Origin of the sequence: Microbulbifer sp. MCCC 1A16149 (assembly GCF_050368945.1) — a bacterium.
Lineage (GTDB): Bacteria > Pseudomonadota > Gammaproteobacteria > Pseudomonadales > Cellvibrionaceae > Microbulbifer.
Genome location: NZ_CP185959.1, coordinates 1,724,109 through 1,839,451 on the forward strand (window position 1 = coordinate 1,724,109; position 115,343 = coordinate 1,839,451).

General features: G+C 57.5%; 104 protein-coding genes (2 of these 104 cut by a window edge). 52 read left to right on the forward strand and 52 right to left on the reverse strand.

The genetic code is table 11. The annotated features are described in order from the left end of the window. The 4 genes from ACONT6_RS07350 to ACONT6_RS07365 form a co-directional block, all read left to right on the forward strand. Positions 1-338: the 3' portion of a DUF2878 domain-containing protein gene (locus ACONT6_RS07350; RefSeq protein WP_428821082.1), read on the forward strand. Its footprint begins 235 nt before the window's first position; the window shows 338 of its 573 coding nt (coding positions 236-573); its start codon lies off the left edge, out of view; the stop codon is at positions 336-338. Positions 339-399: 61 nt separating this feature from the next. Next, complete coding sequence (locus tag ACONT6_RS07355; protein WP_428821083.1) at positions 400-1,179, forward strand: hypothetical protein; 780 nt, start codon at positions 400-402, stop codon at positions 1,177-1,179. A 142-nt stretch (positions 1,180-1,321) separates the two neighbouring features. Further along, complete coding sequence (locus ACONT6_RS07360) at positions 1,322-1,717, forward strand: glycine zipper family protein (protein ID WP_428821084.1); 396 nt, start codon at positions 1,322-1,324, stop codon at positions 1,715-1,717. A gap of 232 nt (positions 1,718-1,949) precedes the next feature. Then, entirely contained in the window at positions 1,950-3,800 is a 1,851-nt protein-coding gene (locus tag ACONT6_RS07365) for a fibronectin type III domain-containing protein (RefSeq protein WP_428821085.1), read from the forward strand. A gap of 96 nt (positions 3,801-3,896) precedes the next feature. On the opposite strand, the gene putA is transcribed toward ACONT6_RS07365, so the two are convergent. Next, positions 3,897-7,055: a bifunctional proline dehydrogenase/L-glutamate gamma-semialdehyde dehydrogenase PutA gene (gene putA, locus ACONT6_RS07370; protein ID WP_428821086.1), complete on the reverse strand. Its 3,159-nt coding sequence runs from the start codon at positions 7,053-7,055 to the stop codon at positions 3,897-3,899. Between the two features lie 139 nt (positions 7,056-7,194). On the opposite strand from putA, the gene ACONT6_RS07375 reads away from it, so the two are divergent. The 10 genes from ACONT6_RS07375 (at position 7,195) to ACONT6_RS07420 (ending at position 15,990) form a co-directional block, all read left to right on the forward strand. Beyond that, on the forward strand, positions 7,195-7,698 hold the full coding sequence (locus ACONT6_RS07375; protein ID WP_078085813.1) for an Lrp/AsnC ligand binding domain-containing protein: 504 nt from the start codon (positions 7,195-7,197) through the stop codon (positions 7,696-7,698). A gap of 56 nt (positions 7,699-7,754) precedes the next feature. Then, positions 7,755-8,687 carry a DMT family transporter gene (locus ACONT6_RS07380; protein ID WP_428821087.1) on the forward strand — a complete coding sequence of 311 codons (933 nt, stop codon included), beginning with the start codon at positions 7,755-7,757 and terminating at the stop codon, positions 8,685-8,687. 68 nt (positions 8,688-8,755) lie between these two features. Then, complete coding sequence (locus ACONT6_RS07385) at positions 8,756-9,913, forward strand: acyl-CoA dehydrogenase family protein (protein ID WP_428821088.1); 1,158 nt, start codon at positions 8,756-8,758, stop codon at positions 9,911-9,913. Between the two features lie 46 nt (positions 9,914-9,959). Next, positions 9,960-10,280 carry a YidH family protein gene (locus ACONT6_RS07390; RefSeq protein WP_428821089.1) on the forward strand — a complete coding sequence of 107 codons (321 nt, stop codon included), beginning with the start codon at positions 9,960-9,962 and terminating at the stop codon, positions 10,278-10,280. A 29-nt stretch (positions 10,281-10,309) separates the two neighbouring features. Then, positions 10,310-11,056, forward strand: a complete 747-nt coding sequence (locus ACONT6_RS07395) for an AzlC family ABC transporter permease (RefSeq protein ID WP_428821090.1) — start codon at positions 10,310-10,312, stop codon at positions 11,054-11,056. Further along, positions 11,049-11,396: an AzlD domain-containing protein gene (locus ACONT6_RS07400; protein ID WP_428821091.1), complete on the forward strand. Its 348-nt coding sequence runs from the start codon at positions 11,049-11,051 to the stop codon at positions 11,394-11,396. The genes ACONT6_RS07395 and ACONT6_RS07400 overlap by 8 nt, the downstream gene beginning before the upstream one ends. A gap of 215 nt (positions 11,397-11,611) precedes the next feature. After that, positions 11,612-12,076 carry a (2Fe-2S)-binding protein gene (locus ACONT6_RS07405; protein ID WP_428821489.1) on the forward strand — a complete coding sequence of 155 codons (465 nt, stop codon included), beginning with the start codon at positions 11,612-11,614 and terminating at the stop codon, positions 12,074-12,076. A 28-nt stretch (positions 12,077-12,104) separates the two neighbouring features. Continuing rightward, complete coding sequence (locus ACONT6_RS07410; protein ID WP_428821092.1) at positions 12,105-14,342, forward strand: molybdopterin cofactor-binding domain-containing protein; 2,238 nt, start codon at positions 12,105-12,107, stop codon at positions 14,340-14,342. Between the two features lie 24 nt (positions 14,343-14,366). Continuing rightward, complete coding sequence (locus tag ACONT6_RS07415; protein WP_428821093.1) at positions 14,367-15,407, forward strand: XdhC family protein; 1,041 nt, start codon at positions 14,367-14,369, stop codon at positions 15,405-15,407. Beyond that, positions 15,400-15,990 carry a nucleotidyltransferase family protein gene (locus tag ACONT6_RS07420; protein WP_428821094.1) on the forward strand — a complete coding sequence of 197 codons (591 nt, stop codon included), beginning with the start codon at positions 15,400-15,402 and terminating at the stop codon, positions 15,988-15,990. Before ACONT6_RS07415 ends, ACONT6_RS07420 begins: the two co-directional genes overlap by 8 nt. Before the next feature lie 8 nt (positions 15,991-15,998). Here ACONT6_RS07420 and greB read toward each other — a convergent pair whose 3' ends face one another. Both greB and ACONT6_RS07430 read right to left on the reverse strand, forming a co-directional pair. Beyond that, on the reverse strand, positions 15,999-16,514 hold the full coding sequence (gene greB / locus ACONT6_RS07425; protein ID WP_428821095.1) for a transcription elongation factor GreB: 516 nt from the start codon (positions 16,512-16,514) through the stop codon (positions 15,999-16,001). Then, the gene (locus tag ACONT6_RS07430; protein WP_428821096.1) at positions 16,514-18,499 is read right to left on the reverse strand and encodes a S9 family peptidase; all 1,986 of its coding nucleotides are present in this window, start codon (positions 18,497-18,499) and stop codon (positions 16,514-16,516) included. The genes greB and ACONT6_RS07430 overlap by 1 nt, the downstream gene beginning before the upstream one ends. A 174-nt stretch (positions 18,500-18,673) precedes the next feature. On the opposite strand from ACONT6_RS07430, the gene ACONT6_RS07435 reads away from it, so the two are divergent. Both ACONT6_RS07435 and ACONT6_RS07440 read left to right on the forward strand, forming a co-directional pair. Next, a complete protein-coding gene (locus ACONT6_RS07435) occupies positions 18,674-20,173 on the forward strand; it encodes an alanine/glycine:cation symporter family protein (protein WP_428821097.1) in 1,500 nt (499 codons plus the stop codon). 186 nt (positions 20,174-20,359) lie between these two features. After that, complete coding sequence (locus tag ACONT6_RS07440; RefSeq protein WP_428821098.1) at positions 20,360-23,032, forward strand: hypothetical protein; 2,673 nt, start codon at positions 20,360-20,362, stop codon at positions 23,030-23,032. 45 nt (positions 23,033-23,077) lie between these two features. Here ACONT6_RS07440 and yciH read toward each other — a convergent pair whose 3' ends face one another. Further along, positions 23,078-23,401, reverse strand: coding sequence for a stress response translation initiation inhibitor YciH (yciH, locus tag ACONT6_RS07445; protein WP_428821099.1), 324 nt, complete (start codon positions 23,399-23,401; stop codon positions 23,078-23,080). A 184-nt stretch (positions 23,402-23,585) separates the two neighbouring features. Between yciH and ACONT6_RS07450 the strand changes: the two genes are divergently transcribed. From ACONT6_RS07450 to ACONT6_RS07485, 8 genes are all read left to right on the forward strand, one after another. Further along, positions 23,586-24,419 (forward strand): ion transporter, encoded by an 834-nt coding sequence (locus ACONT6_RS07450; RefSeq protein ID WP_428821100.1) that lies wholly within the window; start codon positions 23,586-23,588, stop codon positions 24,417-24,419. Between the two features lie 169 nt (positions 24,420-24,588). Next, on the forward strand, positions 24,589-25,734 hold the full coding sequence (locus ACONT6_RS07455; protein WP_428821101.1) for a serine hydrolase domain-containing protein: 1,146 nt from the start codon (positions 24,589-24,591) through the stop codon (positions 25,732-25,734). Between the two features lie 28 nt (positions 25,735-25,762). After that, positions 25,763-25,990, forward strand: coding sequence for a SlyX family protein (locus ACONT6_RS07460; protein WP_428821102.1), 228 nt, complete (start codon positions 25,763-25,765; stop codon positions 25,988-25,990). Between the two features lie 672 nt (positions 25,991-26,662). Further along, positions 26,663-27,313 (forward strand): OmpA family protein, encoded by a 651-nt coding sequence (locus ACONT6_RS07465; RefSeq protein ID WP_428821103.1) that lies wholly within the window; start codon positions 26,663-26,665, stop codon positions 27,311-27,313. Between the two features lie 152 nt (positions 27,314-27,465). Further along, positions 27,466-27,933: a hypothetical protein gene (locus tag ACONT6_RS07470; RefSeq protein ID WP_428821104.1), complete on the forward strand. Its 468-nt coding sequence runs from the start codon at positions 27,466-27,468 to the stop codon at positions 27,931-27,933. Between the two features lie 312 nt (positions 27,934-28,245). After that, the gene (locus ACONT6_RS07475) at positions 28,246-28,686 is read left to right on the forward strand and encodes a hypothetical protein (protein WP_428821105.1); all 441 of its coding nucleotides are present in this window, start codon (positions 28,246-28,248) and stop codon (positions 28,684-28,686) included. A gap of 104 nt (positions 28,687-28,790) precedes the next feature. Beyond that, positions 28,791-29,159, forward strand: a complete 369-nt coding sequence (locus tag ACONT6_RS07480; protein ID WP_428821106.1) for an STAS/SEC14 domain-containing protein — start codon at positions 28,791-28,793, stop codon at positions 29,157-29,159. Between the two features lie 33 nt (positions 29,160-29,192). After that, the gene (locus ACONT6_RS07485; protein WP_428821107.1) at positions 29,193-30,014 is read left to right on the forward strand and encodes a class I SAM-dependent methyltransferase; all 822 of its coding nucleotides are present in this window, start codon (positions 29,193-29,195) and stop codon (positions 30,012-30,014) included. A 41-nt stretch (positions 30,015-30,055) separates the two neighbouring features. Here ACONT6_RS07485 and ACONT6_RS07490 read toward each other — a convergent pair whose 3' ends face one another. The 4 genes from ACONT6_RS07490 to ACONT6_RS07505 all read right to left on the reverse strand — a co-directional run bounded on the left by ACONT6_RS07490 (position 30,056) and on the right by ACONT6_RS07505 (position 36,365). Beyond that, positions 30,056-31,441, reverse strand: coding sequence for an L-serine ammonia-lyase (locus ACONT6_RS07490; RefSeq protein WP_428821108.1), 1,386 nt, complete (start codon positions 31,439-31,441; stop codon positions 30,056-30,058). 246 nt (positions 31,442-31,687) lie between these two features. Next, positions 31,688-32,665 carry a tRNA 5-methoxyuridine(34)/uridine 5-oxyacetic acid(34) synthase CmoB gene (gene cmoB, locus ACONT6_RS07495; RefSeq protein WP_428821109.1) on the reverse strand — a complete coding sequence of 326 codons (978 nt, stop codon included), beginning with the start codon at positions 32,663-32,665 and terminating at the stop codon, positions 31,688-31,690. A gap of 9 nt (positions 32,666-32,674) precedes the next feature. Beyond that, complete coding sequence (gene cmoA, locus ACONT6_RS07500) at positions 32,675-33,415, reverse strand: carboxy-S-adenosyl-L-methionine synthase CmoA (RefSeq protein ID WP_428821110.1); 741 nt, start codon at positions 33,413-33,415, stop codon at positions 32,675-32,677. 37 nt (positions 33,416-33,452) lie between these two features. Beyond that, positions 33,453-36,365 (reverse strand): insulinase family protein, encoded by a 2,913-nt coding sequence (locus tag ACONT6_RS07505; RefSeq protein WP_428821111.1) that lies wholly within the window; start codon positions 36,363-36,365, stop codon positions 33,453-33,455. A 205-nt stretch (positions 36,366-36,570) separates the two neighbouring features. Here ACONT6_RS07505 and ACONT6_RS07510 point away from each other — a divergent pair, with 205 nt between their 5' ends. Both ACONT6_RS07510 and ACONT6_RS07515 read left to right on the forward strand, forming a co-directional pair. Beyond that, entirely contained in the window at positions 36,571-37,275 is a 705-nt protein-coding gene (locus ACONT6_RS07510; RefSeq protein WP_428821490.1) for a DUF599 domain-containing protein, read from the forward strand. A 37-nt stretch (positions 37,276-37,312) separates the two neighbouring features. After that, positions 37,313-38,107, forward strand: a complete 795-nt coding sequence (locus ACONT6_RS07515; protein WP_428821112.1) for a methyltransferase domain-containing protein — start codon at positions 37,313-37,315, stop codon at positions 38,105-38,107. Positions 38,108-38,112: 5 nt separating this feature from the next. On the opposite strand, the gene ACONT6_RS07520 is transcribed toward ACONT6_RS07515, so the two are convergent. Both ACONT6_RS07520 and ACONT6_RS07525 read right to left on the reverse strand, forming a co-directional pair. Next, complete coding sequence (locus tag ACONT6_RS07520) at positions 38,113-38,649, reverse strand: molecular chaperone DnaJ (RefSeq protein WP_428821491.1); 537 nt, start codon at positions 38,647-38,649, stop codon at positions 38,113-38,115. A gap of 55 nt (positions 38,650-38,704) precedes the next feature. Beyond that, entirely contained in the window at positions 38,705-39,964 is a 1,260-nt protein-coding gene (locus tag ACONT6_RS07525) for a porin (protein WP_428821113.1), read from the reverse strand. 278 nt (positions 39,965-40,242) lie between these two features. Between ACONT6_RS07525 and ACONT6_RS07530 the strand changes: the two genes are divergently transcribed. Then, positions 40,243-40,860 (forward strand): class I SAM-dependent methyltransferase, encoded by a 618-nt coding sequence (locus tag ACONT6_RS07530; protein WP_428821114.1) that lies wholly within the window; start codon positions 40,243-40,245, stop codon positions 40,858-40,860. Between the two features lie 40 nt (positions 40,861-40,900). Then, a complete protein-coding gene (gene msrA, locus ACONT6_RS07535) occupies positions 40,901-41,530 on the forward strand; it encodes a peptide-methionine (S)-S-oxide reductase MsrA (protein ID WP_428821115.1) in 630 nt (209 codons plus the stop codon). On the opposite strand, the gene ACONT6_RS07540 is transcribed toward msrA, so the two are convergent. The 4 genes from ACONT6_RS07540 to ACONT6_RS07555 form a co-directional block, all read right to left on the reverse strand. Further along, positions 41,531-42,385, reverse strand: a complete 855-nt coding sequence (locus ACONT6_RS07540) for a sulfurtransferase (RefSeq protein WP_428821116.1) — start codon at positions 42,383-42,385, stop codon at positions 41,531-41,533. A gap of 135 nt (positions 42,386-42,520) precedes the next feature. Next, entirely contained in the window at positions 42,521-44,203 is a 1,683-nt protein-coding gene (locus ACONT6_RS07545) for an alpha/beta fold hydrolase (protein ID WP_428821117.1), read from the reverse strand. A gap of 36 nt (positions 44,204-44,239) precedes the next feature. Continuing rightward, a complete protein-coding gene (locus ACONT6_RS07550; RefSeq protein ID WP_428821118.1) occupies positions 44,240-44,860 on the reverse strand; it encodes a trimeric intracellular cation channel family protein in 621 nt (206 codons plus the stop codon). A gap of 230 nt (positions 44,861-45,090) precedes the next feature. Continuing rightward, positions 45,091-46,278 (reverse strand): acyl-CoA dehydrogenase, encoded by a 1,188-nt coding sequence (locus ACONT6_RS07555; RefSeq protein WP_428821119.1) that lies wholly within the window; start codon positions 46,276-46,278, stop codon positions 45,091-45,093. Between the two features lie 594 nt (positions 46,279-46,872). On the opposite strand from ACONT6_RS07555, the gene ACONT6_RS07560 reads away from it, so the two are divergent. After that, positions 46,873-47,214, forward strand: a complete 342-nt coding sequence (locus ACONT6_RS07560) for a DMT family transporter (RefSeq protein WP_428821492.1) — start codon at positions 46,873-46,875, stop codon at positions 47,212-47,214. A 78-nt stretch (positions 47,215-47,292) separates the two neighbouring features. After that, a complete protein-coding gene (locus tag ACONT6_RS07565; RefSeq protein ID WP_428821120.1) occupies positions 47,293-47,616 on the forward strand; it encodes a hypothetical protein in 324 nt (107 codons plus the stop codon). 69 nt (positions 47,617-47,685) lie between these two features. On the opposite strand, the gene ACONT6_RS07570 is transcribed toward ACONT6_RS07565, so the two are convergent. The 4 genes from ACONT6_RS07570 to phhA all read right to left on the reverse strand — a co-directional run bounded on the left by ACONT6_RS07570 (position 47,686) and on the right by phhA (position 52,346). After that, on the reverse strand, positions 47,686-48,855 hold the full coding sequence (locus ACONT6_RS07570; protein ID WP_428821121.1) for a cation:proton antiporter: 1,170 nt from the start codon (positions 48,853-48,855) through the stop codon (positions 47,686-47,688). 183 nt (positions 48,856-49,038) lie between these two features. After that, entirely contained in the window at positions 49,039-50,706 is a 1,668-nt protein-coding gene (locus ACONT6_RS07575) for an aminotransferase class V-fold PLP-dependent enzyme (RefSeq protein WP_428821122.1), read from the reverse strand. A gap of 73 nt (positions 50,707-50,779) precedes the next feature. After that, entirely contained in the window at positions 50,780-51,250 is a 471-nt protein-coding gene (locus tag ACONT6_RS07580; RefSeq protein ID WP_078085925.1) for an Lrp/AsnC family transcriptional regulator, read from the reverse strand. 295 nt (positions 51,251-51,545) lie between these two features. Beyond that, positions 51,546-52,346: a phenylalanine 4-monooxygenase gene (gene phhA / locus ACONT6_RS07585; protein WP_428821123.1), complete on the reverse strand. Its 801-nt coding sequence runs from the start codon at positions 52,344-52,346 to the stop codon at positions 51,546-51,548. Positions 52,347-52,565: 219 nt separating this feature from the next. Between phhA and ACONT6_RS07590 the strand changes: the two genes are divergently transcribed. Next, positions 52,566-53,951: a TyrR/PhhR family helix-turn-helix DNA-binding protein gene (locus ACONT6_RS07590; RefSeq protein ID WP_428821124.1), complete on the forward strand. Its 1,386-nt coding sequence runs from the start codon at positions 52,566-52,568 to the stop codon at positions 53,949-53,951. On the opposite strand, the gene ACONT6_RS07595 is transcribed toward ACONT6_RS07590, so the two are convergent. Next, positions 53,948-54,292 (reverse strand): Mpo1-like protein, encoded by a 345-nt coding sequence (locus ACONT6_RS07595; protein WP_428821125.1) that lies wholly within the window; start codon positions 54,290-54,292, stop codon positions 53,948-53,950. The two genes, ACONT6_RS07590 and ACONT6_RS07595, sit on opposite strands and share 4 nt — an antisense overlap. Before the next feature lie 232 nt (positions 54,293-54,524). Here ACONT6_RS07595 and ACONT6_RS07600 point away from each other — a divergent pair, with 232 nt between their 5' ends. The 5 genes from ACONT6_RS07600 (at position 54,525) to ACONT6_RS07620 (ending at position 59,785) form a co-directional block, all read left to right on the forward strand. Next, complete coding sequence (locus ACONT6_RS07600) at positions 54,525-55,748, forward strand: CaiB/BaiF CoA transferase family protein (RefSeq protein ID WP_428821126.1); 1,224 nt, start codon at positions 54,525-54,527, stop codon at positions 55,746-55,748. Positions 55,749-55,772: 24 nt separating this feature from the next. Beyond that, positions 55,773-56,519 carry an MliC family protein gene (locus tag ACONT6_RS07605; protein WP_428821127.1) on the forward strand — a complete coding sequence of 249 codons (747 nt, stop codon included), beginning with the start codon at positions 55,773-55,775 and terminating at the stop codon, positions 56,517-56,519. Between the two features lie 154 nt (positions 56,520-56,673). After that, positions 56,674-58,350 (forward strand): carbon starvation CstA family protein, encoded by a 1,677-nt coding sequence (locus ACONT6_RS07610; protein WP_428821128.1) that lies wholly within the window; start codon positions 56,674-56,676, stop codon positions 58,348-58,350. Positions 58,351-58,433: 83 nt separating this feature from the next. Continuing rightward, positions 58,434-58,727: a cory-CC-star protein gene (locus ACONT6_RS07615; RefSeq protein ID WP_428821129.1), complete on the forward strand. Its 294-nt coding sequence runs from the start codon at positions 58,434-58,436 to the stop codon at positions 58,725-58,727. Further along, on the forward strand, positions 58,727-59,785 hold the full coding sequence (locus tag ACONT6_RS07620) for an ArsA family ATPase (RefSeq protein ID WP_428821130.1): 1,059 nt from the start codon (positions 58,727-58,729) through the stop codon (positions 59,783-59,785). Before ACONT6_RS07615 ends, ACONT6_RS07620 begins: the two co-directional genes overlap by 1 nt. A 22-nt stretch (positions 59,786-59,807) precedes the next feature. On the opposite strand, the gene ACONT6_RS07625 is transcribed toward ACONT6_RS07620, so the two are convergent. Both ACONT6_RS07625 and ACONT6_RS07630 read right to left on the reverse strand, forming a co-directional pair. Continuing rightward, the gene (locus ACONT6_RS07625) at positions 59,808-60,377 is read right to left on the reverse strand and encodes a DUF934 domain-containing protein (protein ID WP_428821131.1); all 570 of its coding nucleotides are present in this window, start codon (positions 60,375-60,377) and stop codon (positions 59,808-59,810) included. Next, a complete protein-coding gene (locus ACONT6_RS07630) occupies positions 60,361-62,025 on the reverse strand; it encodes a nitrite/sulfite reductase (RefSeq protein WP_078085916.1) in 1,665 nt (554 codons plus the stop codon). Before ACONT6_RS07630 ends, ACONT6_RS07625 begins: the two co-directional genes overlap by 17 nt. A gap of 294 nt (positions 62,026-62,319) precedes the next feature. Between ACONT6_RS07630 and ACONT6_RS07635 the strand changes: the two genes are divergently transcribed. Continuing rightward, positions 62,320-62,454: a hypothetical protein gene (locus ACONT6_RS07635; protein WP_275078293.1), complete on the forward strand. Its 135-nt coding sequence runs from the start codon at positions 62,320-62,322 to the stop codon at positions 62,452-62,454. A gap of 118 nt (positions 62,455-62,572) precedes the next feature. Here ACONT6_RS07635 and ACONT6_RS07640 read toward each other — a convergent pair whose 3' ends face one another. Continuing rightward, positions 62,573-62,785, reverse strand: a complete 213-nt coding sequence (locus ACONT6_RS07640) for a DUF2970 domain-containing protein (RefSeq protein ID WP_428821132.1) — start codon at positions 62,783-62,785, stop codon at positions 62,573-62,575. Between the two features lie 112 nt (positions 62,786-62,897). Further along, positions 62,898-66,605: a methionine synthase gene (metH, locus tag ACONT6_RS07645; RefSeq protein ID WP_428821133.1), complete on the reverse strand. Its 3,708-nt coding sequence runs from the start codon at positions 66,603-66,605 to the stop codon at positions 62,898-62,900. A 269-nt stretch (positions 66,606-66,874) separates the two neighbouring features. Here metH and ACONT6_RS07650 point away from each other — a divergent pair, with 269 nt between their 5' ends. Together ACONT6_RS07650 and nfuA are read left to right on the forward strand one after the other, a co-directional pair. Beyond that, positions 66,875-67,552, forward strand: coding sequence for a type 1 glutamine amidotransferase domain-containing protein (locus tag ACONT6_RS07650; RefSeq protein WP_428821134.1), 678 nt, complete (start codon positions 66,875-66,877; stop codon positions 67,550-67,552). 99 nt (positions 67,553-67,651) lie between these two features. Further along, positions 67,652-68,254 carry a Fe-S biogenesis protein NfuA gene (gene nfuA / locus ACONT6_RS07655; RefSeq protein WP_428821135.1) on the forward strand — a complete coding sequence of 201 codons (603 nt, stop codon included), beginning with the start codon at positions 67,652-67,654 and terminating at the stop codon, positions 68,252-68,254. Positions 68,255-68,340: 86 nt separating this feature from the next. Here nfuA and ACONT6_RS07660 read toward each other — a convergent pair whose 3' ends face one another. Then, positions 68,341-69,789, reverse strand: coding sequence for a family 16 glycosylhydrolase (locus ACONT6_RS07660; RefSeq protein ID WP_428821136.1), 1,449 nt, complete (start codon positions 69,787-69,789; stop codon positions 68,341-68,343). A 378-nt stretch (positions 69,790-70,167) separates the two neighbouring features. Then, positions 70,168-72,720: an ATP-dependent helicase HrpB gene (gene hrpB, locus ACONT6_RS07665; protein WP_428821137.1), complete on the reverse strand. Its 2,553-nt coding sequence runs from the start codon at positions 72,718-72,720 to the stop codon at positions 70,168-70,170. 120 nt (positions 72,721-72,840) lie between these two features. On the opposite strand from hrpB, the gene ACONT6_RS07670 reads away from it, so the two are divergent. The 4 genes from ACONT6_RS07670 (at position 72,841) to tmpT (ending at position 75,768) form a co-directional block, all read left to right on the forward strand. Continuing rightward, positions 72,841-73,299, forward strand: coding sequence for a MarR family winged helix-turn-helix transcriptional regulator (locus tag ACONT6_RS07670; RefSeq protein ID WP_428821138.1), 459 nt, complete (start codon positions 72,841-72,843; stop codon positions 73,297-73,299). A gap of 1 nt (position 73,300) precedes the next feature. Beyond that, a complete protein-coding gene (locus tag ACONT6_RS07675; protein WP_428821139.1) occupies positions 73,301-74,083 on the forward strand; it encodes a siderophore-interacting protein in 783 nt (260 codons plus the stop codon). Positions 74,084-74,145: 62 nt separating this feature from the next. Continuing rightward, entirely contained in the window at positions 74,146-75,105 is a 960-nt protein-coding gene (locus ACONT6_RS07680) for a hypothetical protein (protein WP_428821140.1), read from the forward strand. 12 nt (positions 75,106-75,117) lie between these two features. Then, positions 75,118-75,768: a thiopurine S-methyltransferase gene (tmpT, locus tag ACONT6_RS07685; protein WP_428821141.1), complete on the forward strand. Its 651-nt coding sequence runs from the start codon at positions 75,118-75,120 to the stop codon at positions 75,766-75,768. A gap of 83 nt (positions 75,769-75,851) precedes the next feature. Here the strand turns inward: tmpT and trxC are convergent, their stop codons facing one another. Continuing rightward, positions 75,852-76,295, reverse strand: coding sequence for a thioredoxin TrxC (gene trxC, locus ACONT6_RS07690; RefSeq protein ID WP_428821142.1), 444 nt, complete (start codon positions 76,293-76,295; stop codon positions 75,852-75,854). 149 nt (positions 76,296-76,444) lie between these two features. Here trxC and pelA point away from each other — a divergent pair, with 149 nt between their 5' ends. Beyond that, on the forward strand, positions 76,445-77,596 hold the full coding sequence (gene pelA, locus ACONT6_RS07695) for a pectate lyase (protein WP_428821143.1): 1,152 nt from the start codon (positions 76,445-76,447) through the stop codon (positions 77,594-77,596). 65 nt (positions 77,597-77,661) lie between these two features. Beyond that, entirely contained in the window at positions 77,662-79,299 is a 1,638-nt protein-coding gene (locus ACONT6_RS07700; RefSeq protein ID WP_428821144.1) for a sodium:solute symporter, read from the forward strand. A 31-nt stretch (positions 79,300-79,330) separates the two neighbouring features. On the opposite strand, the gene ACONT6_RS07705 is transcribed toward ACONT6_RS07700, so the two are convergent. Further along, positions 79,331-79,717 carry a DUF6632 domain-containing protein gene (locus ACONT6_RS07705; RefSeq protein ID WP_181253273.1) on the reverse strand — a complete coding sequence of 129 codons (387 nt, stop codon included), beginning with the start codon at positions 79,715-79,717 and terminating at the stop codon, positions 79,331-79,333. Between the two features lie 34 nt (positions 79,718-79,751). Here ACONT6_RS07705 and ACONT6_RS07710 point away from each other — a divergent pair, with 34 nt between their 5' ends. Then, positions 79,752-80,357, forward strand: coding sequence for a nuclear transport factor 2 family protein (locus ACONT6_RS07710; protein ID WP_428821145.1), 606 nt, complete (start codon positions 79,752-79,754; stop codon positions 80,355-80,357). A gap of 426 nt (positions 80,358-80,783) precedes the next feature. On the opposite strand, the gene ACONT6_RS07715 is transcribed toward ACONT6_RS07710, so the two are convergent. The 15 genes from ACONT6_RS07715 to murI form a co-directional block, all read right to left on the reverse strand. Further along, positions 80,784-82,874 carry an extracellular catalytic domain type 1 short-chain-length polyhydroxyalkanoate depolymerase gene (locus ACONT6_RS07715; protein ID WP_428821146.1) on the reverse strand — a complete coding sequence of 697 codons (2,091 nt, stop codon included), beginning with the start codon at positions 82,872-82,874 and terminating at the stop codon, positions 80,784-80,786. Between the two features lie 295 nt (positions 82,875-83,169). After that, positions 83,170-83,655, reverse strand: coding sequence for a VOC family protein (locus ACONT6_RS07720; protein WP_428821147.1), 486 nt, complete (start codon positions 83,653-83,655; stop codon positions 83,170-83,172). 12 nt (positions 83,656-83,667) lie between these two features. After that, positions 83,668-84,219 carry a YdeI/OmpD-associated family protein gene (locus ACONT6_RS07725; protein WP_428821148.1) on the reverse strand — a complete coding sequence of 184 codons (552 nt, stop codon included), beginning with the start codon at positions 84,217-84,219 and terminating at the stop codon, positions 83,668-83,670. A gap of 1,408 nt (positions 84,220-85,627) precedes the next feature. After that, positions 85,628-86,122, reverse strand: a complete 495-nt coding sequence (locus tag ACONT6_RS07730) for a hypothetical protein (RefSeq protein WP_428821149.1) — start codon at positions 86,120-86,122, stop codon at positions 85,628-85,630. Positions 86,123-86,184: 62 nt separating this feature from the next. Next, positions 86,185-86,526: a DUF6508 domain-containing protein gene (locus ACONT6_RS07735; protein ID WP_428821150.1), complete on the reverse strand. Its 342-nt coding sequence runs from the start codon at positions 86,524-86,526 to the stop codon at positions 86,185-86,187. Positions 86,527-86,576: 50 nt separating this feature from the next. Next, a complete protein-coding gene (locus ACONT6_RS07740) occupies positions 86,577-87,014 on the reverse strand; it encodes a hypothetical protein (RefSeq protein ID WP_428821151.1) in 438 nt (145 codons plus the stop codon). A 138-nt stretch (positions 87,015-87,152) separates the two neighbouring features. Further along, the gene (locus ACONT6_RS07745) at positions 87,153-87,518 is read right to left on the reverse strand and encodes a hypothetical protein (RefSeq protein ID WP_428821152.1); all 366 of its coding nucleotides are present in this window, start codon (positions 87,516-87,518) and stop codon (positions 87,153-87,155) included. 162 nt (positions 87,519-87,680) lie between these two features. Continuing rightward, positions 87,681-88,043 carry a hypothetical protein gene (locus tag ACONT6_RS07750; RefSeq protein ID WP_428821153.1) on the reverse strand — a complete coding sequence of 121 codons (363 nt, stop codon included), beginning with the start codon at positions 88,041-88,043 and terminating at the stop codon, positions 87,681-87,683. 740 nt (positions 88,044-88,783) lie between these two features. Beyond that, entirely contained in the window at positions 88,784-89,203 is a 420-nt protein-coding gene (locus ACONT6_RS07755) for a hypothetical protein (RefSeq protein WP_428821154.1), read from the reverse strand. A gap of 162 nt (positions 89,204-89,365) precedes the next feature. After that, entirely contained in the window at positions 89,366-89,860 is a 495-nt protein-coding gene (locus tag ACONT6_RS07760; RefSeq protein ID WP_428821155.1) for a hypothetical protein, read from the reverse strand. Between the two features lie 365 nt (positions 89,861-90,225). Further along, positions 90,226-91,110, reverse strand: coding sequence for a hypothetical protein (locus ACONT6_RS07765; protein ID WP_428821156.1), 885 nt, complete (start codon positions 91,108-91,110; stop codon positions 90,226-90,228). 194 nt (positions 91,111-91,304) lie between these two features. Then, positions 91,305-92,378 carry a 3-deoxy-7-phosphoheptulonate synthase gene (locus ACONT6_RS07770; protein ID WP_181253263.1) on the reverse strand — a complete coding sequence of 358 codons (1,074 nt, stop codon included), beginning with the start codon at positions 92,376-92,378 and terminating at the stop codon, positions 91,305-91,307. 280 nt (positions 92,379-92,658) lie between these two features. Then, entirely contained in the window at positions 92,659-96,099 is a 3,441-nt protein-coding gene (locus ACONT6_RS07775) for a UvrD-helicase domain-containing protein (RefSeq protein WP_428821157.1), read from the reverse strand. A 4-nt stretch (positions 96,100-96,103) separates the two neighbouring features. Continuing rightward, complete coding sequence (locus ACONT6_RS07780; RefSeq protein ID WP_428821158.1) at positions 96,104-98,806, reverse strand: PD-(D/E)XK nuclease family protein; 2,703 nt, start codon at positions 98,804-98,806, stop codon at positions 96,104-96,106. Between the two features lie 51 nt (positions 98,807-98,857). Continuing rightward, complete coding sequence (murI, locus tag ACONT6_RS07785) at positions 98,858-99,694, reverse strand: glutamate racemase (RefSeq protein WP_428821159.1); 837 nt, start codon at positions 99,692-99,694, stop codon at positions 98,858-98,860. Between the two features lie 83 nt (positions 99,695-99,777). Here murI and rmuC point away from each other — a divergent pair, with 83 nt between their 5' ends. The 3 genes from rmuC to ACONT6_RS07800 are packed head-to-tail and all read left to right on the forward strand — an operon-like array spanning position 99,778 to position 102,593. Then, the gene (gene rmuC / locus ACONT6_RS07790; protein ID WP_428821160.1) at positions 99,778-101,184 is read left to right on the forward strand and encodes a DNA recombination protein RmuC; all 1,407 of its coding nucleotides are present in this window, start codon (positions 99,778-99,780) and stop codon (positions 101,182-101,184) included. A 3-nt stretch (positions 101,185-101,187) separates the two neighbouring features. Then, positions 101,188-102,132, forward strand: a complete 945-nt coding sequence (locus ACONT6_RS07795) for an AEC family transporter (RefSeq protein ID WP_428821161.1) — start codon at positions 101,188-101,190, stop codon at positions 102,130-102,132. Beyond that, complete coding sequence (locus ACONT6_RS07800; RefSeq protein WP_428821162.1) at positions 102,129-102,593, forward strand: DUF2489 domain-containing protein; 465 nt, start codon at positions 102,129-102,131, stop codon at positions 102,591-102,593. Before ACONT6_RS07795 ends, ACONT6_RS07800 begins: the two co-directional genes overlap by 4 nt. 9 nt (positions 102,594-102,602) lie before the next feature. On the opposite strand, the gene trmA is transcribed toward ACONT6_RS07800, so the two are convergent. Next, complete coding sequence (gene trmA, locus ACONT6_RS07805; protein ID WP_428821163.1) at positions 102,603-103,691, reverse strand: tRNA (uridine(54)-C5)-methyltransferase TrmA; 1,089 nt, start codon at positions 103,689-103,691, stop codon at positions 102,603-102,605. A gap of 125 nt (positions 103,692-103,816) precedes the next feature. On the opposite strand from trmA, the gene ACONT6_RS07810 reads away from it, so the two are divergent. Next, positions 103,817-104,224, forward strand: coding sequence for a secondary thiamine-phosphate synthase enzyme YjbQ (locus ACONT6_RS07810; RefSeq protein WP_428821164.1), 408 nt, complete (start codon positions 103,817-103,819; stop codon positions 104,222-104,224). A gap of 23 nt (positions 104,225-104,247) precedes the next feature. On the opposite strand, the gene ccoG is transcribed toward ACONT6_RS07810, so the two are convergent. Continuing rightward, positions 104,248-105,606 carry a cytochrome c oxidase accessory protein CcoG gene (gene ccoG / locus ACONT6_RS07815; protein WP_428821165.1) on the reverse strand — a complete coding sequence of 453 codons (1,359 nt, stop codon included), beginning with the start codon at positions 105,604-105,606 and terminating at the stop codon, positions 104,248-104,250. A 126-nt stretch (positions 105,607-105,732) separates the two neighbouring features. Here ccoG and ACONT6_RS07820 point away from each other — a divergent pair, with 126 nt between their 5' ends. Continuing rightward, the gene (locus ACONT6_RS07820; RefSeq protein WP_428821166.1) at positions 105,733-107,157 is read left to right on the forward strand and encodes a PLP-dependent aminotransferase family protein; all 1,425 of its coding nucleotides are present in this window, start codon (positions 105,733-105,735) and stop codon (positions 107,155-107,157) included. Between the two features lie 39 nt (positions 107,158-107,196). On the opposite strand, the gene ACONT6_RS07825 is transcribed toward ACONT6_RS07820, so the two are convergent. The 5 genes from ACONT6_RS07825 to ACONT6_RS07845 all read right to left on the reverse strand — a co-directional run bounded on the left by ACONT6_RS07825 (position 107,197) and on the right by ACONT6_RS07845 (position 109,334). Beyond that, entirely contained in the window at positions 107,197-107,532 is a 336-nt protein-coding gene (locus ACONT6_RS07825; protein WP_428821167.1) for a TusE/DsrC/DsvC family sulfur relay protein, read from the reverse strand. Positions 107,533-107,539: 7 nt separating this feature from the next. Beyond that, a complete protein-coding gene (gene tusB, locus ACONT6_RS07830) occupies positions 107,540-107,821 on the reverse strand; it encodes a sulfurtransferase complex subunit TusB (protein ID WP_428821168.1) in 282 nt (93 codons plus the stop codon). 1 nt (position 107,822) lies between these two features. Then, positions 107,823-108,188, reverse strand: a complete 366-nt coding sequence (tusC, locus tag ACONT6_RS07835) for a sulfurtransferase complex subunit TusC (protein ID WP_428821169.1) — start codon at positions 108,186-108,188, stop codon at positions 107,823-107,825. A 3-nt stretch (positions 108,189-108,191) separates the two neighbouring features. Beyond that, positions 108,192-108,584, reverse strand: coding sequence for a sulfurtransferase complex subunit TusD (gene tusD, locus ACONT6_RS07840; RefSeq protein WP_428821170.1), 393 nt, complete (start codon positions 108,582-108,584; stop codon positions 108,192-108,194). Between the two features lie 69 nt (positions 108,585-108,653). Next, entirely contained in the window at positions 108,654-109,334 is a 681-nt protein-coding gene (locus ACONT6_RS07845) for a Bax inhibitor-1/YccA family protein (RefSeq protein ID WP_181253248.1), read from the reverse strand. Between the two features lie 132 nt (positions 109,335-109,466). On the opposite strand from ACONT6_RS07845, the gene ACONT6_RS07850 reads away from it, so the two are divergent. Continuing rightward, positions 109,467-110,000 carry a fused DSP-PTPase phosphatase/NAD kinase-like protein gene (locus tag ACONT6_RS07850; protein WP_428821171.1) on the forward strand — a complete coding sequence of 178 codons (534 nt, stop codon included), beginning with the start codon at positions 109,467-109,469 and terminating at the stop codon, positions 109,998-110,000. Between the two features lie 14 nt (positions 110,001-110,014). On the opposite strand, the gene ACONT6_RS07855 is transcribed toward ACONT6_RS07850, so the two are convergent. The 3 genes in view from ACONT6_RS07855 to ACONT6_RS07865 are tightly spaced (at most 36 nt apart) and all read right to left on the reverse strand, a layout consistent with a single transcriptional unit that may run on beyond the window. Next, positions 110,015-112,594 carry an endonuclease/exonuclease/phosphatase family protein gene (locus ACONT6_RS07855; RefSeq protein WP_428821172.1) on the reverse strand — a complete coding sequence of 860 codons (2,580 nt, stop codon included), beginning with the start codon at positions 112,592-112,594 and terminating at the stop codon, positions 110,015-110,017. A 36-nt stretch (positions 112,595-112,630) separates the two neighbouring features. After that, positions 112,631-113,920 carry a glycosyltransferase gene (locus tag ACONT6_RS07860; protein WP_428821173.1) on the reverse strand — a complete coding sequence of 430 codons (1,290 nt, stop codon included), beginning with the start codon at positions 113,918-113,920 and terminating at the stop codon, positions 112,631-112,633. After that, a protein-coding gene (locus tag ACONT6_RS07865; protein WP_428821174.1) for a hypothetical protein crosses the window boundary here: on the reverse strand, positions 113,917-115,343 show its 3' portion. 823 nt of this gene lie beyond the right edge of the window; 1,427 of the gene's 2,250 nt are visible here — the last part of the coding sequence; its start codon lies off the right edge, out of view; the stop codon is at positions 113,917-113,919. Before ACONT6_RS07865 ends, ACONT6_RS07860 begins: the two co-directional genes overlap by 4 nt.

Below are 115,343 nucleotides of genomic sequence, written 5' to 3' on the forward strand. Positions count from 1 at the left end.
CGCTCTCCGGCTGTGTGATGGACTCGCTGCTCTTCCGCTTTGGGCTCTTCGCGTCATCTACCGAGTTCGTACTTTTGCCTGCCTGGCTATTGCTGCTTTGGGTGAATTTTGCCCTGGCACTGAGGTTTGCGTTTCATTTCTTGCAGCGTAAGTTGTGGATGGCAGCCTTGTTTGGCGCGTTTGGCGGACCTGCAAGCTACCTGGTAGGTGCGAAAATCAATGGCTCCGTTAGTCTCGCTGAACCGCTTTGGCTATCGCTGGTGATACTTGCCGGGCTCTGGGCTGTCTATCTGCCGGTAGTGATGCGGTGCGCGAAGACACCTGTATTTCGCCAATAAATCCTCGAGCCGTTGGTGTTTTCAAGAATTTACCCGTTGAGTAATTTTCCCGGAGGTGGTCATGGGTACCTGGTTGGCGGTGGCTTCTCTAGTGGTGTCCGGTTGCAGCGCGCCTGAATCAGTGACGGCGCAGGCAGCCGTGATAGGAAGGGCGCAGACGGCAGAGTCTGCAGGCGGCGCGCCACAAGTGCGCTATTGCGAGTACTTTCTTGAACCTCAAGGGGCATCCCAGACCCGTGCGGATGCGAGCAATATCCGCGTGGTGTATTACGCACCGGAGGGCCGCGAAGGCAAAAAAATCGCCGAGAAGCGGATTACCGGTGTTATTGATGACTCGGGAGTTCTGCTGTCCACCCGTCCACAAATTTCTCAGGAAGATTTCCGCCTGGGAGAGGTCCGGGAGGTTACTCGATCCGAAACCGGGTGGCGCATGCGCTACCGGGGTGACCGAAATTCCCGCTTTACCGAAACCACCCTGCCTATTGAACAGCTGGATGTGATCGATGCCGGTTTTGACCCCTACGTCCGCCAGCATTGGCAGCAATTAAAGGCGGGGGAGACCGTGCAGTTCCAGTTCGCCTCACCGGTGCACGGCCGCTCGATCAAGCTGCGAGCCAGGGCGATCCCCTGTGCGCGAGCAGAATCGTATCTCTGCCTGCGTGTGGAGCTTGCACAAGCATTCTTGCGCTGGATTGCCGGAGGGGAAATCGACCTTGAATATATTGCCGGGGCAGACGGCAAGCCGGGTTCCGCCAGGCTGGCGCGCTTTGTCGGCGTTACCAACCTGTTGGACAAGGCCGGCGAGCCACAGCGCCTGCAGCTGGACTACTTCTATCGTTGAGTCCGGGTCTGACCCTCTACCGCGTTTATCCTAACTATCTGTTCCTAGCCAATCCCCCGTTATTTCTACATGCGTTGGCGCGCTTCTCCACCATCGTCTAAACCTAAGTAGACGCAGGCGACAAATGTGGTGAGGAGCGCCAATGAGATCGAAGATCGTGGCCGCTGTGGGCCTAAGCGCAGTAACCCTATTTGGATGTGCCTACCAGCAGGAACAGGTATACGGTGCAGGCAATATCGTGATTGATACCTACGGCGTAAACATGCGGCAATACCAGCTGGATCTTGCGGACTGCAAAACCATGGCCATGGCGGCGCGCAACGATGCCGGGCGCCGCGGGGTGACCCGCGCTGCGGGCGGTGCGCTGCTGGGTGGTGCATTGGGAGCGATCATTGGCGATACCAGTAGTGCGGCTGCAGCAGCCGCCGGCGCCGGGGCATTGATCGGCGGCGTGAGTGGCGTCGGCAGTGCGCACGCTGAAGAAAATTATATCGCCCGTAACTGTCTGCGAGGTCGGGGTTACCGGGTGTTGAATTAGCAGAATTATTCGGCAAACCACAGGATGTTGCGCCGGGCTTTGGCCCGGCTTTTTTGCGTTTCCCTTTTGCGTTCCCTTTTGTGCTCCCTTTTGTGCTCCCTTTTGTGCTCCCAGGTTTTGGCCCGGCAGGCAGGATCGGCGGTCGTCATCAAACTGTCACCAAAAATTCATTTCCCTGACGCCATCTACAAATTTATGTCGTTAAAATCTCCCGCAAAATATGGGGGGTTCTATGCGACTATTTTCCAATCTGATACTGGCCGCTCTGCTGGTATGTACCATTCCTTTTGCCACCGCGGACACTTCAGAAGGTGTACATGGGGCGCTGGAGAAGCGTGTGACTGAGATTATTCAGCGCATGTCACGGGAGTTGTCACCATCGGAGCGTATCGCCCTGACACCGGAGTCGGCTGCCGAGTTTCTGTCACCAGACGAACGCGAATATCTCGCTACCGCGTTTTCCCGCTTCCGTGTAGACCGGCCTGCGGTCATTCATGTCGCGTTTGATTCCTCTTACGGTGAGACACCGTTCTGGCTTGCCGACCAGGGGTTTACCCGGTCCAGCGCCCTGGATTTTATTGTGGATGAGGACGACCCTTACCACGTATGGTCTAAGCGCGTGGGGGCAGGGGAGATCAACCTGGGCGTGCCCAGCCTTTCCGGAGAGCTCAAGCCCTATCTGGTATTTGCCGCGCCCGCAGAGGGCAAGCGGGCCGTCGAGATAACACCGCTGGTATCCGGCGTGGATGTGGCGGTTGCGAAAGTAGGCGGCCTGCCGTTTGTGGACGACAACGATTACTTCAATACTCTGCCGCAGGCGCTTGTCGGTCTACCGGTGTTGCGCAGCTTCGAGAGCTGGGAGCTGGTGTCCCGTTTTGTTGGGTATTTTCGGGAAACCCGCTATCCGTCCTCGGCGCAACCCGATCACTTGCAGCTGACCTGGCAGGGGAATCCGGCGACCTCTGCCACCGTGCAATGGCGCACAGACGACAGCGTCGACAGTGCACTTCTGTGGTTTGCTCCCAGGGACAAGTTTGTCAGTGTGGGCCGCAAGGCAGTGCAGCGGAAGAAGGCTACCTATACCGAGTTACACAGCCTTCAGGTGGTCAATGATCCCGTAGTGCGCCTGCACCGGGTGGCTCTTGAGAACTTGTCGCCGGCAACGGACTACCTGTATGCGGTCAGCGCGGATAACGGTAAAAGCTGGTCGGCTCCGCGCGAGTTTCGCACCACCGCGAGTTCGCCCTCCGAGCCGTTTTCCTTCGTCTATCTGGGGGACCCGCAAAATGGCCTGGACCGCTGGGGCCAACTGATTCGCCAGGCCGACTTTGAATTTCCCGATGCGCGCTTTTACATGATCGCCGGAGATCTGATCGATCACGGCCAGGAGCAGGACAACTGGGACCAGTTCTTCCACGAGGGCAGCTCGGTATTTGACCGTTCCATGGTGGTTCCGGCGCTGGGCAATCACGACAGCCACGGCGGTCATCCCACCCTGTACCTGAAGCAGTTTGCGTTGCCGGAAAATGGCAGCAGCGAGCTGGATCCCGGTCGTACCTATCACGTTACCTACCAGGACCTGCTGGTGGTGGTGATGGACTCCAATTACCACCTGGTTGAACCCGAGTTGCAGGTGGACTGGCTGGATCGCGTGCTGGGCGAGAGCAGTGCGCGCTGGAAAGTGGTGATCTACCATCACCCGTTCTACGCCTCCCGCGAAGGTCGCGACAACAAGATGATACGGGATGCCTGGGGACCGATTTTTGATAAGCACAACGTGGATATCGCTTTCCAGGGGCACGACCACGCCTACATGCGCACGGTGCCCATGCGCGGCAATGAACCGGTAGCCAAAGGGGAACAGGGGACCGTTTACCTGGTTGCGGTATCCGGTACAAAAATGTACGAGCAGGCGTTACCCGAGTTTGCCGCCTTTGGCGCGGTCAATACCCGCACTTACCAAGTGATCGACATCGATCCGCTGTCGGGCTCGCTCAAGTACCGGGCGATTGATGATCAGGGTAATACAGTCGATCAGTTTTCCCTGCAAAAACCTTTGTCCGCGGCACAGGCAAAACGATAACAGACGTCGGGCCGATACCCGGCAGCAGATACTTAATCGCTCAGATACAAAAAAGCCCGGGAATCCCGGGCTTTTTTGCAGGTTCGCCAAGGGTGATTACTCTCCCAGGGTGAACAGCTGGGTGTTGCCTCCGGTCGCCACGATATTGACCGTCTTGGTTTTCTCGTTGGCAAAACGGAACAGGTAGTGCGGACCTCCGGCCTTGGGGCCGGTGCCGGACAGACCCATGCCGCCGAACGGGTTGACCCCGACTACAGCACCGACCATATCGCGGTTTACATAACAGTTGCCCACATCAATGCGCTTGAATATGGCGCCGGCGCGGCCCTCGATACGGGAGTGCAGGCCAAAGGTCAGGCCGTATCCGGTGGCATTGATGCGGTGCACCACATCTTCCAGCTCTTCCGCCTTGAAGCGCACCACGTGCAGGAATGGGCCGAACACTTCGCGCTTCAACAGGTTGAAGTCCTCGATCTCGACTACTTGCGGGCCGAAGAAAGTGCCGTTCTTCGGACGCTTGGCTTCGTCAAAGGCAAACAGCGGTTTGGCTTCCTGCTGCATGCGTTCACTGTGCTTCTGCAGTAGACCCAGCGCTTTTTCGTCGATCACCGGACCGATGTCGGTTTCCAGCTTGGACGGATCGCCCAGGGTCAGTTCGTCACAGGCACCTTTCAGCATGTTCAGCAGGTTGTCTGCGATCACGTCCTGCACGCAAAGGATGCGCAGTGCGGAACAGCGCTGGCCGGCGCTCAAGAACGCGGACTGGATGACATCGTCCACGACCTGCTCGGGCAGGGCGGTGGAGTCGACGATCATCACGTTCTGGCCGCCGGTTTCGGCGATCAGCGGAACGATGGGGCCGTCTTTGGCTGCCAGCTGCATATTGATGTGCTTGGCGGTTTCGGTGGAGCCGGTGAAGGCCACGCCGGCAACCCGCGGGTCGTCCAGCAGCGGTTTACCAATGGCGGCACCGGTGCCGGTTACCAGATGCAGAATCTCCCGGGGTACCCCGGCTTCGTGCATCAGCTGTACCGCGCGGTGGGCAATACAAGGGGTCTGTTCTGCGGGCTTGGCGAGTACGCCGTTACCGGCAGCGAGGGCCGCCACAACCTGGCCGGTGAAAATCGCCAGCGGGAAGTTCCACGGGCTGATACACACGAACACACCGCGGCCGCAGAGGCTGAGCTCATTGGTCTCGCCGGTTGGCCCGGGCAGTACGGTGGGCTCACTAAAGTGCTTGCGCGCGCCGTTGGCGTAGTAACGGCAGAAGTCCACCGCCTCGCGCACTTCCGAGATGCCGTCGTTAAGGGTACGGCCGGCTTCGCGGCAGATGATTGCAACCAGTTCGTTGAGATGCTGCTCGTACAGATCGGCGACCTTGTCGAGAATCTTCGCGCGCGCGTCACCACCCAGGCGGTTCCAGGCGCGTTGGTGCTGCTGCGCCGAGGAGAAGGCTTTTTCGATCAGGGCCGGATCAGCATCGGCGGTATGGCCCACGGTTTCGCCAGTGGCCGGGTTGAGCACGGGCTGGTCGCCGGAAATGGATTCGCCGTCAATGATCGGGCCGCCTTTCCAGGAGGCGCCACTAGTTGCAGATACTGCCTGCATCAGTGGCTCCGCGGAGATGGGGTCGGTCAGCTCGATGCCGTGGGAGTTTTTACGCGGCAGGGCTTCGTGGCCGATATAGATGTCCGCGGGTACCGGGATTTCCGGGTGGCGGTACGGGTTGCATGCTTCGCTCAGCTTCAGGGTATCGCGCACCAGTTCATTGACCGGGGTCTTCTCGTCCATGAAGCGGTTGACGAAGGAGCTGTTGGCGCCATTTTCCAGCAGACGGCGGACCAGGTAGGGCAGCAGGTCTTTGTGAGCGCCCACCGGTGCGTAGACCCGGACCGGGACGCGCTTGCCGTGTACTGCTTCGATCTGATCGTAGAGCAGGTGGCCCATGCCGTGCAGGCGCTGGAATTCATAGTCGTTGGCGTCGCCCGCCAGTTCCAGGATCAGGCCCACGGTGTAGGCGTTGTGGGTGGCAAACTGCGGGTAGATGGCATCGCGGCCATCCAGCAGTTTCTTTGCGCACACCTGGTAAGACAGGTCAGTGTGGCACTTGCGGGTGTACACCGGGTAGTCGGTCAGGCCCATCTGCTGGGCGTGTTTGATTTCGGTATCCCAGTAGGCACCTTTTACCAGACGCACCATCAGCTTGCGGCCGGTATCGCGGCCCAAGGCAATCAGCCAGTCGGCCACGTGCGGGGAACGTTTCTGGTAGGCCTGCAGAACAAAGCCGAGACCCTGCCAGTCTTTCAGTTCCGGGTCGCGGGCCAGCGCTTCAAATACGTCCAGGGAGATATCCAGACGGTCGGCTTCTTCGGCATCAATATTGAGGCCCATATCGTATTTTGCCGCGGCCACGCAAAGTTCTTTCACGCTGGGCAGTAGTTCATTCATCACGCGGTCGCGCTGCAGTTCGCTGTAGCGCGGGTGCAGGGCAGAGAGCTTGATGGAAATACCGTTGGCCTCGACAACATCGCGTTTGGTGTTGTCCGCACCGATGGCTTCGATAGCCATCATGTAGGCATCGAAGTAACGCTGTGCGTCCGCCATGGTGCGCGCGCCTTCGCCGAGCATGTCGAAGGAGAAGCGGGTGCCGGGCTTGTTTTCCGCCGGGCCGCGCTTGAGTGCTTCCTTAATAGTGCGGCCAAGGACGTACTGGCCGCCCATGATCTTCATGGCCTGCATCATGGAGGTGCGGACCATGGGCTCACCCATGCGGCTGACCAGTCGCTTCATCCAGGTGGAGGGCTTTTCCGTAATATCCGGATCGAGTTCCACGATATTGCCGGTCAGCATCAGTCCCCAGGTAGAGGCATTCACGAACAGGGAATCTGACTGGCCGCGGTGACTGGACCAGTTGCCGGAGTGCACTTTCTCGGCGATCAGTTTGTCGGCAGTGTCCGCATCCGGCACCCGCAACAGGGACTCGGCCAGACACATCAGCGCCACGCCTTCCTTATTGGAGAGGCCGAACTGCTGCAGGAAGGCATCGAGCGTGCCGCGTTTACTGCGCTGCTCACGGGATTTGACCACCAGCTGGCTGGCGGTGGCGAGAATTTTCTCCCGCAGGGCCTCTCCCGGGCGCGGTGCGGCCAGCAGCTCGCTGACGCACTGGTTTTCGTCGGCATGCAGGTATTGGCGGGCCTTCTGGCGGGCGCTGTGCAACTCTTCGGTCAATTGGCCGGCGAACTGTTTAGACATGTGGACTCCCAGACTAAAATAAGGTGCAGGATAAAAAACCGGATTATGTGGTAAATGTCCCAGAATTAATCGCCATTCTTCCACGGAGTGTGGTTAAATATAGGGCTTATTCGGTTAATCACCAGTAGGGTATTTTGTTATGTCTCGGAAATTGGAAGATCTGGACCGCATTGATCGCCAGATTCTGCGCATTCTGCAGCGCGCTGGCCGCCTGCCCAACGTTGAGCTGGCCCGCCGGGTTAACCTGAGCCCCACGCCCTGTCTCGAGCGTGTGAAGCGCCTCGAGCGCGAGGGGTTTATTCAGGAATACGTCGCGCTGCTGGATCCGCTGAAAGTGGATGCGGGTCTCGTTGTCTATATCCAGGTATCCCTGTCGGATACCGCCACTGAGACGCTTGAGGCGTTCAACAAGCATGTGTCCGGTCTCGAAGAGGTTCAGGAGTGTCATATGGTTGCCGGTGGTTTCGATTACCTGGTAAAAATCCGTATTAAGGATATGCTCGGCTACCGTCGATTCCTCGGCGAAAAGCTCGCATCGGTACCGGGTGTGCGCGAGACCCATACCTACGTGGTCATGCAGGAAGTGAAGACCGATACGTCTGTCGCCGTGCCCGATCCTGAACCCAAGTCCGGCAAGCGATAGTCCGGTACCGGGTCTGAGTCAACAATGCTGTATCTGGATCGAGTCTAGTGGATCGAGTGGAATCCTTGCCCGCCTCCAGCGCGGCCAATCGCCGCGCTACGCTGCTGGCGCTGGCCGCTGTCCTGTGCTGGTCTACCGTGGCGAGCGCCTTCAAGCTGTCACTCCAGTATCTGACGCCGTTACAGTTGGTCAGTATCGCTTCGGTCGTTTCCGCCGTATTTATGCTCACTGCCATACTCTGGCAGGGGCGCACCGCTGAAATTGGCCGCAGCTGGAAGGTAAATTACCGCTGGTATATCGCGCTTGGTTTTTGCAATCCTTTCCTTTATTACCTGACCTTGTTCAACGCCTATGAGCTGCTGCCCGCGCAACAGGCCCAGCCATTGAATTACACCTGGGGCGTTCTGCTAGCGCTATTGTCAGTACCACTTCTCAAGCAAAAGCTGCGCCGTCAGGATCTCCTCGCCGGACTTGTGTGTTACACCGGCGTGCTGGTTATCGCTACCAGCGGCAATTTGCTCGATCTGCAGTTCGATCAACCCTGGGGTGTGGCGCTGGCGCTGATCAGTACTCTGATCTGGTCCTGTTACTGGCTGTTGAATACCCGTATCGGTGGCAATGCGGCGGTGAACCTGTTTCTCACCTGTTGCTGCGGTCTGCCGTGGCTCGCCGCGACGCTACTTTGGCAGGGCTGGGGGGAGAGCTGGCAGTGGCCGCCACTGGCGGGTTGGCTCGGGGCCATCTATGTGGGATTGTTCGAAATGGGGATCGCATTCCTGCTCTGGCAAGCAGCAATGATGACCTGTGACAATACCGCCCGGATCAGCAATTTTATTTACCTGTCGCCACCGCTGTCGCTACTGTTGATTGCGCTGTTGGTGGGTGAAAAGATCCAGCTTGCCACCATTGCCGGCCTCGCACTGATCCTGCTGGGCGTGGCGATACAGCAGGGCGCTTTGAAACGGCTGCTGTTGAAACGATCACGATAAAACCAATAACGAATCGCACACCAGAGTAGTGGGCGAGAACTACCTGCGAGAAAAGAGGTGAGAGCACCATGAATTTTGCCCTGAGTGAAGAACAGCAAATGATCCAGGACGCCGCGCGCCAGTTCGCTGACAGTGAGCTGAAGCCGGTCGCTGCAGAGCTGGACAAGACCGGTAACCGGACGCTGTTTCTGGACAAGCTGAAGCAACTGGCAGAGCTCGGCTTTATGGGAATCAATATCGATCCGGATTTCGGCGGCACCGGTGCCGGTACTGTTGCGTTCAGCCTGGCCATCACCGAACTCGCCCGTGGTTGTGCATCCACAGCAACTACCACTTCGGTCACCAATATGGTGGCAGAAGTGATCCAGGCAAAAGGGACCGACGAGCAGAAGTCCCGCTACCTGCCCAAAATCTGTAGTGGCGAATACCCGGCGGGTTCATTCTGTCTGACCGAGTCCGGCTCCGGATCAGATGCCGCCGCCATGCGCACCCGCGCGGTCAAAGACGGCGACGACTATGTTCTGAATGGCAGCAAGCTGTTTATCAGTAGCGCCGAGTTCGCCGGTATTTTCGTGGTATGGGCGGTGACCGACAGTAGCGCGACAAAAGGTAAGGGCATCTCGTGTTTCCTGGTCGAAGCCGGTACCCCCGGGCTAGTGGTCGGCAAGGCGGAAGAGAAGATGGGACAAAAGGCCTCCGTTACCAACGAGGTGTCTTTCGAGGATTGCCGCGTACCTGCAGCCAATATGCTGGGCGAAGAGAATCGCGGTTTCCGTATTGCTGCCGGTGAGTTGGCCGGCGGCCGCATCGGCATCGGTTCCCTGGCGTTGGGGATCGGACTGGAAGCGCTGGACTGCGCTCGCGCCTATCTGCAGGAACGCGAGCAGTTCGGCAAACCCCTGGCCCAGTTCCAGGGGCTGCAGTGGCAGCTCGCGGACAAGTACACCGAGCTGGAAGCTGCGCGCTTGCTGCTGATGCAGGCGGCCTGGCAAAAAGAAGCAGGCGAGCACTTCGGGCCGGCGGCATCCATGGCAAAGCTCTACGCCGCGGAAAAGGCCAACGAGGCTTGTTACGTAGCGCTGCAGATGCACGGCGGTGTGGGTTATACCCGCGAGTTCCCGCTGGAGCGCATGGCGCGGGATGTTCGTATCACCACGATCTACGAAGGCACCAGCGAAATCCAGCGACTGATTATCGCGCGGCACCTTCTGGACGGTGTACGCTAACCGGCGGACGCCAACTGAGTTTGTCATTTCCGCGCTGGAGCTGTGTATGATTCGTAATTTTCAGGAGCATGCCGCCAATGAGCGGACGTTTCTCGCCTGGATTCGTACAGCGACGGCGGTTGTCGGTTTTGGTCTTGCGATTGGGCGCTTGGGCAGTCAGGTGCCCTCGCCGTGGACCGAGATTGCCATGTTGTTTTCCGGCGGTTTGGTGATTTTGCTGGCCTATCTGCGTATGCGCAGTAAGCAGCGGGAAATCGATAGCACGACGGAGCAGGCCGCGGAAGAGCGGCCGTTCGACCTTCTACTGCTCGCCCTGGTCTGTAGTATGTTTGCGCTTATCGCTTTTTTTACCCTGCACCTCGTATAGTCGTCCTGACGTATTAAAGGATTGAATTCTTGAGTTCACAGATTGCCTCAACTGAAAACCGCTCATTGCTGTTGGGAGCACGTGAGGCCATTCCCTTGCTCGGCGGTTATATCCCGGTTGCGATCTCGTTCGGTCTTATCGCGGTTCAATCCGGTTTCAGCGGCTGGGAAGCCGTGCTTATTTCGACACTGGTGTACGCGGGCGCCTCGCAGTTTCTGTTTGTGGCCATGGTCGCGTCCGGCGCGCCATTGTGGTTTGTGGTGCTAATGACGCTCCTGATTAATGCGCGCCACGTCGTATATGGGCCGAACATTGCGCCCTGGTTGAATAAAAACCGGTGGTGGCCATGGCTGATGCACGGCCTTACGGATCAGATTTTTGCTTTGGCGCTTGTGCGTTTGCCGCAGCTTGAAGCGCGCGAGCGTATGGGGTGGTATATCGGTGCATCGATCGTTGCCTGGTTCAGCTGGATTGGTGGCACGGCGCTGGGCGCCGTTGCCGGCAAAGAGCTGACCCAGCGCTGGCCATTACTCGGAGAGATTATGCCGTTTGCGTTGCCGGCACTGTTTCTCGTGCTGCTGGCACCACGGTTTGCCTCGAGGCTGTGGGCCATTACCCTTGGTAGCACGGCGATTGTTGCGTTGTTGTTTGCGGTGAGCGGCATGAAGAATGCGGGCATTCCTATCGCTGCGGTGTGTGGTGCGCTGGTGTATTACGGGCTGAGCTCGCTGGTGCGGGATAAGGTGCAGCGGAGCAGGGGGGCGCAAGATGGATAGCGAACTCTGGATTGCTCTGCTGGCAACAGCCATCGGCACGTTTTTGATGCGTGCTCTGCCCCTGTTGTGGATGCAACGTCATCTGGTCCGCAAGCAGGCTGGTAATTCGCTGGATGCGATGCCGTCCTGGCTCACTGTACTGGGACCATTGATGATCGCGGCGATGTTTGGTGTGTCGCTAGTGCCATCAAAGGTCAGTGCACAGGCATGGCTGGCTACCGCGATCGGTACGCTCATTACTTACCTGGTGTGGAAGCGTACGAATTCGCTGGGCTGGCCGGTATTTGTCGGCGTCGTTGGATACGGCGGTGTCATTCTACTCGCAAGTATTGCTGCCTAGCGGGCTCCCCGCTGCTGTGGGCGGAACCGGTGAATCGAATAGAGCGGTGGCAAGTGCCACCGTTTCTCATTTACCTGTCATTTAATAGAAATAGGCAATAATTCAAAAGTATCCAGCTAGTTTTCCCTTTGGTCGCGGCGTAGTATTTCTGCACGATACCGCTGTTATGTGCCGTGGTTTCCAATAAATCCAATAGGGAGAGCAATACCGTGCCTATCACGCTGAATGTCAATGGCGCCGATCACGAGCTGGATGCTGCGCCGGATACGCCCCTGCTCTGGGCAATTCGCGATCACCTCAAAATGACCGGAACCAAGTTTGGTTGCGGCATGGCCATGTGCGGTGCCTGTACGGTTCATATGGATGGCCAACCCATCCGCTCCTGCTCCATGCCCATACAAGCCGCTGCGGGCAAAAAAATCACTACCATTGAAGGCGTGTCTTCAACCGCCGCCTCACCTGTCGCCAAGGTTGTCCAACAGGCGTGGAACGAATCGCAAGTGGTTCAGTGTGGCTACTGCCAATCCGGGCAAATAATGTCCGCGATCGCACTGCTTGAAAAAAATCCCACCCCCTCCGACGCGGATATTGATTCCGCGATGTCCGGCAATATCTGTCGGTGCAATACGTATCACCGCATTCGCGGTGCTATCAAAGATGCATCTGAGAAACTGGGCTAAAAATTAGGGCGAACCGGAGGGGAAAATTATGCGTTGGATAGATAGCGATACACGTAAGAATCTGGAAAAGCAATTTCAGGAAGCGGGCCAGAGCTCGTTGGGCAGTAATAGTAGTCGCCGAAATTTTCTCAAGGTAATCGGCGGTGTCGGGGCCGGCCTTACCCTGGCTATCAATAGCCCCGGGGTTGTTTCTAAAACCGCATCGAGAGTGATGGCGGGTGCCGAAGGCGCGGCGGAAAGCTTTGCTCCCAACGCATTTGTTCGTATAGGCGCGGACAACCGTGTGGCGGTTGTCATCAAGCATGTGGAAATGGGGCAGGGTACCTATACTGGCTTGGCCACCCTGGTTGCAGAGGAACTGGACGCAGACTGGAATCAGATTGATTCTGTCGGCGCACCTGCCGATGGAAAACGCTACAACAATCTCAACTGGGGCCCCATGCAGGGTACAGGTGGCAGTTCCGCCATTGCCAATTCCTTTCAGCAGATGCGCATGGCTGGCGCCACGGCTAAAGCGATGCTGGTTGCCGCTGCGGCACAAAGCTGGAGTGTGCCTACCGCGGAAATTTCCGTAAGCAAGGGGGTGGTGCGTCACGATGTTAGCGGCAGGCAAGCCAGTTTTGGCGACCTGGCCGAGCTCGCGGCGACTCAGCCGGTACCGGATGCCGAGAAGGTAACCCTCAAAGATCCCACCGAATTCACCCATATCGGTACCTCGTTGCCGAGAAAGGACCTGGGAAAAACAGATGGGACGGCAGTTTTCACGCAGGATGTGCAGCTGGATGGCATGCTGACCGCACTGGTAGCCCACGCGCCGCGGTTTGGCGCAACCGTCAAAAGCTTTGATGCCAAAGCGGCCAAAGCTTCTAGCGGGGTGGTAGAGGTCATTGAAATTCCTACCGGCATTGCCGTGATTGCCCAGGACTACTGGAGTGCAAAAGTTGCACGCGACAAATTGGATATTGTGTGGGATGAATCCCAGGCAATGACCAGAAGTAGCGAGCAGATCATGTCAGAGTACCGTGCGCAGTCCAAAAAAGAGGGCAGTGTTGCGCGCAATGACGGTAGTGCAAGTGATGCACTCACCAGCGCGGATACCGTGATTGCAGCTACCTATGAGTTTCCCTACCTCGCGCATGCAGCCATGGAGCCAATGAACTGCGTTGCGCTGGTCAATAAAGATGGCTGTGAAATCTGGAACGGCGAACAGTTCCAGTCGATCGACCAGATGAATATCAGCAAGCTACTGGGGCTTCCCGTCGAGAAGGTGAAGCTGAATATGCTGTTTGCCGGCGGTAGTTTCGGCCGTCGCGCCAACCCGGATTCCGACTATCTGATTGAGGCGGTGCATATTGCCAAGGCAAAAATGGGCACGCCTATCAAACTGGTGTGGTCCCGCGAAGATGACATGCATGCCGGCTACTTCCGCCCGGCCTATGTACACCGGGTACGCGGTGGTTTGGATGCCGAGGGAAATATCGTCGGTTGGGAGCAGCATATCGTCGGTCAGTCTATCCTGACTGGAACGCCATTTGGGCAGGGCATAAAGAATGGCGTTGATCACTCGTCTGTTGAGGGCGCGAGCACGCTGCCTTACGCTATCCCCAATATCCGTGTGGATGTCACCTCAGTCGAAGAGAAAGTGCCGGTCTTGTGGTGGCGTTCCGTAGGGCATACGCATACCGCTTATTCTACGGAAACGTTTATTGACGAGTTGGCCGCAAAGGCCGGGCAGGACCCGGTGGATCTGCGAATGAAGTTGCTGGATGGGCACCCGCGCTGGCAGGGAGTGCTGAAGCTCGCGGCAGATAAAGCCGGGTGGGGGAAGGCATTACCCAAGGGCTGGGGACGTGGCATCGCGGTGCACGAATCATTCAATTCTTATGTGGCTCAGGTCGCGGAGGTGTCCGTAGCGGAAGACGGCAAGTTCAAGGTTGAGCGGGTAGTATGCGCGGTAGACTGTGGCGTTCCGATTAACCCTGATGTCATCCGTGCGCAGATGGAAGGGGGCATTGGCTTTGGCCTGGCGCCGGCGCTGGTCAGCGCAATTACTTTCCAGGAAGGAAAAGTTGTCGAGTCCAATTTCCATAACTATCAGGTGCTGCGCATCAATCAGATGCCGGATGTGGAAGTTCATATCGTGCCGTCGACCGAGCCTCCCACGGGTGTCGGTGAACCGGGCGTACCACCGATTGCTCCGGCAGTAGCTAACGCGCTGGCAGCCGCTACCGGTAAGCGCTACTACTCGCTGCCGATCAAAGTGTGATGATCAGGGGTTTTTGATAAATAAATGTCGAGTCATCTGATTGCGTTGCTCAGAACGTGGCATCCGCTACGGGATAAAACCGACTGGGTATTGGGTACCGTATACAGAACCGAAGGTCCCTGCTATCGCAAGTCGGGAGCCATGATGTTATTCAGTGCGGACGGCCATCAACTCGGTATGTTGAGTGGTGGGTGCCTGGAATCCGATATACATCAGCAGGCTCGCCGGGTGATGCACAGCGGTCAATCGATCACCCTGACCTATGACGGCAGTGACGAGGATGATCTTTCCTTTCAATTGGGAATTGGCTGTGGCGGTACGGTACATATCCTGTTGCAGCCCGTGCACGCAGCAAACCAGTATCTTGAACTGGATCGTGTGTATGCCGCACTTCGGGAGTTTCGCTCAGGTTCCTACTATCAATATATCCCTGGCAACCAAGCCGACGTTGTTGGCGATGAAAGCCAGACGCATTTTACGGAGAGTGATTCGTCGGCTGTCGAATCCTTCCGTGTACGCGCCCGGTTGATAGAGGAGGGCGAGAGCCTTTGGTTGTGTACCGGTATAACACCGCCGCCCCATTTGTTGATCGTTGGCGGCGGCATTGACGCCAGACCTCTGGCGGCAATGGGGCATCAGCTGGGGTGGAGGATCAGCGTATGGGATCCCCGCCCGGCCAATGCCCGGCGTGAGTATTTCCCTGTTGCGGACGAATTGCTGAACTGTCCAGTGGATTCGCTGGCGGAATTTGTACGTAGCCTGAAAGTGAATGCTGTAGTCTTGATGAGCCATAACATTGAGCTGGATGCCAGCGCATTGTCAGTGCTGCATGGCACAGCACTCCATTATCTTGCCCTTCTCGGTCCCCGTAGTCGCCGCGATCGCATCGTTACCAAAGCTGGGATTGACCTGACCGGACAATCTCCGACAATTGCCGGTCCCGCCGGGCTGGAGATCGCCGCCGATCTGCCGGAAACCATCGCACTTTCGATCCTCGCTGAATGTCAGGCGGTGCTGAACCAGGGGAGTGGTCGCTCGATCAGCGGAATTCTTCCTCATGCATGACATCAAAATTGCCGCGTTGATTATGGCCGCCGGAGAGTCTTCCCGGTTTCGCGGCTGCAAGCATCTGGCAATGATTGACGGCGCGCCAATGTTGCAGGGGGTCGTCAACCAGCTCCATGGAATGGTGGCGAAGACGTATGCGGTGACCGGTGCCTGGCATAACGAGATTGAGGAAGCAGTACTGGGTGGCGAGTTGCGCGGTCTGCAGTTGATTCACAATCAGGCGTGGCGGCGTGGACTTGGCCACTCCATTGCGGTAGGGGTCGCTGCGCTGGCCTCAAAATTTGATGGTGTAATGATACTGTTGGCAGATCAGGTGGCGATCCAGCGAGAAGATATTGCGGCACTGCTTTCACAGTTTGATGGTCAGAATATTGTCTGTGGCGTATATGGCGACCGACGTGGGGTGCCCGCGGTTTTCGGGACGCCACACTTGTCTTTGTTGCAAAAGCTTGATGGAGACCGGGGAGCTCGCCTTCTGCTGAACAGCGGCGAGCTGTCGATCGTGGATTGTCCAATGCCCCGCGCCGCCATTGACATCGACACGCGACAGGGACTGGAAAACTGGCGTGCGCAGATATAGAGGCGAGATTAACTTTCCGGGGCAGTTTCCGGGTATTCGATCTCGCAGATGTAATAGGTAACCCACTGCTCCATCTGTTGGATTTCCACTTCATCGTCGATCCGCTTTCCAAGCAGGGCGCGAGCGACAGGGGAGTCCATCGAAATCAAACCTTCCTTCACATTAAACTCATCCGGGCCGACGATACGGTATTTCACTTCCTTGCCGTTTTCGTCTTCCAGTGTCACCCAGGCGCCGAAGAAAACCTTGTCGCGGTCGTCTGGAATCCGGTCCACCACGGTAATCTCTTCAAGACGCTTGGTCAGAAAGCGTACCCGGCTGTCGATTTCCCGCAGGCGTTTCTTGCCGTAGATATAATCCGCATTCTCCGAGCGATCCCCGAGCTTGGCGGCATCACTCACGGCCTGGGTAACGCGTGGGCGCTCCTGTTCCCACAGAAACTTCACTTCCGCGCGCATACGCTGCGCGCCTTCCGGGGTAATGTAGCGTGAGCCGCGCGGACGCGGCGGTCTCCAGCGTCCCATCAGGGGGTTTCCTTGAGATTATGGATATCGATACCGGGGCCGGGTGAGGGCAGGGGAAAATCAAAGATGCGGCTGTAAAACTCGAGCTCTCCTTCCAAAGCCATCTTGATGCTGTCGGCGCTGCGGAATCCGTGTCCTTCTTCGGCGAAGGTGATGTAGGCCACCGGCAGGCCGCGATCTTTCAGTGCGTCTACCATGGCCTCGGCCTGGTTTGGTGGCACCACCTTGTCTTCCATGCCCTGGAAAAAGATTACCGGACAGTTGAGCTTTTCGATGTGCTCGATGGGTGAGCGCTCCCGGTATACGGATTCGGCTTCCGGCCAGGGGCCAACCAGTTTGTCCAGGTAGCGGGACTCGAACTTGTGGGTATCCCGCGCGAGTGTGGTGAGGTCGCCGATACCGTAGTGGCTGGCACCGGCAGAAAAGGTATCGTGGAAGGCGAGGGCCGCAAGTACAGTGTAGCCGCCGGCACTGCCACCCTTGATCAGCAGGCGCTGTGGGTCTGCAAGGCCTTTCTTTACCAGGTATTCAGCCCCGGCACACACATCCTCTACATCAATAATTCCCCAGTTGTCTGCCAGTCGGTCGCGGTAGTCGCGGCCGTAGCCGGTGCTGCCGGAGTAATTGACATCCAGGATGGCGATACCGCGGCTGGTCCAGTATTGGATCTTGAGGTTGAGTGCGGCGGAAGTGGCGCCAGTGGGGCCACCGTGGCTGAATACGATCAGCGGCGGCAGCTCGCCCTGTGGCGCGCTGAACCCGGGATTGGTGGGGGGGTAGTAAAACCCGTGCACTTCCCGTTCCCCGACTTGGAAGCTGACCGGTTGTGCACGTGCAAACGTGGATGTCGGCAGGGCTAGGTTGCCGCTTTGGGCAATGGATTGAAACTGCCCGGTTTGCACGGAATACAGTGTAATTTCCGGTAGCGAGTCTGCGCTGCCTGCGATCATCAGCGCTTTGCCCGGTGCACAGCTGATACTCTCGAAATCGCACCCGGGGTGCGGCACCAGTTCCGATGAGCCGTTTTTCAGATCGATGATGGCGAGTTGCCAGAGCCCGTTTTGGGTGAAGGTACAGAATATCTGTTCCTCGGAAACAAAACCGTAAGTCGACATGCCGAACACCCACTGGGGCGTGGCGAATTCCGCCGGTTTTTCCCAGATGGGGGCATCGCTACCCAGGCGGTAGAGGTTCCACCAGTTACTGCGGTCGGAAACGTAATAGAGGTCGCCGCCGGGAGACCACTGTGGCTGGAAAATGGACTCGTTGCCATTGCCGGCGACACGGCGGGCCTTGCCCAATGTCCCGTCGGCATTGAGGTCAGCAAGCATAAGGTCCGTGGCGTCCCACGGCATATCCGGGTGATGCCACTGGAGAAAACTGAGCTGTTTGCCGTCCGGGCTGATTGCCGGGTTGGAGTAGAAATCTGCACCCTCGGCAATGATTTCGAAGGGGGCCGTTTCATCTGCGGTCTCTTTACCTTGCAGATCGATAGCGATAATTCGGGCGATTGCCTCGCGGTCGCTTTGCGACTCGTCTTCCTGTACACAGATCAGTCGCTGCCGGGCCTGGTCGACGATCAGGTCGGCATAGCGGATATTGTCTTCCGGGGTAAGCGGTTCAGGCACCTCGCCATTTAATGGCATACGGTAGATTCGTTGATCCGCCGCGAGGACGAAATAGACCCAGCCATCGGCAACGGTATAACTGCCTCCGCCGTATTCATGCGCCTTGGAGCGCACACTGAGTGGCGCGGGCAACAGGTCGCGACGCCCGGATTGCGGATCATACTCCACCAGTACCGAACGGCCTTTTTCTGCTGGCCGGGATTCGAGCCAGTAGGCGCGGTTTTCAAACAGGCGCGCTTCACCCAGGCGAACATTGCCGGCGGTGAGCAAATCGGCGCTGATCGCAGAGCGCCAGCTGCCGTATGGCGCCTGTTCCGGTGCGTCATTTGATGGGGTATCCAGTGGGGTCAAAGTCATTCCTCCTGTCGCCTGTGTAATACATCCGGCTGGCGTGAATGATCGCATTGTACGCTGGCACGCGAGTGCGGCAACACGATTCTAATCGGCTGCTAGTCTTAATGTAGTCGCGTCATTCGGCGCCAGCCGCCCCTGGGAGAAACCCGGGGGTGGATTACTATGGCGGAGAGCGGTATGCAGGGGTTATTGGACGGCTTGGCATCTCTGATCAGTTGGGGAAACAGCCTCACCTGGGGCGGCCTGGGCGGATACTGGTGGCTGGGTATCCTGATCGCGGCGCTACTGCCTGCGGGTCTGTATTTCACGGTGCGCATGGGGTTTGTGCAGTTTCGCTGTTTCGGCCACATGCTGCGGGTGATGGGGCACAGTTTCCACAAGGAGCATGATGACGCGGTATCGTCCTTTCAGGCCTTTGCCACCAGCGCGGCAGCCCGCGTGGGCACAGGTAATATCGCCGGTGTGGCGGTAGCAATTACCGCCGGTGGGCCCGGCGCCATTTTCTGGATGTGGCTGGTAGCCATGGTGGGTATGGCCACCAGCTTGGTGGAGAATACCCTCGCACAAGTCTTCAAGGAGCAAGGCGAGGTAGCGGGCACCTTTCGCGGCGGCCCCGCGTATTACATCGACAAGGGGCTCGGCAAGCGCTGGAAATGGCTGTCCATTGTCTTTTCTGTCTTCCTTATTATTTGCTTTGGCTTTTTCTTCAACGCCGTGCAGGCCAATGCCATGTCCGAGGCGATTCACTCGGCCTGGGGGATCAACCCGCTTGTTGTGGGCGTGCTAATCGCCGTTCTGGCGGGGTTGATCGTATTTGGCGGGATCAAATCGATCGGTCGATTCGCCGGTATCGTTGTCCCGATCATGGCGCTGGCCTACATCGCCATCGCGCTGTTTGTGATTGCCACCAATATCTCGCGTATTCCCGAGGTCTTCAGCCTGATCTTTGCCAATGCCTTTGGTATGCATGAGGCGGGGGCGGGCGCGTTTGGTGCGGTGGTGGCCAACGGTATCAAACGGGGTCTGTTTTCCAACGAAGCGGGTATGGGTTCATCGCCGAACGTAGGCGCGGTTGCCGATGTGAAACACCCGGTCGTGCAGGGTTACGTGCAGATGGCCTCGGTATTTCTCGATACCATGCTGATCTGCACCGCCACAGCGGCGCTTATTCTGCTGAGCAACGTCGAACTGAGTGGCGCCATGGAGGGCGTGACGCTTACCCAGGCGGCGCTGGCCAGTGAGGTGGGCAGCTGGGGGAGCAGCTTTATTGCGATCGCGCTGATTTTCTTTGCGTTTACCTCGGTGATCGCCAACTACTACTATGCCGAAACCAATATCTTCTATCTTTGGCATACGCGGGTATCCATATTCTGCTACCGGTTCCTGTACATCGTTTTTATCCTGTTCGGCGCCTGGGTGGCCTGGAGTGGGAGCTCCGACAACTTCCAGCTGCTGTGGAATATGGCGGACATGTCCATGGGCTTTATGGCTTCTGCCAACCTGCTCGCGATTCTGTTGTTGTCCGGCGTGGCAATCAAGGTATTTGCGGACTACGAAACACAACGGAATCGTGGCATAGCTGAACCGGTATTCGATGCTCGACAGCACCACATCCCCGGGATAGAACCGGATGTTTGGCAGGGTGGCCCGCATATCCCGGGAGAGCACATGGAATAGGGCGGGCAGGACCTAGCTCCTCGAGCAAATGAGACATCGTTCCGCCAGTGACTGTGATCCCGGTTGGTAAACCGGAATCATGTCCCATATTGCCGAATTCCCTGAGAACCAGTACGCACTCCGCCGCTGGTGAATCTTTTAGGCTCACCGCTGGGTTAACAGCCAACCTCGCGCGGTGAGTATTTCATGTCAGGCCAACAAAAATTCCAGATTGTATCTGCAGGTAAAACCCTGCGTGCGAAAGCACCTGCCGAAGTATTGCAGGAGGTGGCCGCAACCTTCTCGGTCAGTGCCGAGCAGGCGCGCAAGCTTTTCCTAAAGGGGTGGGTGATCAAGGATCAACTCTCTCCAGGGCAGGTTGTCCAGTATCGTACCCAGCTACAACAGATCGGCCTGAAAATCGAAGTTCACCCCGCCGGTAAGTTCGACAACCGCGCGATCTTGGCCCGTCTGCAATTTGCACAAAAGCGCAAGGCGCGCAAAGAGTCCGGTGCTCAAGGCGGGCGCTCCGGTGATGCGAAGCCGGCGACTCAAGAGATAGCCCGGCAACAATCTGCGCAAAAGACCGCGCAAACGCCTGTTCAAAATTCCGGCAAAAAGGTGGCACCAGCTGCGCAAGCGGAAGTTCGGCCAGAGCCCACCCAAAAACCACCCCAATCAACCAGCGATACGCCGGCACCTCGCGAGCGACAGGCCTCCGCGGTACGTGCGCAACTGGAAGAGCTGTTCACCAGCGAGAGCGCCGGTTTCGATTCCATGGCCCAGCGGCTGGCGATGCTCCCGGGCCTCGTCAGCGCGGCACTGGTACCGGCCCTGTTTACCGCTTTGTTGTTCTTTTGTATCTATTCCATAGGAATGGCGCTGTGGGCACTACCTGCCGCGGTTATGGATGGCACTTTCGGCGCGGGCACCGTTATCAGTGCATTGATCCAGCTCTTGCTTACGGGGTTTGTAGGCACATTGCTGGTATATCCGTTTTTTACCGCTCGCTGGCGGGCGCTGGCGGAGTCCGAACACACCGCTGCGGTCAGCATTCGCAAATCTGAAGCGCCGGGTTTGTTCCTGCTGCTTGAGGTACTGGAGGCAAGATCCGGACTGAGTATCGCCGGCAAGCAGCCGGGGCCGAAAAACCTCGCTGCTGCGCCGGGGGCAAAAAGTACTCCGCTTGAGGTGACGGCAGGCTCGGAAATTGAAGTGACCCGGCAGCCCGGTGGGCCGCGCACTCTGCGGCTGGGGCTCGGCGCAGTGGCCACACTGAATGGCGGTGATGTAGTGGCGCTCGTTGCACGTGCACTGTCCTATCATCAGGGAGCGCTGATGCGCACCTGTACGCACCTTTCAATGACCACGGCACAGCGACTGAAGTTCTGGCAGGACGCGCTGGAGCGGGAAGTAACCTTGCTCAGCGCCGGGGATGAGCCAACTGCCCCGCGTATATCGGCGCTTAAACCTCTGCATAAACTGCTGTCCGCTTGCGGGTTAGCGCTGGTGCCGGTGCTGGATCGCTTGCAGGGGGTGCACCGCGTGACCAGTGGCGCTGTTGCCCGCAGGCTGGAAGCCCGCGCGGATCTCGCCGCGGCGCAAATGATTGGCAGCGAAGAATTTGCGCAGTTTGCCGAACGATGGAATCAACTGGTGCATGCGGACCTGGTGTGTGGCGAGATCAACCGTGAAGCACAGGTTACCGGCAAGCGTCTGGCAGATATTCCACGTGCTATACGCTGGCTTTACCGCAATCTGGAAGAGGCAACCCGCACCAGTATCGATATGGCAATGGCTGAAGATACTGACTCCTGGCTGCCGACTGAGCCTGCCGGACACGACCGAATCGCTGCGGCAGAGACGCGACAGCTATCGGCACTGTTGCAGCGGGTGGACTTTTCTGTACAGAAATTGTTTACCGATTTCGACGAGCTGTGCGGGCGCGCAAGCCGTATTGGAACGGAGGAAAGTTGTCGCGCGGTGGAAAACAGTCTGCTGTTGACAGCAAGTAAGGAAACCGAGGAAGCGCAGCAGGTGCTGTCAGAGTACTTTAACCGGGTGATCCCGCGGGACTTCCTGCCGCTGCAGGGCCCGCAAAATGCGGAGCTGGCGGAGCTCGGGCTGCAGGACACCATCGACTGGTTGCGCTCGCGTCTGGTGGATCTTCAGGAGCAGGAGCAGCGCTTGGCGCAATTGCAGCTGAGTGGCTCGCGGATCCAGTTGGGCGCGGCACTGGTGCGAGCCAATGTGCGGGTGGATCCGCGCCGCTTCGAACTGAGCGGAACCACGCCTTCTGCCGCCGAAGCATCGCGCAAAGACAATCGCGCGCGGATCCAGGAGTGTATGCAGCAGCGCCAGCAGTTGCATCAGATGTTCTTTCAGCGTATCCAGGGGACGGTGAGTGGATTGGGTGGCGGTGAGCGCAGCGATGCGGATGCCGCGCTGGCGCAGCTGCAGGGCTTTGAGCGTATGCGCGAGCCGCTCAATACCCTCGACCGCTACGGCGATCTGGTGTGCGAGCTGATTGAATGCCTGCCCGGGAATGAGATCCCCCCGTCGCTGCTGCAGAAATACACCCAGTTGGCGGTACAGCAGATTCGCGAGGTCCTCAGGATCGCCGGCGATGAATCTGCGCTTCTAGCGGCGCCGTTGCTGGAGAAGCTGGCGGCCTGCGGTGCTGGAGATCCGAGTGGCGTGGCCGAGGCCCGAGGAGGAGACCTGGCTGGAGAGCTGCAGGCGATAGAGTTGCGCTGTAAAAATGCCAGTGCTGTAGTGTGTGAGGGATATCACCTGGTATTGGCGAAATTGTTGCAGCTGTGTCTGAAAGAGGAGGGGCGCCGCAAAGTGAAGCCCCTGCGACTCGCTGGAACGCTGTAATCCGAGACGTCTTGTCCAGAAAGCCGGCGTTCTGGCCGGAGGCTATCAGCCTCCGGCCAGCTTTACCTTGTAGCTCTTGGCCTCCAGAACTGCCTTGATCTCGTCCCGTTTATCGCCCTGAATTTCAATGACGCCATCTTTCAGGGCGCCACCGCAACCACAGCGCTTTTTCAGTTCCGCCAGCAGCAGCTTCAGCTCACCGTCAGTGCCGTCCACGCCCCTGACACAGGTCACGCCTTTGCCCTTGCGGCCCTTGGTTTCTCTCTGGATACGGACGATGCCGTCGCCCTGATGGCGTTTTTCTGTCGGTGCGGACTCTTTGATACGGCCGCGGTCTGTGGAATAAACAAGCCGGTTTTTGTCACTCATAATCGTGCTTTACAGGTATTGGTTACTTTCATGCCGCGCAAGGATAGCTGAAGCGCGTTGGGCAGATAAAGGCTCCGTGGGCAGTTACCGGTGTAGGCTTTGCAGAACGAGGTTGATGGAACCGGGGCCCGGTCGGCTAAAATGACGGGAATTCCTCCATTCAAAGACACAAGGAAAAGACTGAATGGCCCTGACAGGTGTCCGCAAGCGGCTCAATGAAGTGATATTCGGCACCGACACGCCGGCCGGCAAATATTTTGATGTGGTGCTTATCTGGACCATCCTGCTCAGTGTCGCGCTGGTCCTGCTCGCGTCGGTGGAGAGCTGGTGGGTGCGCTACGGGGAGATTTTCTTTCGCCTGGAGTGGTTTTTCACCGCGCTGTTTACGGTGGAGTACCTGACCCGGATTTACTGCGCAAATGACCGCCGGGCCTACGTATTCAGCTTTTATGGCGTGGTAGACCTGCTGGCAATCCTCCCCAGTTATCTGGCGCTGATATTTACCGGCGCCACTTACCTGATGGTGATCCGCCTGCTGCGGGTGCTGCGAATCTTCCGGATCCTGAAGCTGGTACGTTACCTGAGTGACGCCAACCTGCTGGTGCGCTCCCTGTGGCAGGCGCGTCGACGGATACTCGTGTTTTATTCCAGTGTACTTGTGCTGTGCATCATTTTCGGCAGCATCATGTTTATTGTGGAAGGGCCCAAGCACGGGTTCACCAGTATCCCCAAAAGTATCTACTGGACGATCGTCACCATCACCACCGTGGGCTATGGCGATATTACCCCCCAGACCACGCTTGGGCAGGCGATTGCATCCATGACCATGTTGATCGGTTACTCCATCATTGCAGTGCCCACTGGCATCGTCACTGCCGAACTGGCTCACGAGCTGGGGCGGGAAAAGCAGCTGGCGCGTTGCCACAATTGCGGCAGGGCGGGGCACGATGCTGATTCCGAGTTCTGCAAGCATTGCGGATACAAGCTGGAAGACTTTGAGCCAGTTACCGAAGATTGATCGGCCCGCGGGTACTCTCTACACCCTGGACGAGGACGGCCGGAGATAGTCCCGGGGCTGCCTTAACAGCCTCGCTGCTATCCGCTATCCTTGCGCTCCGTTCAACCCGCCGCCTCCTTCCAGAGGCCATTCCGCCATCAACTCCTACAGATACTGGTAGCTGACCCCAATGGATATACAGGGATACTGCGCTCCGGGCTTCGAAGCCCTATATGATGCTTTCGCCACCAACTTTCGCGATTACGGCGATGTCGGCGCCTCTTTCTGTGCCGTGCATCAGGGGGAAGTGGTTGCCTCGCTGTGGGCGGGGAGTGCAGATCGCGCCGGTACACGGGCGTTTGAGGAAGATACCCTCGCCAACGTATTTTCCTCCTCCAAGGGGGTCCTCGCGCTGATCGCTCTGCAGCAGGTTGCCGCGGGTAACCTGGACCTGGATTTGCCGGTTGCGCATTACTGGCCCGAGTTTGCCGCTGCCGGCAAGTCCGGGATCACCGGTCGCCAGCTGCTCTGTCACCGTGCCGGGGTGATCGCGTTCCGCGAGCGGGTGAAGGATGACCTGATTTACGATTGGCCCGCGGCACTGGAGCAGGTCGCCGCCACAGAACCCTGGTGGCAGCCCGGCAGCCAGCAGGGCTATGCACCCTTCCTTTACGGGTGGACGGTCGGGGGACTGATTGAAAAAGCCAGCGGCCAGCCGCTGATGTCGCTTTACCGTGCCGGTATAGCGGATCCGCTGGAGCTGGACGGTGGCTTCGGTGCCGTCGGCCACCGCTCCACTGAGATTGCCGACGTTGGCCCCCTCAAGAAACCACTGCCGGAATTGCGCGATAACGCCATCGGTCGCTCCATCAAGGAAGACCGCCAGGGGCCAGTGGCCACTGCATTTACCAATCCGGTATCGCTGATGATGGGGACCAACGGCGAACAGTGGCGCAGTGCGCTGATTCCCGCTGCCAACGGCCACTTCAGTGCGAGAGACCTGGCGACTGTCTACGGTGATCTCGCCGCTGAGGCGCCCCGGTTACTCCCGCAGGCGCTTCTGCGAGAGGCAACGGCAGAACAGAGCCGCGGGCAAGACGCCATTTTGCAGGCCGACGTCGCCTTTGGCTGTGGTTTCCTGAAGTCCGCCGTTGCTGAAGATCTGCACTTTGGCAGTGAAGCCGGTTTCGGACACCCGGGGGCGGGCGGCAGCGTCGGCTTCGCCGACCCGCGTGCAGAGCTGGGATTTGGATATGTCACCTCCCGCATGGGGCAGAGCCTGTTTATGGATCAGCGTGCGGTTGGATTGAAGAACTGCCTGTACAGCCTTCTCTAAGAGGGCTTATGTACCCAAGAGGTGAATAATGAGTACAGATTACGATCAGCTTTCTGCGCGAGTAGACGAGCTTGAGACCCGGCTCGCTTTTCAGGAAGACACCCTGGCCGAGCTTAATGATGTGATTGCCGCCCAGGATGCGCAGATTCGTGCCCTGGTAGGGCGGATGAAAGAGGTGACAGAGAAATATCAAGACCTGTCATTTGAAGTGCAGAAGGGCGGCAACCCGGGAGACGAAAAGCCACCACACTATTAAGGCGTTGGCGTACTTTTCGGCCGGATTCATTATTTGTGCTTCCCACTTTTTCAACGATGCGCGTTTTTCTACCTCAATTTCTGGAAAACCCCGAAATTTCGTTTTTTCAGCCCTCGTCAAGCCTTGACAAGTTTTTTTCCACATGGAGAGGGGGGCTGTGAATTTATCCGACACGGCCCGTTTAGTTGGTACGGAAAGGTCGAAAAATCTCGTAAAGTACTGATTTTAAAGGGGTAAAAGCTATGGGCCAAAAAGTGCCCAAATTGCTGGGAGCAAGCGTTTGTGCGGCTTCGGGTAAGCTTTTTCAGATCCATACACAAAGTTATCCACAGATCCTGTGGAAGAGTGAATTACACCGGATTACACCAGTAGTGCACGGTGCGTGGCACCAGAGCTCGAAATCACCAGTGTGAATACCCCAGAGAACTTCACATGAGTGTGGTAGTCGTCATCGTAGTAGGTGAATAAAAGTGTGTGCTGTTGTACCTGCCACGGCCAGAATGCACGACACGTCAAATTTGGGAAATAGGCAGTAGACCTGTAGAGACTTTGCGCATAGTCTTCGTGCCCATGGCGAACCCGGTTCAGCTTACAGTCAGTTACTGCGAGTGATACTGGGATCAATAGCCGGATATTTCCCAGTTATCAATAAAAGCGTTAGGAGAAGCTTAAATGAAAAAATGGGTAGCAATTCTTGCCCTGGGCTCACTGGTTGGTTGTACCACCCTGGACCCGTACACCCAGGAAAGTAAAACCAGCAATGCCGCCAAAGGCGCAGGCGCTGGTGCTGTCGCTGGTGCCATTATTGGCGCGGCAACCTCCAGTAAGAGCGATCGCAAGAAGGGTGCCATCACTGGCGCACTGGGCGGTGCGGCCATCGGCGGTGGTATCGGCTACTACATGGATCGTCAGGAAATGGCTCTGCGCCAGCGTCTGGAAGGCACTGGTGTACGTGTTCAGCGTGAGGGCGACAATATCCGCCTGATCATGCCGGGCAACATTACCTTCGCGACCAGCCGCTTCGAAATCCGCTCCGATTTCTACGACACCCTGGACTCTGTGGTGCTGGTACTGAAGGAGTTTGACAAGACTGCGATTCGCGTTAGCGGCCACACCGATAGCACTGGCTCCGACGTAACCAACCAGAATCTGAGTGAGCGTCGCGCCGAATCCGTTGCCAACTTCTTTGCTACCCGTGGCGTTGCCGCTGGCCGGGTACAGGCAGTGGGCTACGGCGAGCGTTATCCCATCGCAAGCAATGATTCCGACGCCGGTCGTCAGGCCAACCGTCGTGTGGAGCTGGAATTACTTCCGCTTCAGTAGCAAGATAAGAGGGCGCTTCGGCGCCCTTTTTTATTGCGCGGAATTAATGACAGGGGAAAGTTATGCCGAGTATGTCCTTCCTAGTTCGGGGTTGGGGTTCGGCGAGACTCGCGCTTCAATTCGCTCTGCTACTGAGCCTGCTTTCGCCAATAGTGTCAGTACATGCCGAGTCGGTAGATGCCGAAGCATCCTCTGCGGCGCTTGCCAGCGGTTCCCATCAGGCCGATGCCGAAAGTACTGCATACGATGATGGTTCGGAGTCGCTGGATTCCACGGTGCAGGACCGCATTGCAACCTCGGAGCTGGTGGCGCAGGTAAAGATCACCGGGGTCCACCGCATGATCGACAATGCGCTTTCTGAGCCGGGTATGGTGGCCATTCTCGGTTACGTATATTCCGGTGTTGCGGAAAGAATCTGGAAGGGCGCGCCCACCAACCTTGTCGCCTTCCGACTGACTCTGGATGACTGCGACCGCAAGCTTGAGCGCGGCGAACATTATTTGATCTTTGCCAAAGCGGACACCCAGGGCCGCTTGCAGCTATCCAGTTGCGAGGCCGCGGTGATGGGGGCGGACGCGGCCAGCTTATTGGGGCAACTGGATCGCTATTATCAGGGGTAGTCAGCTGAACGATACCTCCTCACGCCCCTTCAGGACTTCTCACACTCGTCGATATAGACCCCCTCCAAATATGCCCCGGTCTGCATAGAACGATTAATACTTGAATGCCGGAACAATGTTCCTTGAATTGCGCCAGTTGAAGATTATTCTTATCAGTATTGGCGCCGCCTTCTTCCGTGATGATGGTTTTTGCGAAACCTGTAGCAGCGTCAACCAGTAGCGATAGGGCCCAATAGCCGCAGGGCTATGCAACCGCAGGGTTGAGTCCACTCGTTCTGAACTCTCTACAACCGACCAGGGGTCATTGGGTATATGAAGAAATTACTGTTACCACTGATTATTCTGCTGTTGATCATCGGGTACTTTATGTCGCAGAAATCGGACGACTCCGTCGGTGATGCCTACGACAATATGGAGAAACCCGCCAACGAAAGCACCATGCCAGACTCATCCACGCCACCGGACATGGATTCAGATCCGACCATGCCTCAGGAGAGCGATGACGTAGCGCCAACCACCGATGATCCGCAAGGCTCAGACAGCAGCTTGATGGATGAAACCAAGGACGCCGCCCGGGATACCGGTGAGGCGGTCAAGGACGCGGCGGAAGACGCTGGTGATGTGATCAAGGATGCCGCCGACGATGCCGGCGATGCATTGAAAGACGCGGGTGAAGCGACCAAAGACGCCGCCGAGGATGCCATGGACAAGCTTCGTGGCGACGAAGAAAAAACGGACGAGGAGCCCCAGTAATAATTGTTTGATTGCTGGGCGTCACCTGAAGACAAGGCCGCGACTGGTTCGCGGCCTTTTTCTTTTCTACCATTGATAAAGTAGTTACGAGTTTTTGTCAGGCGATGATCGAGCACTGTTGGCATCACGACCACGATATCCTGGAGATCCGCCCGGTGGCGGACCTGAGGCCGGCAGAGTTTCGCGCACTGGCGGCACAGGTTGATCCGGTGATCTGCCAGCACGGATATCTCCAGGGGTTATTGATTGACGCCCGTCACTACCGGGGTTGGCAAAACTTTGCCGCACTGGTTTCCCATTGTGTGTTTACCCGCAACCAGCACCGTCACCTACACCGTATAGCCGTGCTTTCAGACAGCACGTTGCTGGGCTTTATGCCGCAGCTGCTGAATCACTTTGTCGCGGCAGAGGTGCGCCCCTTTCCCGTCGAGGAGGAAGCCGCAGCACTGGAATGGTTGAGCCATCCCGGTTAAATTCCCCGCTTTTAGCGATGGATACCCTGCAGCATGTCTCCCACCATGCCCGATAACATGCAGTTGGCCGTGACTGCCGCGACGGCGGAATTCTGTGCGAGTGGCGAAGCGCTCGCGGCGCAGTTGGAACTGCCGTTTCTCGGTGAATCACCGGAAAAGCGGATCGAAGATCGACCTTTTGTTCTCAAGTGCGGCGAGCAGTTGCAACTGTGTGCGACCGGACGCAAGGCGCCGGGGCCGGTAGCCGTGGATTTTGTGACCGGTGCCGCGGCGCATCGGCGGAAGTTTGGCGGTGGCAAGGGCCAGCAGATCGCCAAGGCGATCGGGGTGCGCAGCGGTTTTTACCCGCAGGTACTGGACGCTACCGCGGGTCTGGGACGGGATGCTTTTGTGCTTGCTTCACTGGGTTGTGAGGTGCGTATGCTGGAGCGGAACCCGGTGGTTTATGCGCTGCTGGAAGACGGCCTGCGTCGCCTGCAGCGAGCGGCGCAAACGGACAGAGAGCTGGCGCCCATTGCCGGGCTGATGCGGCTGGAGCCGCGCGTGGAAAGTGCGGCTGCCTGGCTGGCAGAGCAGGGCGCCGAATCGATACCGGTCATTTACCTGGATCCGATGTTTCCCAGTCGTGACAAAAGCGCCAAGGTAAAAAAGGAAATGGTCGCGTTCCACCAACTGGTAGGCAGTGATGAGGACGCCGACGCTCTGCTGGCGCCAGCGCTCGCTGCCTGCTATTACCGCACGGTGGTCAAGCGACCGCGCCTGGCGCCAGATTTGGCGGAAACAAAACCGAATCTGCGCTTCGAGGGAAAGTCCGGGCGCTTTGATGTGTACACCCGGCACGGAGTACCGGGTTAGCCTTTCGGAGTGGCTGGCTTGTGCGGTAGCAAGGCTGTACGTCAGCAGTTAACGGCATTTACCGCCAGTCCACCAAGGGACGTTTCCTTGTATTTACTCTGCATATCGATGCCCGTTTGGCGCATTGTTTCGATCACGCTGTCCAGCGGTACGATATGCGCACCTGTGCCGCGCAGGGCGAGACGCGCGGCATTGATGGCTTTCACTGCGCCCATGGTATTGCGCTCGATACAGGGCACCTGGACCAGCCCGCCAATGGGGTCGCAGGTCAGCCCGAGGTTGTGCTCCATGCCGATCTCGGCGGCATTTTCGATCTGCTGGTTGCTGCCGCCCTGAACGGCGGCCAGCCCCGCGGAGGCCATGGAGCAGGCCACGCCAATCTCTCCCTGGCAGCCTACTTCCGCAGCGGAAATCGACGCATTCTTTTTGAACAGCATGCCGATGGCGCCAGCGGTGAGCATGAATTCAACCACCTGATCCTTGAGGTCGCCGTGCTCTTGAGGGTCGTGCACAAAGTGTACGTAGTAGGCGATGGTCGCTGGAATGACGCCGGCGGCGCCATTGGTGGGCGCGGTAACAATACGGCCGCGCGCTGCATTTTCCTCATTCACGGCCAGTGCGTACAGGCTCACCCAGTCCAGGATCGACAAACCACGGCGTCTTTCCTCATCACTTTGCTTGGAGAGCTCCCGGTAGTGCTCCTCGGCGCGTCGGCGCACACCCAGTCCCCCGGGTAAAACGCCACTCTGGTGACATCCCCGTTCTATCGACGCTTCCATCACCTCCCAGATATGCCACAGGGCATCCTTGATTTCCTGCTCACTGCGGAAGGCTTTTTCGTTTTCCATGGCCAGTTCCGCAATGGTCCAGCCGTGTCGCTCGCACAGTGACATTAACTCTTCGGCGGAGCTGAAGTCATAGGGCAGCAGGGTGGCGATCTGTTCTCTGTTTTCAAAGTCCACGTCCGACAGAACAAAGCCGCCGCCGATGGAGAAATAGCTGCGCTCAAACAGCATTTCCTCTCCAGCAAAGGCCTTGCATGTCATGCCATTGGAGTGCTGTGGCAGGAATTCTTCCTTGTGGAACAGGAGATCGCGGTCCCGTTCAAAATGGATTGCGCGCAGCCCGTTCAGAATCAACTGCTGGTGCTTGTCGATACCTGCTAGCCGACCCTCAATCCCGTCCACATCAATGGTATCCGGGGCTTCGCCTTCAAGCCCCATGAGTACCGCCATGTCGGTTCCGTGGCCCACTCCGGTGAGGGCCAGGGAACCGTACAAATGGACTTCGACACGCTCGGTCTTGGTCAGGTCGCCGCGTTCTTCCAGATCGCACACGAACTGGCGCGCTGCCACCATGGGGCCGACGGTATGGGAGCTGGAGGGGCCAACGCCAATTTTGAACAGCTCGAAAACACTGATGCTCATGGGGATCCTGAATATTCTCGCCAGAAGTGCCCGCGCGGAAACCGCGCCGACAGGGTCAGATATAAGTGTAGTTATGGGGCCGCTGTGTCCTGCAAAACATGCATGGCAAAGCGATGGCGTACACGTTCGCCGAAGGGCCTGGACTGTGCAATACGGGGGCGGGAAATCGAGATTTTATTTGGTGCAGCCTGCGGGCCGTACAACAAACCACTGATTTGTTGCCGGCTGACGCAGGGAATACTGGTGTCAGGGGGCGATGGCGGTGATGGTAGCGCGCAGTGGCGCGGGATGGCCCTCGATAGTTTTGCTGTGATCTTCCGGGTCGAGAAAGTCCACCAGGGATTCAAACCGCATCCAGTCGGTACTGCGCTGTTCCTCGAGGCTGGTTCGGTCCAGGTCGACGGTTTTCACATCCACAAAGCCGGTTTTGCGCAACCAGCTCTCCAGGGTGGCCGTGCTGGGGAAGAACCACACATTGCGCATCTTGGCGTAGCGACCTTCAGGGACCAGGCATTCGCCGAGCCCGCCGTCGATAACCAGGGTTTCCAGTAGCAACTGGCCACCGGGGCGCAGCGTTTCCTTCAGTTCGCGCAGGTGATCCAGGGGCGAGCGGCGGTGGTACAGCACGCCCATGGAAAGGGTGGTGTCGAATGCGCGCAGATTGGCGGGGAGGGCTTCAATTCCAACGGGCAGCACATCCACCGGCTTGTCCATGCCAAGGTATTTTTTCAGAGCGTAAAACTGCGCTACAAACTTGGCGGAGGGATCGATACCAATTACTCGTCGCGCACCGGCCCCGAACTGTCGCCAGCAGTGATAGCCACTGCCGCAGCCGACATCGAGCACCAGCCGGTTATTCAGGTCATCCAGATGGGGGGCCACCCGGTCCCACTTCCAGTCCGAGCGCCACTCGGTGTCGATGAAGACATCAAACACCGTCCAGGGCCCTTTGCGCCACGGATGCAGCTTGTGCAGCTGAGATTCGAGCAAGGCCTTTTGTTCTGCCGTTGCGTCTGCACTGGTGCCGATACGTACTTCGCTACCTATCTCTGTGGTGGAGGGCAGTATGTCCGGGAGTGCATCCAGTGCCGCCTGCCAGTCAGGCAGGTCGCCCCAGCGCGCCGGGTTCAAGTTGTCGGCGATCTGTTGGGGAAGGGAGGTAAGCCAGGGGCGCAGGGCAGGGATATGCTGCAGCCCTGCGTAGAGCGGTGTGTAGTCAATCATGGGTACTGCTCAGGCATCTCGCTTTTTGATGGCGATCAGGGATGCGAAATTGAAACACTGGAACCAGACATCGACGCTACTGAAACCGACATTTTTCAGTCGGGTACGATGGTCGAACAGGGTCTCGGGGATAAGTACGTTTTCCAGGGCACTGCGTTTCTGGGCAATTTCCAGTGCGCTGTAGCCATTGGCGGCCTTGAACGAGTGGTGCAGGTCGATCATCAGTTCCTGGTGATCGCTGTCCGAGAAGGCCACCTTTTCCGACAGGATCAGTACGCCACCTGGGCGCAGGCCGTCGTAAATTTTCTGCAAAATCTCTTCGCGCTCACTGGTGGGAATGAACTGCAGGGTGAAGTTCAGCACCACAACAGAGGCATTTTCCACGTCGACATTCTGCAGGTTGTCGCATACCAGCTGAACCGGGATTTGCGCGCTATCTGCCGCGAGCACCGTGCGGGCGCGCTCGATCATCGCCGGTGAGTTGTCCACAGCGATGATCTCGCAGTCCGCTGCCGGAATGCGGTGACGCATCGCCAGCGTCGCCGCACACAGGGAGCTGCCCAGGTCATAGCAGCGGCTGCCAGCCTGGGCGTAGCGCTCGGCGAGAGTGCCGATCATGGCCACAATCGTCGTGTAACCGGGCACCGAACGCTGGATCATGTCTGGAAAGACTTCCACCACCGACTGATCAAAGCTGAAGCCTGCGACTTCCCCCAGCGGTTTGGAAAAAATATCGTCTTTCTTGTTCACAGCGCTTTTCTCGCGGTTCTCGTTTTGTCGTGTGCCGTCACAGTTTTTCTTCGTGCAGATCCAGCGCCAGGCCCGCGTCGCGTCCCTGAGTGCCGGTGACTACCGCGGTACTCGCTTTATCTGCCAGCAGGTAGGTTTCTCCCACACGTTGTAGGTCGGTCAGGCTGACTTCGGAAACCTTGCGGCGGAACTCCTGGCGGATGGCATGGGTGCGGCCATACAGGTTGGAGTGGAAAGCCTTTTTCGCTTCACCGGCGGGAGAGCCCGGTTTGTCCATGCTGCCCACCACACCGAGGATGGCTTCTTCCACCTGTGACTCCTCATGGGTCTCGTTAAGCAGCCAGTCCACCGACGCATCGAAATCCTGGAGGGTTTCTGCCATACGCGGATCGCGGTAGGAGTAGAAGCGGAATGCGCCGATGTTGACATCGTGGCTGGCGCCGCCGCCGTAGGCACCGCCCTGTTCGCGGATGGTGCGGTGCAGGTAACCGTTGCGCAGGAACCCGCCGAGCACCGCCAGAGCCGGCGCGTCGTCGTGAGACATCGGCACGGTCGGGTAGGCTTTGGAACAGAAGTTGACCTGGCTGTTGGCCAGCCACACTTCCTGGATTTTGCGCGGGGTAAAGGGCGCTTCTTCCCGATTGGTGGTTGGCTCGCCGCCTTTTGCCAGCGGGCTCAGGGCCGCGGTAAAGTCGGACAGGCGGTCCTCTTCACCGATCACCAGGAACTGGCGGTTGGCATTGAGGATTTTCTGGTGGATCGCGCTGAACTTGCCAGCGAGGGCTTCCAGTCCCTGTGTACTGTCGAGGGACTTGACCAGGACCTTGAGCTGGCGCAGGCCGAGCAGGCCGCCTGACTCGTGTCCTTCCCAGGCAGCGCGGTTGAATCCGGCACTGGCGGCAGCCATGGCAAGGGCATGCCCACTGCCGACAACGGATTGTTCGCGGCGCGCCAGGGTTTGCAGCAGCAGTTCCTTGATGCGCGGCAGTTCGTCAAAACGCACCTGCTCCATGGTGGCCTGCATCAGTTCGGTCAGCCCCGCCTGATTTGCCGCCAGCGCTTTGCCGGAGAGGATAAAGTGCCCGGATTGGCTGTCCAGGTTGTCGAGTTTGGTGCGGTGGCTGGTAAAGCTGTGCAGGGAGCCGGCAACTGCGGCCTGCCACTGCTGGACTTCGAGATAGTTCTTGTCGCCGAGGCCCAGCTCGCTCAACGTCTGGCAGTAGTAGGGGACCAGAATGCGCTCTTCATCGGTGAAATCCGGCAGGGTCGCAACCAGCTGCTGGTATACCAGGCCATTGGTACCGGCACTGTAGCGGGTCACCCGGGTATTGTTCAGCTCGATTTTTTCGCCCTCGACCTTGGGCAGCTCCGCGGGGATATCCTCTACGCCTACCTTTGGCAGGATGGATTCATCGTCCTTGCGCAACTGGCGCTCTGCGAGGGCTTGGGTTGTCTGGATGATCTGCTGTTTTTCGCCATCGGTGAGGGTCGCCTTGACCTGCGCAAGGCGGGCTTTTTCTGCTGCCTCTTCGCGGCCAGCGAGCTCGGAATCCGGGGAAAGTACCAGACGCACACGATGCTGGTTTTCCAGTAGAAGCTGGCGCGCTGCATTGGCGATAAATTGGGGGTCCTGAATCTGCTCGCGCAGCTTTTCCAGCGCGGCATCGATGTTCAGCAGGCCGATAGCATCGCCGCGGTGAGTGGCGCCGGTGAGTGCGGTAAGGATCAGCTGCAGGCCGTAGGGGTAGCCGTCACCACCGATTTCCCGCTGTTGTAATTCCAGCTGGTGGAGAGCGGCGGAAACCTGGTCGTAGGGCACGCCGTTCTCTGCAACGTCTTCGAGTACCTTGAGTACCTGCTGTTCCAGCTCATCCGCTCGCTCCCGTTCGCTGCCCTCGATACCGCACACGAATACCAGTTCACGCTGGGAATCGTCGAGTCCGCACAGGGGGGAAGGGGATTGTCCGAGTTCGGTAGTTTCCAGCAGGTGCATCAGCGGTGAAGCACTGTTATCCAGCAGCACGCCGGACAGCAGGTGCGCGGTGAGCGCCTGTTCCAGGTCGGTGACGTCGCCAAGGAGCCAGCCGAGCACTATATGGGTTTTTTCATCCAGGGATTCTTCGCCGGAAAGCGGATACTTTTCTTCCACCCGGACCGGTGCCACGTACAGTTTTTCGCGCCCCACTTCCACGGTTTTGTGGAGTTGGTCGAATTTGTGCAGGGCTTTTTCTTCAAACACCGCCTGATGCTCTGCCGCCTCGATATCGCCGAAGGTCATGAAGATGGCATTGCTGGGGTGGTAGTGGGTGCGATAGAAGCTCACCAACTGATCGTAAGTGAGGTCAGGGATATCCGCGGGTTCGCCACCGGAATTAAAGTGATAGGTGGTGGTGGGGAACAGATATTTGCTCAGTTTCTGCCACAATTGGGAGGTGACAGAGCTCATGGCGCCCTTCATCTCATTGAACACAACCCCCTTGAAGACCAGATCACTATCGGGGTTGTCCGGGTCGGCAAATTCCAACCGGTGTCCTTCCTGGGCGAAATCCAGAGGGTCGAGGCGGGCGAAAAACACCGCGTCGAGATACACGTCCAGCAGGTTGTCGAAATCCTTGCGGTTCTGGCTGGCAAAGGGATAGGCGGTCCAGTCGGAGCTGGTGAAGGCGTTCATAAAGGTATTGAGTGAACGCCGGATCATCATGAAGAACGGGTCGCGCACCGGGTATTTGTCACTACCGCAGAGGGCGGTGTGCTCGAGAATATGTGCGACGCCGGTGGAGTCTTCCGGTACGGTGCGCAGCGCAACCAGGAATACGTTTTCCGGGTTGTCGGCGGCAATATGCAGGTGCTGGGCGCCGGTGCGGCGGTGACGGTACTCTTCCACACGTACGCCAAGAGATTCGATCTCGGCACTGGTAATCGGCTCAAATGCGGGGTGTACGTTGCTCAAAAGACTGCTCCAGTGGGTAAGTTGCAGTTGCCGGGACGGCTCAGGATGGCCCCCCGGCAAAATCGGCGGCCATTTTAGCGCTCCAGATGGGCGAAATGACAGGGTTGACAGGAGAGTGTTGACACCTGCGCCATCGGTGCGAAACTTCGGCCTTTATTCTTTGACGCCATAAATGTAGTCGAAAGGGGGATGCGCGTTGAACTGGATGGACTATGGGAGCCTGGCTGGATTTTTCCTGACATGGGCTGGCTATACGGTGTTTGCTCGCCGCAAAGCGAAGACGGCGTGGTGCCTGGCGTCCTCTATGCAATGGTATCGGGTCGAATGGATGTTGCGCATGCTGGAGCGGGATATGCGTATGCCCGATGCGGCCATCCTCAGCAACCTGGAGCGGGTGATCGGCTTCTTCGCTTCCACCAGCATCCTGATCCTGGCGGGTCTGGTAACGGCGCTGTCCGCCAACAGTGCCGCGGTGGAAGTTCTCAGCAGCCTGCCATTTTCCCAGACCACAACGGTGGAGCAGTTTGAGCTCAAGGTCATGGTGCTTATCGTGATCTACATCTTCGCGTTCTTCAATTTTACCTGGTCGCTGCGTCAGTATTCCTTTGCCAATGTGCTGCTGGGAGCCGCGCCCGCGGTAGACGAGGAGGAGGTGACCCGCGAGGAGCGCCGCCGCTACGCGATCAGTGCCGCAAAAGTGATCGATCAGGCGGGGCACAGCTACAACTACGGCCTGCGATCGTTCTATTTCTCCATGGCGGTGATGGGCTGGTTCGTGCACCCCATCCTGTTTGTATTCGGCTACCTGGCCGTCATCTGGGTGCTTTACATGCGAGAGTTCCGCTCGCGGACCCTGCAGGTCATCCTCGCCGCCGAAGGGCGCTCCCTGGATCAGGTGCGGGACAAGTAGCCGGTGATAAAGCAGATTGTTAGCGTGTGGCCGCGCCGTGGGTGATCGCAACTTTGACGATCTTGCGGAGCGCTTCAAAAGGCGTATTTACGGTGGCCTGAAAGGGGATATCCGCCTCGCGGTATTGAACCGGGACCTGGCGCCGATCCTGAGCGCCGATCAGGCGGATGATGCAAATCGGACACTCAAGGTGGTGGATGCGGGCGGCGGGCAGGGGCAGTTTGCCCTGGATCTGGCGGCCGCGGGGCATCAGGTCTGGCTCACCGATATATCGGCGGCAATGCTGGAACTGGCCCGTGAGCAGGTGGAGGTGCGCGCGCTCGAAGGGCGGGTGCAAACCCTGCAGTTGCCGTTGCAGTCGCTTTCCTCGGAGTCGCGCATTCCCGCGGCGGACCTTTTATTGTGTCACGCAGTACTGGAGTGGCTCGAGGCTCCGCAGCAGGCACTGGTGCATCTGGCCGAAAGTCTTCAACCTTCCGGATACCTTTCCCTGACTTTTTATAATCGCCGCGCGCTGGAGTTTCGTTTGCTGCAGCGGGGAAGCCTGCGTCAGCTGGATCGCAATCGACAAAGTGGAGACTGGGGAGGCCATCCGGGCAGTTTGACCCCGAAAAACCCACTACTGCCCGAGGACGTTATGGGTTGGGTGGAGCAGGCGGGGCTGTCGGTGGTGGCCCACAGTGGTATTCGCTGTTTCCACGATTTCATGACGCCGGAAATGCGCGACAAGTTGCCGGCGGAAGCGATCGTCGAGAAGGAGCTGACGTACTCCCGCATTGATCCCTATCGGCAGCTGGCCCGCTACGTACACTTGTTGTGCCGGCGGGCCTGAAGTCCTCAGTTGTCCAGGTGCTTCAGCAGCAGGGCCTTGGCCGCGTTGATGCGGGAGGCGAGGTAGTCGTTGCCGCCGCGGTCCGGGTGGAATTTCTGGATCAGTTTGCGGTGCGCACCGATGATTTCCTCACGGCTCGCATTTGCGGAAACGCTCAGGACCTTGCGTGCTTCTTCCAGGGTTAACTGGGGTTCGCGGGGGTTCTGGCTTGCGCTTTCGGAGTGGGATTGCTGTTCGCCGCCCGGATTTTGCTTTGCTTTGTCTCGCTCAGCTTTGGCCTGTGCGTGCTTCGCGATCAAGGGTGCTATCCAGGGAAGGTGTCGCCCGAACATGCGCCAGAGTCGGTTTACGATCGGCAATACCACTGCCACTGCGGCTCCCACCCAGTGCAGGCGCCCGGTAATGGCGAGCAAGACCGCAGCCAGCGCCAGGGCAATCAATACCCACTGAATGATGAGTTTGCGCCGTTGTTCCGGCGGGCTGTATTTAAATTTCTGGATTGCCAGCCAGGCGAAAATGCCGACGGCAATTAACAGGATCATGCGGCCCAAGGTGTGCTGCTCCCGGGTGATTCAACTACGTTAAGCCGCAAGCGTATCAGATGTCGATGCGAAAACCGACGGCCATAAAATCATCTACCACCGGCTGTGCCACTTCGTTACTGGAGTCGATCGCATTTTCCCAGTAGAGCCGCACACGTTCGTTCCAGCGGTACTGGAACCCCAGGTAGTACTGAGCCAGTTTGTATCTGTCACCGCGTACCAGCGCCGCTTCAAACCCGGGATCATCGGAAACCAGGTAATTGTGTCCACCGTATACGGAATAGCAGTTATCGCGGCCCCAGGTATAACTCATAAAGGACTCCGAGCCCTTTGCATCGAAAAAGTTGGTGATACCGACAACGGAACCGGGAGGAGCCAGTTCGTTGTTCTGGGAGCGCTGGAACACCACTGCACCGTAAAACCCTTTGGCGAAGGCTTGCTGGCCGTAGTACATACCCAGGGCGGAGGTCCAATCGTTACTGCTGGCGTTGAACGCGAATTCATCGGTGATCAATATCGGCTCGTCGCCCGAAATGTCGTAGAGCAAGCCGTCGTTGCTGGAAATATCCAATTTTACCCGATTGAAAGCCGCGCCGATAAAGAAGCCGTCACCGATATCCGCACGGTAAACTGCTGCGATGCCGTGGCTGAGGCCGTACTCGCAGTCTCTCGGGGGGCACACGAGCCGAGTATCCGGTGTCAGTTCGACATCGATTTCCAGTTGGGCTACGTGCCTTGCGGTTTGAAGACCGATCTTGAACTCGCCTGCTTCAAACTCCCATGCTTTGCGCCATGCGAAAGCGCTGTCTGCGCGTCCGGTGCCGGTAACGCCACCGTCGGTGCCCAGGCCATAAGTGCCGCTGGCGAGGCCGCCGGATACGTTGTACCAGTCGGTGATATAGGTCACTTCATAATACACGCCCCACTGTTTGCCGGCAGAAAACTCGCCCCATTTCGGGTGCTTGGCAAAGGCATGCCCCTGGCGGAGGAACAGCGACTGGTTTCTGTCCCCTGGCGCCGCCTGCTGGTCCCCCTGAATCACGATGTTCTGGGCAGAATTGATGGCTGCAACACCCCATTCCAAGTTGAAGCCGGTGTCCCAGTTGTCGTAGGCCGGTACGTTCAGGCCGAAGCGGATGCGCGAGGCGCCGTTCTGCATGCTGGTATTGCCCATGGTATTGACCATGTGGGCGGTAAAGTAACCCTCCATGTAGAGAGTGACTTCGTTTGATTGGTAGATGGGCACCGCATTTGCATTTAACGACGCAGCGCAAATAGCAGCTGCCAACAGTGATGTGCGGATACTTTTTGTCATGTTGTGCTTTCTCGCCAGAGAATCCGGGTGAAGCGGGCTAATTGTTATCGGACGACTGCAGCGCATCGGCTTTACCGACTAAGGCCCTCCAGCAAAAGTAGACCAGATGGAGGCGATGGACCGTTCTGGTGGGTACGCTTCACAGAATTGGCAGGGACTGCATTCTTTTTGTGGAAAGCTCCGCAGTGGAATCGTGTTACCTTCATTGCCGTGCCGGTTGAAAAAACCGATTAAAGCGCCATCTAACTGAGCAACCGATCAATGGAGGGAGTAGATCCTTGGCAGAAAGCAATTCTCTCAGTCGTCAGATGTTTGGATTGACCGTGCGAAAAAATGCGCACCCGGATATGCGCCGCTTGCGGCGCGAGGCAGGAGACGCGAGCCTGCACGGTAACAAATTCTGGAAGAGTTCCTGCCTCACCATGGACTACCTGAAAAAGCACCCACTGAAAAAGGGGGCGAGGGTACTGGACCTCGGCTGTGGCTGGGGGTTGGGGGGGATCTTCTGCGCGAAGGAGTTTGGCGCAAAGGTGACCTCCCTCGACGCGGACCCCAGTGTATTTCCCTTCGCCGAGTACCACGCTGAGCTCAACGACGTCAGTATTACGACCTGGCAGTGTCGCTATGAGAAAGTTACCCAGGCCGATCTGGCGGAGTTTGACGCGGTGATCGGCACGGATATCTGTTTCTGGGACAAGCTGGAAGGGCTATTGTACAACCTGACCCGCCGCGCCATGCGTGCCGGGGTAGGTCGCGTAATGCTGGTGGATCCGGGGCGCCCCCCGTTCCGACAGCTCGCCGAGCGGGCCGAGGAAAAGCTCGACGCCCAGTATTTCGAGTGGCAGACTCAGCGCCCGATGAAGGCCAGCGGCTGTATTATGCTCGCCGGTGAATAACCAGCTTGCTGAGTGGCATATACGTTAGAGGTGAAAACTGATGCACTACGACAAGACCCAGATCCCTACTGCCGACGAGGCACTTCCCGGCCGTCCAGAGGCGATGCCTATCAGCGGCAAGCATTTCGTGTCCGGCCACTCCATGGTCACACCGTTTCCCGAGGGTATGCAGCAGGCGGTATTCGGCATGGGCTGCTTCTGGGGTGCGGAGCGATTGTTCTGGGAAATAGAGGGTGTGTATGTCACTGCTGTGGGATACGCCGGTGGTCACACCCCCAATCCGAATTACCAGGAAGTATGCAGCGGTGGAACCGGGCATGCGGAAGTGGTACTGGTGGTATTTGATCCGAACAAGGTGAGTTTTGAGGAGCTGCTGCGCCGCTTCTGGGAAGAGCATGATCCAACTCAGGGGATGCGCCAGGGCAATGATCTCGGCACCCAGTACCGCTCGTGTATCTATACCTATGGTGAAGAGCAACTGGCTGAGGCACAGGCTTCAGAGCAGGCTTTCCAGCAAGCGCTGGCGGAGAAGGGCTTTGGTGCGATTACCACGGAAATCCAGCCCGCCCCCACGTTTTATTATGCCGAGGAAGATCACCAGCAGTACCTGGCCAAGAACCCGGGTGGCTACTGTGGCCTCGCTGGGACCGGTGCCTGTCTGCTGCGCTGATCAGGCCGATTCGGTGCGCGGATGCAGGATATGCGCGCACCAGTCACTCCAGCTGCCCGGATACAGTTGCGCTTTGCGTCCAATAAGGTGCAGGGAAAAGAGGTTTACGCAGGCAGTAACCCCGGATCCGCAATAACAAACGATGTCGTCGTCTGCCGGAATTGACTGCCAGTTTTCGCGCAGCGCCGGCAACGGCTTGATAAACCCTTCATCGTCGGTCACTGCCTGCCAGGGCTTGTTGATCGCCCCCGGAATATGTCCCGCAATGGGATCGATGGGTTCTTCATTTCCCAGAAAACGCTTGGTATCCCGCGCGTCGACCAGCTGCCAGGGCGGATTGTCCAGCTGTGGGTAGAGGTCTTCGTAGTGGAGTAATTCATTTGCGCGGGTGGAAGCTGCAAAGTCGCCAGTGCTAGCGCCTTCGTCTACACCCTGTGCGAGTGGCAATCCGGCATTTTTATATGCGGTGAAACCGCCATTCAGAATGGCGACATGGGTATGACCAAAGTGTCTCAGCAGCCACCAGGCGCGGGCGGCAAATGCGAAGCGCTGGTCATCGTAGACGACTACCTGAGTGTCGGTAGATATTCCCACGGAACGGGCAAATTCGGTGAACTGGCTTGCTGTGGGGAAGGGGTGTCGGCCACCGTAGCGCTCACATGGGGCTGAAAGGTCCCTGTGCAGGCTTGCGTAGTGCGCGCCGGGGATATGTTCGCCGCGGTAGGCCTCTTCTCCGGCGCCGGTATCGGCCAGATCATAGCGGCAGTCGAGAATGACTAGCCGACCATTCCCTTGCTCCTGTTGGCCCTGTAGCTCGGCCAGTTCGGAGACTTCAATCACACCCTGATAGTTCATAGCTACTGCGTTTTATAGTCGTTATGAGGCTCAAATTAAGCCCCGCGATGCCATTTGTCCAGCGTCTATTTGCTGGAAATTGTAACGCGGGTTCACGGTAGCATGCGGAATGAGGCTGCCATTCCGTTCAGCAATTCAGTGGGCTTCCGAGTAGCGGCTGCCTGCGGGCGTTTTATGGCTGCGTTGCTGCTCTTCTTCAAGCGCCCGCTGTGCCTCCAGGTCGGCAATCTGTTTTTCCAGTTCCGCCTGCTGTGCGAGTTCCTGCTTGCGGCATTCAACTGCAGCATCCACCACCGGCTGCTCCGGGCTGTCCAGGAAGCTGGCGGCAGCCTGCTCCGCGCAATCGCTGGCCGAGATCACGTCGTGGGCCAGCTTGGGGAACAGCAGCCACTGGTGATTGGGGAGCTTTTTACGGGCCCGGTTTGCGTCTTCCGCAGCCAGCACTGGGTCCAGGGCGCCGTGCATCACCAGTGTCGGTACCTGTGTTTTGATCGCGCGTGCCTCGAGCAGGGGGGCTGAGGGAATCGCCCAGATACGACACTGCATCTGCATCATGTCGATATCCGAGCGCACCGATCCACCCAGAATCCCGCTGCTGGCGGCCGCTTGCCGTGCCAGGTCGAAGTCGACGAAAGGCGCTTCTTCGTAGCAGAAGTGGCTGATACCCGCGGCGTCGCCAAAGTTCGGATCGAGCACCAATCCCATAAAACTGACGATGGCCGGCTTTAACAGTTCTGCCTGATCAGATTCCAGCTCCTCGATGATCGCCGGGAGTTCCGCGTAAAACTGTTCGTTGTACAGCGCCTGGAAAAGAACCCGCAGTAGCCGTTGCCCGCTGAGCACAAAGGGATATTGCTGGCCGGGATGAATTTTGCCGGTTTCGACCGTGAGCGGGGTTTCATCAAGTTTGTCTACCAGGCTCTCGAGTCGTCGTTTGAGGTCGGGGAAGCGCTTGTTGCACTCTTTATCCTCGCTGCAGTAATCGATACCGCGCTGGTAGGCTGCGATCACGTCATCGGGCAGCTGCTGGGTATAAATGATGTCCGGAAACACCGCGCTGTTGAGCACCATGGCGCGCACGGATTCGGGAAAATCGCGCGCGATGGTGAGGGCATAGCGGCTCGCGTAAGACACGCCGTAGAGGTTTAACTTGGGTACGCCCAGCGCCTGGCGCAATGCTTCCACATCCTGGGCCACTGTAGCGCTGTTGTATTGAGCGAGATCGGCCACTTTGCTGAGCCGGCTGTAGCAGCGCTCCATGCTGTAACTGAATACCCGGGCCTCTTCGTCGGTACTTAGGTTGCGGGTGAAGGCTAGGTCGGCGTCCTTGATAAATTCATCGCAGGCCAACCTGGGCTGTGCCATTCCGGTACCGCGGGGATCGATGATGATCAGGTCGCGGCCGTCCTGCACCGACATGCCGGCGTAATTGAACCACAGCCAGTCACTGGCGTTTTCGGGCTCCAGGCCCATGCTGGCGCCGGGGCCGCCGGCGCCCAGGTGGAGCAGGGGATCCTTATCGGGATCGCTGATCTCCGCATAAAACCGCACCACCGGGAACTGGATCTTGCGCCCTTCGGGCTCCGCGTGGTTTTCCGGCACTTCCATCATGAAGCACTGACTGGTGGGCCAGCTGGGTTCGGTATCAAACCAGCAGGGCTTGGGAATCAGGCGATTGGGGGAGGCCGACTGTGTAGATTTCCCTGCGGCGTCCTCCCTCGTGCAGCCGGCATTCACCAGCAGTGTGAGCGCGGTGAGTACTGGTAGCAGCACTGGCAGTGAAGCAGAAAGGCGCAGGGCGAGAAAACGTGGGGGCATAGTTGTTTTGTCTGAGTGGATCTGTGACCGCTGGTGTTATTGCTCGGGGCGGATACGCGCGATGGGCGCTGAAAGGTTCCAGCGCAGCGCCGCGAGGCGTATCCCGAGCGTCACCAGTACCGCGATGGCTACCACGACTTCTCCGGGTAGCGCGTCAATGTCGTCCAGTATCACCAGAGCGGCGGCGCCACTCAAGGCCGCGGTGGCATAAATTTCCCGTCTCAGCAGTAGCGGGATGTCGCCGCACAGGATGTCCCGGATCAGGCCGCCAAAGGTCCCGGTCATCACCCCCATGACAATGGCGATGGCAGGGGTGTGGCCGAGATCCAGCACTTTCTGGGTACCAATGACCACGAATACCGCCAGACCGGCGGCATCAGCGACCATAAGCAGGCGCATGGGCACTTGCAGGTATCGGATCACATAGAAGCTGATCACCCCGGTGGCCGCGGCGATCCAAAGGTAGTAGCTGTCGGAGAGCCAGAAGACGGGGACGTTGAGGATGATATCGCGCAGGGTACCACCGCCGGTGGCGGTGACGCAGGCCAGCACTACCGCGCCAAACAGGTCCATCTGCTTGTGACCTGCTGCCAGTACGCCGGTGAAAGCAAAAATGGCGATACCGATCAGGTCGCACCAGTGCAGTAATTGTTCCATAACGCCCGTTAAATACCACGATTTCGGAGACTGTGGCGGTACCGCTATCGGGGGCGGCCTTGCGAGACGCGCTGTAAACCCATCCCTGGGGGCTCTGCACCGCCATCCATGGCGGTGAAGGTCTCGCAAGGCCGCCCCCGACAGCGGTACCTTCGCGGAAAATCCAGATTACTCAAATGAGCATTGTTGGATGTTGATTATGGAGCGTCCGCAAGTCAGGGTAAATCAGATCAGAAAAACGCCTGCAGGCCAGTCTGTGCGCGTCCCAGGATCAGTGCGTGCACATCGTGGGTGCCCTCGTAGGTATTGACTGCCTCCAGGTTCATCACGTGGCGAATTACGTGGAACTCGTCGGCGATGCCGTTGCCACCGTGCATGTCGCGGGCGACGCGGGCGATATCCAGGGCCTTGCCGCAGTTGTTGCGCTTGACCAGGGAAATCATCGTCGGGTCGAAGCTGCCTTTCTGCTCGTCCATCAGGCGGCCAACGCGCAGGGAGCCCTGTAGCCCAAGGGTGATCTCGGTTTGCATATCGGCAAGTTTTTTCTGGAACAGCTGAGTCTGGGCCAGCGGCTTGTTGAACTGCTTGCGATCCAGGCCGTACTGGCGCGCGGCGTGCCAGCAGTATTCCGCAGCACCCATGGCGCCCCAGGAGATACCGTAGCGGGCGCGGTTCAGGCAGCCAAATGGGCCGCTGAGTCCCTTGATGTCAGGGAAGCGGTTTTCCTCCGGTACAAACACATTGTCCATCACGATCTCACCGGTGATGGAGGCGCGCAGGGAGAATTTGCCTTCAATTTTGGGCGCGCTGAGGCCCTCCATGCCTTTTTCGAGCACGAAGCCACGGATATCGCCCTCGTCGTCTTTACCCCAGACCACAAAAACGTCGGCGATCGGACTGTTGGTGATCCACATCTTGGAACCGCTGATGCGGTAGCCGCCATCGGCTTTCTTGGCTCGGGTCTTCATACCGCCCGGATCCGAGCCTGCATCCGGCTCTGTGAGGCCGAAACAGCCGACCCATTCGCCGCTCGCGAGTTTAGGTAGGTACTTCTGTTTTTGCTCCTCGCTGCCGTAAGCGTAGATCGGGTGCATGACCAGGCTGGACTGAACACTCATGGCGGAGCGGTAGCCGGAATCCACACGCTCGACTTCCCGTGCAACCAGGCCGTAGGAGACATAGTTGAGGCCGGCGCAGTCGTAGCCCTCGATGGTTGAACCAAGCAGTCCCAGCTCTCCCATTTCACGCATGATGTCGCGGTCGAATACTTCGTGGCGGTTGGCTTCCAGCACCCGCGGCATCAGTTTTGATTGGCAATACTCGCGCGCGGTATCGCGGATCATGCGCTCTTCGTCGCTCAGCTGGCGGTCCAGCAGCAGGATGTCGTCCCAGTGTGCCAAAGGCTGGTTTTTGCTCATGGTTTGGTCCGTGCGAAAAAAGTTGGATCTCAAGTGGCCGGTCAGGTGCCATCTATCGGCAGTAGCCGGTCTCTCTTTATTTAATCTTAGGCAAATGACCCGGGACTCCTTAGTGGCTCCGGAGTCAAAATGCCATGGTCAGGCCAGTTCGCGGCCCGTAGATGTTCGTTTGCCGGGTCATAATAGCGAACAAGATCCGTTACTTCACTAATGTGATCACTTTTTTGCGGGGTAAATGCAGAGGAAAATCGCGGTTCTTCCCCTGCGGCACCATATAGCGTCACCCGGCGTGTAATTTCGCGCCAACTGAGGCCACCGGCATCCGCTCTATCCCGGGCCCACCATCATTTAACTGTACCTGCTTCTCTGTCTGCTGCTTATGCTTTCCCGGTATGTCGTTGCGCGGTCTGGGATGCTAATAACCAGGTAATTGGGCCGGCAGGGCATAGTCTAATGCGGCGATTCAGGCAATTGAGTGGAACCCCAATGTGGTATGCATAGGTGATAACCAATAAACTGACTTTTGCCGGACGTATCACCCTAACAATCACACGGGCCTCAACCTGGCGATGTCCATCTAATGAAGGAAATAGCGTGTCACATTGGGTCTATCTATCCATAGCAATTGTTGCGGAAGTCGTGGGTACCTTGTTTCTCAAGAGCTCAGATGGATTTTCCAAAGTGATTCCGAGCGTGATCGTTGTCCTATCGTATGTGCTTGCATTCTACCTGCTGTCAATTTCCCTGAAGTCTATTTCAGTCGGTATTGCGTATGCGGTATGGGCCGGGGCAGGTGTTGCCTTGATCGCTTTGGCTGGTTTTATTTTTTTTGGGCAAAAGCTCGATATGGCTGCAATTCTTGGGATGGTACTGATCGTTTCCGGGGTTGTGGTGATCAATGTTTTTTCTGCTAGCGCCGAGAACTCTGGTAATTGAAGTTCACAGGCCGGTTTGGTCCCGCTCTTTGATATTTTTCTATTGATGGTTAATGCAACGAGGTAAAGGAGTGCTGAGATGAAAAACCTAAAAATCGCTTTGTTTGGTGCTTTGGTTGCGATGGCATGTACTGCCCATGCCAGTGGGTCGTTTCGACTTGAGAACGGAAAGCTTATCCAGGAAGGGAAAAGCAAGCAGGAAATAATCTATATCGCCGGTGCGCCGCTATATCAAGAGGTGGAGACCATTGCCGTCGATGAGGGTGTGGGTGGGGATCCGGTGAAACGGGAAATCTTAACTTATCGCTTGAACGGTGATATCGGTGGGATGTATCTGGTTGTAGTAACTGTTGAGAACAATAAAGTGGTTTCCGTAGATTCCAAGCAAGAGGGCAGGCTGTAATACCTGCGCGAGCCTGATGTATTTATCTGTACGGGCTTTTACTGCCCGCCCAGCTTCTGTTGCCTTTGCTCAATCCCGCCGCAAATGATCCTTGATCGCAATTGGATTAGGGAAGTTCAGCACCACGATATACGAGGAAACCAGAAAGGTCAGGATCGCGGTGGCCTGGATCAGGTGAGAGGCCTTGCTCCCAATCAGCTGTTGGCTCACCGCAAGAAATGCGATCAATAGCGAAAACTCGCTGATCTGCCCGAGCCGAAAGCCGATATCCCACGCGAGTATTTTGCGTTCGCTCTGCTGTCCCAGCAGGTAGCGGAACACCACCGGTTTGATGACCAGCACGGCAATGGCCGCCACCAGTGCGGGTACCGCGATTTCCGGCACCATGTCCAGATGGAACTGCGCTCCCAGGCTGAAGAAAAACAGGATCAGGAAGAAGTCGCGCAAGGGCTTCAGGCTGATGGCGATGTATTGGGATATGGGGCTGGTGGCGAGGGTGATACCAGCGATGAAGGCGCCGATTTCACGGGAGAGGCCGACAATTTCCGCCAGTTCCGCGAGGCCCATACACCAGCCGAGAGCGAGCAGGAATACGTACTCGTGGAAGCGGTCGAATTTGCTCAGCAGCGGTTGCAGTACGTAGCGTACAGCCGCCCAGGCGAACAGGATCAGCAGGGGCAGGGCGGCGAAGGACATTCCAAGCTTGGCAAAATCCACGGAGCCGGTACTGCCGCTTAGCAGGATCATCAGGCAGGTAATGGCCACGAAGTCCTGGAACAGCAGCAGGCCGACCATCATTTCACCGAGGTGTTTGTGGTGCAGTACCGTCGTAGGCAGTAGCTTGATGCCGATGATGGTACTGGAGAACATCATCGCCATGCCGATCACCCAGGATTCGGTATCGGTGAAGCCGAACAGGTGGCCGATGCCGTAGCCGAGGCCGAGGAATATGCCGCAACTGATCAGGCCCACAAAGGTCGCCTTGCGCAGTACTGAAATCAGCGCCTTGGGCTGCATGTCCAGGCCGAGCAGGAACAGCAGGAAGATGATGCCGATATTGGACATCTCGGCCATCAGATTGACGTTATCGATAACCGCGAGCCCGGAGGGGCCGAGCAGGCAGCCGAGGGCGATATAGGCCACAAGTAGTGGTTGACGTCCCCACAGCGCGAGTGAAGCGACAACAGCGGCGCCGCTGAAGATCAGGAAAAACGACTGGAACAGGGAGGTCTCAGGCACTGCGCATCCTTGTAGCAGACTGGGCGATTACGGGTGCTTTCATTATCGGCCCTGAGCACCCGGTTTATCAATGGCAGCTCGCACTGGCAGTGCGATTTGGGCGCTGAGCCAAACGGAAGGCGCTTCCGCCGCCCGACCTGCCACTTCGTGTCCTGCCTTCCTTCGCTTGTTGGAATACTGGCCTTAAAGTTTGAACCAGCGCAAATTCTCTCCTTCCGGAGACAGAATCGGCTGTTCGCATTTCTCTCCCGGCGGGTTTGCCAGGATCGAGCGCGCCAGATGAATAAACTCTTGCAAAGGCGTGGCCAACTTTTCCGGTGCCGAGGTATCCAGTGAGAATTCCAGTGGCATCGGCGCATCGGCTTCGATGCCCTGATAGCGCCACACGCCGTGGCTGGCATGGTACTGGTAATACGGCAGCATCCGATGGCCGTATTCGGCGATGAGCTCAATGGCGTCGATCAGGTAATCAACGGTCTCTTCATCCAGGAAGTAATTGAAGTTCAGTCGCACCCAGCCGGGCTTGAGGATACTCTCGCCTTCACTCACCAGCTTTTCAATGGCAGTGCTCTGCTCGTCGGTGAGATGGAGCAGGTGGTGGCCATAAGGGCCGGCACAGGAGCAGCCGCCCCGTACCTGAATGCCGAAGAGGTCATTGAGCAGGGCTACAACAAAGCCGTGGTGCAGCGGTTTGTCGTCGTGCAGCAGGTGCAGGGAGACGATACTGACGCGCTCGGCTTCGGTGCCACCCAGAATCTGGATGTTTTCCTTTTCGCTCCAGCGAGCGAAAGCGCGGCTGACCCAGGCTGCTTCACGATCTTCGATGACGTCTGCACCTACCTGGTCTTTCAACGCAAATGCCATGCCCGCGCGCACGGACTCGACAATGGCGGGCGTGCCTGCTTCCTCGCGGCGTTCGCCCGCGGGAAGGTAGGTGTGCCTTGCCGCGCTTACCCAGGACACGGTGCCGCCGCCGGTGACCGAGGGCTGGTTTTCCGGCAACAGGTTGCGCCGTACAACGAGTATTCCGGGGGTGCCGGGGCCGCCGACAAATTTGTGCGGCGAAATAAACAGGGCATCTTTGCTGGACAGGCTGTCTTTGCCCTGCACATCAATGCCGACATAGGGCGCCGCTGCGGCGTAATCCCAGAACGACAGGGCGTTGTTCTTGTGCAGCAGGCGGGTGACCGCTTCGACATCGGTGCGGATACCGGTGACATTGGAGGCGGCTGAAAAACTGCCGATCTTCAGCGGTCGCGCTGCGTATTGATCGAGCGCTTCTTGCAGTGCCTCAAGGTCCACGCCACCGGACGCATCCTGCGGAATGGTGACCACTTCCGCAATGGACTCGCGCCAGGGCAGGTCGTTGGAGTGGTGTTCGTAAGGGCCGATAAACACCACCGGTCTTTGCGCTTCCGGGATACATCCGGATGTACCGCCAAGGCGTGCGTAGCCGTCCACGCGCAAGCCCAGGCAGTCCACCAGCCGGTTGACCGCGGCAGTCGCGCCAGAGCCGCAGAAGATGATTGCGTGTTCATCCCCCGCATTGACGGATTTGCGCACAGCGGCACGGGCCTGTTCGCGGAAGGCGGTGGTCTGGCGGCCGGTGGCAGAAGTTTCCGTATGGGTGTTGGCGTACCACGGCAACACATTGTGGCGGATGGTGTCTTCGATAAAGGTAAGCGCGCGACCGGAGGCGGTGTAGTCCGCATAAATCAGCGGGCGCTGGCCAAAAGGCGTATCCATTGGCATACGTTCGCCAATGACGTTGTCGCGAATCTGCTGGAGCAGGGAGTCGGTTTTTGCATCGCTGGATGGGGCGGTCGATGCCGGTTGTGCATGGCTGTGCATGGCTACCTCAATCTACTGTGCCCGCGGGGATCGCCCGCGGGCATGGCTAAAACAGTAATTGAGCTGCGGGTTTTTAATCTCCCGGCGGTATGGGCAGTTGCGTAGTGCTTTTTATCTGCTCCATGGCGAAATTGGAGGCCACGTCGGAAATCCCCGAGTGGGCGATCAGCTTTTTGTAAAAGCGATCGTAGGAGGCTACATCGCTGACCACGACCCTGAGAATATAGTCGTAGTCCCCGGCCATACGGTAACAGTCCACCACTTCCGGTAAATCTGCCATCGCGTTAGAAAAGGACTCCGCCCATTCCGCGCTGTGCTGATTGGTTTTGACCTGCGCAAACACGGATACCGGCAGACCGAGTACCTCAGCATCCAGCAGGGCAACTTTCCGGCGGATGATGCCGCTCTTCTCCAATTTCTGAATCCGGCGCCAGCACGGGGTCTTGGTGAGGCCCACGCGCTCGGCCAGCTCTTCGATGGAGAGACTAACATCAGATTGAAGTATGGCAAGAAGTTGTCGATCAATCGCATCGAGTGAGGACATGGTGCTACAAATCTCCCGAAAATGCGGGGGTTGGTTCCATTGGAGTCGTTCAGGTGGCTCTCCATAGCAACAAAATACCCCAGTAATTTTGGCGGGCTTGGCGGGATCCGACTTTCACAGGCTGTAAAAGAATCCTTTACCGTGCCCCTTGTCTTGCCGATAACGATAATCTCAGATTGAAAGCATCAGTAGTGGAATTATTCTCTGGGACTTGTACGAGCGAAAAGGGAGATCAAAAAAGCCGGGCAATGCCCGGCCAAACAACAGGGGTATGTTGGAAAAATGTCCTGAAGCCTTAAGCGGCTTCCTTCGGCGGGAACAGCGGTTCGTAGAGACCTGCGGCCATGGCCTCGCGCACGCGCGCCATCAGGTCAATTTCGGTGAGCTGCTGCAGGGTTTCCAGCTGGTCGAGCACATAGTAGATGGGCTGCACTATGTCGATCCGGTATGGGGTTCGCAGGGCGTCGACCACCTCGAAGGGGGCGCGAATGGGGGCATCGCTGAGCGCGTACAGCGTCTCCTTGGGGGAGGACAGGATGCCGCCGCCGTAAATACGCAGACCGTCTTCGGTGTTCATCAGGCCAAATTCCACCGTAAACCAGTAGAGGCGGGCCAGGTAGGCGCGCTCTTTGGGGGAGGCCTTGAGCCCCAGCTCACCGTATTTCTGGGTGAAATTGGCAAACGCGGGATTGGTGAGCGTGGCGCAATGGCCAAAGATCTCGTGGAAAATGTCCGGTTCTTGGAGGTAGTCGAACTCCTCGGGCGTGCGAATGAAGGTGGCTACCGGGAATTTGCGCTCGGACAGCAGGCGGAAGAACGTTTCGAATCCGATCAGGGCGGGGACGCGGGCGCACTCCCAGCCGGTTTCTCTGCGCAGTACATCGCTGACCTCGGCCAGTTGTGGGATGCGGTCGCGGGGGAGGTCGAGCAGCTCGAGCCCGTGCAGATACTCGTCACAGGCGCGGCCTGGCACCACTTCCAGTTGGCGTTCGATCAGGCGTCGCCAGGTGTCGTGCTCCAAGGCGGTGTACTCGATAAAGCCGTCGGCGTCCGGTTCACGGGCGACGTACTTGCTGGGCTTTTTATCACTGCTCATGAGGATCTCCTGAGTGCGCGGGCGGTTCAGATGCCGCCTCGTCTGTTTTTATCTTCTCTCTATTCTTAGACACACCCGGCGTCGGATGGCAGGGGGCGGGGCGCAGAATGCGATGTCCGCTCGGGGTTGGAGCTACACTTTTTGTAAATAAAAGTTTACATTTCGGGTATGAGAATAGAGATAACCTGCAGTGATCGTGTGGGAATATTGCAAGAAATAATGTCAATATTCTCGGATTATCGCGTTAATGTTCGATCCGGCGAGATCGGCGGCGTCAGCGGAGACAAGGTCTACCTGTCTGCGCCCGACCTGCTGGTGGCCCAGTACCAGTCCATCGAGAAGTCTCTGCACCGGGTGCGGGGCGTACGGCAGGTGCGCCGAATCGAGCTGATTCCTTCGGAGCGACGCCACTTTGAACTGGATACGCTGCTCCGCCATGTGTCCTATCCGGTGCTGTCAGTAGATCGGGATGGTTTTATCGTGGCGGCCAATCAGGCGGCGGCGCGGGCCTTCGGGGTGAGTCACAGCCAGGTGGCCGGAATGGCCCTGCAGCGATTTCTGCCGCGCCTGCAACTGGCGGAACTGCTGCGCGGGATTACTGCGCCGCGATACGGGTTCCCGGTCACGGTGCGGGGGCAGGAATTTGTAGTGGATTGGTCGCCCATCGCGTTAGCAGAGGCCCCGGGTGCGGTGGCCTCCCTGGCCGGAGCGGTGCTCACCATGCAGGCGCGGGAGGATTCCACCGCGCAGGTGGCGCCGCCGCAACAGATCTTGTGGGATCTCGACAGGCGCCGGGAGAGCTGCCTGTGGCTGCAGCAGATGGCGCCGCTGGATGAACCGCTGCTGATCTGCGGTGAGAAGGGCACCGGAAAGAGCACCTTCGCGAGAGCGGCGTACTACCTGAGCCCGATCGCGGCCCGGGGACAGCTTCACGAATATGCCGGTATGGATTTCAGCCAGCGCCAGCTAGAAGAATTAAAGGCCATGCCCGATGACACCATGGTGTTGCTGGATGATGTGGACATTGCGCCCGCGCCGCAGCAGCAGGCACTCGCGGACTGTATTTTGCGGGGAAGAATTCGCCCGCGCCTGGTTTTTTCCGCCACTTCGCTTGCCGCTCTGGCGTTGCCATTGCGCCAGCTGCTGGAGCCCCAGCAGATTACCTTGCCGCCACTCCGGGCCATGCGTCCAGCACTCGCAGGGTTTATCGGATTGATGCTGGAGGACTCGGCTGTCGCCCTGGATTCCGCTGCGGTCCACGCCCTGGCGTTACGGGATTGGCCGACGAATTTCGCGGGGTTGTCCGACTGCCTTAGTGCGGCGCTTGCCCATGTGCAGGGTCGTGGTGGCGCTACCGTGACTGTCGAGGATCTGCCTCTGGCGCCCGCAAATGAGCAGTTGCCTTGGCGGGATTGGGGGCGGGGTCTGACCCTGTCGGAACAGATGGAAAAGGTGGAGCGGGCCATTCTTGTTGAACTGCTGGAAACACTGGGCCCAGGCCGACACTCTACCCGGGAGTTGGCGCAGCGGCTGGGAATATCCCACACCGCGGTTGCCAATAAATTGCGCAAATTTGGCCTTAGCCCGGGCCAGGCTGCGCGCTAGCGTTCAATTCGGCCCAGCAGCATGTCCTTGAACATAACGAAATCGCCCCACAGGGAATAAAAGGGGTTTTTGAAGGTGGCCGGGCGATTGTGCTCGAAGAAAAAGTGGCCCACCCAGGCAAATCCATAGCCGGCAACGGGCAATACGGCCAGCAGGCCCCAGCGCTGTGTGACCAGTGCCGCAATAAGCAGACCAATGACCAGGGCAGTGCCGACGAAGTGCAGGCGCCTACAGGTCAGGTTGCTGTGTTCGTTCAGATAAAACGGATAAAACGCCTTGAAGGAATCGAACTTTGGGGTATCCCCGGATTGGATGCTGGATTCGGTTTCGGGATTGTTCATCGGTTTCTCCATTGATTGTTCTTCTGGTTGTTGTTCGTATTGTGGAGTCGCCTCATTGTATGCGGCATCGGCGGCCTACACTGGTTTACACGGGACACTTGTCTGGCAGTGGTCTGGCAATGTAAGTGGCCAGCGAATTTAGACCAATCAGTTCCAAATCTGTTAATGTTTGCGCCTCGTGATTTGTGATCACGTTTTCATTCTTACACGCAGGCATACGCAGGGTAAAACTATGGCCGGCCCTCTCGCACATTTAAAAGTCTTGGATCTCAGCCGCATACTCGCAGGCCCCTGGGCGAGCCAGGTACTGGCGGACTTTGGGGCGGAAGTCATCAAGGTTGAGCGCCCCGGAAAAGGGGATGATACCCGGCATTGGGGGCCTCCCTTTCTCAAGGATGCCGATGGCAACGATACCGGCGAGGCTGCCTATTACCTGAGTGCCAATCGCGGTAAAAAATCGATCACCGTGGATATTACCCAGCCGCGCGGGCAGGAGCTGATCAAACAGCTCGCTGCGCAATGCGACATAGTGCTGGAAAACTACAAGGTGGGTGGGCTCAAAAAATACGGCCTGGACTACCCGTCGATCAAGGCGATCAACCCGAAAATCATCTACTGCTCCATTACCGGCTTCGGGCAGACCGGGCCGTACGCCGCGCGCGCGGGCTACGATGCGATGATTCAGGGGATGGGCGGACTGATGAGCCTGACCGGCGTGCCCGAGGGGCAGCCCGGAGCCGGCCCGCAGAAAGTGGGTGTGGCGGTGGCCGACCTGATGACCGGTATGTATGCGGTTTCCGGAGTGCTGGCGGCAGTCATTCATCGGGACAGAACCGGTGAGGGCCAGCAGATCGACCTGGCTCTGCTGGATACCCAGGTCGCCTGGCTGGCCAACCAGGCCCAGAATTTTCTCACTTCCGGAGTGAGCCCGGAGCGCCAGGGAACCGCCCACCCGAATATTGTTCCCTACCAGGCGGTGCCCGCCAGTGATGGCTATTTCATGCTTGCGGTGGGTAACGATGCCCAGTTCAAGAAGTTTTGCAGTATTGCCGGGCTCGATAGCATTGCCGAGGACCCTGCCTATGCCACCAATTCCGCGAGGGTGGGGGCGCGGGAGACTCTGGTTCCGGTCATAGAGCGGGCGACCCAGGAAAAGCCCGCGGCCTGGTGGCTGGAGAAACTGAGTGATGCCCACGTACCCTGCGGGCCGATCAATAATCTGGAACAGGTTTTCGCCGATCCACAAGTGCAGGCGAGGGGCATGGTGGTTGAACAGCAGCATCCCACTGCGGGCAGCGTGAAAACCGTGCGCAATCCCGTCGGCTTTTCCGCATCTGCACTGGAATATCAAAACGCGCCGCCCACACTGGGGGCGCATACCGACGAAACGCTGGAGTCCATGCTGTCGCTCAGCGCGGACGATATCGCGCAGCTGAGACGAGACGGCGTGATCTGATTTCTTTTTTTCAGGAGGCCTGGGATGTTCAATTTGCGACGAGTAATCCTGCTTTCGCTGATTTCGGCGGTGACCGCGACAGGGTGCAACAGGGGCGACTCGGCACCACCGCAGGCTTCCGATACCGAGTTTTCTGAAAGCGGGACTTCAGAAAGCGGGGCATCAAAAGGCGAGACTTCAGAAGGTCCGGCTTCAGAACCGCTACAGCCAGTTGCCAGTGGATCTGAAAATGCGCCTCCACCAGAAGACGTCAAGCCGACCTACGATTGCGATCAGCAGCTCAACAGTTCCATCGAACAGCTGATATGTAAAGACAGCGGACTTGCGCTGCTGGATCAGCAGATGGCCGAGGTGTTTGCGGCGGCGGCCAAGACGGAAAAAGCCCAGCAGGACCGCTATTTCAAGGCGCGCCAGCGGGGCTGGATCAAAGGACGCAACGACTGTTGGAAAGCGCAAGACAAGCGCGCCTGTACCGAAGACAGCTACAAGCGGCAGATCGCGACGTTGCAAGCGCGGTACGGTCTGCTCCCCGGTCGCGGGCCTGTAACTTATATCTGTGACGGCAGCGAGGTGACCGCGACCTATTACCCCACGGAGCCGCCCGCCGCGATGGCGCAATACAAAGGGGAGGAATCCCTGATATTTATCGAGCCCACGGCCAGTGGCAGTCGCTATGTCGGTCGCAACGAGAGTATCTGGGAGCATCAGGGAGAGGCGAAAATTACCTGGGGTGCGGACGGTATAGAAATGCAGTGTAAAATCCGCAGCTGATAGCCGAAGTCTTGCACGCCAAGAAGGGGGGAATTGCGCCAAAATGCCGCGATGTATAACGCGTCTGGGCTAGTATCACTCCTGTAAGCGCGGCTTGTCCCGTGGTCTTTAAGGCGCAGCGCCCGCGAAATAATGCATAACAGGGAATGTTGGCATGAATGCGATCCTTCTGATGGTGCTCGGTCTTGGGGGTATGGCTGCCGGGTATTTTTTCTATTCGCGGTTTATTGCTGACCGTATCTATCGCTTTGATCCCGAGTTCATTACCCCGGCCCACGAGTTTGAGGACGGGGTGGACTATGTGCCCACCAGCAAATTTGTGCTCTGGGGGCACCACTTCACTTCTGTTGCCGGAGCGGCACCCATTGTGGGGCCCGCCATCGCCGTTATCTGGGGTTGGCTGCCTGCATTTTTGTGGGTGGTATTCGGTACTGTCTTTTTCGCCGGGGTGCACGATAGCGGGGCCATCTGGGCCAGCGTGCGCAATCGCGGTCTGTCGATCGGCTCGCTGACCGGTCATGTCGTGGGCAAGCGCGCCCGCAGTATTTTCATGATTGTCATCTTCCTGGTCCTGCTGATGGTCAATGCGGTATTCGGTGTGGTGATCGCAGGATTGCTGATCAAAAACCCCGGTTCTGTGGTCCCCATTTGGGGCGCGATTGCGGTTGCTCTGGTGATCGGCCAACTTATTTACCGTTTCAAATTCAATCTCGGTTTGGTCTCCCTGTTTGGTGTGGCGGCGCTCTACGGACTGATTTTTATCGGCCCCTCCGTGCCTGTTTCCCTGCCGGAAACGGTGGCCGGGCTTTCCGCCAGCGCGGCCTGGATTCTGATTCTGTTTGCCTACGCCGCCATCGCATCCCTGTTGCCGGTTTGGGTGCTGCTACAGCCGCGCGATTACATCAACGGGCTGCAACTGTTTGTGGGCCTGATCCTGTTGTATACCGCGGTGCTGATCGGCAACCCGGAAGTGGTGGCGCCAATGTTCAATCACAATGTGCCGGCGGGCGCGCCACCACTGATTCCGCTATTGTTTGTCACTATTGCCTGCGGCGCGATATCGGGCTTTCACGGACTGGTTGCCTCGGGGACGACTTCCAAGCAGCTGAACCGGGAAACCGATGCGCGCTTTGTGGGATATTTTGGCTCGGTGGGTGAGGGCGCCCTGGCGCTGGCGGCAATCATCGCCGCCTGTGCGGGCTTTGCCAGTCTTGAAGAGTGGCAGTCGGTGTACAGCGCGTTCGGGCAGGGTGGGGTGCAGGCATTTGTCGACGGCGGTGCGGTCATCCTGAATCGTGGTGTCGGCATCGATACGGCGATATCCGGGACCATATTGACGGTTATGGCGGCCCTGTTTGCCGGCACCACCATGGATACCGGCCTGCGCCTGCAGCGCTATATTTTCCAGGAGTTTGGTGAAATCTACGGTATCCGCTGGCTTGGCAAGCCGCTGCCCGCCACGCTGATGGCGGTGGGGTGTTGCGTATTGCTCGCCTTCGGTGCCGGCGGAGCCGATGGCAGTGGCGGCCTGCTAATCTGGCCGCTTTTCGGCACCACCAACCAGTTGCTGGCGGGGCTCACTTTGCTGGTGATTACGGTGATGCTGGTGCGGTTGAAAAGGCCGGTGTGGATCACGCTGGTACCACTGGTATTTCTGTTGATGATGACTCTGGCCGCGTTGCTGATCCAGTTGAACGAGTTCTACCGCAAGGAAGACTGGTTCCTGCTGAGCCTGGATCTGGTTGTGCTGGTGGCTGCGATCCTGGTGACACTGGAGTGCGTTGCCGCTTTTCGCAAAACCGAAAAACAGCTAGTGGGCGAGGAGCTGTAGTTTCTCCTGTCGCTGCCTGGACAACGCCGGGTAGAGCGTCGGGACCAACCTGAAGTCTGATAAACGGAGTTGAGGGTGCGTGGATGGAACCATCGAACAAGGCGGTATTGCCGAGAAACCTGAAACTGGTTTTTCGCAGGATTGGTGAGCAGCTGGAAGCCTATTACAGCGGCCCCTATCGCAGTGCTCTGGCGCGCGCCGAGCGGGATGAAGAAGACCTGTTCATGCTGCTCGTGTACGCCGAATCCCTCGGAATTCCGAACCCCGTGAGCCTTTATACTCTGGAATTGCAGCCGCTTTTGCTGGAGCGCTTCCACAAGTGGCACCAGCGTATGGGAATGGAACGCTCTCCGCTTGATGAGATGCGGTGTTGCTAATGGCTCAGAAAACGGCCGAGAAAATGGCGCAGCAACTGGATCTCGATACGCTTTTCGCGCGACGTCTGCTGATGGTCGGTGGCAAGGGTGGCGTCGGCAAGAGCACGGTCGCAGCAACCCTTGCGTTGATGGCCGCACAGCGCGGCCAGAAAACCCTGCTGGTTTCTACGGATCCCGCGCACAATCTTGCGGACATATTTGGGTGTCATTGCCAGGGCGGCGAGGGGCGATTACCGTGGCGAGACATTCCCCTGCGAGTGCTGGAACTGAATCCGGATATCGTGCTGGACGATTACCTGGAATCCGTGCGCAAACAGATGTTGCCGCACATATCCCTCAATATGCGCGGCCCGCTGGAAAAGCAATTACACCTGACCCGTCACGCGCCCGGCGCGGAAGAGGCCGCGTTACTCGACGTACTTACCCGTTTGATAAAACAGCGCGAAGACTACGACCTGATTGTCTTCGATACCGCGCCCACCGGACATACCTTGCGCTTGATGTCCCTGCCGGGGGTGATGAATACCTGGGCCACGGGCCTGCTGCAACAGAAACAGCACGCGGGACGATTCCGGGATATTTTGTCTCGCCTTGAGCCCGCTACAGATGACGCAAAACCAGGAAATAGTGATGCGGCACCCGCTGTCCTGGCGCCCCTGCTTGAGCGACAGGCCCGCTTTCACGACGCCGCGACCGTGTTGAAGGATTCGGAGCTTACCGGCTTTCTCTTCGTCATGACCCCGGAGCTCTTGCCCCTGCAGGAAACCCGCAGGGCAGTAGCGGCGCTGAATAGCCATCAAGTGCCGGTCGCCGGGCTGGTGCTCAATCGTATTCTGCCCGCAGAGGCCGAGCAGGTGCCGTTCTTGCGAGGTGTCTATCGACAGCAGGGTGCGGTGCTTTCGCAGGTCGCGGAGCAGCTGTCCGCATTGCCGCAAATTCAAATTCCCATGAGCGGGGACGTGATTCAGGGGAGGGAAGGGTTGCAGCAGATGGCGGATGTGATGGCAGCTGCGGCCCACAAACAAAAAATGCCCGGCAGGGAGCCTGCCGGGCATTGATCGTATCCGTTGGCGGTATGGCTCAGGCCAGCGCGCGACGACGGAAGATCGGCAGTGGCTGGTCCACGGCAGCCTGGTAGCTGTCGGTGAAGTCGCCCAGGGATTCCAGCAGACCTTCCAGCGGTTGATCGCCCTGGTAGGCAAAGGCGTTAAAGCCGCAGCGGGTCAGGTAGGTCAGCTGGTCGCGGATAAAGTTGCCCACCGCGCGAATCTCACCGGTAAAGCTATAGCGTTCACGCAACAGGCGACCCACGGTAAATCCGCGGCCGTCGGTAAATGCGGGAAAGTGTGCGGCGATCAGCGGCAGCTCTGCGGCATATTCGCCGACCAGGTCTGCAGTTTCATCGCTGTCCAGCCACACGCCGATCTCTTCCTTGCGTTCCTGCAGGTCTTCACGCAATTCCAGCCATACACTGAGCGGCAGAATAACCTTGCCCGGAGCCAGGCTGTCGGCTGTTATTTCCACTTCGTCACCCAGGGGCAACAGGTTCCATTCGTTGTTTGCAACGGCGCCGTCCAGAATCAGTTGCGCCGGGTTCTCCGGTTGCACGCCCACCGGCTTCTTTACAGAGGGCTTAGCTGGCTTTGGCATATACTCGCTCCTTGAAAGGCTGAAGCCCGATGCGGTTGTAGGTATCGATAAACAGTTCTTCGGGCTGGCGGTTTTCCGCGAATACATCGAGGATTTTGCCAATGGTCTCCGGCATTTCCTCGCGGGAGAAGCTCGGGCCCAGTACCTTGCCGAGACTGGCTTTTTCGTTCGAGCTGCCGCCTAGCTGTACCTGATAGAACTCCTCGCCTTTTTTGTCCACGCCAAGAATGCCGATATGACCGATGTGGTGGTGGCCACAGGCGTTCATGCAGCCGGAGATGTTCAGGTCCAGGTCGCCCAGGTCGTACAGGTAATCCAGGTCGTCAAACTTGCGCTGGATTGCCTCCGCAACCGGGATGGATTTTGCATTGGCCAGGGAGCAGTAATCACCACCGGGGCAGCAGATCATATCGGTCAGTGTGCCGATATTCGGCGTGGCAAAGCCCTGCTTGCGCGCCGCCTGCCAGAGTTCGAACAGCTTTTCCTGCTCTACGTCGGCCAGAACCACGTTCTGCTCGTGGGTAACCCGCACTTCACCGAAGCTGTACTGGTCTGCCAGGTCGGCAATTGCCTCAAGTTGGCGGTCAGTCACGTCGCCGGGCGGAATACCGGTGGGTTTGGTGCTGAGGGTGACCGCCTGATAGCCGGGCACCCGGTGCGGGAAAGTGTTGCGCTCGAGCCAGCGGGCAAAAGCCTTATCTTCGCCGGCCTGGTCGCGCAGCACGGCTTCGCTGTGCCCGCTGTCGATAGTTTTGTAGGCGGGCTCCGGGAAGAAACGCTGGGCCCAGCTGATCGCTTCCGGTGTAAGTTGGTCGGCGCCATCTTTAATCTGTTCCCATTCCGCTTCCACGCGGCGGGCAAACTCTTCAGGACCCAGTGCTTTCACCAGAATCTTGATGCGCGCCTTGAACTTGTTGTCGCGGCGGCCCAGCTGGTTGTAGACGCGCACGATGGCTTCCAGGTAGGAGAGCAGGTGCGTCTCCGGCAGGAAGTCACGGATCGCGACGCCGAGAATCGGGGTGCGGCCCAGGCCACCGCCCACCAGAATCTGGAAGCCGGTCTCGCCCTGGTCATTCTTTACGATCTGCACGCCGATATCGTGGGCGCGAATGGCTGCGCGGTCTTGCTCTGCACCGCACACGGCGATCTTGAACTTGCGCGGCAGGAAGGCGAATTCCGGGTGGAAGGTAGACCACTGACGGATCAGTTCGCAGTAGGGACGCGGGTCGATCAGTTCGTCCCGGGCGACGCCGGCAAACTGGTCGGTGGTGGTATTGCGGATACAGTTACCGCTGGTCTGTACGGCGTGCATCTCCACTTCAGCGAGCTCGGCCAGAATGTCCGGCACATCTTCCAGGTTTGGCCAGTTCAGCTGTACGTTCTGGCGGGTGGTGAAGTGGGCATAGCCCTTGTCGTACTTGCGGGTGATATGGGCCAGGCGGCGCACTTGCGCGCTATTCATCAGGCCGTAGGGCACAGCGATACGCAGCATCGGTGCCAACCGCTGCACATACAGGCCGTTCTGTAGGCGCAGGGGCAAAAATTCTTCTTCTTTCAGCTCACCGGCGAGATAGCGTTCGGTCTGACCCCGAAACTGGGCCACCCGTTCCCGAACCAGTTTGCGGTCCTGTTCGTCGTATCGATACATAAGAGCTTGATTCCATTGCTTTTTTACGCCGCTACGGGGCGTTTGAAGGGTACTCTGGACCCTACCTGATACCCTGAGTGGCGCATAACATACCAGCCGCCTTATACAAAAAATAACAATTTTTTTCGCTACCTTAGTAACCGACGGTTATAAGAGCGAGGCAGACTGAGAACTGGCGATTTGCTGTGCTATTGCGCCCCCTGCGGGGATTTGATCTACTTGAGAAACCGCGTTTTTTTAGCGGTGCTGCTACCTTTAAAACAATAATGATTTCTTGAGTGACGGAGTATTCCGATGAACGATCAAGTAGCACGAGAAGTAGTAGTTGTATCAGACGATAGCGATAATGCAGTAGACGCGATTGCGGCGGTTGCTCTGGTGGCAATTTTCGTCGCCACCTGTATTTTCTGGGTTGCCTCACAGGGCTGAATAAAGCCTGCGGGCTCTGTCTGTAACAGGCTGGAGTGCGTAGGGTAGGTCCTGATGATCCGCTTTTCATCAAAAGCGGATCAAAAGCTCGCTCCCGGGTCCCTATGGAATCTGGGCGCTAGCCCATATTGCTCAATACGGTCTTGACCACCAGGACTAGCGTGATCACAAAAAGGGCGGTGAAAATCAGCCCTGCGGCCACGTACGTCTTGATGCTGCCGCCTTTAAAATCCCTTTCCCGATTCTTGTTCGACTGTACGCCGATCGCGGCGGCCAGAGTGCTGAGCACTACCTGGCCGAAAGACGGTTTCTGTTTTTTCTGTTCGTCCATTCCGAATCCCCATTAGTAGGAGCCTGTCTTGCAGGCGAACTTCACAATCGAAGTGAACCTGAATACCGGTTCGCCTGCAAGGTTGGCTCTTGCCTGTTGGGATACGTCGCTATCAATCCTCCAGGTTCGGGCGCAACCAGCGTTCCAGTTCCTCTGCGGTCATACCTTTACGCTCCGCAAGGCTCTCCAGCTGATCGCGGCTGATCTTGCCCACATTGAAGTACTTGGATTCCGGGTGGGCAAAGTACCAGCCGCTTACTGCGGCCGCCGGCATCATGGCAAAACTGGAGGTCAGCTCGATTCCCGCATTTTCTTCAGCGTTCAGCAGCTTGAACAGGGTGGCCTTCTCGGTGTGATCCGGGCAGGCCGGGTATCCCGGGGCCGGGCGGATGCCGGAGTAGGCTTCCTTGATCAGCTCTTCGTTGCTGAGGGTTTCCGCCGGCTGGTATCCCCAGTATTCGCGACGCACCTCGCGGTGCAGGTATTCGGCGAACGATTCCGCGAGGCGGTCGGCGAGCGCCTTGACCATGATCGCACTGTAATCGTCGTGCTTGGCCTCGTACTCCGCGGCCAGTTCGTCGGCGCCGATCCCGGTGGTTACGGCAAAGCCACCGATATAGTCGGCCACGCCTGAGTCCACCGGGGCGATAAAATCGGCCAGGGAGCGACACAGGCCATCGCCACCGCGCTTCTGTACTTGTTGGCGCATCTGGTGCAGGCGCGCGAGTTCTTCGCTACGGCTCTCGTCGGTGTAGACGATAATGTCGTCACCGTCGGCATTTGCCGGCCACAGGCCAAACACCGCGCGCGCGGTAAGGCGCTTGTTGTCGATGATGTCGGCGAGCATGGTCTGGGCATTTTTGAACAGATCCGTGGCTGCTTCACCGACCACTTTATCGTTCAGGATGGCCGGATACTTGCCGGCCAGATCCCAGGAAATGAAGAACGGGGTCCAGTCGATGGTGTCGACCAGTTTTTCCAGTGGAAAGTCATCCAGCACGGTGAGGCCAGGATTGTTCGGTACCTTGGGGTTGAAGCTATCCCAGTCGAATTGCGGTCCCGCCTGCAGGGCATTCTTGTAGGTGAGGCGCGGGTCAGTGCGTTTGCGGTTGGCAGTGCGCTCGCGCACCTTGTCGTACTCTTCCTGAATGCCTTTGACGAATGCCGGACGCAGCTCGTCAGACAACAGGTTGCTGGCCACACCCACGGCGCGGGACGCGTCTGCAACGTAAACGGTCTGGTTGCGGTTGAATTGCGGATCGATTTTCACCGCCGTGTGCGCCTTGGAAGTGGTGGCACCACCGATCATCAGCGGGATATCGAAACCCTGACGCTCCATTTCCGCAGCGACGTGCACCATTTCATCCAGGGACGGAGTGATCAGGCCGGACAGGCCGATGATGTCGCAGTTCTTTTCCCTGGCGGTTTGCAGGATGGTTTCCGCAGGCACCATCACACCCAGGTCGATCACCTCGAAGTTGTTACAGGCCAGCACCACGCCGACGATATTTTTGCCGATATCGTGTACGTCGCCCTTGACCGTCGCCATCAGGATGCGACCGTTGGGCTTGCTGTCGACTGTTTTTTCTTCCTCGATATAAGGCTGCAGGTAGGCCACCGCCTGTTTCATCACCCGCGCGGATTTCACCACCTGGGGCAGGAACATCTTGCCCTCGCCGAACAGGTCGCCAACGATGTTCATGCCGTCCATCAGTGGGCCTTCGATCACGTCCAGCGGACGGGTGGCCTGCTGGCGAGCGGCTTCGGTGTCTTCCTCGATAAAATTGTTGATGCCTTTTACCAGGGAGTGGGCGAGGCGTTCGTTCACCGGCAGCTGGCGCCAGGCGAGGTCTTCCTTGCGTTCTGTCGCCGTGCCGTCGCCGCGGTATTTCTCGGCAATATCCAGCAGTGCCTCGGTGGCCTCGTCACTGCGGTTGAGGATGACGTCCTCTACTTTTTCACGCAGCTCTTCCGGCAGGTCGTCGTAGACCGCCAGCTGGCCAGCGTTAACGATGCCCATGTTGAGGCCGGCCTTGATCGCGTGATACAGGAATACCGAGTGGATTGCCTCGCGCACCGGGTTGTTGCCGCGGAACGAGAAGGACACATTGGAAACACCGCCGGATACATTCGCACCGGGCAGGTTCTGGCGAATCCAGGCGGTGGCCTCGATAAAGTCAACTGCGTAGTTGTTGTGTTCTTCGATACCGGTGGCAACCGCGAAAATATTCGGGTCGAAAATGATATCGGACGGGTTGAACCCGACCTTGTCCACGAGGATGTCGTAACTGCGTTTACAGATTTCTGTTTTGCGCTCGAAAGTGTCCGCCTGGCCTTTCTCGTCAAAGGCCATGACCACCACCGCCGCACCGTACATCAGGCACGAGCGCGCCTTGTCGACGAAGTCTTCCTCGCCTTCCTTGAGGCTGATGGAGTTGACGATGGGCTTGCTCTGGATGCACTGCAGGCCCGCCTCGATCACTTCCCATTTGGAAGAGTCCACCATGAACGGCACTTTGGAAATGTCCGGCTCGGTGGCGCACAGGTTCAGGAAGCGGCGCATGGCGGCGACGGAGTCCAGCATCGCTTCATCCATGTTGAAGTCGATTACCTGGGCCCCGTCTTCTACCTGGGCGGCCGCTACCTGCAGGGCGGTATCGTAATCCTCTTCCATGATCAGGCGCTTGAAGCGCGCTGAACCGGTAACGTTACAGCGCTCGCCCACATTCACGAACAGAGCGTTTTCATCCACCACATAGGGTTCGAGGCCTGACAGGCGCAGCGCCGGTTTCAGCTGTGGCAGTTTGCGCGGCTTGATATCGGCAACCGCGTCGGCAATCGCGCGGATGTGTTCCGGGGTGGTGCCGCAGCAGCCGCCGAGGATGTTAAGGAATCCGCTCTGGGCAAATTCCGCCACGATCGCCGCGGTTTCTTCCGGGGTCTCGTCGTATTCACCGAATTCGTTGGGCAGACCGGCATTGGGGTGGGCAGAGACGTGCTCCGCACAGACGCCCGACAGCGCTTCTACATAGGGGCGCAGCTCGGTGGCGCCGAGGGCGCAGTTGAGGCCAACAGACAGTGGGTTGGCGTGGGCCACCGAGTAGTAAAAGGCTTCGGTGGTCTGCCCGGACAGGGTGCGGCCGGAAGCATCGGTGATGGTGCCCGAGATCATGATCGGCAGCTCGTAGCCGCGCTGTTGGAAGACTTTCTTCAGCGCGTAAATGGCGGCCTTGGCGTTCAGGGTATCGAAGATGGTTTCGATCAGGATCAGGTCGGAACCGCCGTCGATGAGATGTTCCGCGGCCTCGACATAGTTGTCTACCAGCTCGTCAAATGTGACGTTGCGTGCGCCCGGGTCGTTTACATCCGGGGAAATACTGGCAGTGCGCGAAGTCGGGCCAAGTACGCCGGCGACAAAACGCGGCTTATCCGGTGTCGACAGCGCATCCGCCGCGCGGCGCGCTACCTCAGCGGCTACCCGGTTCAGCTCTGGCACCAGATCTTCCATGTCGTAGTCGGACTGGGACAGGCGCGTAGAGTTGAAGGTGTTGGTTTCGATGATATCGGCACCGGCCTCGAGGTATTCCTTGTGCAGGCGCTCGATAAGGTCCGGCTGGGTCAGGACCAGCAGGTCATTGTTGCCCTTGATGTCGGAAGGGTAATCGGCAAACCGTTCACCGCGGTAGTCCGCTTCTTCCAGCTTCTCCCGCTGAATCATGGTGCCCATGGCACCATCCAGTATCAGGATGCGCTCCGCGAGGGCACTGTGAAGCTGTTGCAGACGTTGGTCACGGGACTGCTGAGACCGATTCTCCGACATGGTCATTTCCTTGTTACCGACTGATTACCGACTGACTACCGACTGAATAGTATCGGGTGTTCAAAAAAGGGCGGCAATCTTAGCACAAAGCGGCGCCACAGCAGGCCTTGGGCATATTAGACGGGCGCGCCGGGAAGATCGTCTGCGCATATACATGTAACCAAATGATCTACACACACAGGGGGAAGGGGGGTGGAATTTCCGCTTACGGATCACCACCTGTGAGCCTAGAGTTATTGAAACCCGAAAACCAATGGGCGGGAGGTCCAATGAAAATACTGATGATACTGACATCGCACGACGAACTGGGGGATACCGGGGAGAAGACCGGTTTCTGGCTGGAGGAGTTCGCCGCCCCTTACTACGTCTTCGTGGATGCGGGAGCAGAAGTGACCCTGGCGTCTCCCAAGGGTGGCCAGCCGCCGCTGGACCCCAAAAGTGATGCGGATGACGCGCAGACGGCCGCCACCCGGCGTTTCCGGAGTGATCCCCTGGCACAAGAAGCCCTGGCCAATACCAAGACCCTGGATGATGTAGATACCGACTGGTTTGATGCGGTCTTCTACCCCGGCGGCCACGGCCCGCTGTGGGATCTGGCGGAAGACCAGCGTTCCATCGCCATCATTCAGGGCTTCTATCGGGCAGAAAAGCCTGTGGGTGCGGTGTGCCACGCGCCGGCGGTCTTCCGCCATACGGTGGATGAAAGCGGTGAGCCCCTGGTGAAAGGGCGCCGCGTAACCGGATTCACCAATAGCGAAGAGGAAGGTGTGGGCCTTACGGATATCGTGCCGTTCCTGGTCGAGGATATGCTGAAAGAGCGCGGCGCAGACTACTCGAAAGGGGATGACTGGCAGAGCCACGTCTGTACCGACGGATTGCTGATTACTGGCCAGAATCCCGCCTCGTCTGAGGCCACCGCCAGGGCACTGCTGGGGGCGTTGGCATGACGCCGGTTTAACTTGAGCGCGGTTGGGCGTAAAATACCCGACCCGTCAGCTCGGTTATTTGAAGCCCGGTTGCGCAAAACCGGTTAATTGAGAAGGTTTATGTCAGAACAACCGTCAGAATTGAACGTCACCATCACTGATTCCGCTCAGGAATACCTGCGCGACCTGCTGGCCAAGCAGGACTGCGAAGGCATCGCCATCCGTATGTTCGTGTCTAACCCGGGCACCCCGAATGCGGAGACCTGTATTGCCTACAGCCGCCCCGGTGAAGAGAAAGAGGGTGATCTGGAAATGCAGCTGAATGGCTTCAAAGCCTACTTTGAAGGCCGCAGCATACCGTATCTGGACGAAGCGCGAGTCGACTACGCGTCAGACAAAATGGGTGGCCAGCTCACCATTCGTGCCCCCAACTCCCGCATGCCCAAAGTCACCGATGATAGCCCCATCGAAGACCGCATCAACTATGTCCTTTACAGCGACGTAAACCCGGGGCTTGCCTCCCACGGTGGACAGGTAAGCCTGGTGGAGGTCACCGAAGACCATTACGCCGTACTGAAATTTGGCGGTGGCTGCCAGGGTTGTGGCATGGTGGACATGACACTGAAAGAGGGCGTAGAGAAAACCCTCAAAGAGAAAATTCCGGAGCTGGCCGGGGTGAAAGACATCACCGACCACACGGACAAGTCCCAAGCTTATTATTGAGTTCCATCCGGACTTGATGAATAAAAAAACCGCGGCATGCCGCGGTTTTTTTTGGCCCTGAAAATGTCAGGTCCGCTGTTAACCGGTTACTGGTAGACCCGCACGTAGTCGACATACATTCGTTGCGGGAATACACTGCTGCCATCCGGGCTACCCGGCCAGCTGCCACCCACGGCGACGTTCAGCAGGATGAAGAAGGGGTGGTCGTATGCCCAGGGGCCGTACTGCTCCACCTGTGCGCGGGAAACGTTGTAGAAGTTGTTTCCGTCCACGTACCAGCTGATCCCATTGCTGTTCCATTCGACGGCGTACACGTGATAGCCCGCATCCACATTTTGGCCGACGTTGTAGGTGCCCATGATCGGTGTGTTGCCTGAATAGCCGGGCCCGTGCAGTGCGCCGTGGGTCAGGGTCGGTTCAAACCCCACGTGTTCCATGATGTCGATCTCGCCGGAATTGGGCCACGGGGTGCCTGTCAGAATATTTCCGCCGAGCATCCAGAATGCGGGCCAGATTCCCTGGGTTTGGGGCAGCTTTATCCGCGCTTCGATACGTCCGTATTGAAACTCCTTTTTCCCGGCGGTGATCATGCGGGTTGAGGTGTACTGGCAGGCACCGTACCAGCAGTTGTATCCGCCTTCGTTACGCGCCTCGATCACCAGTACATTGCTGCCGGCCTGCGCATCGTATTGGATAGAAGCGTTCTGGCCTGCGGTGTAGTACTGGAGTTCACTGTTGCCCCAGCCTCCGCCGCCGGTCTCGAATGTCCAGTTGGCACTGTTGATCGAGTCGAATTCATCCCCCCACACAAGTCCGTTGTTCGCCGCTGGGCTCACCACGATCGAAGTAATGTTGTCATTGAAGCCTTCATTGTTGAGACAGCCATCGTCAGCGGTAACCGTGACCGAAGCCCCGGTGAAATTATCGTTCTCGTAAAGTGTTGCCTGGTAACCGGATGACACGCGGATGGATGACGCATCGTCGTTCACGAAGCCCAGCGCCTGCAGGCTTGCCAGGTTGTAGCTGCCCACGCCGAGCCTTGTGGACCAGCCGTCGAAATTACAGTGCTGGTAAATGGTGGCGACGCCACTGGCCGGGTTATCTGCGACCACCTCGATCCAGTTGAGGTTCCAGTCGCCGGTCACCGCGAAAACACCCAGGTTGTAGGTGCCGGCATTGATATGCACGCGATGGGAAATAGTTTGCCAGTTTTGCCAGCCGCCGGTGTTTGGCACATTGAGTTCGCCAAGCACGATGGCACCGCCGTTCAGGTCATTGGACAGGGTGCCACCGGTGGCACTGGCAACGCGAAAGCGGATGGTGTATTCGCCGCTGGTGGGAATATTCAGGTTGTTGTAAGCAAGCCATTCACCGGCAGCGACCCAGCCCACATTGTGGCCGCCGCCGGTATCTGTAGTGACTTCGATATCGACGTCGTCGGCGCGGTAGGCGCCACCGGTATTGCCCGGTGTGGTGTCGTAAAAGGCGCTGTAGTCTTCCGCCTGGAATGTGGCCGCATTGGCTCCGGCAACCATAAAGGTTGCACAAAGTCCCGCGAATATTGAGCGGAGTCTTGCGCGATGGTCTGAGTAATTCGGTATGTTCATTTTCGCCTTCTCATTTTTATTGTGAGGTGGGTGAACCCGTATTCTTCATTGCTAAACGAATCCGGGACCCGGAAATATCGGGGGAAAATGGCGGGGTGGCGTCCCAGAACTGCGCGGATTTCAAAGTGGCACGGGGGAAAATGGAAAATTGGCGCCTGCTTTTCCCGCCAGATGACATCGCTGTCTTCTGGCGGGGCGATGTGCGCGAAAGTGCGTGTAGATTGTCGGGGAATCAGGACGTGGCACGATGGTGACAGGTTGATCGCCGCGCGAACGACCTGGCTCCTTCGTGCCAGTTACTGCGGGTTAGCGATTGTCCATGCGCTTCTTGGTTTTACTGGTGGCCTGGGCGGTTAACGGATCATCGGGCCAGAAATGTTTCTGATATTTGATCCGCAGTTCCTTTTTTACTTCCTGATACGTGTTTTTCCAGAAGCTGGAAAGATCGCGGGTGACCTGCACCGGCCTCTGTGCCGGAGACAGCAGGTGAATCATCAGTGGATAGCGGTCGTTCAGGATCGCGGGCGTTTCCCCAAGGCCAAACATTTCCTGTAACCGCACCGCAAGCACCGGTGGTGTCTCTCCGTACTGGATGGCGATACGGGAGCCACTGGGTACCTGAATATGGGTGGGTGCAATTTGCTCCAGACGCTGCTGGGTTGGCCAGTCGAGCTGTGCGAGGAGAATATTCTTCAGGTCCAGTTGCCTCAGTTGATCCATTTTGTTCAGGCCATCCAAATGCGGTAGCAGCCAGTGTTCGAGGGAATCGAGTAGCTGCTCTTCACTCCAGTCCGGGAGTTCCGTGTTTTCCAGCAGGTCGGTAAAGGCAGCGCGCTGCGCGTGCAGGAAGCGGACCCTTTCCAGCAGGTTCTCTGTTTCTTTATCCCAGGGCAGTGTGCGCAGTCCCCGTTGGCGAATGGCATCGAGCAGGGCGCGGCTTAACAGTTCCGGGCAAATATCACTTGCCGGCTTTTCTTCCAACACCAGCTTGCCGAGCAAGGTTTGCACACTGGCGACGGCGCGGCCGCCGCTATCGTCCCAGCGCACGGATTCCCGGCTTGTGATCAGGTCATCGAAATATTCATACAGCGCCGGTTTGCTGATGCGCGCCGCCAGTTGAACCCGCGCATCGCGCCCCTGGCCGTCCAGATCGGCGATAACGAGAAAATCCTGCAGGGCCAGTTCGTCGTCGTGCGAGAAGTGCGCGCCGCGACCGTTGGACAGCAGGAAGCGTCGCTCGCGATCGCGACGGTTGATCGCGATACGGTCCGGGTAGGCGAAGCCGAGCAGAATACCGGTCGCCTCCAACGGGTGGGGCGTGCTGGCTTGTTGGCTGGTCCGTGGATTAGCGGATAACTGCGCCTGCCAGGCTTTTGCCTGCTGGCGTATGCGTTGCACGGCCCCGCGATCGGCGCTGTAATTTTTGGAAGAACCGTTCAGTACCTCCATGCGTTTATGGATGTCCCTGTCCCAGCGCTGCTCGCCGCGGAAGATATTCCGCTCGGAGAGCAGGGCGGCCAGCAGGCAGGCGTGGTGCTGGAGTTGCAGATCGACACTGCGCAACATCATATGGGCGAGGCGCGGGTGGGTGCCGAGTGCCAGCATCGCCTTGCCGTGGTCGGTGATGCGCAGCATCTCATCCAGCGCCCCCAGCTCCTGCAGCAATACCCGCGCCTGCGCCGTGGGGCCAGGTGGCGGCAGGTCGAGCCAGCGCAGTTCGCTGACCTCACTCACGCCCCACTGGGCCAGTTCCAGCATGACCGGAGCCAGATCACTGAGGAGAATTTCCGGGCTGTTTTTTGCCGGTAGCTGTCGCTGGCGGGATTCGCTCCACAGCCGCAGGCACATGCCCTCACTGAGGCGCCCGGCGCGGCCCGTGCGCTGCGTGGCGGATGCCTGTGAAATGGACGTGGTCACCAGGCGGTTCATGCCCGTATTGGGGTCGAAGCGGGATTCGCGCATCAGGCCGGAATCCACCACCATGCGAATCCCTTCAATTGTCAGGCTGGTTTCTGCCACGTTGGTGGCAAGCACAATCTTGCGCCGGCCGCTCGGTGCCGGCGCAATAGCGGCATCCTGTTGATTTTTGCTGAGGTCGCCGTACAGGGGCGCAATCAGCACATCCGGGCGATCGTGCAATGCCTCGCGCAGGTTGCTCTCGACCTGGCGAATTTCACCCACGCCGGGGAGGAATGCCAGCAGGCTGCCGTCTTCCCGCTCGATCAGCTCGCAGATTTTACGGCTCATCAGTCCCGGTAGTTGCCGCGGGTCATCGGGAACCTGCTGGTGGGGGAGGTAGTCGATGGCAACCGGATAGGCGCGGCCCTCGCTGGTAATTACCGGTGCATCGCCGAGCAGGCCGGAGACCGCGTCGGCGTCCAGGGTGGCGGACATGACCAGCAGTTTCAGGTCCTCGCGGAAGAACTCCTGGGACTGCAGGCAGAGCGCCAGGGAGAGATCTCCCTGCAGGCTGCGCTCGTGGAATTCGTCAAAAATCACCAGTGCGGTATCGCTCAGCTCCGGGTCTGACTGCAGCAGTCGGGTCAGGATGCCCTCGGTGACCACCACAATTCGGGTCTGCTTACCGATCTTGCGCTCGCCGCGAATCTGGTAACCCACAGTGGCGCCCACCGGCTCACCCAGCAGCTCCGCCATACGCGCGGCGGAAGAGCGGGCTGCCAGCCGGCGGGGCTCCAGCATGATGATCTTTTTATCGTTCAGCCACTGGCTGCTGAGCAGGGCGAGGGGAACTGCGGTGGTCTTGCCCGCGCCCGGGGGCGCCTGAAGAACGGCGTTACTGTTGGTATCGAGCGTTGCCGACAGTTTCGGCAACACCTCGTGAATCGGGAGTCTTTTCATGGCGGCGATTATACCTGTGGTGAGTGCCGCTGCCTGCGCCAGTGTCCACCCAACTGGTTGACTATGTCACCTATTCCGCATATGGTTGATGATATCAACTAAAGCGGATTTGTTTAACTTATGCCGAATAGCAACAAGGGCGATACCAACCTCAGTGACACGCTGCATCGGCTGGTGCACGTATATAAGTCCCGCCTGCGCGCAGAAGTGACCCAGCGGGAACTCGGTTTGCCAATCACCCATATGCGCGCCCTCAAAGGTATCTGCAGAAATCCGCATTCAACCGCCCAGTCCATTGCCCAGCGGATGGATCGGGACAAGGCCCAGATCACCAGGGTGCTCAAAGAACTTTTGAGTGATGGCCTGATTGAAAAGCGTCCAAATCCGGACGACGGCCGCAGCCAGCTGCTTTTCCCCACCGAAAAAGGCAGTGAGGTCATGAGCCATCTGATGCAAGCGGAGCGCGAAACTGCAGCTGCCATGACCAGAAGCCTGAGTGCACAGGAACTGACGCTGTTTGCGGAGCTGAGTGCACGTATGGTTGAGAACCTGAGCCGTGAATCTGACGGAGGTAACTGAAATGCCGAATGCTGTATCGAAAACAAAATCCAGAGAGCTTGAAGTCATTGCCAGCCGCTACGTTACCCCACACATGTTGCGGGTTACCCTCGGTGGGGCGGAGCTGCAGGGCTTCCCGGAGGCGCAGGAGAGCGCCTATGTGAAGCTGCTGTTTGATCAGGGAGAAAACCAGCGGCCACTGATGCGAACCTATACCATCCGCCATCAGCGTGATAATGAAATTGATATCGATTTTGTGGTGCATAGCCACCCCGGCCCTGCCGGTAATTGGGCACTGCAGGCCGAGCCCGGTCAGCGTATTCGTATCGGTGGACCCGGGGCTCGCAAGCTGATCAATCCGCAAGGGGACTGGTTTTTGTTCCTCGGCGATATGACTTCACTGCCTGCAATCAGCGTAAATCTGGGTTTGCTGCCAGAGGACGCCAGGGGCCATGCGGTCATCGAGATCCCGTCCGAGTCTGATCGCCAGGAACTACAATGCCCGCCGAATATGCAGATCCACTGGGTTGTGAATACCCATCAAAATGCGCCGGGCGAGATGCTGTTGAATACACTCCAGGATCTTCCATGGATTGAAGGCAATCCCGCGGTCTGGTGCGCTTCCGAGTTCTCTACCATGCGACATCTCCGGAATCATTTTCGTAATGATCGCCCGGTAGCACCGAACCTGCGGTACATTTCCAGCTATTGGAAGGCGGGTCTCAATGAAGACCAGCACAAGGTGGTAAAAAGAGAGGATGAAGTCATATCCTCAGCGTTTGCAGGCGAAGCCGCCGTTAGCTGAACCACCTGTAAAAGGAAGTTAGCGCGTTATTTTTTTGAGCCAGTTTCTGGAAAAGGAAGTCGATGGAAATTTTGAAATGGATCGGGCAAGGCTTTGCCATCTTTGTGGCCGCAGTCTTCATCCTATTTGCATACGTTTTTATTCGTATGGCTTTTGTGGCCCAATTTACCGAGCTGGGCCTGCTGCGAGACCGGGTTCTACGGATTTTATTGCCGGGCGTGAGTATTAAGGAAGCTCCACACCAGCTGCCGCCGCTCGAGTGGGAGTATGAATCTGGTGCGGGCGCTGTCCCGAAGGCAACAAGTTTGCTGCTTACCCCGGAGGGGCAGCTGCAACCGGAAGAGAGCAGGTTCGATGGTGACCCTCGCCAATACGTTGATGAACTTAGCGGTGGTGATAGTCAGGCACCGTGGATTTTATATGAAAGCAGGATCTATCAGCGCAACGGCGATACGCTGGGGCGGGAAATTGCCGACCTGAGCGACGCACCATTTGCGGGGTTTGGCTACGTGGCTGGGTTGAGTAGCGAATGGTTTCTGGTCGCGGGCGATGTCCGCGGCGATAAAAACAGGAATAGCAGGTTGTGGCAGGTTTCGAAGAAAAATTTTGAGATAGTCCTGCTGGAGAAAAATCCCTATTTCACCTTCTCCAGGCCACCCAAGACCTTTACTCCCCAGGGCTTTGATGGCGTACTGGTTGCAGTTTACAGCGGCGTTGTCAGCTATGGTTTCGGTGGCGACTGCAGCAGGCCCCGATATTCAATACTTCGCGCCTATACCAGTACGTATCCTTCGGGTATCGACCTGGCTCGTTTCTCGTTCAGGGCCGGCACCATTGTCGACGTGGACTGGCAAGATGGTACGCTCATGGTCATAGGGGACCCGAGCAGACCGGCTGCGGCTGGGCGCGATCGAATGCCACCCCGCGTGTGGCGGGTGGAATTACCCGATGGAATTGTTGGCATGCCGCAACAGCGCGGCGCGGCAGAGCCGAAAGAATTGAACGAATCGTTGGAAGGATAACGGACAAGAGTTGTGGAAAAATCATTCTGGCTTGAGAAGTGGCAAAAGAACGAAATTGGGTTTCACAATCGTGAGGCCCATCCGCTATTGGTCGAACATTTCGCTCGGCTTGGTTTGGGGCAGGGCGACCGCTTGTTTCTGCCCCTGTGCGGCAAGACACTGGATATCGGTTGGTTGCTGGAGCGGGGTTATTCCGTTGCCGGTGCCGAGCTGAGTGAAGTGGCTGTGATCCAGCTATTCGAACAACTTGGGATTGAACCTCAGGTGGAGATTACTGGTGACCTGAAGTGCTATCGAGCCCCGGACATCGATATCTATGTGGGCGATATCTTCCACCTCACCCGCGAAGCCCTGGGATCTGTGGCCGCGATCTATGATCGCGCCGCTCTGGTGGCGTTACCCCTGGAAATGCGCCGTCGGTATACACAGCACCTGGTGCAACTGACTGGCAGCGCGCGGCAGTTGCTGATCACCTTCGAGTACGATCAGGAAAAAATGCCCGGACCGCCGTTTTGCGTGAGCGACGGCGAAGTTGCCGAGCACTACGCTGTGAGCTATACGCTGAAGCTGCTGCAAACGGTCGATGTGGAGGGTGGCCTGAAGGGAAAATGTCCGGCAGAGGAAAAGATCTGGTTACTGGAATCCAAAAGCCCGGTGGCTTAACCGTAAATCACTACTCCCCTGATCGCGACGCCGGAATTTACCAGCATAGGTCGCCCGGCGTGGCGATTTTAGTTTCATTCGTGCTAGGGAAGTTGTTGATTCAACCACTGCATAAACTGGGCCTTGGGAAGGGCACCTGAAAGCCGTGTGAGTTCTCGGCCGCGATGAAAAATCATCAAAGTGGGGATGGAGCGAATCTGAAAGCGCCCGGCGGTCTGCTGGTTGGCTTCGGTATCCAGTTTTACAAACAATGCCCGAGTGGCCATCTCTGAGGCAGCCTGGCTGAAAACCGGTGCGAACTGCTGGCATGGGCCGCACCAGGTTGCCCAGAAATCGACCACTACCGGTAGATCACTCTTTTCGATGATTCGCTGGAAGTTGCGGTCGGTGCCGTTTAGCGGCTGACCGGTGATCAGTGATTCGCGGCATTTCCCACACTTCGGGCGGTCTCCGAGCCGGTTTCCGGGTACCCGGTTTACGGCGGCGCAGGACGGACACAGCACCTGTATCGGATCGCTATTGCTCATGATTGGTCTCCTGAAACGACGCTCTACTTAACCCGCCGGTAATGATAGCCCTTATCGGGGGTGTGGTTTTGGATCGGGTTGATCCGGTATTCTAGATATATCGGCTTAAAAGTAGCACCTGGAGTATAAAAATAATGTTCAGGAGTAGTATGCACGGCTTATCAGTTTTCCTTCCCGCTGCACTTTGCGGAATACTGTCTTTTGCGGGTATGGCGGAGTCTCACGCGGAGACGGCTTATCGGCCGATCCCGATCGACGGCTTTCAGGATGCGATCAAGCACTGGAATGATCGCACTGGCGAAAACACTGTTCAGTACTATGCACTGCATCAGGTCGACAAGATTGCTGACAACCTGCTTCAGTATCAGCGCGAGAGTGGTGGCTGGCCCACCAACAAGCACCCGCTGCGCATTGTATCTACCGAGGAAAGGGCGCAGGCGATAGAAAACAAGAGCCTTTCCGATGCGAGTTTCGATAATCGCAATATCTATCCGCAGATCAAATACCTCTCACACGCCTACCTGCAAACCGGCGAGACCAAATACCGCGACGGAGCATTGAAGGGACTGCGGTATACGCTGGATCGCCAGTATGCCAACGGCGGCTGGGCACATTCTCCCGATCGCACTGAGCGGGCCTACTATCGCCATATCACCATTGCCGATGAGGTGATGCCCGGTGTGTTGGGATTCCTACGGGAGGTCGCCGCCGGCGGGCCGCCATTTGAATACATTGATGATGACCTGCGTGAGCAGGCAGCCCGGGCGGTGAGCAAGGGTGATGAACTGCTATTGGCGATGCAGGTTCGTATCGATGGGAAGCCCACGGGTTGGGCCGGACAGTATCACGAAAAATCCCTGAAGCCGGTCAAGGGCAGGGCGTATGAGTTGCCGGGAATTCTCGCCTGGGAAACAGTACCGGTACTTCAATATCTGATGTCTATCGACAACCCATCCCCGGACACCATTGCCGCTATACAGGGCGGTATTGCCTGGCTGCAATCCGTAAAACTGAGTGGGTTCCGGGTGGAGCGGGTGGACACGGCAAGACAGCGTTTCGATTTTCACGCAGCCGATTACGATCTGGTGGTGGTCGACGATCCGCAGGCAAAGCCGATCTGGGCGAGATTCTACGATCTGAAAACCAGTGAACCGTTTCTGGCAAACAGAAATGGCAAAAGGGTGTATCAGCTTTCGGACGTGGATATCGAACGACGCACCGGTTACAGCTGGTATGGCTACTGGCCGGAGCGGTTATTGCAGGAGGAGTACCCCGCGTGGAAACAGCGCTTCGAACTGTGACCGGGCTTTAACAGGAATCACCTCGCTAGCCAAATTTGGGGAGCTAGCGGAATTCAGGGAGTCGAATGAATCAGAGCATCACATGGATTGACTGGCTGATCATTGCCGTTTACTGCGCAGGGCTGCTGGTCATGGCCTACTGGCTTGCGCGTCGTCAGGAGAGCCGGGAAGACTACTATGTGGCGGGGCGCAATGTCGGCCCCTGGCCGGTGGGGCTCTCGATCATGGCAACCCAGTGCTCCACCAACAGCATTCTTGGCGCGCCCGCATTTGTCGCTTTCGCCGCGGGTGGTGGGCTGTTGTGGTTGCAGTACGAACTGGCGGTACCTCTCGCCATGATCGTGTTGATTCTGTTTGTGATGCCGCTATTCCGGCACCTGAACCTTGTTTCGGTCTACGCCTATCTGGAACAGCGCTTTGATCTGGAAACGCGACTGACGCTCAGTGGGCTGTTTCTGTTTGTGCGGGCGTTTGCCACTGCGGTGACCGTGTACAGTATTGCGCTGGTAATCGACCTGATTACCGGACTGGGGTTTACCGCATCGGTGTTTCTCCTGGGTGTATTCACCGTTGTTTACGATGTGATGGGTGGAATACGCGGGGTTATCTATTCCGATGTCATCCAGTTACTGATTCTCGCGGCCATGCTGGTGCTGGTACTCGTGTTTCTAGTGGATTCCAGTGGCGGTTTTGGTCAGATGTGGCAGTCGTTTGCCCAGGAGCGCAAAACCACGCTGGACTTTACGCACCACGGGTTTGGTGATGGGGAAACCTTTGCCTTCTGGCCCATGCTATTCGGTGGGCTCTTCCTGTATGTCTCCTATTACGGCTGTGATCAGAGTCAAGTACAGCGTCAATTGAGTACCCGTGACATTGACGCCACTAACAATGCGCTGCTGATCAACGGGCTTCTGAGGTTTCCGCTGGTATTGCTGTATTGCCTGGTCGGGGTTGGTATCGGTGTCTATGCCGCGCAACACCCGGAATTCATCGCTGCACTACCGGATTCCGGCAACGGGCCTGAATACAATCTCTCGGTGCCGCTGTACATGATCAATGTGTTGCCGGTGGGGCTGGTGGGCTTGAGCCTGGTGGCATTGTTCGCCGCTGCCATGTCCTCCTTGGATTCCGTGCTGAATTCCCTGAGTGCCACCACCATGGAAGATTTCGTGCGCCGCTTTCACCGCGGCAGTTGGAGCGCACACAAGGAGCTCATACTGTCGCGACTGCTGACCACCCTGTGGGGTGTTATCACGCTGGTGATGGCGTTCTTCGTGGATGACATCGCCCCCACGGTACTGGAGGCGATCAACAAGATTGGGTCGCTGGCGAATGGCCCGATTCTCGCCGTATTTGCCCTCGGCTTTCTCACCCACCGGGTGCGCGGGCCTCATGCTATTGCGGGGTTGCTGAGTGGGATCGCGAGTAACGGCCTGTGCTGGCTGTATCTGCCAGAGATCTCCTGGTTGTGGTGGAACGTCATCGGTTTCGCGGTGACGGTGGCTGTGGCCTGGATACTGGCCCAGATGTCAGGTATGGGCACGGCCACATCGGTTACTCCGGCTTCAAATACCGACCTGTATGAACACGCAATTCGCCATCACTTGCGCGTGGAAGCCCGCAGCAATTGGTACAGGCGCAGTGTATGGCTCTTACTCTGGTTTTTCGGCCTGCTGGTACTACTGCTGTATATGGGTGACTAGTCGCCAGAAACGGCTTTTAGCCGCACCCCGGTCACTTGTGTCTGGCTGCCCTGGGCATCAGGTACCAAAGCACTGCCGCCACCAGGAACAGGGCGGGGACATCGCCCAGCAGGTTTGCCCGCTCTGTTTCGTCGACAATCGCCTGTACCAGCATAATTCCGCCGTGAACAATACTGGACCACACCGTGAACCAGATAAGGCTGGCATTGGCCAGAGGATCTTTGGCTGCCCTGATTAAAAATACGCCAAGGGTCGCATAAACGCCCATAATCATCTGTTCATATTCAGGCTGGCGCGGTGTCCAGCCCCAGCCGGAAGGCCACACCCACATCATCATCGCGTAGATCCCGAAAATAAAGATGATGCCAAAGACGATAAGGGCAACTTTCAAATACTTGAGTTTCTGTTCTTCTTGCACGGTCGGCTCCTCTAGACCCACCTTTGGGTGAGTCATGGGTATAGCATTGATGGCGTATATAAGTATTAAATATGGCGACGAATGTGCGTTGAATTCAGCAGATAATCCGGGAGAGGACTTGTTTATGCGTAACAGAACTGCATTGTGGTGGAAGGGGTGGATCCTGTGTTTGGCTGTTGTGTTGCAGGCCGCAACAGCCTGGGCCAGCGCGGACTCAACCACGGACCAGGCAAAAAACGCGGTCGGCGCCCAACTGGATGCGTTTCATCAGGCGGCTGCTGAGGCGGATTTTGATGCTTACTTCAATATATTGAGTAACGATGGCGTCTTTATCGGCACCGATGCGACGGAACGCTGGTCTGCTGCCGAGTTCAAGGAATTTGTCAGGCCTTATTTCAGTCAGGGAAAGGGCTGGACCTATGTGCCCAGGGATAGAACCATCGTTCTGCATGGCGATGTCGCCTGGTTTGACGAGCTGCTCGATAGCGAAGCCTACGGCGAGTGTCGAGGCAGTGGTGTTCTGGTGAGAGAAGATGGGCAGTGGAAAATAGCCCAGTACAATTTACATTTTCCGGTGCCGAATGATCTTGCCAAATCGATCACCAAAATGATCAAGGAATATGAATCAAAGGATCGATAAAAAAGCCGTATGCCTTAGATGTTAAATGGGAGATCTGGATGATGGGCTTAACACTTTAGCTGTGCCGCTTATGCCGCAGGTTTGTGGCCCAGCACACGCGCCGGCAGCATCAGTACTGCGCGCAAGAAGGCAAACAGGGCCTCGAAAGTAATACCGACAAGCCGGAAGGGTAATGACAGGAGCCAGACGAATGGCCAGAGCAGAAGTGCAAGTAACGCAAGAGGCCAGCAGAGTACGAAGAGCAGGAGCCATAGCAGAAATTTAAGCATTGGATGTCCTTATCGGCAGTAGCAGCAGTGCGAAACCGGCTGTTCTGATGTTTCGCTGCTTGTGTTGTACCCGCCCAGCACCCGCAGGGGGCGAGGGCAGGGCGGGCCAACATTTTACGGCCGATTGGGTTTTACTGCACGCCAATCAAGGATGGGATCAGGGGCAGTTACCTTTCACGTAGTAACCAGCAGCAGTCTCGGCCAGCGTCGAGGTTACAAACACGTTGTACAGTCCCAGGTTATCACCGGAACCGACCGCATAGGCGTAGCTGCCATTGGTGGTGGCTCGGCCTGCCTGCACATGGTTGTAGTTGCTGGCGGAGTACTCGGTGCAGGCCACATCGCCGTCGGGGGTGCTGTCGCAGGCGTTGCCAATGCCATCACCATCATTGTCCAGCTGGTCCGCATTGGCGGTGTTGGGGCAGTTGTCCACGCTGTCGGTCACGCCGTCGCCATCGGTATCTACAGGCTCACCATCCGGGGTGCTGTCGCAGGCATTGCCGATTCCGTCGTTGTCGTTGTCCGCCTGGTTGGCATTGGCGGTGTTCGGGCAGTTATCCAGCGCATCTTCCACGCCATCCCCGTCGGTGTCGGTAGTCGGCTCGCCGCCACCTGTTGAGCAGGCCTGAACCGGTCCGGCACAGCTGCTGTCACCATCGGCGACCCACTGGCAATCACTGCCCGAGGGGTATTCGCGCATGGTGAATTCGCTGGTGCCGAACGCCAGGTAGCAGGCCGAGTAACCGACTCCCCAGGTGATATGTCCCGCGCTGATATGGAAGTTGTAATCGCCGGTCTGGCCCGCGTCGATATTGAAGGTGGCACTGGCCTGGCTGGAGAGCGAGGTGCTGTCGGTGGCGGTAACCGTTGCGGTGTTTTCACCACCGGGCAGGTTACAACCCTGGGCGGAGTAGCCATTGCCAGAAATACTCGCGGTAACATTGCCGCTGGCAAAGGCGACCACCACGCTCTGCAGGTTCTGGTTCGCGTCCACCACGGTGCCGGTCACGGTGGCGCACTGGCCGCTGACGCTGGCTGCAGTATCGCTCAATACTGGTGCCGTCGCCGGCGGCTCCGGGCCTACACGGGTAGTGACGCTAGCCACATCGCCGTCGGCGCCTTCGTTATCGGTGGCGACTGCACTTACTTCGTACAGACCGTCTGCCAGCGTGGCGCTGGTAGCGCTGAAGAAGCCCGCAGCATCCACCGAAGACACGTCGAGGGTTTCCACCAATACCGGTGTACCGCTGTCGATATTGCTGATGGTGATTACCACTCCGGTGACGCTGCCTTCCGCATCCAGTGCATTACCGCTGATTGAAAGCAGGCTGTTGCTTTCACTCGCCGCAAGGTTCGTGATCTCGGGCCCGGTATTGCGGTCGACGCGCTTGTTGTTGGCGGTGAAATACTGGCCGAGGTAGGAGGCATAGTTGATGCTGTTCGGCGAGATGTAACCGCCAGAGGCGCCTTCGCCGCCAGACCAGGCGTGATCGACATCATTCAGCCACAGCATGGAAACCCGCCCATCTTCCCACAGGGTTTCCTCTGCGGTGCGGCTACTGCCCTCGCTGATGGTATTGGTGCCGGATAGTTTGGCGACTCCGTAAACGCCTGCCATACCGTCGGAATTCTGCTCGTTATAGCACTGGTTCACCGTGGTATCGGCATCGCCGTGGGCGATAGATGCGACCTGGGTGGCAAAGTGGCTTTTATAGCTGCCGGCGTAGGTATTACAGCGCGCAGTCACATCTGCCTGCTCACAGGGGCCAAGGGCACCGTTGGACGAGGTGCCGATACTCGGGCCCGCACTGATACCCATACCGGCAAATACGTCCGGAGCCAGGCAGGCTGTGGTGTTGGCAAAAGCCGCACCGGAAGACAGGCCGGCGATATACACCTGGTCCGGGTCGATATTGCGGCTCGCGTCGCCACTCATGGCATTGGCGAGGGAAATCAGGTTCTTATAGTCGCCAGAAGAGCGCGACTTGGTTCCCTGCCAATAAGACCAGCAGCTATATCCGGCCTTGTTCATGGCGTCTGGAACCGCGATCACCATGCCGTACTGCTCTGCTGCCACTTCCAGGTTTGCAGTGAGGAAATTGTTGGTGGGCTGCACACAGCCGTGCAACACGATCAGCAGCGCCTTGCCATCGCCGATCGACGATACAGAATCCGGTGTATACACATGCACGGAATTAAAACCGCCAATGGACTGGCCCTGCTGCCAGCTGCCTGCGCTGGCGGCCATGGCAAAAAGCCCGGATAGAAAAAATAGAATTAGGGTAGGGACGCCCTTATTGGACGTTCGATTATGATTCATCGCTAGTACCTTCATTATTTGAATTATGTTCTGACTGCACAAACGATAGATGCGCAAGGCAGTGAGCAAATCGCGCAGAGGACGTTTGCTCATTCAGCTTATTCGAGGGCATAGCGATGGCCACTAGACCAAGGTCGTAAAGTGGCCCTCAATGTGGTGGCTGGTTCGCAGTTTGGCGTAATTCTTCGCCGGAAATAATTCGGAACCAGATAAGCCGTGGGGCCTATACGCGTATGGCCGATTCAATGGCGGCAATATCGATTTTTCCCATCTCCATCATTGCATCAAATGCACGCTTGGCGACCACTGGGTCAGAGCTGGTAATGGCCTCAGTGAGCGCGACCGGCGTGATCTGCCAGGATAGGCCCCACTTGTCTTTACACCAACCGCAGGCGCTTTCCTGACCGCCGTTGCCGACAATGGCGTTCCAGTAGCGGTCAGTTTCTTCCTGATCTGCCGTAGCCACCTGAAACGAGAAGGCCTCGTCATGCTTGAATGCGGGCCCGCCATTGAGTCCGAGGCAGGGGATGCCCCGCACGGTGAATTCCACAGTGAGCACGTCGCCTTTCTTGCCGGAGGGGAAATCTCCCGGGGCCAGGTTTACCGCATCCACGGAAGAGTCGGGGAAGACATCGGCGTAGAAGCGGGCGGCTTCCTCGGCGCAGCCGTCGAACCATAGGCAAATCGTGTTCTTCGCGGGCGTGGTCATATCGAATCCTCCTTAATCCGCCGCTTCAGGCGCGCGGAATGCTTTGCTGTAAAACCCGGATGTGTCAAAGCAGCAAACTTTCTTCTTGCCCGAGGCGAGCATGTCACAGGCATCATGAATGCGCTTGGTGCGAGTCTTTGCCTGCTTTGCGGAAGTGATCCAGTGAAGCCAGTCAATACGTGAGATGGTGGTAGTTGCGCCCCAGGTCTCTTTGGCCTCGGGTGAGGCCGATAATGCGTCGAGCAGATCCGCGGGAACCTCCGGTTCCAGTTCCTCTGCGGCACTCATGACCTGAAACTCCGCGACATCGCCGTAGCTCGCACCGGACTGCTTGAGCAGTTCTTCATCAATTTTGAGCCAGTGGCTTTTCTTGCCATCTGGCTCAAGCAGGACCGTGAAAGGCTTGCCATTGATAGTGCCATCAACTGTGGTGCGGCCGCGACGGGGGAGCTTCGCGCTGACTGACTTCGGTAGAACGACGAATGCCCATGGCTCGCTATTACCGGGGCTCTTGGGGCGGAGAATCTGAGCTTTGAACTGTGACTTTGTGCTTGCCTGTGTCATTTATTTCCCTTTCGATACTTAGAGGAACTCCTTTTTATACCGAGCCCCATTGATGCCTTTATTATGCGTGTTCTTGGCACTTGCTAATAAGCTCGTTGTACCCATAGACCTTTTTATAAATGGCGTATTCTTCCCCATTTTTGGTGGAGATCAGGCTGCCTGATGAAAAGAGTGCTTGATGCCACTCGTAGGGCTGGAAGTGTTGAGTAGGGAACTGTTTGATCGATTCGATCGAACTCCATGGAACAAACACGAGTTTATGTCGAGTATGAAAATATATGCCTGACTCTTCAGCTGATATAGGCCAATACCGCGCCTGAAATTCTGTGAAAAAATATTGAATTATTATCAGCGCGAGAAACAGCGCGTAACCCTCGGGATGCTCGGATCTGATCCAGATCAAATCCATTATGGCCAGCAAGGAAAACGCAATCACGGAAGCCCACAAAGTGTATATTTTCGCCCACCAAGGATATTGATATTTATTCATCGAAAAATTTACACATAACACTGCTGGCTGGGGAAGCTTACGTTATGGGCATTTTGCGCGAAAATGGGAGCGAAGCGACCGCGCAAAACGTGCATAAGGTAAGCCGTCCCGCGGAGGCCTGAAGGGCCATAGCTTTACTGCCTGTGATTATATGGTGTGCCCGTGAAGCATCATCTAGTTTTATCCTCATGCTTTTCTGGGCAATAAACATTCTGCGGTCTGCACGCCTCTCTCGCTACTTTTTTATCGACCAACCCAAAGAAAACACTTGATGCAAGGCTGCAAGCCTGGATCGATCCAGCAGAAAGTAAAATAGCTAAGAAATATATGCCGTTTTTAATCATCATTAATTACCTAGTCTAACGCCCAGCGTTGGCTGTTGATCTGCCGCTGTTTGTTAGGCATTTTGGACCTTTCGGAGCTTAAAAAATACAGAAGTTCCAGTCACAACTGGACTTGCAACACAAAATAGTATCACTATGGGAATTAGCCGGTTGTCTATTCCCGCGGTAAGAACCAACACAACACTTAAAACAGCGGAAGCGAATCCAAAAATAAGAAGATTTTTTGTGCGCCCGGCCAATAATGGGTCCCGGTAAGTCCGGTCAAGACTTGCTAGAAATAACCCTATAACACCAAGAAAGCCGAAAACGTAACAAATTATGATTAAATTATTCTGCCAAAGATTGTAACCCTTCATCAGCTGCTCAATGAATTTGAACACTACTGGAGCCCCCACTAGTAACATTGGGGTTACGGGTAAAATTGAAGCTAAAACTCTAAAATCCATTTAAGCCTCGTGATGCCTATCGCCCAGCGCAGGCGCAGCCAGCGCGGAGCGCATTTTGTGTTAATGTTTGAGAGCCAGCGAGTAACACAAAAGGTGCGTAGCGTTGGCCGTCGCTCTGCCTCTGTTTGTTAGGTGTTTTTGGAACCAATGAACTTCAACCCACTCCGCTCAACCATGTTTTTAACTTTTTCCAATGCTGATCCATCTTCCATAAAGAACCAGGCAGTATAATCGTGTCCCTCTCGGTAAATAGTTCTTATCTCAGGAATAAAAATATCACCAGGTAGGTATTGCTGACGCTCTATATCTTCTAACAGTTGCTCTAAAGAGGCCAATCTTTTGAAGCGTTGCCGGTGTTCATTGTATTTATAAATTGAAAATAAGCTGACTATTCCCTTACTTAGATCAATTGTACAACGCTCACGGCGAGCCTCTTCTTCTTTTGTGACGCCCCACAGTAAATCATCCACATTATCTGTAATTTCGTGGGCCCACCTATCCCAGAGAGAAACCGGATACGCGGTATAAGTACCGACTTCTTCCCATTCATAGTCATGGGCGTGCGGAAATACTCTTGCTACCTCCGCATTTTCTTTTCGTGAAATATGTTTAAAAGCTCTCATATACTCACTTGTACGCACGGACACCTAGCGCCCAGCGTTGGCTGTCGCTCTGCCGCTGCTTGTTATGCATGATGTAGCTCCTGAAGCCTTTCGAAGACCGGATCCAGCCTCCTATTTTTTAGGATTTGCTCCCAAGATCCATCACAAAATCTTTCAGACCTGGCCGCGGCAGTTAAGGCCCACTTAACCTCTTCTGTGGTCGCGTTTCCTATTGACTCTAGAATCCCGCTAATCTCTTTTGGCTGATATTCATATGCGACCCAAGGGGGAGACTCCAACAATTTCATGAAATTTGAAATTTCTCCCGGATAAATAGGGTATCCATCACTACGAGAGATCTCATGAACCGCTGAAACAGCTGCGTGATAGCTCAACACCAATTTCCATATATCCTCAATTTTCACTATCTCAGCATTCCTTTGCATAAAGTAAGCCGTCCCTTTGCTGCGCTTTGTTAAGCCTTGGCGGAACTTGCGCGAAGAGCTTCTACATGGGATAGGACGCGCCCCAGCTTTGCGAGAAGATAGCCAAAAAACACCCCATTTAAACCACCAACTACGCAAGATATGACTATGCCAGGAATCCATCTATAGGAGGCTGAATATCCTGTACCAACTTCGATCCGGCCAAAAATGAAAATGCATGCAATGGCGGAAGCAATACTCAGCCAAATAATGACATTACCGACATTTGATACAGAGCTACCTTCATTCCAGCTTTCACTACTCTCGGCTATTTTTTGATCTTCCGATCTAGTCACAGAGTGGGATGTAGACTGTGGATCTGTTTCTGACTTATCAAAACTCTTACGAAGGCGTACATCCATGCAAGGATTGCACTCCTTTGAAAGAATTGCCGCCTTTCTCTCTCCACAAGTAATACAAATAGTCATTCTTTCTCCGATTTTTTTTAATTGTGGCTTAACGCCGCGCTCAGCCGCGGCTAACTTCGGGCGCTTTATGCGCGAAAATGGAAGCGAAGCGACCGTGCATAAAGTGCACAAAGTTAGGCGTCGGTCTACTGCGCATTGTTATGTGGCTGAATTGCCAAGCAGAAGCACTATGGTTGCAAAGCAGATTAACCAGAGAATAACTTGCCCCGCCAAACCTTCAAGCTCAATCCCGATTGCTTTAAATTTGACCTTCTCAGCTCTTTGTTCTAATGCTAATACTAGAGCTAATGACGACAAGCCAGCAATTGGAAATCCGATTGTTTGAATTGGATAATCTAAAAATGCTTTATCCATGACATCAGAAACGAAGAAAAAAACTATTAGCTTTGCGACATACATGCCTGCAGAAATTATTAACAAAAGCGGAAGCATCCACTTTATTGATGCGACCACTTTTTCAATATTCTTCTGGGAATCCGTCATTACATTCGTTTCTGAAGACATTTTTATGATACTCCTTTATCACATAACGCCGCCGGCAGGGGCAGCTTACCTTGTGCGCATTTTGCGCAAAAATGGGAGCAAAGCGACCTGCACAAAAGGCGCACAAGGTAAGCTGTCCCGCGGAGGGCCGCAGGCCCGGAGCTAATTGCCCGCCTTGTTATGCTAGCGAACCTCGAAAATATAAAGCTTCTTGGGCTTACCTTCTATAGGGACCCAAACCTCTTTGACACCTTTAAAGTCCAAGACTAAATCAGCTTCTTCCAATATGCTTTGGCCTTGAACGAGCCCATCCCAGTAAACACCACCACAGGCCCAGTAAAATGGTGCTTCTTTTTCAGGGATATTTACTATTAACTCGCCACTTTCCGGCCTGGTGATACTTAATTCGTGTTCTTTGAATGCAGCCGCAGAAATGAAATTCTTTCCTTCAATACTCAATATTTCAGGAAGTTCTATTTCCCTCACCTCTTGGGACACACAACCTCCAATGGTGATCAAAATTATTGCGAGAAATATACGATTCATCTCATTCCTACTTGAGCATAACGCCCAGCGCAGGCGCAGCCCGCGCGAAGCGCCTTTTGTGTTAATGTTTGAGCGCCAGCGAGTAACACAAAAGGTGCGTAGTGTTGGCTGTCGCCCTGCCGCTGCTTGTTATGAGTTTCACACCACCACATGACACGCGTCACAACGTCCAGTGCCCCAATACACATTTTCGTTCAGATGTTCTCCACAGTTTGGGCAGGATGATGGCTCTCCATCCTCTGTATCATAGAACCACCAATAGTAAGTAGGCCAACTACTCGTAAGCTCTGAAGCAAGCTTCATCCCTGTAAGGTTTACTTGGCCAGTACGATCTAGCAACCTCTCCTTTGCATAGCTCTCGTATTCACCAGAATCTAACCAAAGCTCGTAAAGCGCACCGAACACCCTGAAACAGCTCGCGATATCATCCGCCATTCTCGCGGAGAGGTTTAAGCGTTCAGGATCTACTTCTTTCCGGCACTTGAAGCAATTTATAGGATTGTCCGTCTGCATATAGACAAGTAGTAACCTATCAATTTTCTCGCATTCACAGACGTCTATGTCCGTAAACGGCCGCAACCTTACGTACTTAGTCATATTGACTCATAACGCCGCCAGCAGGGGCAGCTTACCTTGTGCGCGTTTTGCGCGAAAATGGGAGCGTAGCGACCGCGCAAAACGTGCACAAGGTAAGCTGTCCCACGGAGGGCCGAAGGCCCGAAGTATCCTGCCTGGCTTTGTTAACCCTCGGGCTCCTGCCGATTCCGGGTTACAGGGTTGCATGGATACGTTCTCTCCAAACCTTTTCTTACTAGCTCATGGAAGTTTGCATCCTTTGATTCACCATGTAGCTTTACCTCATTTGTAGCTAGACGATCCACTAAAGCCGCATCAATTTTTTCATATGCATCTGGGCAATAAATATACATGCCTTTTCCAGAGGCGCTGTAATCAGCGAAATCAAGCGAACGAAATACAAACGCTCCACCGGCAAGTCCTTTCATGTACGCATTAACAGTACTGGGGTGTGTGATTTTCAACTGCTGAATCTCTTCGAACGTATAAGCAGTTTCCTTTAAATCGACAGGTCTACTGATATATAGAGCCGTGGCTGAGAACGCCAAAATCAGAACAAAGAAGAAAGCGATCTGTTTTTTCATTGTTTGATGACCTGATGGGTTAACGCCACCGGCAGGGGCGGCTTACCTTGTGCGCTTTTTGCGCGAAAATGGGAGCGCAGCGACCCGCGTAAAACGTGTACAGGGTAAGCCGTCCCACGGAGGGCCGAAGGCCCGGAGTATATTGCCCGGCTTTGTTAAGGATTAATTTACGATGCCTCCGGGATTCCTTGAATTTGCTACCAAACCCTGCAACTCGGAAATGGCGACATTTTGATCAACCAGGGGAATTGCACAATTCCATGTAATATTTGCAGCTGAAGCATTTCCGACCGAAATAAAATCTACCGCTTCCTTACCTACAACGATTTTTGCAAAATATACAGCACCGGGCTTCGCTTCAATTTCTAGTTCAGGGCAGGCGACGTTCCAATCCATTACATTCTTATCAGCAGAAATATTGTTTTTACCGACATCTAGCCTTATCGCTATGTAACCACCATTTTCAACCTTTCCAACTGGCATCGAGTTCAAACGAACTAATGGTGATCCGCCGGCAACCTGAAATCGTTTGGTTCTATAAAGATACAGAAGTGGAGATTTTATCTCCGCAACGGACTCAAATACCTCACCTCGCTCTACAGAAGCACATGAGACCATCATTGAAAACGTTATAATTAGTAGAAATATTTTCTTCATCGTGATTCCTTAACAGTTTAATCGTGGGCGGAGAGAATCATATCCTGTTGCCCACTATCTTTCTTTAATCCAAACACCCCTAAGACGAAAAAGCCCACAATATCATGCCTTTAGCTTAAATTAGTAAGATTGTGCCATTCGTGGATGTGTTCGTAACGCCTCATATCCTCCTTACATGGAGGATTGCTAAGTGACTGACTTATAAGGATAAAGTTTGAAAAGTTATCGAGTTGCTGAGATATGAGGCAGAGTGATCACGTTGTTGACTGGTGGTATTAAATTTATAGCTGTATGAATATCGTTCTTTTCGACGTCCACATAAGCAAAAGGCCGGCAATGCCGGCCTTTTACGGGTAGCTGTCGAATTACAGCCCCAGATTAGGCAGCACAAAAGACTTGGTATTGGTGTGCAGCCTGATCCACAACCCGGGGTTGGCATTCAGCTGCTCCAATAATTCCTCGCGGTCAGTACTTAAACGGGTGTTCAGCACATTCGCATAAGTCTGCACCTTTGCCGGGGCAGTTTCGGCATCGACCACAGACTGCACCACCTTTTTCGCCTGCAAAATGGCTGCGGGGCCCAGGGTGAGGATGTACTGGGCGGAGCGGCATTCGGCTTCATCCTGTTCATTTACCGCACTGCCGCCAGCCTTAAATTTGCTGATGTGATGCTCCAGGATGCTGCTGGAAATCGGGATGATGCCGGCAACGTGATTGCTCTGGGCGCCGGAGAAGGGCTTGATGTAGGCGAGGTGGGAGGCCTGGTTTTCTTCCGGGCCGTGGCCGATGAAGAAGATATCCAGGCCGCCGAGGGATTCCAGCTTGTCCAGATACGCGTTAAGTCCGGCTTCCAGGTCAGCGGTATCGGTTTGCATCGGGGTGAAGCTTTTGATCTTTTTGAAGAAATCAGGGCCGAGAATACGCTCAAAATCCCGCACAAAGCTGAAGCAGTTGCTCATGCCCATGGGGGCCAGTGCATCTTGTGTGAAGACGTTCAGCCTGCCCAGCAATTCATCTTTCTCCGACGTCTTGGCCAGTTCACCCAGCAGGCGGTGCAGTTCCTGGGCGCCGCGGCCGCCGAGCAGGGCGATATTGATATCGCCATCTTTAGCTGCCGCTGTTTCATAAAGCTCGTTGAGCATGGCCTTGCCCACGTCCGCTTCACTTGGCAGAACCGTGGGTGTGATGCCGTGGTCGGTCAGGTCGAAATCTTGTTCACTGCTTTGCGATAGCCAGTTGTTTTGATTCATAACTATTACCTCGTCGTTTTGCGGCTACTGATACCACACTTGAAGCTCGTTTTGGAGGTTCAATTCCAGCGTGTTATCCAGCCTTTTTGTTTCTTATCTGGGCGGTGCGCAGGTAGGGACACCTAAATCACAGATACAAAAAGGCCGGCAAAGCCGGCCTTTTTGATGGGCGTAACAGGGCAGAGCCCCAAACCTTACCCCTGGCGTGCTTTCAGCGGCCCGCGCAGTTGCTCGGCCATGTTCAGCAGCAGGTTTTCGGTGGTTTCCCAGTCGATGCACTTGTCGGTAACGGAAACTCCGTATTCCATCTGGCTGCGATCTTTGTTGATCTTCTGGTTGCCGGGTTTCAGGTTGCTTTCCACCATGATGCCGATGATGGATTTGTTGCCGTCCAGGATCTGGTGGGTAACGTTGTCAACCACCAGGGGCTGCAGCTCGTGGTTCTTGTTGGAATTGGCGTGGCTGCAGTCGACCATGATGTTGGGCACCAGGCCGGCGTCTTCCAGCTCTTTCTCACACACGGCGACGCTGACAGAGTCGTAGTTGGGCTTGTCGTTGCCGCCGCGCAGTACCACATGGCCGTACTTGTTACCGGCGGTGTGGATGATGGCTACCTGGCCTTCCTTGTTGATGCCCAGGAAGCGGTGCGGGTGGGCGGTGGACTGGAGGGCGTTGATGGCCACTTCCAGGCTGCCGTCAGTGCCGTTTTTGAAGCCCACGGCGGAGGAGAGGCCGCTGGCCATTTCCCGGTGGGTCTGGGATTCGGTGGTGCGCGCGCCGATGGCGGACCAGGAGATCAGGTCCTGCAGGTACTGGGGCGAGATCGGGTCCAATGCCTCGGTGGAGGTGGGCAGGCCCAGCTCGGAGATGTCCAGCAGCAGCTTGCGGCCGATGTGCAGACCCTCTTCGATCTTGAACGAGTCGTCCAGATGCGGGTCGTTGATCAGGCCTTTCCAGCCCACGGTGGTACGGGGCTTCTCAAAATACACGCGCATGACGATCAGCAGGGTGTCGGAGACCTTGTCTGCCAGCGCCTTCAGGCGGCTGGCATAGTCCATGGCGGCCTCGACATCGTGCACTGAACAGGGGCCGATCACGACCATCAGGCGGTGATCTTTGCGGTCCAGGATGTCGCGCACGGCGGCGCGGCCGGCGGCTACGGTGGCCTCTGCGGACTCGCTGACGGGCAGTTCCGATTTCAGCGCTTCCGGGGTAATGAGAACGTCCTGTGAAAGGACATTTAAGTCGTCGAACTGCTGCGTGGTCATGGTATTTCTATCGCTACTGTCTGAATTTGAAATCATCTTCCTTGCCGCAGGGCGTGCGCTGCGGGGCAGTTATGCTACCCAGCGCGGGCAGGTAGGGCTAGGGTTTCATTTGAAACAGTTTTAGATGTCACTGTTTTGCCTTTCACCCGCAATATCTGTCCGGGTATTTCGCTTTGCAGAAGGATGTGGTTGCGCGGAATCCTGTAGCGAGGGAGCAGGGTAGGATGGGCAGTTTTCTCTCTGCCCATCCTGTCGGGCCGGGTATTGGAGTGTTTCGGCCTTAGTTGGGGAGTTCCGCCAACTGCTGGAGCAGGGGAAAGTAGAGCGCACAGCGGATGGACTTTTCGCCTCGCTGATAAAACAGGCGGCGGTAGTTTTCCAACTGATTGCGGTACTGCTCGAGTTGCTGGGCTACGAACGCCTCGATGGACTCGGCAGCAGTGGGTTCTGCGGTTTTGTAATCGATGATCCAGCGGGTGCCGTGTTCATCGATAAAGGTCCGGTCGACGATGTTACGCCTGAGCTCACGCCCGCCACTGTGCAGCTCCAGCTCCGCAGCACTTTCGGTATGGCTGGCATCCAGTAGCCAGCGCCCGGTTTCGCATCGCAGGGTTCGCACAACGGCCTGTTCCACTTTCTCCTGGGCTTTTTCCAGGCTGCTACCATTCAGGCCGGATTGGGCAAGGCGCAGCTGCCATAGCGAGCGCAATTCCTCGATCAGCTGCTCCGGGGGCTTCGCCAGTCGCTCGGGAAACTCGGTGAGGGTAGCCAGTGTTTCGTGGGCGACGGTACCGGCGTGGCGGAACCACCGCTGGTGGACCTGGCCCAGCTCCGGCAGGTTGGCCTCTTCGCTGTCATCTCGCTGGAAGTCGCCCATACGGTAGCGGGCGAGATAGTCCTCGCGTGGATGGGGCGGGGCCTGCCAGTGTTGGGGGAGATGCAGAAGGTAGCTGTGATCCCTGTATTCATCCTGTTGTGTCGGGGCATCGGTTTCGAGCCAGTGACACCAGGCGCTGGCCGAGTTGTCCGACAGGGTCGGCCAGATGCAGGCGAGCAGTGACGCAGCGGTGGGCGATTTGTAATCCTCATTTTTCTTGTCGGAAGATTTTACGCAGGCCAGCAGGTGCAGGCTGTGAATAGGCCGGGTGCATCCCACGTAAAGCAGGCGTGTGCCCTCCAAGCGTTCGCGCTCGCTGTTGTCGTGTTTCACATAGGCATACAGCGGGTCTTTACCACTGCGCGGGCTTTTGGGGGCGAGCAGGAAGCGGGTGTGGGCTTCGCTGTTCAGCCAGCTGCACCAGCGCAGCAGCTGGTCGCTGCCGCCGGCGCCGCCGGATTTATCGAGCCCGGGAATCAGTACATGGTCGAATTCCAGTCCCTTGGATTTGTGAATGGTCATCACCTGGACCCGCGCCTCCTGCGCCGGACGGGCGAAGAGTTTTTCCAGTGCCTGTTCGAACGCGGGCCAGTCGGCGATACCGCCACCGTGGTCGTACTTCTCCAATAGCTGGAAAAAGTCTGCGGCGTTGCTCAGCTCGCGCTTGTCCGCGACGGTAGCGGGACCACCAAGGGCGAGCCAAAGGCCTTCCAGCCATACGCGCAGTGGCTTACGCCCTCGCTGTTGCCAGCTTTCGAGCAGCTGCGGTACGCAACGCTCCAGGCGTGCGCGGCCATCGTTACTCAGTGCCGCAAGCGCTTGCGGATTGCCGAGGGTGTTGAGGATCGGCGCTACTCGTGGGTCGCGGGGGCCATTTTCTCCCGCATCGAAATTGGCGAGGGTGTACAGGTCTGGCAATTCCAGTCCACACCAGGGGGCGCGCAAGACGGCCAGCCAGCTGGTCCGGTCACTGGGATCCTGCAGGGCGCGGGTGAGGCTCAGCAGGTCCAGTACCACCATCTTGCTGGCGAGCGGTGCCAGGTCCTGGGCCTGGTAGGGAATGCCGGCACGGGTCAATGCGGGCAGAATCTGTTGCAGGTGCTTCTTGTTGCGCACCAGTACCGCAATGCTGTCTTCCGGCGCCCGGGTCTGCAGGTCCCGAATAATGGCCACTGCCTTTTCGGCTTCCTGTAAACGATCTTCATCGTCCACGCAGCCGTAGAAACTTACCGGCTCGCCATCCCACACGCGGGGTTTGAAGGCGACTGAATCCAGATAGCGCACCGCGCCACGGCTGATATTGTCCCGGGGTGGAAATGCCCGGGCAAACGTGCGGTTGACCCAGTCCACCACCGCATTGCTGGAGCGGAAATTCACCTGCAGGTTGAGTGGGGTCAGCGGCAATTCACCAATGCCTTCATTGCGCGCATCAAGGAAAATACCCACGTTGGCATTGCGGAATCCGTAACAGGATTGCATGCCGTCACCCACGATAAACAGGCTGCGGCCGTCGTCAGGCTCCCAGCCGGCGGTGAGTTTCTGCAGCAGTTCCAGCTGCAGCTGGGAAGTATCCTGAAATTCGTCCACCAGGATATGGCGGATCTGTACGTCCAGTTTCAGTGCGACATCAGTCGGCGAATCACTATCGCCCAGTGCCGCCAGTGCGGCCTGGGCAACTTCGGTAAAGTCGGTACTTCCCAGTTGCTGGAACACCAGTTTCAGTTCTGCCACCAGCAGGGGCAGTACCCGGGCCATGGCACGCAGGATTTGCCACTGGCTGTCGTCCATACCGGCGGGCAGGGTGCGCACTTCGGCGATAACCTCGAGCAATTCGGGTACATCCTGCATGGCTTCCAGCAGGGCGGTCATGCGCTCTTTATACGCTTTTGCCCGCTCGGGATCGGGAGACTTTTTGTCGGCTGCGGGAAAGCCGATGGTCTTGGTGACGGATTTCCGCAGGGTGCCGGTGCCCGTTGCCAGTAGTTCCGCCAGTGCCAGCCACTGTGCCAGTCCCGTATCGTCACAGGGGGGCGGGGCGCTGATACCGGCGAGGTTGCCGACAATATGCCCCGGCTTCTCCTGCTGCATGTTACTGCCGGCGTAATCCGCCAACTGCAACAGTTCTCCGGCGAAGGTGCCAAGACAGTTTTTGAACGCTACCAGCTGTGCGTTGATCAGCTCTTTGATCACCTGGGTGAAATAGTCTTCCGCTACTTCATCGTGCACCGATAGCAGCGGCTCCAACCACTGCTCCCGTTTCTCCAGCAGGGTTTTCAGCATGTCGCTGACTTCCGGGAGATTATTGTCCAGGTGCAGTAACAGCCGGCCCAGGTCTTCGTCGAGTTCTTCCCGTTCGAGCTTTTTCAGCAGGTTGGCAATGGCCATCTCGTAGGCAATCGCCGGTTGATCCAGGGGCTCTCCCGGTGCGCCGAGACCACTATCGATCGGTAGCTGGCTGGCAATGTTGCGACACAGGCCGTCGATGGTCTGGATGCGCAGGCGCTGTGGACTTTGCAGCAGATGCCATTGCTGTTGCTGGTCGTGGGCGAGCAGGTCGCGTGCCAGTTGCCAGGTGATTTTACCGTGTGGATTTTCCGGCTCCGGGTTGTCGCGGGCATCCAGCAGTGCATCCAGCAAACGCTCGCGCATTTCGCCGGCGGCTTTGCGAGTGAAGGTGATGGCGAGTACTTCTTCCGGTTGCTGACAGGCGCTGAGCAGTTTCAGCAATCGCTGGGTAAGCAGGCCGGTCTTGCCGGAGCCTGCGGGTGCCGATACAGCGTAGCTCTCGGCAATCTCCAGGGCTTGGGCGCGTTCACTGGCATCTACGGGTATATGCGTGGTCATGGTGTTACTGCTGTCTTTCCGGCCAGCGATTCAGTGGCCACAGGGATTTCTGGTTGTCGTTGTCTGCCGGGCGGTCGAACGCGAGGGTCGCGTGGCCGGTTTTGTATTCTTCTGCGAGGCCTTCCAGTGCCCGTTGCCAGTGTTGTTTGAGTTGGTCCCACTGGATCAATTCAGGTTCTTTTTCCTTCTGGCTATCTGCCACCGACTTGATGCCGTTGATAGGGTGCGTGAGTTCCCCGCAGCCCTGATATTTACAGCTGCCGTTTTTCACTGCGCCAAAGGCGACGGCCTTGGCTTGCGGGTGGAACAGGGCGTAGAGCGGCAGCTGTGGTTCTCTCACGCGTTCCTGCAGCCAGTCGCTCACGGAGGTCTGTCCGGTTTTGTAGTCGATCACCAGTTGCTCGCCGTCGACGAGGCTGTCGAGGCGGTCCAGGCGCAATGTGAAGGTCAGGTCCTGCAGGGTGACGGTTAGGGCGGTCTCCACCTGCTCGACCGTAAATGCGGGACGGTCCTGCTCGAGGGGCAGCCACTGGTCGAAAATATCCCGCAGGCGGACCTGTTCCAGTTCCCAGAATTTGGGCGGCAGTTCCGGGTGCTTTTTCTTCAGGCGACCGATGGCGGTGTCGATGCTGGACCGGATCTGTAGCGCGAGCTGCTCCGGTGTCATCGCGGCGAGCTGTTGTGAACTTTTACAGTTAATCCAGAAGGCAGCGAGCATTTCATGGATAAGGTTGCCCCGTTCGGCGGCACTGAGGCCAAGCCCCGGCGCTGCGTATTCCTCAGCGCCCAATCGATAGCGCAACTGGGCGTTGAGCGGGCACAGCGCCTGGGCCTTGAGTACACCTGCACCGCCGCGCACCTGGGCGCAGTCTTCCGCACTCAGGTGGGGCAGGTTGGCATCGGCAATTTTTTCCAGCGCGGGCGCATTTTCCAGTGTCTGGTAATGGGCGGCGAGCGCATCCTGCTCGAAGGGCTCTGCAGTTTGCGGCGCGCCGAACAGAGCGCTGAGAGACTGCCCAACGCCGTCTTCCTCGCACGCGTAGCTGACCACGATATCGTCGCTGCCGTTAAGCAGGTCGGCGGTCAGTTGCTGGGCAAGCTCCAGTTCGCGCTCGGCGCTGGCACGGGGCATTTTCCATTCTTTCTGCCAGAGTACCGGCAGCATCGGATTGGGAGCGGGAGGCGGTGGCCACTGTTGCTGGCCGAAGCCCACCAGACGCAGGTGATCGAACGCGAGTCCCCCGGCTTCCAGTACGCCGAGGATCTGCAGTGGGCCATCACGGGTTTCTGCCTGGAAAGGCGTGCGGCTGGCGATCTGCCGAAGCAGCTGCAGCGCTTTGTTGAGTGGTTGGGCGCCGCTGAATTCGGTGAGGCCGGCGAAGTTTTCCAGCGCCTGTTCCCACAGCATCAGCTGCTGGTACTCCTGGCTGTTCGGGTTGCGGTTTCCAGGCCACTGCAGCCGTGCGAGCAATTCGGAAAAACGCTGTGCCCAGATTTCTGCGGGGGCGCGTTGCCAGCGGCGAGCCCAATCCCCGAGCTGGTTTAGCTGCGAGGGCAGCGGGCTTTCTGGGGCCAGTTCGGCGGCGAGCTTTTCGGCCCAGGTGCGCAGCACACTGCCCGGTATTTCGCGCAGTTCCTGTTTCTGCAGTCGTCGGAACAGGGTGCTGCGCAGGTGTAGCTCTTCGGGACTTTGCGCGCCCCAGATGGGTGAGAACAACAGGGTGCGCAGAGCGCTGTAATCAAACGTATCGCGCAGGGTTTCCAGCAGCTGCAGGGTGGCGGCGCCTACCGGGGTTTTTGCCAGTGGCGTACCGGCAGAAAAGTTGAACGGCAGGGTGTAGGCGGCTTGCGCTGGGTCGAGCCACTGCGGTTCGAGTACACGGGCAAAAACCTGCTCCACCAGCGGGCGGCACTGACCGAGGTTGTTCACCACGATCCCGATACTGCTGTCCGGGTTTTGCTGCAGTTTTTCCGCGGACCAGCGGGCGGCCTGCAAAAGTTCCTCTTCCAGGTTGTGGCACTGAGCAACCTTTACACTTGCGCCCGGCTTATCGGGAATCGGGAAGTTGTGCAGGGTGTCGCAGGCGCGCTGGAAAATCTGTTCAACCAGCGGTGAGTGCTGTACGAAACCGGCGAGGGAAATTTGTGGCAGTTTCGGCAGTTGGTCTTTCGCGAAGGCGCGGCTGATCAACTGATCGCGTTGATCCGGTGTAACGGCATTGCGCTGTTGCAGTTGCTGGTGGAACAGCGGCAGCACCTTGAACAGTGCGTAATCATCCGGCAACAGACCGGTTTTCTCCCAGTGCGGTGCCAGGGCCGATTCGGTTTCTTCGAGGCTATCGATACGTTGCCACTGGATCAGCTGGGCGAGGGCGGTATCGCAGTTGGCCGCCAGTTGCTGGGTGTTGATCAGTCCCTTGTCGAGGGTCTCTTCCACACACTGCTGCCACAGCAGTTGGCGCTGCTCCTTGTTGAGCACCCGGCACATAGCGGGTGGCCACTGCATCTGCTGTAGCTGGAACCAGAGCCTGTCGAGCCAGCCTTGCAGGGACTCCACGGCAGGCGGAGCCCAGTTTTTACTTGCCTGCTGACCGGTGCCGTACACCTGCTGGCAGCGATTGCGCAGGCGGTTGGTCGGGGTGAGCAGCAGGCCGCCCTCGGGCAGCTGATTGAGAATCTGCAGCAGTGGGAATGCGGGTTGCAGCATGAAAAACGCTTATTGGTTTATTGGAATTGATGTTGCCGCGAAGGCGCGGGCTTACAGTCTAACCGGGATGGCGGTAGTGCGGTATTCAGGGTTGAATTCCGAGAAGGCCCGCTGGATTGCGCTGTGGTTTTCGCTGCTGCTGGTGAGTAGCAGGCTGTTCCCCGGTGTTTCGGACAGAGGGATATTCAGCTCCTCAAGCCACCAGCGCACCCGCCGGGCGATAGCATCGCCGGAATCCAGCCAGGTCAGGGGGCGCGGTGCGGCCGCAGCGAGTTCATCCCGCAGCAGGGGGAAGTGGGTACAGGCGAGCACCGCGGTGTCTACCGTGTCGCCATCCGGTCCGGCAAAGATACGTTCGATAACCGGGGCCAGGTCGGCGGGGTCAACGGGCTCGCCGCGCAGTTTGGCCTCAGCCAGCGCTACCAGCTCCGGTGCCGGCACGTTGATGACCCGGTTGCCGTTGGCAAACTCGTCGATCAGCTCGCGGGTATAGCGGCGGTTGACGGTGCCTTCCGTCGCGATCAGCGCGATGGTGCCGGAGCAGCTGGCGGCAGCAGCGGGCTTGATAGCGGGCACAACGCCGACAACGGGCTGGTCCAGTACTTCTCGCAGGGAGGGCAGGGCCAGGGTACTGGCGGTATTGCAGCCGACCACGAGGATATCCGCCTCGCAGGCGGCCATCATATGGCTGGCGACTTCCACGATGCGCGGGCGCAGCGCGTCTTCAGACTTGTTGCCGTAGGGGTAGAAACCGTTGTCGATACCGAAGTGCAGGGTCAGGCTGGGTATCTGGCGACGGATCTCCCGCGCAATACTGATGGCACCGACGCCGGAATCGAATATCAATGCACTGGGCGCCTTGTTAGAATGGCCGCTTCCTTTAGGCATGTAAAAAACTGTCTCCCGATACGGACTGCTGACCGGCAAGAATACCTCAGCCGGTGCCCTGTAATAAGTTTAAGTGATTTTTTATGACCTGGTTTCCCCTGCAAATCTCCCTCGAACAGGCCATTCTCGCCGGTGTTGCCGTTCTGGCGCTGGTGCTGCTGGTGTTCTGGGCGGGCAGGTCCCGTCTGGTCAGTCAGCTGCAGTCGCTGCGCAGTGAGCAGCAGGTGCTGGCGGCACAGCAGGAAGCCGGCCGCGAGCGCGAGACCCAGCAGGGACTGGAAATCCAGCAGCTGCGGGACGAGCTGGCCGGCAAATCCCAGCAGCTGGCGCGCTATCAGGTGCTGGTGGAGAGAAGCGAGGCCACGCTGGCGGAACAGAAACAGCAGCTGGAACAGACGCGAGCGTCCATGACTCAGCAGTTCGAAAACCTCGCCAACCGCATCTTCGAGGAAAAGCAGCAGATGTTCGTGCGCCGCAGTGAAGACAGTCTGCGCAAAAGCCTCGACCCGCTGGAGCGCCAGCTGGGGGATTTCCGCAAGCGGGTGGAGCACGTTTACGATCGCGAGAACGCAGAACGCAACAGCCTGCTGGGCCAGATCAAGGCCCTGCGCGAGCAGACCCAGCGCATCAGTGACGAGGCCCTGAACCTGACGTCCGCACTCAAGGGGGATCGCAAGATTCAGGGCAACTGGGGCGAAGTGGTGCTGGAGCGTCTGCTCGAGGAATCCGGCCTGCAGAAAGGGCGGGAGTACGAGACCCAGGTTTCCCTCAAGGACAGTACCGCCGATGGCCGCCGTCGCCAGCCCGACGTGATCGTGCGCCTGCCCGAAAACAAAGACCTGATCATCGATTCCAAGGTCTCCCTGGTGGACTACGAGCGCTACGCGTCCGCGGAAACGGATGAGGAGCGGGCCCAGGCCCTCAAGCAGCATGTCAATTCCCTGCGCGCGCATATCACCGGTCTGAACAAGAAAGCCTACGAGCAGCTCGAGGGCGTGCGCACCCTCGATTTCGTCTTCATTTTCGTGCCCATCGAGGCGGCGTACATGCTGGCCATGCAGGCGGATCCGGAAATGTTCCGCTACGCCTATGAGCGACAGATCGTGCTGGTGAGCCCCACCAGCCTGATGGCGACCCTGCGTACGGTAGAAAATATCTGGCGCTACGAGAAACAGAACAAAAACGCGGAAAAAATCGCCGACGAGGCGGGCAAGCTGCACGACCAGTTCGCGCTGGTACTCGAGTCCCTCGATAACCTCGGCGGCCGTATCCGCCAAGCGGACGAGGCCTTCCAAGAAACCTACAAACGCCTTGCTACGGGCCGTGGCAATGCGGTTAAACGGATCGACAGCCTGCGCAAGCTCGGTGCCAAGACCCGCAAGCAGATCGCTGCCGACCTGCGGGAAAAAGCGGAGGACAGCCACAAGCTGCCAGCCCCGGAGCAGGAACCGGCGGAAGCGTCCGCAGTTGCCGAAACGGAAGCGGAATAACCCTTGGATACCATCGCCGCTACATTCTCCTTTGCGCTGTCGGTCACCGCGCCGATTTTCCTGACGCTGCTGGTGGGTTACGGGCTGGCGCGGGTCAACCTGCTGAGTGAATCCTTTGTCGACGACGCGTCCAGGCTGGTGTTTCTGGTGACGCTGCCGGCGCTGTTGTTTTTCAATATCTTCGGATCCGATGCCCGCCTGGGGGATGAGTGGCCGTTGTTGCTGGCGGGGTTGATCGGTACCGTATTGACGGTGCCACTGGCCTGGCTGGCGGCACGACCGCTGGAGCACGGCGACCGCAGTGCGTTTATTCAGGGCGCCTTTCGCGGCAATCTCGGCATTATCGGCCTGGCCTGGGCGGCAAATGCTTACGGACCATCCGGGCTGGCGCAGGCAGCGCTGTTGATGGCAGTAATCACCATTTTCTACAACATTGCCGCGGTGGCATTGTTTGCCGTGTACAGCCAGAAAGCGAAGTTCAGCTGGAAAAAACTGGGCAAGGATATTCTGCGCAACCCGCTGATTGTGGCCATTGTGTTGGCGTTGGTAGCCAAAGCAGTGGGTCTCAGGTTGCCGGAAATGATCGTACAGACAGGCGACTACCTGGCTTCGGTAACGCTGCCGCTGGCGCTGTTGTGCATCGGCGCGAGCCTTGACCTGAGTATGCTGCGGCGCAGTTCCTTCGGCGCATTTGCGGCCAGTGCGTTCAAGCTGTTGATCGTGCCGGTGGTGCTGGTCGGGGTAGGGCTGTTGTTCCAGCTCAATGGTCAGGCGCTGGCGATTCTGCTGCTGCTCGCGGCCGCGCCAACGGCCTCGGCGTCATTTATCATGGCGCGCGCGCTCGGCGGTAACAGCCAGCTGGCGGCCAATATTATTGCGATCAGTACATTGTTTTCTATTGTTACCGCGAGCCTCGGGCTGGCGTTGTTGAAGGTGTATCTCCCATGACTGAAGTACCCGTATGGATACTGGTAATTGCCGGTTTGATTATCTTTGTGCTTTCCGCAGTGGCGACCTACTACTGCCTGGAACTCCGCAAGGCGCGCAAGCGTCAGGCGCAGCAGCTCGAGGAGCTGGAGGTAGCCGCGGAAGAACAGCGTGGCCGGGTGAATACCAGTATCCAGATTATCGCCAAGACGCTGCTGGATGAGGGGGTAGGGTTGACCGAAGCCTCTCTGCGAATCCGTGTATTGCTCGACTCCCTGCAAGTTGAGTCGTCGGTGAAGGAAGAGTTCGTGGCGTTTTACCAGGTGGCGGACAAGACCAGCCATATTCCGATCCTGGAAGACTGGAAAAAACTGTCGCGCAAGGAAAAGTTTGCGTTCGAAAAAGAAATGGCCCGGGTCGAGTCTGAGTACCGGGATTTTGCCCTGGACGCGGCCAAGCGGATTCTCGGCCGCAAATTCTGAGCGAGGGATTTACCGTCTGACCAGCAGCACCGCGGACTCGGTGTGGTCTGTGTAGGGGAACTGATCGAAAATCGCGAAGCGCTCCACCTTGTGGGTTTTGGTCAGTTCCTCTAGGTTTTCCAGCTGGGTCTGCGGGTTGCAGGAAATGTACAGGATACGCGGGAAACGCGCGATCATCGCACAGGTGTCCGCATCCAGTCCGGCTCGGGGTGGGTCGACCAGTACGGTCGAGAAATCGTAGCTGTCCAGATCGAGGTCTTTCAGGCGGCGGAAAGGGCGCACCTTATCAATGGCCTGGGTGAACTCCTCACTCGACAGGCGCACGATATCCAGATTGTCCACGCCATTTGCCGCAATGTTTTCCTGTGCGGCGTTCACCGACACCTTGGAAATTTCTGTGGCCAGCACTTTACGGAACTTTTCTGCCAGCGGAATGGTGAAATTACCGTTGCCGCAATAGAGTTCGAGCAAGTCTCCTTCAGCATCTTCGCAGCAGCTTCTTGCCCAATGGATCATGGAGCCGCAGATGTCGCCGTTGGGCTGGGTGAAGCTGCCTTCCACCTGCTTGTACTGGTAGCTGCGCCCGTCGATTTCGAGTTTTTCGATCACGTAATCCCGCTCCAGCACCAGCTTTTGCTTGCGTGAGCGCCCGAGAATCGGCACACCCAGGTGATCCTGAAGGGCCCGCGCTTCCTGTTCCCAGGCCTCGTCCAGCGGCTTGTGGTAGATCAGGGTGATCAGCGCGTCCCCGCTCAGGGTGGTGAGAAATTCGGTACAGAAAAGACGCTTGCGCAGTATTTCACTATCGTTGACCGCCTCCAGCAGTGGCGGCATCAGCGCATTGATACGGCGGGAGCCGACGGTAAACTCCTGGATCACAAACGGCTTTTTGTACTCGCCCTGCTTGTACATGGCGTAATCCACGCGGCCGCCTTCCTGCCACATTTTGAATTCCGCGCGCAGGCGGTAGTGGCTGGGTGGGGAGGGGAATACTTCCGGCGCCAGGCTGGTAAACGGCGAGAAGGCCCCGCGCAGGCGGTCCACCTTCTGGTCCAGTTGCTGCTGGTAGTCGTCAGTATTTACGCGGTGAAGAGCCATGTGCTGAGCCGTATCTGTTGCAGGGGTATGTGACTGAATTTCGGTGTACGATCGTCGGGGCGCGAATTATAGCGGATGCGGCCTCCAGATAAACGGTTGTGATTTGATGTGAGAGGAAGAGCGAAATGGCACTGGGAAAGCTGGAAATAGTAGTGAACGGGCAGGGATTGCACGAATTTACGGATGAGGTGAACCACTGGCTGGCTGGTCAGAATCTCTTCGGCAGCGGGCTCTGCACCCTGTTTATCCAGCACACCTCTGCCAGTCTGCTGATTCAGGAAAATGCCGACCCCAGCGCGCGTGTCGATCTGGAGAACTGGCTGAACCGGCTGGTCCCGGAGAATGACCCCCTGTACACCCACACCCTCGAGGGTCCCGACGATATGCCCGCGCACATTAAAGCCTCCCTGACCGCCTGTAGCCTGGGTATTCCGATGGAAAATGGCCGCCTGCTGCTGGGAACCTGGCAGGGGATCTATTTGTGGGAGCACCGCCACCACCGGGGGAAGCGGCGGGTGATCGTACAGGCCTAAAGTAACCGAAGTTTTCGCTCCGGCTAGAAAGACCGGGCGAGAAAAGTGGTTGTTTTCGCCGTGGACACGTCGCCACTGACGAAATTGAAGGTAAATTCCCGCTTGGCGGGCCCCGGATCTCGGAGGCAAACGCGGTACGGCAGCCAGCTGGCATTGTTTTCCAATAGGTCAATTTTACGTGCACCGAACAGTTCAGACTGGCCGGCCCCGGAAATTGAGACCTCCACAAAGCGCTGCGCTTCGCTGTAGCCTTCAACTTTGACCCGGTAATGGTTGCACACAGTGTGTCGATCCAGCCGTGTAAACAGCGCGTCGCGATCGCGCCGGATCTCCACCAGCAGGCGGGTTGTGTCGGTGAACCCGTAGAGGACGCTGGCCATCGCACAGAGCGTCACCGCGCCGTACCCCGCGAGCCGGGGACGTATCAGCTGGCTTCTTTTTCCCGTCAGCTGCGCTTCCGAAGCGAAACGGATCAGCCCTTTGGGGCGATCCAGTTTCTGCATGACCTTGTCGCACGCATCAATACAGGCACCGCAATCGATGCACGCAGCCTGCAAGCCTTCCCGAATATCTATGCCCGCCGGGCATACCTGAACACAGAGCCCGCAATCCACACAATCACCGCGTTGTGTATCAGCTTTGCGTAGATTTGCGCGGGGTTCTCCGCGGTGGACATCGTAGGTGACCGTTCGGGTATCGCGGTCAAACATGACGCTCTGGAAGCGTGCGTACGGGCACGCGTGCAGGCAGATCTTTTCGCGTACCAGCCCGGCATTGGCATACGTCAGGCCAGCCATCGTGAGTATCCAGCCAGCGGTCGCCGGCGAGAGCTGGAACTGCATGCTGTCTGCAAAGATTTCGCGGACTGGAATGAAATATCCCGTGAAGGTAACAGCAGTCGCGAGGGCGAGCAGTATCCACAAGGCGTGCTTGACGATCCGTCGCGCCAAGCGATAACGGGTAAAAGGCGTGCCGGCTTCGCGGGCCCTCCTGTTCGCCTTGCCCTCCGTCAAATCTTCAATACGGATGAATATCCAGGTCCAGATAGTTTGTGGGCAGGCAAATCCACACCAGACCCGGCCCCAGGCGACGGCAATAAAAAACAGCAAACTTGCACTGGCAATCAGTAAACCGGCAAGCAGCGGCAGATCTCGCCAGGAAAAGGCGCTGCCAAACAGGACAATGCGGCGCTGCTCCAATGAAAACAGTAACCACGGCTCACCGTCGAACTGCACCCAAACCAATCCGAAAAATAGGGCGAGTAATGGCCAGCTGGTGAATCGGCGCAAATTCTGGAAGCGGCCCTCGGTAAGCCGGACGTGGAATTTTCCATCCGGGTTAGGCAAAGGGGTGTAGTCCTGTACTGCAGGAATTTTTTCCATAGTGACTGATCCGCTAGAAGTCTGACGGGCGGCAGAGTACTTGGAAGTGGTTGGTAGGGTCAGGGGTAAAAAAAATAAATATAATAGGTACAGATTTGGATTTGAGCTTGCTGAGGGAGCATCAATTTGTCGGACGCTTATCGTTATCAAGAGCTGGAATCCTGGCTGGAACGATGCATCACGGAGCTGCGCTGGCGTGAGGGCGAGCGTCTGCCTTCAATTCGAACGCTTTGCCGTGAGCGGGGCCTGTCCAAGGCAACGGTGCAACATGCGCTACAGCGCCTTGAAGTGCGCGGATTGGTGGAGGCTCGCCCCAAGGCTGGCTACTTCGTCTCTGTCCGTTCGTCCGACTTTGGGCAACCCCTGAGCCGGGCGCGCATCGAGGCCCCGCGACCGGTCTCTGTCAGTGACCTGCTGCTGGACATCATGGGAAGGAGCGCGGCCTTTGACCTGCTGCCAGAACTGCGCTGCGGTGACCTTCCACCGGGCATTGTTGCTTTGAACCGCGCAATCGGGCGGGCGTTAAGGCGCCCGGCACAGGGCAGCTTTCAATATTACGATGAACCTGCAGGTGACCAGGGGCTGCGAGCGCAACTGGCATTGCACTTGTGCCGGCGCGGCTGGCGGGTGGAGCCCGAACAGTTGTGTATCACCTCCGGTTGCCAGAATGCGTTATTTCTTGCATTGATGGCGAGTTGCAAGCGCGGTGACGTCGTTGCCGTCGAATCTCCCGGTTTCTACGGCGTGATGCAACTGATCGAGCACCTGGAGTTACAGGTAATCGAGGTCCCCACCGGGAATAATAATTCGGGGATGGATATTGACGCGCTCGAGGAGGTACTCAAACGCTGGAAGGTGCGTGCCTGTATTGTTTCCCCTGCCTTTGCGACACCCGGCGGTGCCTTGATGCCGGAATCTGCCAAGCGGCGCCTGCTGGGGCTTGCGGATCAATACGATCTGGCCGTCATTGAAGACGATATTTATGCGGATACGGCATTCGGCCCGGTTCCCGACCCGCTCAAGGCGCTGGATGATGAAGGCAGGGTGATTCTCTGCAGCTCATTCTCCAAGAGCCTTTCGCGGGATTTGAGGCTGGGGTGGATTTCCGGGGGGCGTTGGCACGAGCGAATTCTTCAGCTCAAACTGGTGACTCAGTTGGCCAGCAGTCGCTCTTTGCAGCAGGGCGTTGCCGAATTTATGGCCGATGGCGGTTACGCAACGCATTTGCGCCGTCAGCGTAACGGCTTACGAGAACAACGGGACCAACTTGTCGCCATGCTGGGTCGCTGGCCTGGCCAGGTCCGTGTCGGTGTGCCTCAGGGCGGGCTGGCCGTCTGGGCGGAAATGCCTTCTACCGTGGATACGCTCGAGGTATATCCGAAAGCCTTGGAGCAGGGCGTTGTAATCACGCCCGGGCCTCTGTTTTCGGCGTCGGGCCAGTTCAGAAATTGCCTGCGCATCAGCTTTGCACATATCTGGAATGATGCGCGCAGAGATGCGCTGGATTTATTGCCCGGCCTACTTGGACTGCAAAGCGGCAATAGCCGATAGCCAGTAATCCGCGACCAGTGCGTAGGCCGAACCCTATCCTCAGAGACAGTTGGTTGGCTTCGGCAGCCCAGCAATCTTGCTGCCGATCTTGGCGGGGCTAGGGGGAAACAATTGCATCAGGAATATACTGCGGCCTTTGTCTGGCCCCAAATGCTGACCAATGTATTTGACCAGCGGACGCATGGCCGGCGACAGTTCAAACTCTTTGTAGAATTGTTGCAGTAAGTGGATGACATCCCAGTGGTCATCGGTGAGCTCGATACCTTCCTGGACCGCGAGGGCTCTGGCGACCTCGGGGCTCCAGTCTTCCAGGTTGCGAAGGAATCCCTCTTTGTCCAATGGGATTTCACGGCCTTCAATTACAAAACTGTTCATTGTCGTGTCACCGGAACCAGCTGACGATCGGGTTGTGTTCAGTGCAAAGGGTAACCCAGCGTGTCTCGTCGATGGCTTCTATTGCCGAGTCAACCGGTATTCCGCGTGCGACCGCATCTGGCTGTAAGCAGTACACCGATTTGCCCTTCAGCTGTGTGAGCGTCGGACCATTGGCGGCGTAGACGGCGTCTTCAATGAGCAGCAGTGCATCACCTTCAGTGAAGGCTGCGAGACAGTCATTGAGGGCACTCCCGGAAAAGGGGGACTGGCTAACGATATGCAGAGTCATTTCAAAAGCTCAAAACCTGATCGAAGCTGGCGATATAGGGGCCTGGATTGTCCAGCAACGCGAGCTCGGCACCGGGTATATCAATGTTATCGAGTGAGATGCCGCGCGCTTCCAGGCTCCGGCGGCACACGTGTAGCGTTTCCACTCCGAACATCGGCAATGCCTGCAGGTTCCTGCGCAGGCTTTTTTCGCCAATGGCTTTCGGGTTCTGCTCCAGCAGCTGCAAGACGCCGTCGTTAATGAACAGCACTTCGGGGACCTGGTCCATAGCGGCACAGGCGAGGATGGCTTCCAGCCCTTCACGGGCGGTCGCGTTGCCATAAGGCGCGTGACGGCACAGTGCCAGTAGCGTTTTACCTTGTGCCATGGGTCAGCCTCCAAACGTCACGATACGGTCGCTGACCGCGGCAGCTTCGGCGAGCTGGCCAAGACCAGCCAGCTCAAAACCATCGGCCAGGTTACCAGAGGGTTTTTCCAGGCGGGATGCTTCACTGGCGCTCAGCACGCCGCGACGCTGGGCGGCGGCGATGCAGATCGTCAAGTCCAGGTCGTGCGCGATTTTTAAATCCTGCCACTGGGACAGCAGGTCCTGCTCATCCTGTGGTGGCGCCACCAACGCACTGCCGTTATGTACGCCATCGCCGTAAAAGAATACCCGGTAGATACCGTGTCCAGAGGCAAGCGCAGCGCGTGCGAAGCGCAGTGCGGTGTTAGCACCTCCGGAAGCATGGGGTGCGCCGTAGACGACGAGAGTGAATTGCATGTTTGGGCGTTACCGATAAAAAAATGCCCCGCGGAGCGGGGCACTGTGTGAACTTGCTCAGCGGGCTGATCAGTCGTCGGAAGCGAAACCGAAGATGTGCAGCAGGCTGGTGAACAGGTTCAGGATGTTCAGGTACAGGGAGGTGGTGGCCATGATGTAGTTGGTCTCACCGCCATTTACGATGCGGCTGGTGTCATACAGGATGAAACCGGAGAACAGCAGCGCAATCACGCCGCTCAGGGCAACGCTGGCCAGCGGCAGGTGAACGCCGAAGAAGCTGGCTATCATCAGGCCGAGGGCGCATACCAGTACCGCGATCAGGCCCACGAACAGGAAACCGCCCATGAAGCTGAAGTCTTTGCGGGTAGTCAGCACATAGGCAGACAGTGCGAAGAAGATCAGCGCAGTGGTACCCAGTGCCTGCATGACGATCTGGCCACCGCCGGCCAGGCCAACATAGTGGTTGAGCATCGGGCCGAGAGAGGCGCCCAGCAGGCCGGTGAATGCGAATACAACGCCCACGCCGGATGCAGAGTTGGCGGTACGTGGCAGAACAAACCAGACCAGGACAATGGCTGCGATGGAGCAGATCAGGCTCATGCCGCGGCCCATGCCGATAGCCATGGATACACCAGCAGTGACTGCGCTGAATAGAACAGTCATTGCCAGCAGAGCGTAAGTGTTGCGCAATACTTTGGCGGACTCCGAGCGGTCCAGCGCTCCAGAGTGTGTATAGACTTCGGGCTGCATTAGCGTCTCCTGCTAGTGAATATAAAATCTCTCGGGATCATATAGCCAGCGCATTAGACCTTCAAGTAGGCACTGGGTTCGACGATCCTCAAATAGTTGGGGCAAAATAGCGCACAAACAGGAGTACTGAAAATGAAATTGCTTGAAACGCTGTTCGCACTGTCTTTGGTGGCTGTCGCAGCCACTGTTCCAATGACAATGGCGGAGACGGACGCCGCACAGGTGCCCTTTGGTGACAATATGGGGGCGGAAGTCATGAATTACAATCGCATGCGCCCGTATTTGGCCACTGGAGGCAGTATAGATCTTGCGCAGGTGGAATCCCTGAAGCGCAAGGGCTTTCGCACCATTATCGACTTGCGCACCCCGGAAGAGGGGACCGAGGAGGAGCGTGTGGCGGTAGAGGGCGCGGGAATGACCTACGTGAACCTGCCCATCGATAAAGGGGTGCCCAGTGACGCCCAGATTGCCCGCCTGGGAGAAATTCTCGCAGATGGGGACGCCGCACCCCTGCTTCTCCATTGTGGTAGTGGCAACCGGGCCGGGGCGGTCTGGGCCATTTACCGGGCACGCAATGGCATACCGCTGGAGATTGCGATCGAGGAAGGGCGTACCGCCGGCATGCGCGCATCCCGCGAGGAGCAAGTCCGCTCCCTGTTCCAGTAGGAGTGCGGCCTGCGTCAGGGGGATGGCTTGCTGTCGCGGATTTTTACCGGAACTCTCAGGTCGACGATCAGCGGCAGGTGGTCTGATGCCAGCCTGGTGAGTTCGCTGCGGGGAACCAGGATACCGTTCACTGCAAGCTCACCGTCGGCAAACACATAGTCGATGCGGGCCTTTGGCAGGCGGCTGAAAAAGGTGCCCTTGGGTTTGTGACCGGGCAGTTGCAGCTGCACATCGTCGAGTACGCAGGTGATGCGTTTGATTTCCGCGGAATTGGGCAGGGCATTGAAGTCTCCCATCAGAATGCGCGGCCGCGAGCAGTTTGGATTGCCCATCCAGCCCGTGCCGAGCAAGGCGTCCACCTGCCGCAGCCGCTCTCCCTTGCTCAACCCCAAATGGGTATTGAATAGCTGCACCGGCGTGCCGTGAAAATCCAGTTCCATCCACAGTGCGCCGCGAGGTTCTGCGCGCCCGTAGTGGATCGAGCGTTCTGCTGGCCCGGGCAGGATATCCTTGCGCACCAGCCTCAGTGGGTGGGGTGACATGATTGCGTCCCCATAACGCTCGTCTTCCATATGCATGGCCGGTTGAAAGTGGCAGTCCATGGACAGCATTTGTGAGATCTGGTGCGCCTGATCAATGCCCCCGGTACGCTTTCTGCGTACGTCCACTTCCTGCAGTGCCACTACATCCGGTGAGTAACGGGCAATCACCCGGGCGATGCGCTCAGGGGAAAGCTTGCCATCCATTCCCTTGCAGATATGCACGTTGTAGGTCATCACCCGAAGGTTTTTACTGGCACTTAACGGTGCGTACGTCGCTGACGTTTCTTCACTGTCGTGGCGTTTTGGCTCTGCGGGCAGGGGACTTTCCGTTGTTGTTGCAGGCTGCACCGTATTGGCTCCGACGCTGACCGCCGGTGGTGATTTTAGCTCTTGTGCCGGTTGCGCCTTGAGGAAAGCCAGTGCCGCGTTGCGGATATCCTTGGGGCGCCAGTGGCCCAGTCCGTTTTCGGGAAAATGAATATCCCCGGGCATCAGCGCAAATGCGTGGGTCTCGTTCGGGCCAGCGCCACCATGGCTGCCGCTTTCAATCGCGAAGCTGATACTTTCATGGCCCGCGCACCAACCACTGACCACGAAATCGCCGGCATCGGGATGCCGGCACAGGTTGGCCAGATCTTCGACCGCTTCCTCCGCGAAAGGATGCTCGCAGCCCATTACCTTGTGGCCATCCTCCGGTAGTGAGATGGCGCCATGTCGCCACCAACCGCGCACCTTGGTAACTGGTTCGCCGTCGGGCCCCGTCTCGGTGGTGGACTTGTCTTCGTACAGCACCATGGGAGCATGGGTTTTCTCGACGAGTAGCCGGGCGATTTCGGCGGCTGGCGTACCCTGGCAGTGAATGTTGTAAAGCAGTGCCAGCGGTCCCATGGCAGAGAGTGCCATCGGCGCCTTGCCTTCGACGCGCTCGTCCGGATCCTCGATGGGAAACAGCTTCTGCACCCATTGGCCACCGAACAATCGCACCCGCTGCAGCTGAACACCGCGATCGCTACTGGAGACGTAGCCGCTGGGATTTTGTGGCAGGTCGGACAGAGCCTTGCTGACGGCGTCGGCAAAGCTGCGTCCGTGCAGAGTTTCGTAGGGGAGGCTGTCTTCCTGCCCGTGGTCGGAATAAATCCAGACGTCGTAGTGTCTGCGGGAAGAGCGGTGGGCGGCGCGCCAGATGCGGGCAATAGCATCGTCGATGCCCTTGAGTGTCCAGTGGGCGAACTTGGAGCTCGGGCCGCGCCGGTGGGATTGCTCGTCGTAGCCCAGCAGGTTGATATAGATCACTGGCAGTCCGCGGGCGATATCAATTTTCACGCCCACGGTAGAGAGCTCCCGCATCAGAATCGTGATGGCGATTCGGGTGGGGATGAACATCAGTTCGCGCAGGAAGTCCTCGCCATCGGTGAGCCCGCGAAAAAAATCCACCACCGAAAGCACCAGCTCGAGAAGCAGCAGTGCGCCGGTACGGATCAGGCTCCACAGGTTGGCAAGTAACAGAACGATTAGGGCGAGCGGCCCGGCTTCTTTCAGGGAGGGGCCCCAGCCAGTGGAAGCGGGGCAGAAGTGCGCCTCGTCATTTTCCGCGCCGGCACGGAACACGCTCACATAACAACTGCCCTGTTTCAGCAGCGGCTCATGGCCCGCATCGCTGAGCTTTTTCTCCACCATGTTGGCTGCATTGGATTCGTACATCCGCAGCATTTCCTGGGATTCGGTGGACATGAAACCGAATGCGGGAACCGCCGCTTTTACCCCGTAAAAAATCTCCGCCTGCACTGCGGGTGTGGTTGCGGGCACCCCCGAGTACATGTGATCCAGGTGGTAGTGCTCGCGCTGGATAAGTTTTTTCAGAAACGGCATTTTCCCGTCCGCCAGCGCCTTGTCGAGCTGGGGGCGGGCGAGGCCGTCAATCTGGATGAGTACCAGTGCCGGGGCATCCGGATCCCGTTCATTGATCTGTAACTTGAGCATCCGCGCCAGCCACTCGCTGCGGCTGATCCGGCGTCGCCAACGGCGCAGGGTGCTCTCGATACGGGTCATCATGGGGAGCAGTCCAATTCCATTCCGGGGTTGTCGGTGTTATTGCAGGTGGCTTTTGCCGGAGTGATCCGGATCCAGCGCGGCGCTGGCGGCACCAGTGACACCTTCGATGATTTCCCACTGTGCACCGATCATGTTACGCAGGCGCATCCATTGGGCGTACAGGGAGTCGTCCAGCGGCCAGTGCTGGTGGACCAGCGATTGATAGTGATTGAGTGCGGCCGAGGCGCAGTTTTCCATAGAGAAGCGTTCAGCAGTTTCACGCGCGGCCTGGCAGAGCTGCTGGTACTCCGCTTTGGTGAGATCGTGTACCCATTGAAGGCCACCGATCAGTTCGCGGGTACTGTGCTGGAGGATCAGGCGGCCGTTGATCCGGTCCTCGACGACCTCGCGGCACCCACTGGCATCCAGCGCCACTACCGGTATCCCTGCAGCCATGGCTTCGGTCAGCACCATTCCCTGGGTTTCGCTGGTGGATGCAAAGCCGAAGACATCCATGGCACTGTAGGCATCGCTCTGTGGTTGACCCTGCAGGGTGCCAGTCAGATGCAGTCTGTGGCCCAGCTCATGCTCATCAAACAGGTTTCGTATCTGGTCCTGGATGGGACCGGTGCCGACCACGAGAAAATGGACGTTTTCATTGCGCTTCATCACCTCGAGTACCGCTTCGGATAAAAATCCGAGGTTCTTTTCTTCCGCAAGACGGCCCAGGTGGCCGATGACAAAAGCCTTTTCGGGAATGCCGTATTGTTCGCGCGCGACCCTGCCATTGCCGTGCTGGTAGTCTTCGAGTTTTACCCCGGTAGGTACGATCTGAATCGGGGATTTGACGCCGCGCTCCCGCAGCAGGTCCGCCACGCTCTCACTGGGCGCGAACACCATGCTGGCAAGGTTGCCGTAGCGGGTAGCCAGTTCAATCACAAAGCGTCGCAGCGCTTCCGAGTCTGCCGGAACGTAGTGGGTATAACGCTCGTACAGAGTGTGATGGGTAAAAATTAGCGGTAGTTCGCGACTGCGGGCTATACGGAGGGCAGTCATGCCCAGCAGAAAGGGGTGGTGCGAGTGCACCAGGTCCGGCTCGAAAAAGTCCAGCCGCTCGGTAAGCTCGCCAGAGAGGGGCAGGGCGACGGAAAAATCGCTGCCGTTAAAATTCTGGATCGCCGGGATGCGCACTACGTCTTTTTCGTTGGCGATTTTCTCGGAAAATTCCGGCGCTACCACCAGCACATGGTGCCCGCGTTTGCGGTATTCATCGCAAAACGCTTTCACGGAACGCGCCACTCCGCCCACATGGGGCAGGTAGGTGTTGGTGAGCATCACTATGTTCACTTGGGTTGCAGCTCCAACATCTCAACGCCGGGTTTGACAATCACCGGCTGGTAACCGAATGCGCGAACTTCAATTGGCGGGGCTTCGTCGTGCCACTTGCCAGACCAGGAGATGCGCGGCTTGTCCCCCGGTATGATTTCGATGGAAATGGTTCCGAAATATGTCGGCGCAGGTCCAAATCGAATGGGCTTTTGCGCAGAGCTATCGCTCAGCCATTCCGGCGGCAGGCCAGAGGCGAGTATCAGTGTGTCATCTTCCTCTCGGACAAAACAGTTGCGTTGCATGGTCACCCATTCTGCAGCAGCCCAGGCGTGTTGGCCATCTCCCATGCAACCGCCGAAGGAGTGCGGGTGAATCGCTTCCGGCCATTGTCCGGTAGGGGATGCGAGCTTGGCTACATTGCGCATCAGCTCAATACAGCGCGGGTCACCCGCGCGCAGTAGTACCTGTGCGACGTGAATGGTGAGGTAGGCATTGATGCCAGAGTGGATCATATCCTGGAAAAAACCGCCGGACACAAAGCAGTTTTCCATCAAGAATTCCACCAGGTCGAGCAGGCGCGGGTCGTTTTCCGGGTAGAGTTTGAGTGGATAGCCAGCGGCAATCGAGCCGATGGCGCCGGCGTCGAGTCTGCGCTTGGGAGAGGCAGGCATTGCCGGTCGGTCCAGCCGGGCGGCACATTTCTGCAGGGCGTCGTCGACGGTCAGCATAAAGTCGTCGGCGTGATGCTGGAATGTCTCCGCGTCCTGGGTATGTCCCTCTCGGTTGCAGATGGCTACCGCGGAAAGCTGCCCCGCGATACCCCAGAAATCGTCCCAGAAATAACAATCGTTAGGGCCGAGGTGCTCAGCACTGAACCCGGCGGGCAGCAGGCCGCCGGTAAGGCTGCCATCTTTGGGTTGGCGCTTGTTGTGAATCCAGTGCGTGCCACGCAATACCGGATCGAGCCACTCCGGCTTCAGTTTGTTGCCGGTAATTCGGCAGTACTGGTCGATAATCCACAACGCCTCACCGTTGGAATCCCACTCGCCATCTTGCGAGTGAAAGTATCCGTTGCGTTTCTGGCGTGACGGAAAGCGTTCCAACGCCCGTGCGGCACGGTCCAGTAATCCGGCGTGCATCAGCGATTGGATCATGAAGGCCGCGTCGCGGAACCAGAATCGTTTGTAGGTGTAGGGGCCCGGATACACATCGTGGGGGGAGTGCAGAATCAGCGTGCGTACCGCCGCATCGTACAGAAACTGCATTTCACTGTCGGGCACGCTCATCGCGCAGTGCTTCTGCAGGTTCTCCTTCCAGCTGGTTCTTACATTGCGCGTGTTGAGCTTGCAGTGCTGCGGAATCGTCAACAGTGTGTCTACGGTTTCACCGGGTTCGATACGAAATAGCGCTGCGGCTGTGGCCATACCCACTTCGCATTCCG

Coding starts and splice junctions, on each gene's coding strand:
- ACONT6_RS07355 (WP_428821083.1), top strand. CDS start 400: ATGGGTACCTGGTTGGCGGTGGCTTCTCTAGTGGTGTCCGGTTGCAGC.
- ACONT6_RS07360 (WP_428821084.1), top strand. CDS start 1,322: ATGAGATCGAAGATCGTGGCCGCTGTGGGCCTAAGCGCAGTAACCCTA.
- ACONT6_RS07365 (WP_428821085.1), top strand. CDS start 1,950: ATGCGACTATTTTCCAATCTGATACTGGCCGCTCTGCTGGTATGTACC.
- putA (WP_428821086.1), bottom strand. CDS start 7,055: ATGTCTAAACAGTTCGCCGGCCAATTGACCGAAGAGTTGCACAGCGCC.
- ACONT6_RS07375 (WP_078085813.1), top strand. CDS start 7,195: ATGTCTCGGAAATTGGAAGATCTGGACCGCATTGATCGCCAGATTCTG.
- ACONT6_RS07385 (WP_428821088.1), top strand. CDS start 8,756: ATGAATTTTGCCCTGAGTGAAGAACAGCAAATGATCCAGGACGCCGCG.
- ACONT6_RS07390 (WP_428821089.1), top strand. CDS start 9,960: ATGATTCGTAATTTTCAGGAGCATGCCGCCAATGAGCGGACGTTTCTC.
- ACONT6_RS07400 (WP_428821091.1), top strand. CDS start 11,049: ATGGATAGCGAACTCTGGATTGCTCTGCTGGCAACAGCCATCGGCACG.
- ACONT6_RS07410 (WP_428821092.1), top strand. CDS start 12,105: ATGCGTTGGATAGATAGCGATACACGTAAGAATCTGGAAAAGCAATTT.
- ACONT6_RS07415 (WP_428821093.1), top strand. CDS start 14,367: ATGTCGAGTCATCTGATTGCGTTGCTCAGAACGTGGCATCCGCTACGG.
- ACONT6_RS07420 (WP_428821094.1), top strand. CDS start 15,400: ATGCATGACATCAAAATTGCCGCGTTGATTATGGCCGCCGGAGAGTCT.
- greB (WP_428821095.1), bottom strand. CDS start 16,514: ATGGGACGCTGGAGACCGCCGCGTCCGCGCGGCTCACGCTACATTACC.
- ACONT6_RS07430 (WP_428821096.1), bottom strand. CDS start 18,499: ATGACTTTGACCCCACTGGATACCCCATCAAATGACGCACCGGAACAG.
- ACONT6_RS07435 (WP_428821097.1), top strand. CDS start 18,674: ATGCAGGGGTTATTGGACGGCTTGGCATCTCTGATCAGTTGGGGAAAC.
- ACONT6_RS07440 (WP_428821098.1), top strand. CDS start 20,360: ATGTCAGGCCAACAAAAATTCCAGATTGTATCTGCAGGTAAAACCCTG.
- yciH (WP_428821099.1), bottom strand. CDS start 23,401: ATGAGTGACAAAAACCGGCTTGTTTATTCCACAGACCGCGGCCGTATC.
- ACONT6_RS07450 (WP_428821100.1), top strand. CDS start 23,586: ATGGCCCTGACAGGTGTCCGCAAGCGGCTCAATGAAGTGATATTCGGC.
- ACONT6_RS07455 (WP_428821101.1), top strand. CDS start 24,589: ATGGATATACAGGGATACTGCGCTCCGGGCTTCGAAGCCCTATATGAT.
- ACONT6_RS07460 (WP_428821102.1), top strand. CDS start 25,763: ATGAGTACAGATTACGATCAGCTTTCTGCGCGAGTAGACGAGCTTGAG.
- ACONT6_RS07465 (WP_428821103.1), top strand. CDS start 26,663: ATGAAAAAATGGGTAGCAATTCTTGCCCTGGGCTCACTGGTTGGTTGT.
- ACONT6_RS07475 (WP_428821105.1), top strand. CDS start 28,246: ATGAAGAAATTACTGTTACCACTGATTATTCTGCTGTTGATCATCGGG.
- ACONT6_RS07480 (WP_428821106.1), top strand. CDS start 28,791: ATGATCGAGCACTGTTGGCATCACGACCACGATATCCTGGAGATCCGC.
- ACONT6_RS07485 (WP_428821107.1), top strand. CDS start 29,193: ATGTCTCCCACCATGCCCGATAACATGCAGTTGGCCGTGACTGCCGCG.
- ACONT6_RS07490 (WP_428821108.1), bottom strand. CDS start 31,441: ATGAGCATCAGTGTTTTCGAGCTGTTCAAAATTGGCGTTGGCCCCTCC.
- cmoB (WP_428821109.1), bottom strand. CDS start 32,665: ATGATTGACTACACACCGCTCTACGCAGGGCTGCAGCATATCCCTGCC.
- ACONT6_RS07510 (WP_428821490.1), top strand. CDS start 36,571: ATGGACTATGGGAGCCTGGCTGGATTTTTCCTGACATGGGCTGGCTAT.
- ACONT6_RS07520 (WP_428821491.1), bottom strand. CDS start 38,649: ATGATCCTGTTAATTGCCGTCGGCATTTTCGCCTGGCTGGCAATCCAG.
- ACONT6_RS07525 (WP_428821113.1), bottom strand. CDS start 39,964: ATGACAAAAAGTATCCGCACATCACTGTTGGCAGCTGCTATTTGCGCT.
- msrA (WP_428821115.1), top strand. CDS start 40,901: ATGCACTACGACAAGACCCAGATCCCTACTGCCGACGAGGCACTTCCC.
- ACONT6_RS07540 (WP_428821116.1), bottom strand. CDS start 42,385: ATGAACTATCAGGGTGTGATTGAAGTCTCCGAACTGGCCGAGCTACAG.
- ACONT6_RS07545 (WP_428821117.1), bottom strand. CDS start 44,203: ATGCCCCCACGTTTTCTCGCCCTGCGCCTTTCTGCTTCACTGCCAGTG.
- ACONT6_RS07550 (WP_428821118.1), bottom strand. CDS start 44,860: ATGGAACAATTACTGCACTGGTGCGACCTGATCGGTATCGCCATTTTT.
- ACONT6_RS07555 (WP_428821119.1), bottom strand. CDS start 46,278: ATGAGCAAAAACCAGCCTTTGGCACACTGGGACGACATCCTGCTGCTG.
- ACONT6_RS07565 (WP_428821120.1), top strand. CDS start 47,293: ATGAAAAACCTAAAAATCGCTTTGTTTGGTGCTTTGGTTGCGATGGCA.
- ACONT6_RS07575 (WP_428821122.1), bottom strand. CDS start 50,706: ATGCACAGCCATGCACAACCGGCATCGACCGCCCCATCCAGCGATGCA.
- ACONT6_RS07580 (WP_078085925.1), bottom strand. CDS start 51,250: ATGTCCTCACTCGATGCGATTGATCGACAACTTCTTGCCATACTTCAA.
- phhA (WP_428821123.1), bottom strand. CDS start 52,346: ATGAGCAGTGATAAAAAGCCCAGCAAGTACGTCGCCCGTGAACCGGAC.
- ACONT6_RS07590 (WP_428821124.1), top strand. CDS start 52,566: ATGTCAATATTCTCGGATTATCGCGTTAATGTTCGATCCGGCGAGATC.
- ACONT6_RS07595 (WP_428821125.1), bottom strand. CDS start 54,292: ATGAACAATCCCGAAACCGAATCCAGCATCCAATCCGGGGATACCCCA.
- ACONT6_RS07600 (WP_428821126.1), top strand. CDS start 54,525: ATGGCCGGCCCTCTCGCACATTTAAAAGTCTTGGATCTCAGCCGCATA.
- ACONT6_RS07605 (WP_428821127.1), top strand. CDS start 55,773: ATGTTCAATTTGCGACGAGTAATCCTGCTTTCGCTGATTTCGGCGGTG.
- ACONT6_RS07610 (WP_428821128.1), top strand. CDS start 56,674: ATGAATGCGATCCTTCTGATGGTGCTCGGTCTTGGGGGTATGGCTGCC.
- ACONT6_RS07615 (WP_428821129.1), top strand. CDS start 58,434: ATGGAACCATCGAACAAGGCGGTATTGCCGAGAAACCTGAAACTGGTT.
- ACONT6_RS07620 (WP_428821130.1), top strand. CDS start 58,727: ATGGCTCAGAAAACGGCCGAGAAAATGGCGCAGCAACTGGATCTCGAT.
- ACONT6_RS07625 (WP_428821131.1), bottom strand. CDS start 60,377: ATGCCAAAGCCAGCTAAGCCCTCTGTAAAGAAGCCGGTGGGCGTGCAA.
- ACONT6_RS07630 (WP_078085916.1), bottom strand. CDS start 62,025: ATGTATCGATACGACGAACAGGACCGCAAACTGGTTCGGGAACGGGTG.
- ACONT6_RS07635 (WP_275078293.1), top strand. CDS start 62,320: ATGAACGATCAAGTAGCACGAGAAGTAGTAGTTGTATCAGACGATAGC.
- ACONT6_RS07640 (WP_428821132.1), bottom strand. CDS start 62,785: ATGGACGAACAGAAAAAACAGAAACCGTCTTTCGGCCAGGTAGTGCTC.
- metH (WP_428821133.1), bottom strand. CDS start 66,605: ATGTCGGAGAATCGGTCTCAGCAGTCCCGTGACCAACGTCTGCAACAG.
- ACONT6_RS07650 (WP_428821134.1), top strand. CDS start 66,875: ATGAAAATACTGATGATACTGACATCGCACGACGAACTGGGGGATACC.
- nfuA (WP_428821135.1), top strand. CDS start 67,652: ATGTCAGAACAACCGTCAGAATTGAACGTCACCATCACTGATTCCGCT.
- ACONT6_RS07660 (WP_428821136.1), bottom strand. CDS start 69,789: ATGGTTGCCGGAGCCAATGCGGCCACATTCCAGGCGGAAGACTACAGC.
- hrpB (WP_428821137.1), bottom strand. CDS start 72,720: ATGAAAAGACTCCCGATTCACGAGGTGTTGCCGAAACTGTCGGCAACG.
- ACONT6_RS07670 (WP_428821138.1), top strand. CDS start 72,841: ATGCCGAATAGCAACAAGGGCGATACCAACCTCAGTGACACGCTGCAT.
- ACONT6_RS07675 (WP_428821139.1), top strand. CDS start 73,301: ATGCCGAATGCTGTATCGAAAACAAAATCCAGAGAGCTTGAAGTCATT.
- ACONT6_RS07680 (WP_428821140.1), top strand. CDS start 74,146: ATGGAAATTTTGAAATGGATCGGGCAAGGCTTTGCCATCTTTGTGGCC.
- trxC (WP_428821142.1), bottom strand. CDS start 76,295: ATGAGCAATAGCGATCCGATACAGGTGCTGTGTCCGTCCTGCGCCGCC.
- pelA (WP_428821143.1), top strand. CDS start 76,445: ATGCACGGCTTATCAGTTTTCCTTCCCGCTGCACTTTGCGGAATACTG.
- ACONT6_RS07700 (WP_428821144.1), top strand. CDS start 77,662: ATGAATCAGAGCATCACATGGATTGACTGGCTGATCATTGCCGTTTAC.
- ACONT6_RS07710 (WP_428821145.1), top strand. CDS start 79,752: ATGGGTATAGCATTGATGGCGTATATAAGTATTAAATATGGCGACGAA.
- ACONT6_RS07715 (WP_428821146.1), bottom strand. CDS start 82,874: ATGGCCGCCAGCGCAGGCAGCTGGCAGCAGGGCCAGTCCATTGGCGGT.
- ACONT6_RS07720 (WP_428821147.1), bottom strand. CDS start 83,655: ATGACCACGCCCGCGAAGAACACGATTTGCCTATGGTTCGACGGCTGC.
- ACONT6_RS07725 (WP_428821148.1), bottom strand. CDS start 84,219: ATGACACAGGCAAGCACAAAGTCACAGTTCAAAGCTCAGATTCTCCGC.
- ACONT6_RS07730 (WP_428821149.1), bottom strand. CDS start 86,122: ATGAGAGCTTTTAAACATATTTCACGAAAAGAAAATGCGGAGGTAGCA.
- ACONT6_RS07740 (WP_428821151.1), bottom strand. CDS start 87,014: ATGACTATTTGTATTACTTGTGGAGAGAGAAAGGCGGCAATTCTTTCA.
- ACONT6_RS07745 (WP_428821152.1), bottom strand. CDS start 87,518: ATGTCTTCAGAAACGAATGTAATGACGGATTCCCAGAAGAATATTGAA.
- ACONT6_RS07750 (WP_428821153.1), bottom strand. CDS start 88,043: ATGAATCGTATATTTCTCGCAATAATTTTGATCACCATTGGAGGTTGT.
- ACONT6_RS07755 (WP_428821154.1), bottom strand. CDS start 89,203: ATGAAAAAACAGATCGCTTTCTTCTTTGTTCTGATTTTGGCGTTCTCA.
- ACONT6_RS07760 (WP_428821155.1), bottom strand. CDS start 89,860: ATGAAGAAAATATTTCTACTAATTATAACGTTTTCAATGATGGTCTCA.
- ACONT6_RS07765 (WP_428821156.1), bottom strand. CDS start 91,110: ATGAATCAAAACAACTGGCTATCGCAAAGCAGTGAACAAGATTTCGAC.
- ACONT6_RS07770 (WP_181253263.1), bottom strand. CDS start 92,378: ATGACCACGCAGCAGTTCGACGACTTAAATGTCCTTTCACAGGACGTT.
- ACONT6_RS07775 (WP_428821157.1), bottom strand. CDS start 96,099: ATGACCACGCATATACCCGTAGATGCCAGTGAACGCGCCCAAGCCCTG.
- ACONT6_RS07780 (WP_428821158.1), bottom strand. CDS start 98,806: ATGCTGCAACCCGCATTCCCACTGCTGCAGATTCTCAATCAGCTGCCC.
- murI (WP_428821159.1), bottom strand. CDS start 99,694: ATGCCTAAAGGAAGCGGCCATTCTAACAAGGCGCCCAGTGCATTGATA.
- rmuC (WP_428821160.1), top strand. CDS start 99,778: ATGACCTGGTTTCCCCTGCAAATCTCCCTCGAACAGGCCATTCTCGCC.
- ACONT6_RS07800 (WP_428821162.1), top strand. CDS start 102,129: ATGACTGAAGTACCCGTATGGATACTGGTAATTGCCGGTTTGATTATC.
- trmA (WP_428821163.1), bottom strand. CDS start 103,691: ATGGCTCTTCACCGCGTAAATACTGACGACTACCAGCAGCAACTGGAC.
- ACONT6_RS07810 (WP_428821164.1), top strand. CDS start 103,817: ATGGCACTGGGAAAGCTGGAAATAGTAGTGAACGGGCAGGGATTGCAC.
- ccoG (WP_428821165.1), bottom strand. CDS start 105,606: ATGGAAAAAATTCCTGCAGTACAGGACTACACCCCTTTGCCTAACCCG.
- ACONT6_RS07825 (WP_428821167.1), bottom strand. CDS start 107,532: ATGAACAGTTTTGTAATTGAAGGCCGTGAAATCCCATTGGACAAAGAG.
- tusB (WP_428821168.1), bottom strand. CDS start 107,821: ATGACTCTGCATATCGTTAGCCAGTCCCCCTTTTCCGGGAGTGCCCTC.
- tusC (WP_428821169.1), bottom strand. CDS start 108,188: ATGGCACAAGGTAAAACGCTACTGGCACTGTGCCGTCACGCGCCTTAT.
- tusD (WP_428821170.1), bottom strand. CDS start 108,584: ATGCAATTCACTCTCGTCGTCTACGGCGCACCCCATGCTTCCGGAGGT.
- ACONT6_RS07845 (WP_181253248.1), bottom strand. CDS start 109,334: ATGCAGCCCGAAGTCTATACACACTCTGGAGCGCTGGACCGCTCGGAG.
- ACONT6_RS07850 (WP_428821171.1), top strand. CDS start 109,467: ATGAAATTGCTTGAAACGCTGTTCGCACTGTCTTTGGTGGCTGTCGCA.
- ACONT6_RS07855 (WP_428821172.1), bottom strand. CDS start 112,594: ATGATGACCCGTATCGAGAGCACCCTGCGCCGTTGGCGACGCCGGATC.